General features: G+C 33.0%; 92 protein-coding genes and 2 tRNA genes (2 of these 94 running past the window's edge). 58 read left to right on the top strand and 36 right to left on the bottom strand.

Annotation, left to right across the window (positions count from 1 at the left end; translation table 11 throughout):
* On the top strand, positions 1-313 hold the end of the coding sequence (locus ABGB03_RS13275) for a 2-oxoglutarate dehydrogenase E1 component (RefSeq protein WP_347923056.1). It extends 2,447 nt beyond the left edge of the window; 313 of the gene's 2,760 nt are visible here — the last part of the coding sequence; its start codon lies off the left edge, out of view; it ends in the stop codon at positions 311-313.
* Positions 314-339: 26 nt separating this feature from the next.
* Positions 340-1,548 carry a 2-oxoglutarate dehydrogenase complex dihydrolipoyllysine-residue succinyltransferase gene (gene odhB, locus ABGB03_RS13270; RefSeq protein WP_347923055.1) on the top strand — a complete coding sequence of 403 codons (1,209 nt, stop codon included), beginning with the start codon at positions 340-342 and terminating at the stop codon, positions 1,546-1,548.
* Between the two features lie 365 nt (positions 1,549-1,913).
* Here odhB and ABGB03_RS13265 read toward each other — a convergent pair whose 3' ends face one another.
* Together ABGB03_RS13265 and ABGB03_RS13260 are read right to left on the bottom strand one after the other, a co-directional pair.
* Positions 1,914-2,537, bottom strand: a complete 624-nt coding sequence (locus ABGB03_RS13265) for a response regulator transcription factor (RefSeq protein WP_347923054.1) — start codon at positions 2,535-2,537, stop codon at positions 1,914-1,916.
* 29 nt (positions 2,538-2,566) lie between these two features.
* Positions 2,567-3,004, bottom strand: a complete 438-nt coding sequence (locus tag ABGB03_RS13260; protein WP_347923053.1) for a retropepsin-like aspartic protease — start codon at positions 3,002-3,004, stop codon at positions 2,567-2,569.
* Between the two features lie 81 nt (positions 3,005-3,085).
* Between ABGB03_RS13260 and ABGB03_RS13255 the strand changes: the two genes are divergently transcribed.
* The 8 genes from ABGB03_RS13255 to ABGB03_RS13220 all read left to right on the top strand — a co-directional run bounded on the left by ABGB03_RS13255 (position 3,086) and on the right by ABGB03_RS13220 (position 8,340).
* Positions 3,086-3,853: a TatD family hydrolase gene (locus tag ABGB03_RS13255; protein WP_347923052.1), complete on the top strand. Its 768-nt coding sequence runs from the start codon at positions 3,086-3,088 to the stop codon at positions 3,851-3,853.
* Positions 3,854-3,855: 2 nt separating this feature from the next.
* Positions 3,856-4,881 (top strand): asparaginase, encoded by a 1,026-nt coding sequence (locus ABGB03_RS13250; protein WP_347923051.1) that lies wholly within the window; start codon positions 3,856-3,858, stop codon positions 4,879-4,881.
* 75 nt (positions 4,882-4,956) lie between these two features.
* A tRNA-Ser gene (locus ABGB03_RS13245) sits at positions 4,957-5,044 on the top strand.
* A 122-nt stretch (positions 5,045-5,166) separates the two neighbouring features.
* On the top strand, positions 5,167-5,937 hold the full coding sequence (locus ABGB03_RS13240; protein WP_347923050.1) for a MotA/TolQ/ExbB proton channel family protein: 771 nt from the start codon (positions 5,167-5,169) through the stop codon (positions 5,935-5,937).
* Between the two features lie 28 nt (positions 5,938-5,965).
* Positions 5,966-6,412: a hypothetical protein gene (locus ABGB03_RS13235; RefSeq protein ID WP_347923049.1), complete on the top strand. Its 447-nt coding sequence runs from the start codon at positions 5,966-5,968 to the stop codon at positions 6,410-6,412.
* 4 nt (positions 6,413-6,416) lie between these two features.
* Positions 6,417-7,037: a biopolymer transporter ExbD gene (locus tag ABGB03_RS13230; RefSeq protein WP_347923048.1), complete on the top strand. Its 621-nt coding sequence runs from the start codon at positions 6,417-6,419 to the stop codon at positions 7,035-7,037.
* Positions 7,038-7,064: 27 nt separating this feature from the next.
* The gene (locus ABGB03_RS13225) at positions 7,065-7,544 is read left to right on the top strand and encodes a biopolymer transporter ExbD (protein ID WP_347923047.1); all 480 of its coding nucleotides are present in this window, start codon (positions 7,065-7,067) and stop codon (positions 7,542-7,544) included.
* A gap of 94 nt (positions 7,545-7,638) precedes the next feature.
* A complete protein-coding gene (locus tag ABGB03_RS13220; protein ID WP_347923046.1) occupies positions 7,639-8,340 on the top strand; it encodes a porin family protein in 702 nt (233 codons plus the stop codon).
* Here ABGB03_RS13220 and ABGB03_RS13215 read toward each other — a convergent pair.
* From ABGB03_RS13215 to rplM, 11 genes are all read right to left on the bottom strand, one after another.
* On the bottom strand, positions 8,335-8,940 hold the full coding sequence (locus tag ABGB03_RS13215) for a hypothetical protein (protein WP_347923045.1): 606 nt from the start codon (positions 8,938-8,940) through the stop codon (positions 8,335-8,337). The genes ABGB03_RS13220 and ABGB03_RS13215 overlap by 6 nt on opposite strands.
* A gap of 1 nt (position 8,941) precedes the next feature.
* Positions 8,942-10,396, bottom strand: coding sequence for an RNA polymerase factor sigma-54 (rpoN, locus tag ABGB03_RS13210; RefSeq protein ID WP_347923044.1), 1,455 nt, complete (start codon positions 10,394-10,396; stop codon positions 8,942-8,944).
* Positions 10,397-10,489: 93 nt separating this feature from the next.
* Positions 10,490-11,923 (bottom strand): asparagine--tRNA ligase, encoded by a 1,434-nt coding sequence (asnS, locus tag ABGB03_RS13205; protein ID WP_347923043.1) that lies wholly within the window; start codon positions 11,921-11,923, stop codon positions 10,490-10,492.
* A gap of 43 nt (positions 11,924-11,966) precedes the next feature.
* Positions 11,967-14,360, bottom strand: coding sequence for an efflux RND transporter permease subunit (locus ABGB03_RS13200; RefSeq protein WP_347923042.1), 2,394 nt, complete (start codon positions 14,358-14,360; stop codon positions 11,967-11,969).
* Positions 14,361-14,431: 71 nt separating this feature from the next.
* Entirely contained in the window at positions 14,432-15,709 is a 1,278-nt protein-coding gene (locus ABGB03_RS13195) for a hypothetical protein (protein ID WP_347923041.1), read from the bottom strand.
* A gap of 61 nt (positions 15,710-15,770) precedes the next feature.
* On the bottom strand, positions 15,771-16,328 hold the full coding sequence (gene frr / locus ABGB03_RS13190) for a ribosome recycling factor (protein WP_347923040.1): 558 nt from the start codon (positions 16,326-16,328) through the stop codon (positions 15,771-15,773).
* Between the two features lie 58 nt (positions 16,329-16,386).
* Positions 16,387-17,094, bottom strand: coding sequence for a UMP kinase (gene pyrH / locus ABGB03_RS13185; RefSeq protein WP_347923039.1), 708 nt, complete (start codon positions 17,092-17,094; stop codon positions 16,387-16,389).
* 120 nt (positions 17,095-17,214) lie between these two features.
* Entirely contained in the window at positions 17,215-18,189 is a 975-nt protein-coding gene (tsf, locus tag ABGB03_RS13180; RefSeq protein ID WP_347923038.1) for a translation elongation factor Ts, read from the bottom strand.
* Between the two features lie 82 nt (positions 18,190-18,271).
* Positions 18,272-19,060, bottom strand: coding sequence for a 30S ribosomal protein S2 (gene rpsB, locus ABGB03_RS13175; protein WP_347923037.1), 789 nt, complete (start codon positions 19,058-19,060; stop codon positions 18,272-18,274).
* Positions 19,061-19,199: 139 nt separating this feature from the next.
* Positions 19,200-19,586, bottom strand: coding sequence for a 30S ribosomal protein S9 (gene rpsI / locus ABGB03_RS13170; RefSeq protein ID WP_167608150.1), 387 nt, complete (start codon positions 19,584-19,586; stop codon positions 19,200-19,202).
* Positions 19,586-20,041 (bottom strand): 50S ribosomal protein L13, encoded by a 456-nt coding sequence (gene rplM / locus ABGB03_RS13165; RefSeq protein ID WP_347923036.1) that lies wholly within the window; start codon positions 20,039-20,041, stop codon positions 19,586-19,588. The genes rpsI and rplM overlap by 1 nt, the downstream gene beginning before the upstream one ends.
* Positions 20,042-20,331: 290 nt before the next feature.
* Here rplM and ABGB03_RS13160 point away from each other — a divergent pair, with 290 nt between their 5' ends.
* Positions 20,332-22,959, top strand: coding sequence for a DUF5916 domain-containing protein (locus ABGB03_RS13160; RefSeq protein ID WP_347923035.1), 2,628 nt, complete (start codon positions 20,332-20,334; stop codon positions 22,957-22,959).
* A 10-nt stretch (positions 22,960-22,969) separates the two neighbouring features.
* Here the strand turns inward: ABGB03_RS13160 and ABGB03_RS13155 are convergent, their stop codons facing one another.
* From ABGB03_RS13155 to ABGB03_RS13115, 9 genes are all read right to left on the bottom strand, one after another.
* A complete protein-coding gene (locus ABGB03_RS13155) occupies positions 22,970-23,215 on the bottom strand; it encodes an antibiotic biosynthesis monooxygenase (protein WP_347923034.1) in 246 nt (81 codons plus the stop codon).
* 162 nt (positions 23,216-23,377) lie between these two features.
* On the bottom strand, positions 23,378-24,103 hold the full coding sequence (locus ABGB03_RS13150; protein ID WP_347923033.1) for an acetolactate decarboxylase: 726 nt from the start codon (positions 24,101-24,103) through the stop codon (positions 23,378-23,380).
* A gap of 62 nt (positions 24,104-24,165) precedes the next feature.
* The gene (locus tag ABGB03_RS13145; RefSeq protein ID WP_347923032.1) at positions 24,166-24,510 is read right to left on the bottom strand and encodes a ribose-5-phosphate isomerase; all 345 of its coding nucleotides are present in this window, start codon (positions 24,508-24,510) and stop codon (positions 24,166-24,168) included.
* Positions 24,511-24,519: 9 nt separating this feature from the next.
* Positions 24,520-27,375, bottom strand: a complete 2,856-nt coding sequence (gene polA, locus ABGB03_RS13140; protein WP_347923031.1) for a DNA polymerase I — start codon at positions 27,373-27,375, stop codon at positions 24,520-24,522.
* A 260-nt stretch (positions 27,376-27,635) separates the two neighbouring features.
* On the bottom strand, positions 27,636-27,923 hold the full coding sequence (locus ABGB03_RS13135; protein WP_347923030.1) for a hypothetical protein: 288 nt from the start codon (positions 27,921-27,923) through the stop codon (positions 27,636-27,638).
* 243 nt (positions 27,924-28,166) lie between these two features.
* Positions 28,167-29,165 carry a N(4)-(beta-N-acetylglucosaminyl)-L-asparaginase gene (locus ABGB03_RS13130; protein WP_347923029.1) on the bottom strand — a complete coding sequence of 333 codons (999 nt, stop codon included), beginning with the start codon at positions 29,163-29,165 and terminating at the stop codon, positions 28,167-28,169.
* Between the two features lie 4 nt (positions 29,166-29,169).
* Positions 29,170-31,497: a GH92 family glycosyl hydrolase gene (locus tag ABGB03_RS13125; RefSeq protein ID WP_347923028.1), complete on the bottom strand. Its 2,328-nt coding sequence runs from the start codon at positions 31,495-31,497 to the stop codon at positions 29,170-29,172.
* Positions 31,490-32,803, bottom strand: coding sequence for a sugar MFS transporter (locus tag ABGB03_RS13120; RefSeq protein WP_347923027.1), 1,314 nt, complete (start codon positions 32,801-32,803; stop codon positions 31,490-31,492). The genes ABGB03_RS13125 and ABGB03_RS13120 overlap by 8 nt, the downstream gene beginning before the upstream one ends.
* Before the next feature lie 4 nt (positions 32,804-32,807).
* Positions 32,808-35,735, bottom strand: a complete 2,928-nt coding sequence (locus ABGB03_RS13115) for a GH92 family glycosyl hydrolase (protein ID WP_347923026.1) — start codon at positions 35,733-35,735, stop codon at positions 32,808-32,810.
* A gap of 231 nt (positions 35,736-35,966) precedes the next feature.
* On the opposite strand from ABGB03_RS13115, the gene ABGB03_RS13110 reads away from it, so the two are divergent.
* Both ABGB03_RS13110 and ABGB03_RS13105 read left to right on the top strand, forming a co-directional pair.
* A complete protein-coding gene (locus tag ABGB03_RS13110) occupies positions 35,967-37,193 on the top strand; it encodes a metallophosphoesterase (protein ID WP_347923025.1) in 1,227 nt (408 codons plus the stop codon).
* 144 nt (positions 37,194-37,337) lie between these two features.
* The gene (locus tag ABGB03_RS13105) at positions 37,338-37,634 is read left to right on the top strand and encodes a thioredoxin family protein (protein ID WP_347923024.1); all 297 of its coding nucleotides are present in this window, start codon (positions 37,338-37,340) and stop codon (positions 37,632-37,634) included.
* Here the strand turns inward: ABGB03_RS13105 and ABGB03_RS13100 are convergent.
* Complete coding sequence (locus tag ABGB03_RS13100) at positions 37,615-38,256, bottom strand: polysaccharide deacetylase family protein (RefSeq protein ID WP_347923023.1); 642 nt, start codon at positions 38,254-38,256, stop codon at positions 37,615-37,617. The genes ABGB03_RS13105 and ABGB03_RS13100 overlap by 20 nt on opposite strands.
* The gene (locus ABGB03_RS13095; RefSeq protein WP_347923022.1) at positions 38,257-41,559 is read right to left on the bottom strand and encodes a DUF2723 domain-containing protein; all 3,303 of its coding nucleotides are present in this window, start codon (positions 41,557-41,559) and stop codon (positions 38,257-38,259) included. It lies immediately after the preceding gene.
* A gap of 152 nt (positions 41,560-41,711) precedes the next feature.
* On the opposite strand from ABGB03_RS13095, the gene ABGB03_RS13090 reads away from it, so the two are divergent.
* From ABGB03_RS13090 to infB, 4 genes are all read left to right on the top strand, one after another.
* Positions 41,712-41,784: transfer RNA gene (locus ABGB03_RS13090), tRNA-Gln, on the top strand.
* Positions 41,785-41,966: 182 nt separating this feature from the next.
* Entirely contained in the window at positions 41,967-42,428 is a 462-nt protein-coding gene (gene rimP, locus ABGB03_RS13085; RefSeq protein ID WP_347923021.1) for a ribosome assembly cofactor RimP, read from the top strand.
* A gap of 12 nt (positions 42,429-42,440) precedes the next feature.
* The gene (gene nusA, locus ABGB03_RS13080; RefSeq protein ID WP_347923020.1) at positions 42,441-43,673 is read left to right on the top strand and encodes a transcription termination factor NusA; all 1,233 of its coding nucleotides are present in this window, start codon (positions 42,441-42,443) and stop codon (positions 43,671-43,673) included.
* 110 nt (positions 43,674-43,783) lie between these two features.
* Positions 43,784-46,537 carry a translation initiation factor IF-2 gene (gene infB, locus ABGB03_RS13075; protein ID WP_347923019.1) on the top strand — a complete coding sequence of 918 codons (2,754 nt, stop codon included), beginning with the start codon at positions 43,784-43,786 and terminating at the stop codon, positions 46,535-46,537.
* Between the two features lie 125 nt (positions 46,538-46,662).
* On the opposite strand, the gene ABGB03_RS13070 is transcribed toward infB, so the two are convergent.
* Complete coding sequence (locus tag ABGB03_RS13070) at positions 46,663-47,046, bottom strand: SPOR domain-containing protein (RefSeq protein ID WP_347923018.1); 384 nt, start codon at positions 47,044-47,046, stop codon at positions 46,663-46,665.
* 209 nt (positions 47,047-47,255) lie between these two features.
* Between ABGB03_RS13070 and ABGB03_RS13065 the strand changes: the two genes are divergently transcribed.
* The 23 genes from ABGB03_RS13065 (at position 47,256) to ABGB03_RS12955 (ending at position 86,492) form a co-directional block, all read left to right on the top strand.
* Entirely contained in the window at positions 47,256-48,548 is a 1,293-nt protein-coding gene (locus tag ABGB03_RS13065; protein WP_347926422.1) for a c-type cytochrome, read from the top strand.
* Positions 48,549-48,576: 28 nt separating this feature from the next.
* Complete coding sequence (locus ABGB03_RS13060) at positions 48,577-51,699, top strand: TAT-variant-translocated molybdopterin oxidoreductase (protein ID WP_347923017.1); 3,123 nt, start codon at positions 48,577-48,579, stop codon at positions 51,697-51,699.
* A 33-nt stretch (positions 51,700-51,732) separates the two neighbouring features.
* Positions 51,733-53,466 (top strand): NrfD/PsrC family molybdoenzyme membrane anchor subunit, encoded by a 1,734-nt coding sequence (nrfD, locus tag ABGB03_RS13055; RefSeq protein WP_347923016.1) that lies wholly within the window; start codon positions 51,733-51,735, stop codon positions 53,464-53,466.
* 9 nt (positions 53,467-53,475) lie between these two features.
* A complete protein-coding gene (locus tag ABGB03_RS13050; RefSeq protein ID WP_347923015.1) occupies positions 53,476-54,009 on the top strand; it encodes a DUF3341 domain-containing protein in 534 nt (177 codons plus the stop codon).
* 1 nt (position 54,010) lies between these two features.
* Positions 54,011-54,568 carry a cytochrome c gene (locus ABGB03_RS13045; protein ID WP_347923014.1) on the top strand — a complete coding sequence of 186 codons (558 nt, stop codon included), beginning with the start codon at positions 54,011-54,013 and terminating at the stop codon, positions 54,566-54,568.
* Positions 54,569-54,593: 25 nt separating this feature from the next.
* Complete coding sequence (locus ABGB03_RS13040; protein ID WP_347923013.1) at positions 54,594-55,937, top strand: quinol:cytochrome C oxidoreductase; 1,344 nt, start codon at positions 54,594-54,596, stop codon at positions 55,935-55,937.
* Positions 55,938-55,964: 27 nt separating this feature from the next.
* Complete coding sequence (locus ABGB03_RS13035; RefSeq protein ID WP_347923012.1) at positions 55,965-57,035, top strand: cytochrome c oxidase subunit II; 1,071 nt, start codon at positions 55,965-55,967, stop codon at positions 57,033-57,035.
* Between the two features lie 31 nt (positions 57,036-57,066).
* Positions 57,067-58,860, top strand: coding sequence for a cbb3-type cytochrome c oxidase subunit I (locus ABGB03_RS13030; RefSeq protein WP_347923011.1), 1,794 nt, complete (start codon positions 57,067-57,069; stop codon positions 58,858-58,860).
* A gap of 296 nt (positions 58,861-59,156) precedes the next feature.
* The gene (locus ABGB03_RS13025; RefSeq protein WP_347923010.1) at positions 59,157-63,326 is read left to right on the top strand and encodes a gliding motility-associated C-terminal domain-containing protein; all 4,170 of its coding nucleotides are present in this window, start codon (positions 59,157-59,159) and stop codon (positions 63,324-63,326) included.
* A gap of 28 nt (positions 63,327-63,354) precedes the next feature.
* The gene (locus ABGB03_RS13020) at positions 63,355-64,311 is read left to right on the top strand and encodes a type IX secretion system membrane protein PorP/SprF (protein ID WP_347923009.1); all 957 of its coding nucleotides are present in this window, start codon (positions 63,355-63,357) and stop codon (positions 64,309-64,311) included.
* A gap of 17 nt (positions 64,312-64,328) precedes the next feature.
* Positions 64,329-66,215: an OmpA family protein gene (locus ABGB03_RS13015; RefSeq protein ID WP_347923008.1), complete on the top strand. Its 1,887-nt coding sequence runs from the start codon at positions 64,329-64,331 to the stop codon at positions 66,213-66,215.
* 213 nt (positions 66,216-66,428) lie between these two features.
* Positions 66,429-68,564: a choice-of-anchor D domain-containing protein gene (locus tag ABGB03_RS13010; RefSeq protein ID WP_347923007.1), complete on the top strand. Its 2,136-nt coding sequence runs from the start codon at positions 66,429-66,431 to the stop codon at positions 68,562-68,564.
* Positions 68,565-68,816: 252 nt separating this feature from the next.
* Entirely contained in the window at positions 68,817-69,839 is a 1,023-nt protein-coding gene (gene ruvB / locus ABGB03_RS13005) for a Holliday junction branch migration DNA helicase RuvB (protein WP_347923006.1), read from the top strand.
* A gap of 39 nt (positions 69,840-69,878) precedes the next feature.
* The gene (gene queG / locus ABGB03_RS13000) at positions 69,879-70,805 is read left to right on the top strand and encodes a tRNA epoxyqueuosine(34) reductase QueG (RefSeq protein WP_347923005.1); all 927 of its coding nucleotides are present in this window, start codon (positions 69,879-69,881) and stop codon (positions 70,803-70,805) included.
* 53 nt (positions 70,806-70,858) lie between these two features.
* Complete coding sequence (locus ABGB03_RS12995; protein ID WP_347923004.1) at positions 70,859-73,135, top strand: NADP-dependent malic enzyme; 2,277 nt, start codon at positions 70,859-70,861, stop codon at positions 73,133-73,135.
* Between the two features lie 79 nt (positions 73,136-73,214).
* A complete protein-coding gene (ruvA, locus tag ABGB03_RS12990; RefSeq protein WP_347923003.1) occupies positions 73,215-73,796 on the top strand; it encodes a Holliday junction branch migration protein RuvA in 582 nt (193 codons plus the stop codon).
* Positions 73,797-73,846: 50 nt separating this feature from the next.
* Positions 73,847-80,998 carry a cell surface protein SprA gene (gene sprA / locus ABGB03_RS12985; RefSeq protein ID WP_347923002.1) on the top strand — a complete coding sequence of 2,384 codons (7,152 nt, stop codon included), beginning with the start codon at positions 73,847-73,849 and terminating at the stop codon, positions 80,996-80,998.
* Between the two features lie 37 nt (positions 80,999-81,035).
* Positions 81,036-81,416, top strand: a complete 381-nt coding sequence (gene gcvH, locus ABGB03_RS12980; protein ID WP_347923001.1) for a glycine cleavage system protein GcvH — start codon at positions 81,036-81,038, stop codon at positions 81,414-81,416.
* Positions 81,409-81,780 carry a VanZ family protein gene (locus ABGB03_RS12975; protein ID WP_347923000.1) on the top strand — a complete coding sequence of 124 codons (372 nt, stop codon included), beginning with the start codon at positions 81,409-81,411 and terminating at the stop codon, positions 81,778-81,780. Before gcvH ends, ABGB03_RS12975 begins: the two co-directional genes overlap by 8 nt.
* Before the next feature lie 57 nt (positions 81,781-81,837).
* The gene (locus ABGB03_RS12970) at positions 81,838-82,557 is read left to right on the top strand and encodes an energy transducer TonB (protein ID WP_347922999.1); all 720 of its coding nucleotides are present in this window, start codon (positions 81,838-81,840) and stop codon (positions 82,555-82,557) included.
* Positions 82,558-82,665: 108 nt separating this feature from the next.
* Entirely contained in the window at positions 82,666-83,385 is a 720-nt protein-coding gene (locus tag ABGB03_RS12965; protein ID WP_347922998.1) for an energy transducer TonB, read from the top strand.
* Positions 83,386-83,541: 156 nt separating this feature from the next.
* Positions 83,542-84,279, top strand: coding sequence for an energy transducer TonB (locus tag ABGB03_RS12960; protein WP_347922997.1), 738 nt, complete (start codon positions 83,542-83,544; stop codon positions 84,277-84,279).
* Between the two features lie 110 nt (positions 84,280-84,389).
* Positions 84,390-86,492 carry a gliding motility protein RemB gene (locus ABGB03_RS12955; protein ID WP_347922996.1) on the top strand — a complete coding sequence of 701 codons (2,103 nt, stop codon included), beginning with the start codon at positions 84,390-84,392 and terminating at the stop codon, positions 86,490-86,492.
* A gap of 303 nt (positions 86,493-86,795) precedes the next feature.
* On the opposite strand, the gene ABGB03_RS12950 is transcribed toward ABGB03_RS12955, so the two are convergent.
* Entirely contained in the window at positions 86,796-87,659 is an 864-nt protein-coding gene (locus ABGB03_RS12950; protein WP_347922995.1) for an MBL fold metallo-hydrolase, read from the bottom strand.
* A 141-nt stretch (positions 87,660-87,800) separates the two neighbouring features.
* On the opposite strand from ABGB03_RS12950, the gene cyoE reads away from it, so the two are divergent.
* The 14 genes from cyoE to tsaB all read left to right on the top strand — a co-directional run bounded on the left by cyoE (position 87,801) and on the right by tsaB (position 99,422).
* Positions 87,801-88,697 carry a heme o synthase gene (cyoE, locus tag ABGB03_RS12945; RefSeq protein WP_347922994.1) on the top strand — a complete coding sequence of 299 codons (897 nt, stop codon included), beginning with the start codon at positions 87,801-87,803 and terminating at the stop codon, positions 88,695-88,697.
* 2 nt (positions 88,698-88,699) lie between these two features.
* Positions 88,700-89,281, top strand: coding sequence for a cytochrome c oxidase subunit 3 (locus tag ABGB03_RS12940; RefSeq protein ID WP_347922993.1), 582 nt, complete (start codon positions 88,700-88,702; stop codon positions 89,279-89,281).
* Positions 89,282-89,326: 45 nt separating this feature from the next.
* Positions 89,327-90,307 (top strand): cytochrome c oxidase subunit 3, encoded by a 981-nt coding sequence (locus tag ABGB03_RS12935; RefSeq protein WP_347922992.1) that lies wholly within the window; start codon positions 89,327-89,329, stop codon positions 90,305-90,307.
* Between the two features lie 21 nt (positions 90,308-90,328).
* Positions 90,329-90,712, top strand: a complete 384-nt coding sequence (locus ABGB03_RS12930; RefSeq protein ID WP_347922991.1) for a cytochrome C oxidase subunit IV family protein — start codon at positions 90,329-90,331, stop codon at positions 90,710-90,712.
* A gap of 78 nt (positions 90,713-90,790) precedes the next feature.
* The gene (locus ABGB03_RS12925; RefSeq protein WP_347922990.1) at positions 90,791-91,510 is read left to right on the top strand and encodes a hypothetical protein; all 720 of its coding nucleotides are present in this window, start codon (positions 90,791-90,793) and stop codon (positions 91,508-91,510) included.
* On the top strand, positions 91,497-92,237 hold the full coding sequence (locus tag ABGB03_RS12920; RefSeq protein WP_347922989.1) for an SCO family protein: 741 nt from the start codon (positions 91,497-91,499) through the stop codon (positions 92,235-92,237). The genes ABGB03_RS12925 and ABGB03_RS12920 overlap by 14 nt, the downstream gene beginning before the upstream one ends.
* A 1-nt stretch (position 92,238) precedes the next feature.
* Positions 92,239-92,766: a DUF420 domain-containing protein gene (locus tag ABGB03_RS12915; RefSeq protein ID WP_347922988.1), complete on the top strand. Its 528-nt coding sequence runs from the start codon at positions 92,239-92,241 to the stop codon at positions 92,764-92,766.
* Positions 92,767-92,803: 37 nt separating this feature from the next.
* The gene (locus tag ABGB03_RS12910) at positions 92,804-92,986 is read left to right on the top strand and encodes a hypothetical protein (protein ID WP_347926420.1); all 183 of its coding nucleotides are present in this window, start codon (positions 92,804-92,806) and stop codon (positions 92,984-92,986) included.
* Positions 92,987-93,086: 100 nt separating this feature from the next.
* Entirely contained in the window at positions 93,087-93,788 is a 702-nt protein-coding gene (locus tag ABGB03_RS12905; RefSeq protein ID WP_347922987.1) for an ABC transporter ATP-binding protein, read from the top strand.
* Positions 93,781-95,010 carry an ABC transporter permease gene (locus ABGB03_RS12900; protein ID WP_347922986.1) on the top strand — a complete coding sequence of 410 codons (1,230 nt, stop codon included), beginning with the start codon at positions 93,781-93,783 and terminating at the stop codon, positions 95,008-95,010. Before ABGB03_RS12905 ends, ABGB03_RS12900 begins: the two co-directional genes overlap by 8 nt.
* A gap of 2 nt (positions 95,011-95,012) precedes the next feature.
* On the top strand, positions 95,013-96,257 hold the full coding sequence (locus ABGB03_RS12895; protein ID WP_347922985.1) for an ABC transporter permease: 1,245 nt from the start codon (positions 95,013-95,015) through the stop codon (positions 96,255-96,257).
* 27 nt (positions 96,258-96,284) lie between these two features.
* The gene (locus ABGB03_RS12890) at positions 96,285-97,403 is read left to right on the top strand and encodes an efflux RND transporter periplasmic adaptor subunit (protein ID WP_347922984.1); all 1,119 of its coding nucleotides are present in this window, start codon (positions 96,285-96,287) and stop codon (positions 97,401-97,403) included.
* Entirely contained in the window at positions 97,387-98,745 is a 1,359-nt protein-coding gene (locus ABGB03_RS12885; RefSeq protein ID WP_347922983.1) for a TolC family protein, read from the top strand. The genes ABGB03_RS12890 and ABGB03_RS12885 overlap by 17 nt, the downstream gene beginning before the upstream one ends.
* A gap of 2 nt (positions 98,746-98,747) precedes the next feature.
* The gene (gene tsaB / locus ABGB03_RS12880) at positions 98,748-99,422 is read left to right on the top strand and encodes a tRNA (adenosine(37)-N6)-threonylcarbamoyltransferase complex dimerization subunit type 1 TsaB (RefSeq protein ID WP_347922982.1); all 675 of its coding nucleotides are present in this window, start codon (positions 98,748-98,750) and stop codon (positions 99,420-99,422) included.
* On the opposite strand, the gene ABGB03_RS12875 is transcribed toward tsaB, so the two are convergent.
* The 5 genes from ABGB03_RS12875 to ABGB03_RS12855 all read right to left on the bottom strand — a co-directional run bounded on the left by ABGB03_RS12875 (position 99,419) and on the right by ABGB03_RS12855 (position 103,970).
* On the bottom strand, positions 99,419-100,231 hold the full coding sequence (locus tag ABGB03_RS12875) for a mechanosensitive ion channel domain-containing protein (RefSeq protein WP_347922981.1): 813 nt from the start codon (positions 100,229-100,231) through the stop codon (positions 99,419-99,421). The two genes, tsaB and ABGB03_RS12875, sit on opposite strands and share 4 nt — an antisense overlap.
* A gap of 18 nt (positions 100,232-100,249) precedes the next feature.
* Entirely contained in the window at positions 100,250-100,609 is a 360-nt protein-coding gene (locus tag ABGB03_RS12870; protein WP_347922980.1) for a DUF1304 domain-containing protein, read from the bottom strand.
* Positions 100,610-100,619: 10 nt separating this feature from the next.
* The gene (locus ABGB03_RS12865; RefSeq protein WP_347922979.1) at positions 100,620-102,653 is read right to left on the bottom strand and encodes a thioredoxin domain-containing protein; all 2,034 of its coding nucleotides are present in this window, start codon (positions 102,651-102,653) and stop codon (positions 100,620-100,622) included.
* A gap of 136 nt (positions 102,654-102,789) precedes the next feature.
* Positions 102,790-102,990 (bottom strand): dodecin family protein, encoded by a 201-nt coding sequence (locus ABGB03_RS12860; protein ID WP_347922978.1) that lies wholly within the window; start codon positions 102,988-102,990, stop codon positions 102,790-102,792.
* A gap of 77 nt (positions 102,991-103,067) precedes the next feature.
* Entirely contained in the window at positions 103,068-103,970 is a 903-nt protein-coding gene (locus ABGB03_RS12855; protein ID WP_347922977.1) for a NifU family protein, read from the bottom strand.
* Between the two features lie 146 nt (positions 103,971-104,116).
* Here ABGB03_RS12855 and ABGB03_RS12850 point away from each other — a divergent pair, with 146 nt between their 5' ends.
* Positions 104,117-105,124: a type IX secretion system membrane protein PorP/SprF gene (locus tag ABGB03_RS12850; protein WP_347922976.1), complete on the top strand. Its 1,008-nt coding sequence runs from the start codon at positions 104,117-104,119 to the stop codon at positions 105,122-105,124.
* A gap of 36 nt (positions 105,125-105,160) precedes the next feature.
* Here the strand turns inward: ABGB03_RS12850 and ABGB03_RS12845 are convergent, their stop codons facing one another.
* Entirely contained in the window at positions 105,161-106,303 is a 1,143-nt protein-coding gene (locus ABGB03_RS12845) for a vWA domain-containing protein (RefSeq protein ID WP_347922975.1), read from the bottom strand.
* A gap of 206 nt (positions 106,304-106,509) precedes the next feature.
* Here ABGB03_RS12845 and ABGB03_RS12840 point away from each other — a divergent pair, with 206 nt between their 5' ends.
* The 3 genes from ABGB03_RS12840 to ABGB03_RS12830 all read left to right on the top strand — a co-directional run bounded on the left by ABGB03_RS12840 (position 106,510) and on the right by ABGB03_RS12830 (position 110,059).
* Positions 106,510-108,678 carry a histidine kinase gene (locus ABGB03_RS12840; RefSeq protein ID WP_347922974.1) on the top strand — a complete coding sequence of 723 codons (2,169 nt, stop codon included), beginning with the start codon at positions 106,510-106,512 and terminating at the stop codon, positions 108,676-108,678.
* Positions 108,675-109,409, top strand: a complete 735-nt coding sequence (locus tag ABGB03_RS12835) for a LytTR family DNA-binding domain-containing protein (RefSeq protein ID WP_347922973.1) — start codon at positions 108,675-108,677, stop codon at positions 109,407-109,409. Before ABGB03_RS12840 ends, ABGB03_RS12835 begins: the two co-directional genes overlap by 4 nt.
* 134 nt (positions 109,410-109,543) lie before the next feature.
* On the top strand, positions 109,544-110,059 hold the full coding sequence (locus ABGB03_RS12830) for a gamma carbonic anhydrase family protein (protein ID WP_347922972.1): 516 nt from the start codon (positions 109,544-109,546) through the stop codon (positions 110,057-110,059).
* Position 110,060: 1 nt separating this feature from the next.
* On the opposite strand, the gene murI is transcribed toward ABGB03_RS12830, so the two are convergent.
* From murI to bamA, 4 genes are all read right to left on the bottom strand, one after another.
* Positions 110,061-110,840, bottom strand: coding sequence for a glutamate racemase (gene murI / locus ABGB03_RS12825; RefSeq protein WP_347922971.1), 780 nt, complete (start codon positions 110,838-110,840; stop codon positions 110,061-110,063).
* A 72-nt stretch (positions 110,841-110,912) separates the two neighbouring features.
* A complete protein-coding gene (locus ABGB03_RS12820) occupies positions 110,913-111,422 on the bottom strand; it encodes an OmpH family outer membrane protein (protein WP_347922970.1) in 510 nt (169 codons plus the stop codon).
* Between the two features lie 32 nt (positions 111,423-111,454).
* Complete coding sequence (locus ABGB03_RS12815; RefSeq protein WP_347922969.1) at positions 111,455-112,624, bottom strand: OmpH family outer membrane protein; 1,170 nt, start codon at positions 112,622-112,624, stop codon at positions 111,455-111,457.
* A 168-nt stretch (positions 112,625-112,792) separates the two neighbouring features.
* Positions 112,793-115,343, bottom strand: the 3' portion of a protein-coding gene (gene bamA, locus ABGB03_RS12810; protein ID WP_347922968.1) for an outer membrane protein assembly factor BamA. Its footprint extends 35 nt past the window's final position; 2,551 of the gene's 2,586 nt are visible here — the last part of the coding sequence; its start codon lies beyond the right edge, outside the window — the gene reads right to left on this strand; it ends in the stop codon at positions 112,793-112,795.

Raw genomic sequence — 115,343 nt, 5'->3', positions numbered from 1 at the left:
AGAAAGATTAGGAAGGAAAGATGTTGCAATAGTAAGGATAGAGCAATTATTTCCATTACCAATCGAAGATATTCGTTTAGTGATAAACAAATATAAGAATGTAGAAGAAATAGTTTGGGCTCAGGAAGAACCACGAAATATGGGAGCTTACAGCCATATGATGATGCATATTGATGAAGCTAGAACTTGGAGAGCAGCCACAAGAAGACCTTATAGTGCTCCAGCCGCGGGAAGCTCAACAAGGTCAAAAAGGCGACATCAAGAAGTTATAGATTTCGTTTTTGATAAAGCAAAAGATAACCAACGTAGATAACATTATAAAACTAAAATATATATAGAATGATTTTAGAAATGAAAGTTCCGTCACCAGGAGAATCAATCACAGAAGTTGAAATAGCAGAATGGTTGGTAGAAGATGGAGATTATGTAGAAAAAGATCAAGCCATTGCTGAGGTAGATAGTGACAAAGCAACTTTAGAACTGCCTGCAGAAGCAAGCGGAGTAATTACTTTAAAAGCTGAAAGTGGGGATGCTGTTGCAGTTGGACAAGTAGTTTGTTTAATTGACACAAGCGCTACAAAACCAGAAGGAACTGTACCAGTAAAAAAAGTTGAGAAAGTTGAAACTGCCCAATCAACTGTGCAAGCTACTTCTTCAAGCCAAACCTATGCTACAGGAACACCAAGTCCTGCTGCTAATAAAATATTAGCCGAAAAAGGTATAGATGCTTCTCAAGTTAATGGCTCTGGAAGAGATGGACGCATAACAAAAGAGGATGCTATTAAAGCGGTACCTTCAATGGGACAAGCAATTAATGTCGAAGGCAGAGGAAGCTCAAGAAGTAAAATGTCTATGCTTCGTCGTAAAGTAGCAGAAAGATTAGTTGAAGCAAAGAATACTACAGCAATGCTAACGACCTTTAACGAGGTTGATATGTCTCCTATTTTTGCATTACGTAAAGAATATAAAGAAGCTTTCAAAGAAAAGCATGGAGTAGGTCTAGGCTTTATGAGTTTCTTTACATTAGCTGTCGTTAGAGCATTAAAAATGTATCCCGCTGTCAATTCTATGATAGACGGTAAAGAAATGATAAGCTATGATTTTTGCGATATTAGTATTGCAGTATCTGGACCTAAAGGATTAATGGTTCCGGTAATTAGAAATGCCGAAGATTTAACTTTTAGAGGTGTTGAGGCTGAAGTGAAAAGATTAGCCATTAGAGCAAGAGATGGTCAAATAACTGTTGATGAGATGACTGGAGGTACTTTTACTATATCTAATGGAGGTGTTTTTGGAAGTATGTTATCTACGCCAATTATTAATCCACCGCAAAGTGGTATTTTAGGAATGCATAACATTGTTGAACGTCCAGTCGCTATTGATGGTAAAGTTGAAATACGACCAATCATGTTTGTAGCATTGTCTTACGATCATAGAATTATTGATGGAAGAGAATCTGTAGGGTTTTTGGTAGCTGTTAAAGAAGCTTTAGAAAATCCAATCGAATTATTAATGGATAATGATATTAAGAAAGCTTTAGAGATGTAATAAAATATTTGTTAATTTAAAAAGGCGTTTGTTTAACAAACGCCTTTTTTATTCATATTAAACTAACTAACAGATTAATAGAAATTACTACAATTGTTATAGTAACTAATCCAACTAATAAAATTTTACGCCAAAGAGTAGTATAATTTTTATTCATTAATATTTGGGGTTTATTCTTATAAAGAATGAAAGCTTCAGGCAACTAAACCTGAAGCCTTCCATAATTCTCCCTAAGAACTAATTAATAGCTTTGTAAATGTCATAAATAAAAGAATACCAAACAATACGTATAAATACGTATATTTGATTCTTTAAAACCTATTTACAAGAAAATCAAGCAGTTATATGTTTAAAAAAATTAAAATTTACAATAAAAAGTTTTCATTTTCTTTTGCAAACAATAAAAGACTGTTGTGTTTAGGCTCTAAACGAAATTTTTTAATAATATGGCTCTTGTGTTTTTCAACTGTTCTATAGGAGACATTTAAGATAGAAGCTATTTCTTTTGCTGTTTTATTCTGCGTTATTAATTTGAGGATTCTTTTTTCCGAAGGTGTTAAACTATTTATATCTATATTATTTTGTTCAATTGAAAACTGATTTTCAATTTCTTTACTAAAATATGGAGTGCCCTTAACGACTGCCTTTAAACAATTTTCAATTTCAACTAAAGCAAACTCTTTTAATAAGTAACCATAGATATTATACTGTTTTGCTTGTTTATAAAACGCACTACTTTTTTCAAACGTAATTAGCACAATTTTGGTGTCTAATTTACCTTGACATAGTTCGGCTATTTCAATACCAGTTAGATGTGGCATTCTTATATCAAGAATGGCAATATCTGGTTCATGTTTAACAATCAGTTTATAGGCCTCTTTTCCGTCAGTGGCACTATCAATAATATTGTACTTTTTTTCAAACAAAAAATCCTGTAAGCCCTTAAGGACTAATGGGTGGTCATCAGCAATAATTATTGATGGGTTCATAGAAGGATTAAGTAGAGTTGCTATTAATATTAGAGTTTAAGATATAAATATTTCTTATTGTAATCAATTATTGCTTTAGTTTTTTTTAAAATGTCTGCACCAATAATACCATGAACAGGGTTTGAATTGTGGTTAGTTAAAGCGGTATTTACATGAGCTAAATCAAATAGAATGATTGAAGTTTTTTTTGATACCCATTTACCTATCTTAACTGTATTCTTTTTTGAAACTTGTGTGAGCATATCTATTGCTCCTGCGCCAGCAGCTTTTACCTCTGAGTCTTCTACTGTTAACCCAAATGTGTCGGTAAAAGTAAAATCAACACATGAGTTTGATGCTCCTGTATCCAAAATAAACTGTCCTTTTTTGCCATTAATCATAGCTTTTAATTCAAAATGATTAGTTTTTGTAAGGTGTATCTTTATTTTGGTGTAACCTTTTTTTAATAAAAATTGCTGTAAGCTCATAGTTAAATAGTTGGGTCGTGCTTTAGTATATTGCTTTTTTAAGAGCTTTCAAATATAGTAATCAAAGCTTACTTTTGCTAAATGATAATTACCGATACACATACACATTTATATAGTGAGGCTTTTAATGATGATCGTAGAGAAATGATGCAGAGAGCTTTTAGCAATAATATTACACGTTTTTTTATTCCAGCTATAGATTCAACCTATACAAAAGCAATGCTTAAACTCGAGGAGGATTATCCTAATAATGTATTTTTGATGATGGGTTTACATCCTACTTCTGTTAAAGAAAATTACAAGGAGGAACTAGCTCATGTTGAAAAACTATTATCTGAACGAGCTTTTATAGCCATTGGCGAAATAGGTATTGACTTGTATTGGGACAAATCAACATTAAACATACAACAGGAAGCATTTAGGCATCAAATTAAATTATCCAAGAAATATAAATTGCCAATAGTGATTCATTGCAGAGACTCGTTCGATGAGATTTTTGAAATTTTAGAAGAAGAAAAAGGAGACGATTTATTCGGAATTTTTCATTGCTTTACAGGAACATTAGAGCAAGCTCAAAGAGCTATCTCCTATAATATGAAATTAGGAATAGGTGGCGTAGTAACATTTAAAAATGGAAAGATAGACCAATTTTTAAATCAAATAGATTTATACCATATAGTTTTAGAGACAGACTCACCTTATTTGGCTCCAACACCGTACCGTGGAAAACGCAATGAAAGTAGCTACATAATTAATGTGTTAGAAAAATTGTCATATATATATGGTATAACTACAAAAGAAATTGCCGAAATTACCACAGCCAATTCAAGAGACGTTTTTAAAATTTAGAAATGAAAATACCAAACATACTTTTAATATATACAGGAGGAACTATTGGGATGATTAAGGATCCCGAAATAGGAGCGTTACGTTCTTTTGATTTTGATAATTTACTAGATAAAATACCAGAATTAAAACTTTTATCTTGTTCTATTGAGACCATTTCTTTTGGAGAGCCCATAGATTCTTCAAATATGAGTCCAGATTATTGGAATCAAATCGCTGAAATAATTGAACAAAATTATCATTCTTGTGATGGTTTTGTGGTATTGCATGGAAGTGATACTATGAGTTATACTGCTTCCGCATTAAGTTTTATGTTAGAAAACTTAGCAAAACCTGTGATTTTTACAGGATCACAATTACCAATAGGAGATTTACGTACCGATGCTAAAGAAAATTTAATTACATCAATTCAAGTAGCTTCGCTTCAAGAAAAAGAACAGCCTCTTATAAAAGAAGTATGTCTTTATTTTGAATATAAATTATATCGAGGTAACAGAACCACAAAGATTAATGCTGAACATTTTGAAGCCTTTGCTTCTTTAAATTATCCAGATTTAGTAGAATCTGGTGTACACCTTAAAGTAAATAAAGAGTATTTGCTTAAACCAAAAAAAGGCAAGTCATTACGAGTCCACAAAACGCTTAATAATAATACTGCGATTATTAAGTTGTTTCCTGGAATTTCTAAAAATGTGATGCGTTCTATTTTTTCTACTCCAAGCATAGAAGGTGTGATATTAGAAACTTATGGTGCGGGAAACACAACAAATATAGAGTGGTTTATTGATATACTAAAAGAGTATATTGATAAAGGGATACATATAGTTAATGTAACACAGTGCTCAGGAGGTAGTGTAATAATGGGGCAATATGAAACGAGTACACAACTAAAAGATATAGGTGTAATTTCGGGAGGCGATATGACAACTGAAGCTGCGATAACCAAACTCATGTATTTATTAGGTAAGAATTTATCTATAAAAAAATTCAAGAAACTTTTTGAAAGTTCATTACGCGGAGAGATATCTTAAAATTAACAACCAAAATTTTAGCGTTTAAACTTTTTTTTGTTATTTGAGCCGCTGTAACTAAAAAATAAAAGTTATAGAGAGGTGGCCGAGTGGTCGAAGGCGCACGCCTGGAAAGTGTGTATACGTCAAAAGCGTATCGAGGGTTCGAATCCCTTCCTCTCTGCAAAAGAGATAATTGCGATTTCCCTAATAGAAATGACTAATCTCTAAATAAATTTTAATTTTTTAATTACAATTTTTTTATATCTTTAACGCTTTAACTAATAAAATTAAGATCAAGAACTAATGAAAAGATTATTTTCTATTCTAGCCATCGCATGTATTATGGCATTCGGAACTGTAAATGCAAGTACAAACGCGAACACTACTACAACAATTGTTAATACGGTTGTTTCAGCCCAAGAAGATGGAGCTGCTGCTGAAGAACTTGGATTTCATCAGGAATTAAAAAAGAGATTTATTGAAGGAGGCCCTGGATTTATGGGTATTGTATTGTTATGTTTAATTCTTGGATTAGCAATTGCTATAGAAAGAATTATCTTTTTAAACTTATCTACTTCAAATTCTAAAAAATTAACTCAAAATGTTGAAGACGCACTTGCATCTGGTGGTGTTGAAGCAGCAAAAGAAGTTTGTAGAAATACAAAAGGACCTGTTGCATCTATATTCTATCAAGGATTAGATCGTGCAGATGAAGATATTGATGCTGCAGAAAAAGCAGTTGTTGCTTATGGTGGGGTACAAATGGGACAGTTAGAAAAAAACGTATCTTGGATATCATTATTTATCGCATTAGCACCAATGTTAGGGTTCATGGGAACAGTAATTGGTATGATTCAAGCATTCGATAAAATTGAGGCTGCTGGAGACATGCAACCATCTTTAGTTGCAGGAGGTATTAAAGTTGCACTTCTTACAACCGTGTTTGGTCTAATTGTTGCTATTATATTACAGATATTTTATAATTATATCATTTCAAAAATTGATGCAATTGTAAACGATATGGAAGATGCATCAATTTCATTGATGGATTTATTAGTAAAACACAAGAAGTAATAACAACAACTTAAAATCTTTATAGATTATGAATTTGCAAAAAATAATAAAACTTGTTGCTGCAATAGTTGGAGTTATTTCAATATTCTTTCTTATAAGAATTATTGGAGCAGGAGATGAAGCTCTTGAAACTTCACCTGATTTACAAGACAGTATAGTGTCGCCTTTTATGTACATAGCGTACCTTATATTAGGAATAATGGTCTTTTTAGTTGTTATATTTTCAGTAAAACAAATGTTTTCTAATACAGCAACATTAAAAAAGACCTTAACTAATGTTGGAGCTTTTGTAGCTTTAGCCTTAGTAGCATATTTTGGATTTGCTAATGGTATTGAAACACCTTTAAGAGATGGAGAAGTTTTAACAGCAGGGAATTCACAATTAGTGGGGGCAGGATTATACTTATTCTACTTTTTAGTGTTTATTGCAGTTGGAATTATGCTATTTTCTGGAATTAAAAAAATGATTAAGTAAAATTATGGCAAAAAGATCAGCACCAGAAGTTAATGCAGGCTCTATGGCCGACATTGCCTTCTTACTGTTAATATTTTTCTTGGTAACTACGACTATGGAAAAGGATTCTGGAATTAGCAGAAAGCTGCCTCCAATGGAAGAATCTGAAGAAGATGTAGTGATTAGACAGAGAAATATATTTACAGTACTGTTAAATAGAAATGATCAATTGATGGTTGAAGATGAGGTAATGGAGTTAAAAGATTTAAGAGATGCTGCTGTTGAGTTTTTAGACAATGGTGGTGGCGAAAACGCCAACGGTGAAAAATGTGATTACTGTAAAGGAAAAAGAGACACTAACTCGTCAGATCATCCAGACAAGGCAATTATTTCCTTAAAAAATGATAGAGAAACATCTTATAAAGCGTATATCTCAGTTCAAAATGAATTGGTAGGCGCTTATAATGTACTAAGAAATAGAAGAGCTTTAGAGATAGGGCCTCAAAAAGGTTTTAGAGATATGAACTTTGCAGAAATGCAAAAAAACCTTAAAGACGTGAATTGGCCTGGGAATAAGAAAAAGTTAGAAGAGGTAATAGACCAAATAAAAAAGGAATACCCTCAAAAACTTTCTGAAGTACAATAATAATTTAAAACTTAATACAACAATAATATGTCTAAGTTTAAAAAGAAAAAAGGAGGAGATTTACCAGCGGTAAACACAGCATCATTACCAGATATTGTATTTATGCTATTATTCTTTTTTATGGTTGCAACCGTAATGAGAGAAGATACACTTATGATTGAGAATAGATTACCAAGTGCAGATCAAATTGAAAAGCTTGAGAAGAAAAATCTGGTAATGTATATTTATGTTGGAAAACCAAGTAGTCAATATAAGGCAAAGTATGGTGATGAAGCTAGAATTCAGTTAAATGATAAGTTTGCTCAAGTTAGTGAAATAGCTGCATTTATAGCTGCGGAGCGTGCTACAAAAAGGGAAGAAGAAGTTCCTTTTCTGACAACCTCTTTAAGAGTTGATAAAGAAGCAAACATGGGAATTGTAGGAGATATTAAGCAAGAACTTAGAAAAGTAAATGCCTTAAAAATTAATTATACTACAGCGCAAGGAGATGTTTCTAATAATAATTAATTAGAAAATAATCTTAATTTGTTAGATAATATTGAAAAGCACTCTTATTAGAGTGCTTTTCTTTTGCGTTATATTTGTAACTATTAGAAATATTATGAAACGATTATTGTTTTTTATTATAGCATCGTTTTGTGTACAACTTTCATTTTCGCAAAATGTTAGTAATACACTGGTTAGTGACAGATTAGATTATAAGTATAAGGAAGATCAATACTATTTTGGGGTAACATATAATACATTAACAAATATGCCAAAAGGAATGCGCCAAAATAGCTTTTCAAGCGGGTTTCATTTTGGAATGATTAAAGATATGCCAATTAACAAACGACGTAATGTTGCTATTGGTGTTGGATTAGGATATTCTACCAATTCTATAAATCATAATCTATTAATTTCGAAGACACAGAACGATTCCTATACATATGAGCTTCTAAATGACTCTGAGTTCACTAAAAACAAGTTTGTACAGCATCTTGTTGAAGTTCCATTAGAGTTTCGCTGGCGTACATCTACAGCTAGTACTTATAAATTTTGGAGAATTTATTCCGGAATCAAATTTGGATATGTATTTGCTTCAAATACAAAGTTTAAAAATTCAACAGAGCAAATAAAAAATAATAATATTAAAGATTTTAACCAATTGCAATATGGGCTTACTTTAGCAATTGGCTATGATTCATGGAACGCATATATGCATTATACCCTAAATTCAATATTCGATTCTAGAGCACAATTAAATAATAACAACTTGGATGCTAAAATGCTGAAAATAGGCATAATGCTTTATATTCTATAACCAATAGTTAAGCATAATTATTTGAGGAATCATTCCAATAAATAATCCAATTAACAGCTCTATATTATTATGCGCTTTTAAGTGTAATCTTGAGGTTGCAATTGCTCCAGCGATTATACACATGAGTATTATTGAGCCATTTATATTAATATGGTAATGAATACTAATACCTATGAAAAACATAACAATCCCACCAGCTGCTGTCATATGAATACTTGGCTTGAATTGCAATATAGCTAGCATTAAACAAGCTAGAGTAGATAATAGTATTCCTATAAAAAAACAATACAATTCAATAAGTTCATTACTTGGTAACACACGTTGTAGTACTAAAAAAACGATAATACAGTTAAGAGCTAATGGTAAAATACGCTCTTTTGCTGTTGGTAGATTTACCGACTTTACTTTTTTAAAAGTTTTTAATAATAGAAAAAGTAGAATTGGAAGTATAACAGTTAGGAGTCCGATAGAAAATAGTTTGGCTTTAATAAACTCGACTGGCAAATACCTTGGAGATTTTGAAAAAAAGAAAGCAGTGCCTAAAAGGGGCATGAAAAGTGGATGAAAAATGAACGATATGCTTCTTAAAAATGCACTCATCCTAAATTTGTTTTCTCAACCTAGCTACAGAGATATCTAATTGTTCACGATATTTTGCGACTGTTCTTCTAGCTATTGGATACCCTTTTTCTTTTAAAATTGCTGCAAGTTTTTCATCAGTTAAAGGTTTTCTTTTATCTTCATCTTCAATAACTGTCTCCAATATTTTTTTAATTTCTCTGGTTGAAACATCTTCTCCTTGATCATTTTTCATTGACTCACTAAAGAATTCTTTAATTAGCTTAGTGCCATATGGAGTATCGACATATTTACTGTTTGCTACTCTTGAAACGGTAGAAACATCCATCTCAATTTCGTCAGCTATATCTTTTAAAATCATTGGTTTTAACTTGCGCTCATCACCAGTTAAAAAATATTCTTTTTGATAGTGCATAATGGCACTCATAGTAACAAATAATGTTTGCTGTCGTTGTCTAATAGCATCAATAAACCATTTTGCAGCATCTAACTTTTGTTTTATAAAGAGTACCGCATCTTTTTGAGATTTAGATTTGTCTTTAGACTCTTTATAACCTTTAAGCATGTTATTGTATTCTCTAGATACATGAAGCTCAGGAGCATTTCTTCCATTTAGAGTTAGTTCTAATTCGCCATCAACAATTTTTATAGTAAAATCTGGTACTACATGTTCTACCATTCGTGTATTTCCTGAAAACGAACCACCTGGTTTAGGGTTTAATCGCTCAATTTCATGAATAGCATCTTTTAGTTGCTCTTCTGTAATATCAAATTTTTGTAGTAGTTTTTTGTAGTGTTTTTTTGTAAACTGCTCAAAGGCTTTATCTATTATTTTTTGAGCCAATTCAATATTTGGTGTAGGTGTTTTACGGTGTAATTGTATGCTTAAACATTCTTGTAACCCTCTTGCGCCAACACCAGCTGGATCTAATTGCTGAACTATGGAAAGAACATTCTCAATTTTATCTTCGGTAGTATAGACGTTTTGCGTAAACGCCAAATCATCCATAATATCAGAAAGTTCACGCCTTATATAACCACTTTCATCTACACTACCCACTAAGAACAAAGCGATTTGCTCCTCCTCATCATCAAGTCTAAAAGTGTTTAATTGGGATTTTAAATGCTGTGTAAAAGAGGTTCCAGAAGCATAAGGAATGCTTTTGTCTTCATCATCGACACTATAATTATTTGCCTGCATTCTATAATCAGGAATCTCATCATCACTTAAATATTCGTCAACATTTATATCTTCAGCATTGATAGAGTCACTGTCATTGAAATCTTCAGAGTTATCAAAATCATCATCAAACTCATCAGTTTTATCTTTACCACTTTCAAGTGCAGGGTTTTCTTCTAACTCTTGCTTTAAACGCTGCTCAAAAGCTTGTGTAGGTAACTGAATTAACTTCATCAGTTGTATTTGCTGAGGAGATAATTTTTGAGACAATTTAAATTGTAAATACTGCTTAAGCATTGTGTTATTTGGGTTTAGAGTAAAAATAAATAAAACAATCTACATTATGTTAGAACGAAGATTGTTTTATTTAAATATATTTATTCTTAAAAATTAGAATTCAGCATTTTGAGGTGTTCTTGGATAAGGGATTACATCTCTAATATTACCCATTCCAGTAACGAACATTACTAAACGCTCAAAACCTAGTCCAAATCCAGAATGCACAGCTGTTCCATATTTTCTTAAATCTAGATACCACCAAAGTTCTTCTTCAGGAATATCTAGTGCAGCCATTTTTTCTTTAAGAACCTCTAGCCGTTCTTCACGTTGACTTCCACCTACTATTTCACCAATTCCTGGGAATAAAATATCCATAGCACGAACTGTTTTTTTATCCTCATTTAAACGCATGTAGAATGCTTTGATGTTTGCAGGATAATCAAATAAGATTACAGGACATTTAAAGTGTTTTTCAACTAAAAAACGCTCATGTTCACTTTGTAAATCGGCTCCCCATTCATTGATTAAATATTGAAACTTCTTTTTCTTATTTGGTTTAGAATTTCTTAAAATATCAATGGCTTCAGTATAACTTACTCGTTTAAAATTGTTTTCAACAACAAATTTTAGCTTGTTGGTAAGTGTCATTTCATTACGCTCTGTTTGCGGTTTAGATTTATCTTCTTGAGTTTGACGTTGCTCTAAAAATGCTAAATCATCTTTGTTATTTTCTAATACATAATTTAGTACAGATCTCATAAAGTCTTCGGCTAAATCCATGTTTCCATCTAAATCCATAAAAGCCACCTCAGGTTCAATCATCCAAAATTCAGATAAATGACGAGATGTATTAGAGTTTTCTGCTCTAAACGTTGGTCCAAATGTATAGACCTTGCCAAGAGACATGGCATAAGTTTCAGCTTCCAATTGTCCAGAAACAGTAAGATTTGCTTCTTTTCCAAAGAAATCTTTGGAGTAATCTACTCTCCCATCTTCAGTAAGTGGAGGATTCTTAGCATCCAGCGAACTTACACGAAACATCTCACCAGCACCTTCAGCATCGCTACCTGTAATTATTGGTGTGTGCATGTAGTAGAATCCATTGTCATTAAAGTACTTATGAATAGCAAACGATAATGATGAACGTAAACGCATCACTGCACTAAACGTATTTGTTCGAGTACGTAAATGTGCGTTTTCACGTAAAAATTCAAGGGAATGCTTTTTAGGCTGAATAGGATATGTTTCAGGATCTGAATCTCCTAAAATTTCTATCGACGTCGCTTGGACTTCGACATTTTGTCCTTTTCCTTGACTCTCAACCAAAAGACCTTTTATATAAATCGCAGCTCCAGTAGTAATTCTTTTAAGAGTAGCTTCGTCAGTATTTTCGAAATCTACTACACATTGAATATTATTGATGGTAGAACCATCATTTAAAGCAATAAAACGATTTGCTCTAAAGGTTCTAACCCAACCTTTAACTTCTATATCTATTAATGTGGTTTCTTGCGATAGTAATTCTGAAACAGTACTTAATTTCATTATTCTTTTAATTTAAGCTGCAAAGATAAGGCATTCCTCCAAATTATTTATCCGCATTTTTATCTTCTTCTGGGATAATTCTAAAGTGAGGTTCTTTTAAAACTTCTTTGTTGGCAATGCTTCTTTCTAATGATAATAAAAGTGATGGTAATAGTAGTAAATTTGCTAACATAGCAAAGAGAAGTGTTCCTGAAACTAAAGCTCCAAGTGCTACTGTACCACCAAAATTTGATATTATAAAAACTGAAAACCCAAAGAATAATACAATAGAGGTATAGAACATACTAACACCAGTTTCTCGTAATGCTGCGTATACCGATTTTCTAATCCTCCAATGATTGGCTTGAAGTTCTTGCCTGTATTTTGCTAAGAAATGGATGGTATCGTCTACCGAAATACCAAAAGCAATACTAAATACCAAAATTGTGGATGGTTTAATAGGTACACCTAAATATCCCATTAAACCTGCTGTAATAAGTAATGGTAATAAGTTAGGAATTAATGACACAATTATCATTCTAAAAGACCTAAACATATAAGCCATAAAAAGCGATATTAAGAAAATGGCTAACGATAAGGATAAGATGAGGTTATTTACTAGATACTTAGTACCCTTTTGAAATAAATAGGCTTTTCCAGTTATAATAACATCGTATCTATCTTTTGGAAATACTTTATCAATTTTTGTTCGGAGATTGTCTTCAATACGCTCCATTTTATCTATACCACTATCTTTCATAAACGTGGTAATTCTTGCATATTGTCCAGTAGAATCTACAAAGTTTTTAAGCAAATCCACATCACTTGAAGAATTTTTTGCGTAAGATAGAATAAAGCTATTTTCCTGAGATGTAGGTAACTGATAATATTTTAGGTTGCCATTATAATAAGCTTGCTTCGAGTACTTTACTAAACTCACTATTGAAATTGGCTTGGAAAGCTCGGGAGTTTCAATAATGAGTTCCTCAAGTTCATTCATTCGCTTTAATGTAGCGAGTTTCATCACTCCCTTTTTCTGGTTTGTATTAACCATTATTTCTAAAGGCATAATACCATTAAACTCTTCTTCAAAGAATCGAATATCTTTAAAAAATGCAGCCTTTTTTGGCATATCTTCAATTAAGCTTCCAGATATTTTTATTTGATAAATACCAATAATACTTGCAATTAATAGGATAAGGGCTGTTGCATAAATAGTAATTTTTCTATGTCTAACCATGTTTTCCATCCAATCGACAAATCCATTTATCCAACGCTTATTTAAATGCTCTAGATGCTTGTCTTTTGGCATTGGCATATAACTATAAATGACAGGAATAATGAGAAGACACAGCAGGAATATTCCAAGAATACTTAGCGAAGCTACAGTTCCAAACTCTTTCAACAATTTACTTTCGGTAATAATAAAGGTTGCAAAACCAGAAGCCGTAGTAACGTTGGTCATTAAAGTGGCATTTCCAATTTTAGTAATAACCCGCTGTAACGACTTTGCTTTATTACCATGTTTATTTACCTCATGCTGATATTTATTTATTAAAAATATACAGTTAGGAATACCAATAACAATAATTAATGGCGGAATTAAAGCTGTAAGTACTGTAATTTCATATTCTAGTAAACCAATAATCCCAAAAGTCCACATAACACCTATAAGCACTACAAACATTGAAATAAAAGTGGCTCTAAAAGACCTAAAGAAGAAAAAGAAAATGATTGATGTAACTAATAATGCTGCACCAATAAAAAGACTTATTTCATCAATAATATTTTGAGAATTTAATGTGCGTATGTAAGGCATTCCAGATACACGAACATCTAGATTATATTTTGTTTCAAATGCTTCAATTTTAGGAATGAGAATGTTAGTAATAAAATCTTTTCTTGCAGGAGTATTGACAATTGATTTTTCAAGATATATGGCAGATCTAATGGTTTTTGTCTCTTTATTAAACAAAAAATTATCATAAAAAGGATACTGCTCAAAGAGCTGTTCTTGTAGCTCATTAAGTTCATTAACGTTGCTAATGGAATCCTTTATAAATGGTTTAAGATCAAACTGCTCTTTTTGAGTGTTTTTTACTAATTTTTGAAGATCATAAATAGAAACAACTGTTTCGACTTCTTTGTTAGATTTAAAACTAGTTGATAGTTTATTCCATGCATTTAAGTTATCAATAGCAAAAAGAGAAGCATCTTTAATACCAAGAACAATTAAATTACCTTCTTCTCCAAAAGTTTCTAAAAATGAATTGTACTCTAAATTAACACTATGCTCATCAGGTAATAAGTTTGCTTCGGTATAGGTAAATCGCATCTTATCCCATTGCCAACTAAAGAAGAATGTTGCAGCAATTACAACTAGAATAATACCAATTCTGTTTCGTAGAATTAATCTAGCAATAGCTTCCCAAAAACCGACCGAAAAAAGTTTTATCATAGCAAAAATAATGGCAGCAAAGGTAGATAAAATGAATAGATAATTAGCCTAAATACAAGGATTTAATAAGATTAATCCAGACTAATATTAAAAGTGAATTTTACAGCAATATTATCTTCAAGAGTTGGTAAATGATAAGCGCCATAGCGATAGGCAAAGCTAAGACCAAAACCAAAAAAAAACTTGTTTATTTCTAAACCAGATTCCGTAAAGCCCTTATCAAGTGTATTAAAGCTAATACCTTCATGTCTATAAGGGTCTTTCATCGTTCCAAAAGCAAATCGAGAAATGAACACTAATTGTGGTTTAAACCAAGGTGAAATATTAAATGGTGCTAACTCGTGTTTTATTTGAAACGTTGCAAATTTATCCGAAAAGAACTCATTAAAATACATAGTTTCAAAACTATTAGTTCCTGCAACCGAAAACCTATTCCAGATAGTTTCTTTATTTACATTATTAGGATATGCATGATACATATGCGTAAGTGGCGTGTTTTCACTTGTCATACCTGTAGTTAAAACTAACTCTGTTGAGGCATTGTTTTTGTAAATAAATTTTTGAATTGTTCTAAAATCTACTTTCGAGAAACTTAAATCACCATCCAATATGTTTGCTAAACTTTTGGTGTATTGAAGTGTAAATTTTGGATAACCTATGGTCGTTTCTTTTATACCATTATTGGTATATTCAAAATCACTAAAAGGGCTCCATTGTAATGAGGTTTTGAATAAAGTTAAATTGTAGCTATTGAAGCTTTCTTCGGAGCCTAGATTAAAAGTATAATTGTAGGTTGGGGATATTTTACTTATACCAAACTGCGTTTCGGTGATAATTTTTGGGTGTAATTGATGCTCTAATGTGATTGTCTTTGAAACATACTTATGAAACAAATTTATATTAATTAATCGAGGTTCAAAAAATTGAAAGAACCGTTTATCAGTTAAAAAATTAGAACTTCCTGTTTCTTGTAAATCATTTGTATATACTAAATTAATCCATGTATTTGTGCTTTTGGCAATTCTAAAACCACCACCAATGCTGTATTTAAAATTGTGATCTAAAAAACCATATACTGTATAACCTTGGAGTCTAAACTTTTTAGAGAAAGCGTTATTAGTTATACCTCCTAAACCTGTACGAAAACCTTCATATTGATTATATTTTATTAAATATCGTAAATCAATATTTAGATATTTAGTAGGGAAGTAGCCATTTCCAATGCTTTTTAGGAATTCTGCTTTACGAATAGAATCTTGCTGGCTCGTTTTAACAGATGTGCTATCTATCTGAGAAAAGCCTTTATTTGTAAAAAGGAGAATAAAAAATAAAGGCAAAAAGTATTTCATTAATTGATGTGATATAAAAGTATATATAACATAAAAAAAGCGACTTTAGTGTCGCTTTTAATTAAACTGTCATTATTTCTGTTTCCTTTACATGAAAAATGTCGTCGACTTTCTTAACATAGTTGTCAGTCATGGTTTGAATATCCATTTCTGCATTATTCTGTAAATCTTCAGAGGCATCGTCTACTTTTTTAATGTCATGATTAGCGTCTTTTCGGGCATTTCTTATACCTATTTTAGCATCTTCGGCTTCGGCTTTTGCTTGTTTTGCTAGTTCACGACGACGCTCTTCGGTTAAGGCAGGAACATTAATAATAATACTTTCGCCATTATTCATTGGGTTAAAACCAAGGTTAGCAATCATAATGCTACGTTCAATTTCTTGTAGCATACTTTTTTCCCATGGCTGTACAGTAATAGTTCTACCATCAGGCGTATTAACGTTAGCAACTTGATTTAACGGTGTTTGAGAGCCATAATAATCTACCATTACACTGCCTAGCATTGCAGGACTTGCTTTGCCTGCTCTAATATTTACAAACTGTTTTTCAAGATGCTTTATAGCAGCATCCATAGCTTCTTTTGCTGTGTCTAGTATAAATTGAATGTCTTCGTTCATTTCTAAAATTTTTAAATTATTATTTCAAAAACTAAGCCAAAAATAAGGAATAACGAGTTTATAAGTTTACTGTTGTACCAATATTTTCTCCAGAGACTACTTTTAATAGATTGCCTTTCTTATTCATATCAAAAACTATAATAGGCAACTCATTTTCTTGACTTAAAGTAAAAGCTGTAGTGTCCATAACTTTTAATCCTTTTCTTAAAACGTCATCAAAGCTAATGTTGTCAAACTTAACAGCAGCTGAATCTTTTTCTGGATCGGCATTATAAATACCATCAACACGAGTGCCTTTTAAAATTACATCTGCCTCAATTTCTATAGCTCTTAAAACAGCAGCCGAATCTGTTGTAAAGTATGGATTACCTGTCCCTCCACCAAAAATTACTACACGACCTTTCTCAAGGTGTCTCATAGCTTTACGTCGTATAAAAGGCTCTGCAACTTCATTTATTTTAATCGCAGATTGTAATCTAGTAGGTACGTTAGCATTTTCCAAAGCACTTTGTAACGCTAACCCATTTATAACGGTAGCGAGCATTCCCATATGGTCCCCTTGTACGCGATCCATTCCATTACTTGCACCAGAGACACCTCTAAAAATGTTTCCACCACCAATAACAATGGCAACTTCTACACCAAGATTTGTTATCTGTTTGATGTCTTGTGCATATTCAGATAGACGATCAGGGTCAATTCCATATTGTCTATTTCCCATTAAGGCTTCACCAGATAATTTGAGTAGGATTCTTTTATACTTCATTAGTTTGTTTGAAAGTTTAGCAAATATAATCAATATCTTATATTGGAAAAGTAGAAATTTTGTATAAAAAAAGCTTCGATGGCAATCGAAGCTTTTTTATAATTATGATAAGATTATTATCTATCCTAAAGATACACGAATAAAATTAGATACAGCTACATCACCATAAGAGTTAACATAACCTGCAACGTTTAATTTTTCGTCTTTAATAAAATCTTGATCTAGTAAACACTGTTCTTTATCTAAAGTAGTATTATCTGAAATAAAACGCTCCATTTTCCCTGGAAGGATTCTATCCCAAATTTGTTCTGGCTTACCTTCAGCTTTAAGTTCTGCTTTTGCATCTTCTTCAGCTTGAGTTAAAACTTCTGGAGTTAATTGAGACATAGAAATATACTTAGGTACATTTTTTAATGTTTTACCTAAACGCGCTAATTCTTCATTATCTTTTTCAATTACAGCGATTCTTGCTTCAGTTTCAGAAGCTACAAAAGCTGGATCAAAATCTTTGTAAGACAGTGTTGTTGCTCCCATAGAAGCAACTTGCATTGCTAAATCTTTAGTTAAAACATCTGCTTTATCAATTGAGCTATTTAACCCAACAATTGCAGCAATTTTACCAATATGTGTATAAGCACCAACATAAGGAGCTTCTATTCTTTCAAATGCTGTAATATCTATTTTTTCGCCAATAACACCAGTTTGCTCAATTAATTTTTCAGCAACAGTCATACCTCCAAAATCAGCAGTTAGAAAACCCTCTTTACTAGTATGGTTTATTGCTATTGCAACAAACTCTTCTGCTAGCGCTTTGAAAGAATCATTTTTACCTACGAAATCTGTTTCACATGCTAATACAATAGCAACTCCAACAGTATTATCGTCATTGATTTTTGTAATCGCTAAACCTTCAGTGGATTCGCGATCTGCTCTTTTTGCAGCAACTTTTTGTCCTTTTTTACGTAATACCTCAATAGCTTTATCAAAGTTTCCTCCAGCTTCTACTAAAGCATTTTTACAATCCATCATTCCTGCACCAGTAGCTTCTCTAAGCTTTTTTACATCTGCAGCACTTATTTTTACTGTATTTTCCATAATATTATTATAATAAAATAAAAGTCGTTTAATTTTTCTCCAAGAAAAGAACTAAACGACTTTTAAACTTTTTGAAATAGTTTTATTCTTCTTCTTGAGTCGCAGTTGCGGCTACTGGAGCAGCTTCAGTTTTTGCTTTAGCTTTTGGAGTGTCTTTCCCTTCAGCTTTAGCATCTTTTTCAGATTTTCTATCTGCTAATCCGTTTGCAATGCCATTACTAACGTGAGTTAAAATTTTATCGATAGATTTTGAAGCATCATCATTTGCTGGAATCACGTAATCAACCTGTCTTGGGTCTGAATTCGTGTCAACCATTGCAAAGATTGGAATGTTTAATTTTTGTGCTTCTTTAATTGCGATGTGCTCACGCTTAATATCAACTACAAACAAAGCTCCTGGAAGACGAGTCATATCAGAAATAGAACCTAAATTCTTTTCTAATTTTGCTCTTAAACGATCTACTTGTAAACGCTCTTTTTTAGAAAGCGTCATGAATGTTCCATCTTTCTTCATTCTATCAATAGAAGCCATTTTTTTAACAGCTTTTCTAATAGTAACAAAGTTAGTTAACATTCCACCAGGCCATCTTTCAGTGATGTAAGGCATATTTACGTTTCCTGCTTTTTCAGCAACAATGTCTTTAGCTTGTTTTTTGGTAGCTACAAATAAAATTTTTCTACCTGAGGCTGCAATTTTCCCTAAAGCTTGAGAAGCTTCTTCTAATTTTGCAGCTGTTTTGTAAAGGTTAATTATATGGATACCGTTACGTTCCATATAAATGTAAGGAGCCATGTTTGGATCCCATTTTCTGGTAAGATGTCCAAAGTGTACACCACCATCTAGTAAGTCTTTTACTTCTACTTTTGCCATTTTGTAATAGTTTACGTTCTGTTGAATTAGCAATGATTAAGTGGTCTTTATTTTAAATCGCCTTAATCATTTAGATGCTAAACTAAATCCTGACATTACTGTCATGGACAACAATAACTGGTTTAAATTTCTTTTAATATTAACGTTTAGAGAACTGGAATTTCTTACGAGCTTTCTTCTGTCCGAATTTTTTACGCTCAACCATTCTAGGGTCTCTTGTTAATAATCCTTCAGGTTTTAAGATACCTCTGTTTTCTTCATTAAGCTCACACATTGCGCGAGATAATGCTAAACGAACAGCTTCTGCCTGACCTGTAACACCACCACCAAATACATTTACTTTTACATCAAAGTTACCTTCGTTGTTAGTCAATGCTAACGGTTGGTTTACTTTGTACTGTAATGTAGCAGTTGGGAAGTATGTGTTAACATCTTTTTTGTTGACTGTGATGTTTCCTTTTCCTTCTGAAACATACACACGTGCAACAGCCGTTTTTCTACGACCAATTTTGTGAATTACTTCCATTAGTTAACTTCGTTTAAGTTAATTGCTTTTGGTTTTTGAGCAGCATGAGCATGCTCTGCACCAACAACAACATTTAAATTACGGAATAAAGCCGCACCTAATTTGTTTTTAGGGAGCATTCCTTTTACTGACTTTTCTACTAATCTTGCTGGATCTTTTCCAAACATTTCATTAGCAGTAAGCGATCTTTGTCCACCTGGATAACCTGTGTGACGAATGTACGTTTTGTCATTCCACTTGTTACCTGTTAAGTTGATTTTTTCGGAATTAATAACTATAACGTTATCTCCGCAATCAACGTGTGGTGTAAAGTTAGGCTTGTGTTTACCTCTTAAAAGTATTGCTACTTTAGAAGCTAAACGACCTAATGTTTGACCTTCAGCATCAACTAAAACCCACTCTTTATTAACAGTAGCTTTGTTTGCTGAAATCGTTTTGTAGCTTAATGTATCCACACTAAATTATTTTTCTAAATTAAACATTCCTCTCTCAAAAAGAGTTTGCAAATTTACAATTATATATTTGATTAACAAACTCTATAACACGTTTATTTTTAATGAATATTTTAAGCCTTAAGTTTGATATGTTTTTGGTGTTTAAAAAGTTAAACTTTTCTGAAAGAACCCACTTATTTGAAGCAACTATTTTAGTTTTAAGTCTATTATAACATCTTTTTAACATGATTGATGTATCTTAAAAACTAATTATAGTTTATCATGTTTATTATAAATCAATCAAAAATCACATGAAGCTTCCAATTAAATTAATCCTATGTTTTTTATTGTGTTTCTATAGTCTTATTCAAGCACAAGAATCATCTCCTCAATTATCTAAGAGAATATATACAACAACTAATATTGGAGGTGTTTTACCTCCTGTAATAGATGGAAAATTAGATGATACAGCATGGGAAATGGTAGAATGGGCTGAAAATTTCACTGAGCTTTCGCCAGATGAAAACACACCTCCTAGCCAGAAAACAAAATTTAGAATTCTTTATGACGACAAATATTTATATGTAGGTATAAGAGCTTACGACACAGCAGTAGATAGTATTGCTAAACGACTTGGAAGACGCGATAGTTTTGCAGGAGATTGGGTAGAAATAAATATTGATAGTGATCGTGATTTAAGGACTTGCTTTTCATTTACATCTTCTGCAACTGGAGTTAAAGGCGATGAATTTGCAAGTTTAAATGGTGGTAATTGGGATGGTAGTTGGAGTCCAATATGGACAAATAAAAGCCAAATAGATGAAGAAGGTTGGAGTACAGAAATGAGAATACCATTAAGTCAATTACGATTTAGTAGCGATGATGAACAAGTTTGGGGGATTCAAATTCAGCGTTTCTTTTTTAGAAAACAAGAACGCTCTTTATGGCAACGAAAACCAGTTACAGCTCCTGGTTGGATTAGTGAATTTGGAGAACTACATGGTTTAAAAGGGTTGAGACCTCAAAAACAATTAGAAATTCAACCTTTTACAGTAACAAAGTTAGATACTTATCCAGAAGAAGTTGGGAATCCGTATCGAGATGGTAGCGACTTTAATGTTAATGCTGGGCTTGATGCAAAAATCGGTATTACTAACGACCTAACATTAGATTTAACCGTAAACCCAGATTTTGGGCAGGTAGAAGCAGATCCTGCTGCCATCACATTAGATGGTTTTGAAATTTTCTTTGAGGAACAACGTCCATTTTTTGTACAGAATAAAAACATTTTCGACTATAATTTTGGCAATAACCAAGATAATTTATTTTTCTCAAGACGCATAGGTCGAAATCCTCAAGGTTATCCAAATGCACCATCGGGGGCTTATGTAGACCAACCTGACAATACCACTATTTTAGGAGCAGCAAAATTTTCTGGAAAGACAAAAAATGGTTGGTCAATAGGAGTTTTGGAGAGTGTTACTTCAAATCAATATGCTGAAATAAATTTTAATGGGAATAAAAGCAAGGAACTTGTTGAACCTTTAACCAATTACTTTGTTGGTCGTTTGCAAAAAGATTTTAACGATAGAAATAGTTACGTTGGGGGTATTTTTACGGCAACAAATAGAAATTTAGAAGACCATTTAAGCTATTTACGAAAAGAAGCATATACAGGAGGCTTTGATTTTAAACACCAATGGCAAGGAAGAAAGTATTTTGTTGAAGGGAATATAGTTTCAAGTCATGTTAAAGGAAGCAAAGAAGCGATTATAGAAACACAAACGTCATTAACGCATTTATTTAATAGAGTTGACGCTAGTCATGTGAGTGTTGATCCAAATAAAACGTCATTAACAGGAACAGGAGGGCGTTTATCTGCTGGAAAAGTTGGAGGAGGACATTGGCAATATAATGGAGGTGTTATTTGGCGTTCACCAGAATTAGAGCTAAATGATATTGGTTTTTTAAGACAAGCCGATGAAATACGACAGTATTTTAATTTGAGCTATAGAACTTTAAAGCCAACAGAAACCTTTAGAAGGATTAATGCACGCTTTCAACAATATACTACGTATGATTTTGAAGGGAATTTTAATAGAATTCAATATTCTTTAGGAGGAAACCTTACGTTTAAGAATAATAATTCCATTAATATTAACGCTGTACATAAACCTCGAATTTATATCAACACAGCATTACGAGGTGGACCTCGTTGGAGATATTCGCAAGAAGATCATGTGTCAGTATTTTTTGGAACCGATGAAAGTAAAAAATTTAGGACCAGTTTTGGGTTTGCCTATTCAGGAGCAAAACAAAATAACTTTTCAATGTTTTCAACCGAGGTAGATTTTACCTATCAGCCAACCAATGCATTAACTGTTTCTTTTAACCCTAATTATAGTAACAGACCAAGTAAAACGCAATATGTCACGCAAACCGATTATAATGGTACCACACGTTATGTGCTTGGAACTATTGATAATAAAACGTTAAGTGCATCCATTAGATTAAATTATACCATAAATCCTAATTTAACAATTCAATATTACGGACAACCATTTATTTCTAGAGCGAGGTATTCTAATTTTAAATATGTTACCAATCCAACGGCTGATAATTTATATGACCGTTTTGATGCTTATGACAGCAACCAAATAATCTACAATAATGGCGTTTATGAAGTAGACGAAAATATTGATGCGACCACTGATTATTCGTTTGGTGACCCAGACTTCTCTTTTGTTCAATTTAGGTCAAACTTGGTAATGCGTTGGGAATACATTCCAGGGTCTGAACTTTATTTTGTGTGGTCTCAAGGCATCACAGGACTTGTAGACCCTAGTGATGGTTTGACTGATGGACTAGAACAAGGAATTTTAAACCAAAAACCACATAATACCTTTTTAATTAAAGCCACTTATAGATTTGTATTGTAGTAAGCTGGTCTTATTCTGCAAATACTTCGTAATGAGTAACTTTTTCAGGGAAATCAATTAGATAATTGTTGTCTTCTGGATAGTATTTTGCTTTTTCAAAATCATCTCCTACAAAACTTTTAATAACCTCGATATTTTTCCAAAAAGTCAATCCATCGGTTTTTTTATAATCAGGTATTGCTCTAATTTTCATGAACTCTGTGTATTCTTCTAGATGTTCAATTTTTGTTTTTCCTTTCCAGATTCTTGCTATCATGTAGTTAATGTTTAATTATTATTTGAAAGTTCTCGGTTATCTAATTTTAAAATGTCTTACAATTATTTCAACAGTTTACGTTCAAATTGTTTTAGAGTTATTTTTTCTTCCATTTGAAAAATGATTTTCAGAGCACAAAAAAAAAGAGATTTATAGCAGTTTTTATTTCTTCGGTAAATATAGTTTCATATTATCAATTTCCACCTCGTCCAAATGACCCATTTTACTTTCGTCTTTAGTGATAAAATGTAAATGAATGTTTGAATCGTGGTGTGTGAAAATTCCTTTATGTTCAGTTGAGAAAAATCCAATAATTGTAGCTTCTTCATCTTTAAGTTCGTAATTGGTTTGTCCTTGATGAGCTTCCTGCGGTGATGAAACTTTTGTTCCTTTAGGTAGATTTTGAATATGTATGATTGCTTTTACTACTTTTCCAGTCAATTTAAAAACAAAAGGTCTTTTAAATTCGTTCAATTTTTGGTCGATTAATTTTTCAAGGTCTTGTATGGTCTTAATGGTTGCATCTAATTCAATTTCATTCCATTCAGTTACGTTTGCGTAAACAAAAAAAGGCGCTGAAACATCAAACCTTTCTTCAACTATCATAGTCGAATCAGATGTGACTTTTGAGACGTAACTATTCCCGTCGTTAATAAGTAATTCACCAGTGAGATAACTTTCAGGCCCAAGTCCATAAAGTCCTTTCTTGTTAGAAATAGTATCAAGATTAATATTGCCACCTAATTCTCCTTTCCACATAACATTTTTCATTGCTCCTACAATTCTTATGTCTTTGTAGGTTCCATTAGAAGTATTTTCGTTTTTATTAGAATTGCAATTAAATATTCCTATTGTTAGAATTCCAATGATTACTTTTCTTATTTTCATTTCTAGGGTTATTTAAATTTTTAGTTATTTTTTCGTATCTGATTAGTCTCGTAGTCAAGCAATTAATTATACCAAACAGCATATTTTTTTCTTCGAAGCTCTAAGGCTAATAGTTCTTCCATTTTTAAAGCTTCAACTCTTGTTGCTAAAGGTGAGATATGATTATACAAACTTGGGCGTAAATATTCACCATATTTATGTACAATATTTGAGGATAATTTATATCCTTTTTTATTTATAGACCCTGTTTTGTGTTGTGTAAATCGTTCTTTAGGAGTTTTACTTGTCATACCTACATACAAGCATTCTAACACACCGTTAAATTGTGGGTTTGCGTTTCTAAACTTAGCATTTTCGGTATAGACACGCTTAGATAATTCAACTACATAAATATAATATTTAGCCATTCAAGAAGTTTAATGAGCTTCTAACCAATTATCACCAATATCCAAATCAACATCCAAAGGGACTTCTAATTTATAAGCGTTTTCCATTTGGGTTTTCACTAAAGTTTTAATGGATTCTAGTTCAGGTTTAAAAACATCAAACACTAATTCATCATGAACTTGAAGCAACATTTTAGTTTTAAAATTACCTTCTTGTAATTTTTCATAAATATGAATCATGGCTATTTTAATAATATCTGCAGCACTACCTTGTATTGGTGCGTTTACAGCATTACGTTCAGCAGCCCCTCTCACTACAGCATTTCTAGAATTTATATCTTTCAAATAACGACGACGTCCTAGAACCGTTTCCACATAACCGTTATCACGTGCAAAATCTACTTGCTTGCTTATAAAGGCTTTTAATTTTGGATAGGTTTCGTAATAAGTATCAATAAGTTCTTTAGCTTCCGTTCGGTTTAAATCGGTTTGATTGCTTAAACCAAAAGCAGAAACTCCATAAATAATTCCGAAATTAACTGTTTTGGCATTACTACGTTGTTCACGAGTCACTTCATTTAAAGGCACATTAAATACTTTTGAAGCAGTTGAAGCATGAATATCTTCACCATTCTTAAAAGCGTTAATCATGGTCTCTTCTTCACTTAAAGCCGCAATTACACGTAGTTCTATTTGCGAATAATCGGCCGCTAATAACGTGTAATTTTCATCTCTCGGAATAAATGCTTTACGTACTTGTCGACCACGCTCTGTTCTAATAGGAATGTTTTGTAAATTTGGATTGTTACTACTTAAACGTCCTGTTGCAGCAACGGTTTGCATGTAATCGGTGTGTACTCTCCCAGTTGAAGGCTCAACCTGAAGTGGTAAGGCATCAACATATGTACTCTTTAACTTTGCCAAACCACGATAGTCCAAAATATGTTGAATAATCTTATGGTCTTTTGCTAAATAACTTAAAATATCTTCGGAAGTTGCATATTGCCCGGTTTTGGTCTTTTTAGGTTTGTCAACTAATTTCAATTTTTCAAAAAGGATAATACCTAATTGTTTTGGAGACGCTATATTGAATTCCTCTCCTGCTGCCTCATAAATTTTAGTTTCTAAAGTTAAAATATCACTATTTAATTGCTCTGAAAGTGAGTTTAAAAACTCTTTATCTAAGTTAATTCCTTCCAATTCCATAGCTGCAAGTACTCGAAGTAACGGAATCTCAATCTCGTCAAAGAGCTTTTGTGTATTGGCTTCACCTAATTCTTTTTCAAAATGTTCTTTTAATTGCAATGTAATATCTGAATCTTCAACAGCGTATTCTGTTTGTTTTTCTAAAGGAATTTCTCGCATTGAGAGTTGATTTTTTCCTTTTTTACCTATAAGTGCTTCAATAGAAATAGGTGTATAATTCAGATACGTTTCGGCTAATACATCCATATTATGTCGCATATCTGGATTAATGAGGTAATGCGCCAACATGGTATCAAATAATTTTCCTTTGACGCTCACATTATATTTTGCAAGCACTTTAATGTCATACTTTAAATTCTGACCAATTTTTTCAATAGATTCATTTTCAAAAAACGGACGTAATTGCTCTATGAGTTCTTGAGCCTTATTTCTGTCTTCCGGAAATGGTAAATAAAAACCTTTACCAACTTCCCAAGAAAATGCTATGCCAACCAACTCAGCAGTTATTGGGTTTATTCCAGTAGTTTCAGTGTCAAAACATACTGACTTTTGCTGCATTAAATTTTTGATAAACAATTTTGTGGCTATTCCAGGAGCAACACTTTGGTAAAAATGTGATGTGGTTTCGGCCGTTTTTCTTGTGTATTCTGAAACGGTTTCTGTTGTATTTGAAACTTCGGTATTACCTCCAAAAAGCGAAAATTGTCCTGCACCTGCCGATGCTTTTTCTTTTGGAGTAGATTTAACATCTACCTTTTGCGATGGTGAAGTTGTTTCAGTTGAAGGGGTACTTACTTCAGTAGAGAAAGTCTTTAAGAAATTATCTGTTAAGCGTCTAAATTCTAAATCCTGAAAAATCTCGGTTACTTTTTTAATATCTGGATGGTCAAGTTCAAAATCTTTGGCATCAAAAGTCACAGGAACATCTAACATGATTTTTGCAAGTTCTTTTGATAGCATACCTAAATCTTTTGCAGCTTCTACTTTTTCTTTCATTTTTCCTTTTAACTCATGTGTGTTAGCTAAAAGATTTTCCATACTTCCATAGGTAGTAATGAATTTTTTTGCAGTCTTTTCACCAACTCCAGGAAGTCCAGGAATATTATCGCTAGAATCTCCCATCATGCCCAAAAAGTCAATAACTTGCAAGGGATCTTCTACTTCAAATTTTTTCTGCACTTCGGGAATGCCCCAAGTTTCATAACCCCCACCAAAAACAGGTTTGTACATAAAAATATTTTCAGAAACCAATTGAGCAAAATCCTTATCAGGAGTGACCATAAACGTTTTATAGCCTTCTTTCTCTGCTTGTTTAGACAAAGTACCAATAACGTCATCTGCTTCATAACCTTCCTTCACCATAATTGGAATATGCATAGCTTTTAAAATCTCTTGTATGTAAGGAATAGCAATTTTAATGGCCTCTGGAGTTTCGTCACGATTGGCTTTATAGGCTTCAAACATTTCGACTCTGTCAACACTTCCACCTTTATCAAAACAAACCGCTAAGTGGTCTGGACGTTCACGTTTAATAACATCTAAAAGTGAATTCATAAAACCCATAATAGCTGAGGTGTCAACACCTTTTGAATTGATTCTTGGGTTCTTTATAAAGGCATAATACCCACGAAAAATTAAGGCATAAGCATCGACTAGAAAAAGACGTTTTTGTTCTGACATTGAATTTGTTTTTGAAGATTATAAAACTACAAAAACTTATCCTTTCATGGATGTTATTTGGATTGCAATTTGTATTTTTCGCCATTAAATAATTTGAAATGAATAACTACTCAATAGCCATTCATGGAGGCGCTTGAACCTTCGTAAAAGGTCAATGATTCCTGAATTATGTAGATTAAAATAACCAAATTATAAATAAAAAGCCTCTGAATTTTCAGAGGCTTTTTTTGCTATTTGACTATTTAGTTAAAATGAAAAATTTAACTTATTACAGTAGCTTTACGCTTTAACTGTAAGCTCTTTATATATGCCTTAACGCTAATAATATCGTTACTCTTTTTAAAGTTAAGGTCTAAGTTTTGTCTTTTTGGATTAATTGTTATAGGATCAACTCTCTTAATAGCAAGCTCTTGAAAGATTTCAGATTTAACATCGATTTCAGCTATTACCTCAGTTTTAACTTCGGTTTTTTCAATCTTAATATCGCTTTGTGCAGAAGCGAAAAAAGGAACGATTAAAAATGCTATTACTATTAATACTCTGTTCATAACTTGGGGTTTGATTCTGAGACAAAGTAAAGACACACAATGAGTTAGTTTTCTAAATTTTTGTCGAAATGCAAAGAAAACTAGTTTAATTGTATCATTTTGAGCAAAACATCGATGAAGTGCGTTTTTTGCTATTGCCGTTAATCTTAGTAAATGCACATTTGGTCGTTAATAGATGTAATTTAACCATTCATCGAATTATAAACATATCACAATTGTAGGAATAACACTATAAATGAAAACTTACGCTTTATTATAATAATCTGATGGGATATTTTTATTTTCACCATCATGATATTTCATATATGTAAATCCTTTGTGAATGCAATAAGATCCTATTTCACCTAATTTATTCATTGCTAGATATGCAATTTGGAAATCTTTATAACGATTATCTTTAGAGACAATCCTACTAATAGCTTCTTCGCACGCTTCCTGTGGTGATTTTCCCTGACGCATTAATTCAACAATTAAAAAGCTACCGACAGTTTTTACAACTTCTTCACCCATTCCTGTGGCAACAGCACCACCAATTTCATTATCTATAAACAATCCAGACCCAATTATTGGTGAGTCACCAATTCTCCCTTTCATTTTATAAGCCAATCCAGAAGTGGTGCATGCACCAGCAATATTTCCATCTTTATCCATGGTAACCATACCAATAGTGTCGTGATTTTCAATATTAATAATTGGTTGGTATTTAGAAGTTTCTTTCCATTTTACCCATGCTTCTTTTGATGTTTCTGTTAAAAGTTCTTCTTTTTTAAATCCTTGTGTATAGGCAAATTCTTCAGCACCTTTTCCAGCTAGCATTACGTGAGGCGTATCTTCCATCACTTTTTTGGCTAAAGCTGCAACGTTAGTAATATTCTCAACACATAGCACAGAACCACAATCACCATTAGAATCCATAACGCATGCATCAAGCGTAACGTTGCCATCTCTATCTGGTGCGCCGCCTTTACCAACGGTTGTATTTTTTATATTTTCTTCTTCAACTGCAACACCTTCTATGGCTGCATCTAAAGCCGATAAATTTTTTGATAATGCCTCACCTGCTTTGGCATTAGCTTCTGCAAATCCCCATGTACAAATAGCAATAGGGAATTTTGATTTGTCAATTGATGTGACTTCGCTTGAAGATGATTTTTCTTGTTCATTACAAGCTATTGCCGAAGCTCCTACTGTAATGCCAACTCCTGTTAAGGATGCGTTTTTTATAAAGTTTCTACGTTTCATAATATTATTTTTTTGGTTGATTTGACATTTCGAATATGATTTCACCTCCATTCATAATATCCAAATGCGACAATAAGTTGTCTTTTAAGGCTTTTCCATTTATAGAAACGCTTTGCACATATACATTGTCTTTGCTTTGATTATTGGCTTTAATAGTTAAAGTCTTTCCATTGTCTAAATGGATTTTAGCTTCTTTCAATGAAGGACTTCCTAAAGCATAATCAGCAGAGCCAGGTGTTACAGGATAAAATCCTAAACTACTAAAAATGTACCAAGCACTCATTTGTCCTGCATCGTCATTACCACACAAACCTTCAACAGTTGGACCATACATAGTGTCCATAATCATGCGTACACGAGATTGGGTCTTTTCAGGATGACCTGTCCAATTGTATAAATAGGGAATATGATGTCCTGGTTCGTTGCCATGCACATAATTGCCAATTATTCCATCACGAGTAATATCTTCGTGTTTTTCAATATATTTTTCATCGATGTCCATTGTGAATAAAGAATCTAAATGTTGAGTGAAGCGTTCTTTGCCTCCCATCATATCAACCATTTTATCAATATTTTGTGGCACATATAAGCCATAATTCCATGCGTTACCTTCAATAAAGCCTTGTCCATGTGTGTCCATTGGGTCAAAGTTTTTTCTGAAATTTCCATCCGAAAGCTTTGGTCGCATATACCCAATTTTTGGGTCGTAAACATTGTTGTAATATTCTGAACGTTTCATGAATTTTTCTTCCGTTGAAGTATTTCCAACTTGTTTTGCCATTTGGGCAATACACCAATCGTTATAGGCATACTCTAAGGTTTTTGAAACAGATGAATGACTTAAATCGTCTGGAACATATTTGTAATCGATATATTCTCCTAATCCATCAAAATATCTAACATTTGCCGTATTTACTGATGCTTGTAAAGCGCGTTCATGGCTAAAATCACCTACGTTTTTTGCCATTGCATCAGCAATCACTGAGGTAGCATGATAGCCAATCATACACCAATTCTCATTAGCATAATGCGACCAAATAGGTAGCATGTTATGAACACTTTCATCGTGATGAGCTAACATGCTTTTTATCATGTCATTGTTGCGTTCAGGTTGTGTGATGTTAAACAAAGGATGTAGCGCGCGATACGTATCCCAAAGTGAAAAAATAGTGTAATTGGTAAACCCTTCTGATTGATGGATATTTTGATCTAGTCCACGATATTGTCCATCTACATCTTCGTATAAAATAGGAGATAGATTGGTATGGTACATGGCAGTGTAAAACGTTGTTCTATCGGCCTCTGTTAAAGTCTTTACTTCAATTTTAGAAAGTTCTTTATTCCATTTTTCTTTGGTTTCTTCTTTGGTTTTCGCAAAATCCCAATGTGGAATTTCAGCCTCCAAATTCTTCAATGCTCCAGCTGAACTTACTGGAGATAAGGCAAATTTGACATTGATTTTTTCACCTTCTTCTGTGTCAAAATTAAAGTAAGCACGAATATCCTTTCCTGCCATTTCTGGGAAATTTTCATCTTGCTTGAAGCGTCTGTAAAACCCATCGTATTTAATCTCATCGTATTTTTTGTGGCCATAGCTTTTAAAAGGTTTAGAAAACTGCATCGCAAAAAACACTTTTTTGGTTCTTGCCCAACCTTTAGTTTGTCTATATCCTGTAATAAGGGAATCATTTTCTACACGAATAAAGGTCCACACATTTTTATTGTCGTGATGATACACGTTGTAAACCAAATCTAAAATAATGTGTGCATCATCAGATTCCGGAAAGGTATATTGATGAAATCCTACGCGTTCGCTTGCCGTTAATTCGGCTTTTATATTATAACTATCCAAATTTACTTTGTAATAACCTGGAGAGGCCTCTTCATTATCATGTGAAAATACAGAGTAAAAGCCTTTGTTACCTTGCTCTGTTTCTAATGGATCAAGTACCAAATTCCCAATAGTTGGCATAACTAGGAAATCTCCTAAATCGGAATGGCCTGTACCACTAAAATTGGTGTGTGCAAATCCAATTATAGTCGAATCACGATATTGATAACCTGCACAATACTCATAGGTTTCAGTATTATAACTACCATTTTCATTATGCATGACTTCAAAGTTGGTTTGCGGACTTAATTGTACCATTCCAAAAGGCGCTGTTGCACCTGGAAAAACATGTCCCATTTTACTGGTGCCTATGAATGGATTAACAAATTGCGTATAATCGGTTTCAGATGAATTTGTTATTATTTTTTCAACAGAAGCGGTTTCATTTTTGCAATTGAAAACAATTCCAAGTAATAGGATGAATGCAATTTTTTTATGCATGTTGAACAGATTTTTTTGAATTTCTATAACCAAACCAGAGTATGTATGAGTAACAGATGATAATAAAGAACAAAGCTGTTTTAAATCCTATTTGATCTGTTAAATAACCATACAGAGGTGGAATTAATGCGCCACCAACAATAGCTGTGCATAACAATCCGGAGCCTTTAGGCTTTAATTCGCCAATACCATCAATAGATAAAGTAAAAATGGTTGGGAACATAATGGAATTAAATAATCCTACTGCCAAAATACTCCACATACTCACCAAACCAGTTGTGCTAATAGAAATAAGAATCAAAAGAATAGCAATGGTTGCGAATATACCAAGGACTTTACCTGGCTTCATTATTCGTGTGAGATATGAGCCTACAAAACGTCCAATCATTGCTCCGGACCAATAGAAGGTCACAAATACGCCAACAATGGCTTTATTGTCATTTTCAGTTATACCTGAATTAAGAATACCTTCAGCAATAGATTTCATCAATCCATTTTCCTTAATGACGTCTACCAAATTCATATCTAAAAAGTAGTTCACTAAATAACTACCAATGGCAACTTCGGCACCTACGTAAAAGAAAATACCAAGCACACCGAGCATTAAATTTTTATTTTTAAAAGCTTCAGCATAGGTTCCTGTTTCGGTTTCGCTTATCATTTTTGGGAGCTTTGCAAAAAGAAAAACGACTGCAATGAGTCCAATAAACAAAGCCAATCCTAAAAAGGGCGTTTGTACCGCAGAAGCTTCGGAAGCTAAATAGCTGTCTTTTGCTATTTCGGTTAAAGCCGCAATTTCATCTTCGGTTTTTATGGTGTCACTCAAAATAAATAAAGCACCAACTGCAGGAGCAATGGCCGTTCCTAGGGAGTTGAAAGCTTGTGATAAGTTTAAACGGCTTGAAGCACCATCTTCACTACCTAAAACCGCCACAAACGGATTGGCAGCCACTTGTAAAATGGTCATACCTCCAGCTAAAATAAAATAAGCTAACATGAAAATTCCAAATACACGATAGGAGGCTGCAGGATAAAATAATAAACAACCAGCTGCCATCGTTAATAAACCAAGAATTATCCCTTTTTTGTACCCAATTTTAGATAAAATATAACTTGCTGGAATAGACAGCAAGAAATAGGCTCCAAAAAAAGCAAATTGGACTAAACCTGCTTGAAAGTAGGTTAGTGTAAATAGCTCACGCAATCGCGGAATTAAAGAATCGACTAAAACCGTTATAAATCCCCAAAGGAAGAATAGTGTGGTTAGCAGAATGAATGAGGAACGATAAGATTTTGGTTGGTTCATGTTTTTAATTTATTGTTATTTCATCTACAAACAACCAGCTTCTTCCATCATGTTCATAGCCTAAATGCCATTCAGGAAGTTGTCCTAATTTTTTTGCGATGAGTTTTACATAACGATACTTGCTATTTGATAGTTTAAATTCAACTTTTTTTATATCAACTTCATCAGATGGTGTAATCTCTTCAAATTTAAAGTTCCCAATGGATTTGAAATTTTTTCCATCCTTTGAAACTAGACATTCAACTTCAGTTGGATAAAATATCCATGAGCGTTGGTCCTTTAAAAAATTGACTGAAATGATATTGATTGGTTTCTCACTTCCCAAATCAACAGTCGCAACTATGTCTTCGTCAAAATAGCCTTGCCAAGTTCCAGTTCTAAAATCCCTTGCGCCAACGATGCCATCAATTAGTGCATCATCGCCGCCAGCATTATACTGGTTAGCGTATTCGGTTTCTAATGTAATAGAAATGTTTGGGTCTATTTTGTAAAATTGAGTGCTTATGGTAGAACTTTTGACGCCTTCCTTTTCAGAATAAACACTTAATGATGTAGGTTCAGAAATAGTAAAAGGTACTTCATACTTTCTATAATCATCTTCTCCGAGTTTGTAAAAAATAGTTGCGTTTTTGTCTACATTTTCAAGAACAACTTCTGTTTCGCCTTTAAAAGCTACATCACCTTTTGCAATAAAAGGCGCTGGAATAATTAAGTGGTCTTTGATTTCGGTTTTAGGCTCTTGACCTTCTTTAGTTCCCCAACTTGAAGGCGTATTTGTCATTTGAAATTCTAAGGTTCCGCCTTCAACAACTTCATTATGATATATGAATGTTCTTTCTAAAGGTTTTCCATTTAGAGTGGCACTTTCAATGTATTTATTCGAATCACTAATATTATGAGCCACAATAGTAAATTGCTGGTCATTTTCTAAGTTAATAGTAGCTTTAGGAAATAATGGTGTACCTATAATGTATTGGTTCGATGCAGGTGTAACGGAATAAAATCCCATAGAACTCAAAATATACCAAGCGCTCATTTGTCCGCAATCTTCATTTCCCGAAATTCCGTCAGGAGCATTTTGATACAATTCGGTTAAAATTTGATGAACACGCTCTTGTGTTTTGTGAGGCTTATTCACAAAATTGTATAGATAGGCCATGTGATGACTTGGCTCGTTACCATGCGCATATTGCCCAATTAAACCTGTTATATCTGCTTGGTCACGTCCAGAAGTTTCAGCTTCAGCAGTAAATAATTCATCTAGATTTTCTTCTAATTTATCCTTTCCTCCAAGCAAATCCATAAATCCTGAAATATCTTGAGGCACATAAAAACTATATTGCCATGAATTGGCTTCGGTATAATTAAAATTCACTTCGTAAGGGTCGAAAGGTGCAAACCAAGTATTTCTGAAACGACCTCTCATAAACTGTGAGGCTGGGTCAAAAATGTTTTTGTAATACTGTGCCCTTTCAGAGAAAGTTTTATAATCATCATCTTTGCCTAAATCTTTTGCCATTTGAGCAATGGTCCAATCATCGTAAGCGTATTCAAGGGTTTTAGACACCGACTCACTTTCAAATTCTACAGGAATATAACCAAGTGATTTATAAGACTCCAGACCTAATTTATCTTGATTAGCCGAGTGCTTCATGGCTTCAAAAGCTTTATCAATATCATAACCTCGTAATCCTTTTAAATAAGCATCTGCAATGACTGGGACTGCATGATAGCCAATCATACAACCTGTATAACAAGCTGATAAATCCCAAATAGGCATGATGCCACCTTCGTCATATTTTGCTAAAAACGTATTGATAAAATCATTCGTTCTGTCTTGTTCAATAATCGTATATAATGGATGTGCAGCTCTGTAGGTGTCCCAAAGTGAAAAGACTGTGTAGTAATCAAAATCTTTAGTTTCATGAATTTCTAAATCCATACCTCTATATCTGCCATCCACGTCTTGGTATAGATTTGGAGCAATACTCACATGATACATCGATGTGTAAAAGTTGGTTTTATAATCATCATTATCACTTTCAACCACAATTTTTTCGAGTTGTTGTTCCCAAATGTTTTGAGCTTCGGTTTTTACTTGTTCAAATGATTTTCCATCGAGTTCATCCCTTCGGTTTTTACGAGCACCTTCTTCATCAACAGGTGAAATACCAACTTTGATTTCAAGGATGTTACTTACTGAGGGGTCAAACTCAAAAGCTACTTTTACTTTTTTTCCTTCATTAACATCGTTGAGAAAAGTCATGTTTTTAAAGGGTCTCGAAAACTCCATATTGAAAAATAGATATTGATCTGTAGCCCAAGCTTTGGAATGTCTGTGCCCTCCAATTTCTGTGTTCGAATACATGTTTACTTTAGAGTCTAGTACTTCATCACGATGTTCTAAATCTAGTATCACAATTTGTTTAGAACCTTCTGAGAATTGGTATTTCTGAATACCACTTCTTTTTGAAACAGTGAGTTCAACACCAATTTGTGTGGAGTCTAGATACACTTTGTAGAAGCCAGGTTCTGCCACTTCATTGTCATGACTAAAATGAGCACGATAGCCTTTTTCCCCATCAGCACCATCATTGAAAATAACTTCGTTTGTTGGCATTAAGAGAATATCACCATAATCGGAAACTCCTGTGCCACTTAAATGTGTATGTGAGAAACCGTAAATGTAGCTATCGGAATAATGATAGCCTGAGCAACCATCCCATCCATCTAAACGTGTATCTGGAGAGAGTTGCATCATGGCAAAAGGCAAGGTTGCTCCTGGATAGGTATGACCATGGCCTCCTGTTCCTATGAATGGATTGACATAAGAGATAAGGTTTTTGTCTTTTTTTGCAGAAGGAATATTTGTTTTTTCTTGACAACTAGATAATATCAGGATAAAGCAGAGGGAGGAAAAAAATTGTTTCATTAGTGTTTTTTGAAATAGAAGTTGAAAGATAATAAAACTTAGCTAATCTTAAATAAAAAAAAGCAAGGTCAAAAAAGAATATTGGGTGTCAGTTGATAGAAAAAAATAATACTTTTAACTGTCATGTTTTCAGTTTGCAACTCTTTATGATCTGATATTGTTAATGTTTGCTAAAAGGGTTATTAAAAATAAGTTTTGGAGTTATTTTTGTACTGATAAGGAAAAGATAAAATGATAAAGTGGTTAATTTTTGTTGCAATCTATACAATAGTAGATTTTTATGCTTTTCAGGCAATTAAAACCGTAACAAAAAATAAATGGATACATTATTTTCATGTTTTGGTATCTATTATTGTTGTTGGAAACTTTATCTATCAATTTACACAAACTAGCGATGGGAGGGTTTTATCTCTAGAAAAAAGTTATGCTTTTGGGTTTTTATTAACGCTTTTGGCTTTAAAAATAGTCGTAGTACCTATTATGTTTAGTGAAGATATTTTTCGAAGTGTTTTAGCTATATATAATAAAGTGTTTTCTACAAACAAGAATTTTTATTTACCATCACGCCGAAAATTTATTAGTCAGCTAGCCTTAGGTCTTGCTGCTATACCATTTACATCGCTTTTATATGGAATGTATAAAGGTAAATACAATTTTAAAGTATTAAAATACACTTTATATTTTGAAGACTTACCTGAAGCTTTCGATGGTTATAAGATTACCCAAATAAGTGACCTTCACAGTGGTAGTTTTGATAATAAAGAAAAGGTTTCTTACGCTGTAGATTTAATTAATGAGCAACAATCGGACACTATTTTGTTTACTGGAGATATGGTTAATAATAAAGCTATCGAAATGCTGCCTTGGAAAGACACTTTTAAAAAGCTAAAGGCCACAGATGGTATTTATTCAGTTTTAGGAAATCATGATTATGGTGATTATGTAGATTGGGATTCAGCCGAAAAAAAGCAGCAAAATTTAGAAGACTTAAGAAACATTCAAAAAGATATAGGGTTTGATTTAATGCTTAATGAAAGTCGATTCATTGAAAAAAACGGACAACGAATTGCGATTGTTGGGGTCGAGAACTGGGGGAAAGGATTTAAACAAAAAGGCGATTTAAAGAAAGCAAGTGAAGGAGTAGATAGTCATGATTTTAAAATATTAATGAGTCATGACCCTTCGCATTGGGAACATCAAGTTATAGATGACGATTATCATTATCATTTAACCTTAAGTGGTCATACGCATGGTATGCAATTTGGTATTGAAATCCCAGGATGGATTAAGTGGAGTCCAGTAAAATGGCGTTATAAATATTGGGCTGGAATTTATAAAGAAGCAGGTCAATATATTAATGTAAATAGAGGGTTTGGAGTTTTGGCATATCCTGGACGTGTTGGTATTTGGCCAGAAATAACAGTAATAGAGTTAAAAAGGGGTGTAAATAATGTGTAATTGTACGGAAATATTATATTTACTACGAAAATACTTATTTTTATAAATAAGTAAGAGTGAACTTAATAGAATGCTTGATTTAAAGCATAGTATAAAAAAAATACGTAGGTTTGTATAAGCACATTTGATTTAAAACTTTAAAGTATGTCAAAGTTTGGTGAATTAATAGATGTAAATATTCCAGTTTTGTTAGATTTTTTTACAGAATGGAATGAGCAATCTGTATCAATGCATGCAGTTTTACGTGACGTAGCTGCTGCTTTAGGAGATAAAGCCAAGGTTATTAAAATTGATGTTGAAAAAAATCAAGACCTTGCAGACGCTTTACGTATTAAGGGATTGCCAACCTTAATTATTTACAAAGATGGTGAGATGAAATGGCGTCAAAGTGGCGAGCAAGATGCCAATACTTTAATAGGTCTTATCCAGGAATACGTTTAAACGTAAATCCCTTTTCTGTAAAATATTCTAATATTTTTGGAAGTATATATTTCATGTTTTTAGAAGCTTTAACACTATCATGTAATACAATAATACTTCCTGATTTAGCATGATTTACAACGTTTTTTAAACATATTTCTTCAGTTAGAGAATTATCCCAATCTATCGAAAGCACATTCCACATAACAATTTTATACGCTTGCTCTTGAAGCTTATTTATTTGTTTTGGATGTATTTGTCCATAAGGAGGTCTAAATAGTTTTTCGCTTTTATAATTCTGTGTTTTAAAGGCTTTCTCGCAAAGAACAATTTCATCAAGATAATCCTTAGTTTTTGTTTTCCATCCTTTTACATGATTATAAGTGTGGTTTCCTATACCATGACCATCTTTAACTATTTGTTGAAATATATTAGAATGTTGTTCTACATTTTTTCCAATACAAAAAAATGTTGCTTTTGCGTTAAACTGTTTTAATGTCTCCAATACCCAATGAGTGATTTCTGGTGTTGGACCATCATCAAAGGTTAAATACATATCCTTTTTTGATGTGGATATGTTCCAAGTCAATGTTGGGAAAAGTGCCTTAACAACCTTGGGAGTTGTTATTGGAGTAAAGTTCATTTATTCATTACTATCAATAGGAACAATGGTTGTATCTGTTGGGATATCTGCGTCTTGTCTGTCAAACTCTTCAGTTTCACCAGTAAATAATCTAATAAAGTTATTATACTTTTGCATTTCAGCTTCTACAAATGCTTGTTCTTCGTATCGCATTAACACATCTATTAATCCCCTATATCTAGCTATATCAGTAGATATTTCATCAATATATTGCGTTTGTTTTTCTTGAGATAAAGCACTAAAATAAGTTAAGCTTTCTTGATATTTGATGGAGACATCTTTGTATAATTGTCGCCCTTTATCATTAGCTTCAACTTCATAATAAGCACTAATAAATGGTTCGAGCAATGTGTAAAAACCAAACTCATCCACAGGCATTTTTTCCATAGCTAAATCTGCAATCTCTTCAGCTTTTTCTAATTCATCTTCATTAATAAGTGCTTCAATTAAACGTGCTAAATTACCACGATAAGAAATTCCATTTTTTCTTGTCTCAACATCATGGTAAATATCTTCTCCACTATTTCCCCAGCCCCAGTTTTTTACTTGTTCATACATTAAATCTGGATCAACTCGTCCCATATCAAAAGGATTAGCTCTATCAACAGGGGTTTTTATAGGGACTAATTTATAGCATAGTCCATCTAGCTGTAAATAGTCTTTCATCCAAATATAATCGTCATCACCAAAAGCACCACCTGTAAAATATATTGGACGTTCCCAATTGTTGTTGGCGACAATATCCAACATTAATAAGCGATTTTTATATAAGGCATTTCCAGTGATTGTTAAATCAATATACGGCACAATCTCGTCAGCGTCTTTAGGTTTTACAATGCCATTTTTTAGTACAGATTCCTTATCAACAGGAACTCTTAAGTGTCTTGTTGGGAGATAATTGGCTTCTAGATCTTGTGAGCGCATGATACTAGTATCCCAACCATCCTGTTGGGCTACATATTTGAATTTAGCTTTTGCATTATCACTGGTCACAAAATTTAAAGCTTCTTTTATATTTAATGACACCGAATCAGGAAGTTTTTGCTCTATTCTTAATGCATCTCTTGTTCCATATTTGTATTGGTCATGTGTTAATTGTGATGGAATAGGATCACTCTCGTAAGCTTTACGCTTCATTTGGTCTATATACCAATCTGTTTGAAACAAACTTGTATTCACGACTCTTACGTCCGTTCGTACGCCTTCAATTTCTTGTAAATACCATAACGGAAACGAATCATTATCACCAATACTAAATAAAATAGCATTTGGGGCGCAGGATTCCAGATATTTACGAGCCATTGAGTTTGCCGTTTCTTTTCCAGAACGATCATGGTCGTCCCAATTGTTTGCTGCTAAAATACCTGGTACTAAAATCAAGCATATTAAAGTTACAGCTGGTGCTAAAAGCTTATGTTTTGTGAATTTTGAAAGTAGATCGTAAAAAGCATAAGCTCCAAAACCAATCCATATAGCAAATACATAAAAAGATCCAACAACTGAGTAATCTCTTTCTCGAGGTTCAAATGGTCGAACATTTGTATAAACCTGGATAGCTAGTCCCGTAAACAGGAAAAAAACCAACATAATCCAGAATAATTTTTTATCGGAATTAAACATAAAGAATAAACCAATTAATCCTAAAATTAATGGTAAGAAGTAATAGGTGTTTCTCCCTTTATTATTTAAGACGTCACTTGGCAGATTATCTTGAGACATACCAAGATGGATTTCATCAATAAAATTGATGCCACTAATCCAATTACCGTGCATATCATATTTTCCTTGGATGTCATCTTGTCTTCCAGTAAAATTCCACATAAAATAACGCCAATACATGTAGCCTAATTGATATTCAAGCATATAGGCAATATTATTTAATAAGGATGGCTTTTCTATATCAAGGAGTTGCTGACCATATTGACTTAAAAACTGTGAGTATTGTTCATAATCGATTTCTCCATTTTGCACTCTCGATCTAAAATCATTTACCAAAGCTCTTACTTCATTACTCATCTGGTATTCAGGCTTTATTTTAAAGTCCAAAAACCCTGTATACATCATATAGTTTTCGGCATGTTCGCCGCTCCACATTCTAGGTAATATAGATGCATGTTCGGAATTGAAATTATAAGTAGCATTTTTATAATTATTTACAATCACGTATTTCCCCTTTTCTAAGTCTTTTTCATATTTAGGCTTATCGTCGCGATAAGGATTATTTTCGTCTTGTCCTGAATATTGCTCAGTAAACTGGGGACCATAAAACAAGTATGTTTTTGGATATTGTTCTAAGTTATAATAAGCTAGTAATTCTCTTGCGCTAGAAGGATTATTTTCATTAATAACAACATTGGCGTTAGCTCTAATTGGTAACATTAACCATGATGAAAAACCTAATATTACAAACGTTAAACATAAAATAGCTGTATTTATATGTTTGTACTGTTTTCTACGTGTATAGTTTAATCCATAGTATATAGCAGCTACAATTAATAGTCCTGCGATAATTGAACCAGAATTAAATGGTAGGCCAATACTATTCACAAAAAATATTTCTAAGGCACTAAAAAAGCGCAAAATATTTGGTGCCAACAACTTAAATATAAACAACAAAATAGCGACTACAGTTACATTTGCTAGTATGAAGTTCTTTATAGTAATTGTTTTATAATTTTTAAAGAAGTAAATAAGTCCAATAGCAGGTATAGTCAGTAAGCCCATAAAATGAACTCCAAATGATAAACCAACAATAAATGATATTAAAACAAGCCATCTATTCCCTCTAGGCTTATGCATATCTTGTTCCCAACGAAGACCTAAATAAAACATTAATGCCATAATCATAGTTGCCATGGCATATACTTCGGTTTCTACAGCGTTAAACCAAAAAGAATCTGTAAACGTAAATGCAATACTACCAACCAATGAAGCTCCAAGTATAGCTTGCCCTTGACTTAAAGACATGGTGTTGTTTTTAACAACTACTTTTTGTAGAAGTATCGATATAGACCAAAACATAAATGCAATAGTAAATGCACTTGCTGCAGCGCTCATCATATTAAGCATTAATCCAATTTGAGATGGCTCTAATGCAAATATTGAGAAAAAAGCTCCAAGCATTTGAAAAAAGGGCGCTCCAGGTGGATGACCAACTTGTAATTTTGACGAAGTCAGTATATATTCTCCAGCATCCCAGTAACTTACTGTGGGCTCTACGGTTAAACTAAACGTTATAAATGCTATTAAAAAAGCGATCCAACCTAAAATGGAATTCCATTTTTTGAAGCTGTTTTGTGTCATAATGGTTGTTTGTTACTAATGGCGAATTTAATAATAAAAATATTACACTAGGCTATTTTTAAGTAAACGTTAAGGGTTTCATATTATTTTCTTCTAAAAATACTTGTGCAAATAAAACTTTGTTATAAATTTGCAACCTCAAAATAAGAGAATGGCCTATGGTGTAACTGGCAACACGTCTGGTTTTGGTCCAGAAGAGTCTAGGTTCGAGCCCTAGTAGGCCAACAAAAATCCAACATTATGTTGGATTTTTTTGTTTCTAACAATGATCAGAACAAAGAATTAGCTTTTTGAGTAAATCGAGCAAAAACCCTTGTAAAAATCAATAATAATGTTGTATATTTGCAGCGTTGTAAGAAAAAAGAATAAATGAGGGGACGAGAAGTCCCCTCTTTTTATACTAAAAAATGTTCAAAGACACTGTTCAAACATTATTAAATGCTGCACTCGATGAAAGACAAGATTTGTTTTTATTGAGTTATGATATTTCAGAAGCAAACGCCATTAAGATAATTATTGATGGTGACAATGGGGTGCTTGTTGAAGATTGTATGTTTATTAGCAGAGCCATCGAGCATAATTTAGATAGAGAGGAACACGATTTTTCTTTAGAAGTGGCTTCGGCTGGAGCGACAACACCGTTAGGACATAAAAGACAATATAAAAAGAATATTGGCAGAACTCTAGAAGTGAAAACTAATGGAGAAAAATATGAAGGGGTTTTAAGTGAAGCTAATGAAGAAAACATTGTGCTTACATGGAAAGCCAGAGAGCCAAAAGCAGTAGGAAAAGGAAAAGTTACTGTAGAAAAAACAGTAGCATTACCTTATGAAAATATAACAGAAGCAAAAGTTAAGATAAAATTTTAATCCAGAATAATTATGGAAAATATTGCGTTAATTGAGTCATTTTCAGAATTTAAGGACGATAAACTAATAGACCGTGTCACCTTAATGGCGATTTTAGAAGATGTTTTTAGAAATGCATTAAAGAAAAAATTTGGTGATGATGATAATTTCGATATTATTATTAATCCAGATAAAGGCGATTTAGAAATTTGGAGAAATAGAATTGTGGTTGCAGATGGTGAAGTAGAAGAGCCAAATCAAGAAATTTCTTTAAGTGAAGCACGTAAAATTGAACCAGATTTTGAAGTTGGTGAAGATGTATCTGAAGAGGTAAAACTTATAGATTTAGGTCGTAGAGCTATTTTAGCATTACGTCAAAATTTAATTTCTAAAATTCATGAACATGATAATACGAATATCTATAAGCAATTTAAAGATCTAATAGGAGAAATTTATACTGCAGAGGTACATCATATTCGTCATAGAGCCATCATTTTATTAGATGATGAGGGCAACGAAATAATTTTACCTAAAGACAGGCAAATCCCATCAGATTTCTTTAGAAAAGGAGAAAATGTTAGAGGTGTTATTGAAAGTGTTGAGTTAAAAGGAAATAAGCCAGCAATTATTATGTCTAGAACTGCACCTATATTTTTAGAGAAATTGTTTGAGCAAGAAATTCCTGAAGTATTTGACGGTTTAATTACGGTTAAGAATGTTGTGAGAATCCCTGGTGAAAAAGCTAAAGTAGCAGTAGATTCTTATGATGACAGAATAGACCCAGTAGGTGCTTGTGTTGGTATGAAAGGCTCAAGAATACATGGGATTGTTAGAGAGTTAGGGAACGAAAATATAGACGTTATTAACTATACTAATAATTTACAACTATTTATTACAAGAGCTTTAAGTCCAGCTAGAATTACTTCAATCAAAATTGATGAAGAAACTAAACGAGCTGAGGTGATTTTAAAGCCAGAAGAAGTAAGTAAAGCAATTGGTAGAGGAGGACATAACATTAGATTAGCAGGTCAATTAACAGGTTATGAAATCGATGTATTTAGAGAAGGAGTAGAAGAAGATGTTGAATTATCTGAATTCTCTGATGAAATCGACCCATGGATTATTGAAGAATTAGCAAAAGTAGGCTTAGATACTGCAAAAAGTGTTCTAGAACAAGATGTGGATGATTTAGTAAAACGTACCGATCTTGAAGAAGAAACAATTAATGAAGTTGTTAGAATCCTGAAAGAAGAATTTGAAGAATAAAAAATTATTATATATTAGGTGTTTAAAGTAACAAGTCGTTAGTTTTTCATCAAATTTTGTAAGCGCAAAAACATAAACAGTTTTAGACTGTTTGATATTAAAGGCAATTTATGGCTGAAACAATTAGATTAAATAAAGTATTAAGGGAGTTAAATATCTCTATAGATCGTGCTGTTGATTTCTTAGAAACCAAAGGTATCGAAATAGAGAAACGTCCTACTACTAAAATTACTACAGAAGTATATGATATTCTTTCAGGAGAATTTCAAACCGATGCTAGTAAAAGAGTAGCCTCCAAAGAAGTAAGTGAAGCAAAACTTAAAGAAAAGGAAGCTTTGAGATTAGAGCGTGAGCGTGAAATCGAAGAAAAATTTCAAAAAGAGGAAGCTGCTAAAAAAGAAGTTGTAAAAGCTAAAAAAGTCCTTGAAGGACCTAAGCAAGTAGGTAAAATTGATTTAGAAAAACCTAAAAAAGTTGTTGAGGCTCCTAAAAAAGAGAAAACTGTTGAAGTTGAACCAGAAAAACCTGTTGCTGAAGAGAAGGCAAAAACCCCTGCTTCGAAAAAGGAATCTCCTAAAAAAGTAGAGGAAAAGGTTGAAGAGGTAAAAGAAGTTAAGGAAGTAAAAGAAGCAAAAAAAGTTACTCCAAAAGCTGAAGAAATTGAAGCACCTAAAGAAGAAAAGGTTGCTACTAAATATCAAAAACTTACTGGACCAAAACTTTCAGGTGATAAAATTGATTTATCTCAATTTAATAAACCAAAGAAAAAGAAAGAAGATAAAAAACCAGATGCTAAGTCAGCCGCAGACGCTAAAAAGAAACGTCGTCGTATTAGTAAGGTAGGTAATGGAAATGCTCCAGGAGGTCAAAGATCAGGATCGCAAAATAGAGGAGGAAATAAAGCTGGTGCAAAAGGGAGAGGAGGACAACGTCGTCCACAAGCAGTAAAAGAAGAGCCAAGTGCTGAAGAAGTACAAAAGCAAGTAAGAGAAACCTTAGAAAAGCTTCAAGGAAAATCTAGCAAAGGTAAAGGCGCAAAATATAGAAGAGAAAAAAGAGACCAGCATAGAGAGCAATCTGAAATTGATCAAAAAATTGAAGCTGCAGAAAGTAAAATTCTTAAAGTAACAGAGTTTGTAACCTCTAATGAAGTTGCTACGATGATGAATGTTTCTGTTACTGAAATTATTTCTGCATGTATGTCACTTGGTATGATGGTAACTATGAATCAACGTTTAGATGCAGAAACCTTATCGGTTGTTGCAGATGAATTTGGCTATGATGTTGAGTTTGTTACTTCCGATATTGAAGAATCTATTGAAGAAGTTGTAGATAAAGAAGAAGATTTATTACCAAGAGCTCCAATTGTAACAGTAATGGGACATGTTGATCATGGTAAAACATCGCTTTTAGATTATATACGTGAAGAAAATGTAATAGCAGGAGAATCAGGAGGAATCACACAGCACATTGGTGCCTATGGTGTAGAGTTATCTGGCGGTCAAAAAATCGCATTTTTAGATACGCCTGGTCACGAGGCCTTTACAGCAATGCGTGCTCGTGGAGCTCAAGTTACAGATATTGCAATTATTGTTGCAGCAGCAGATGATGATATTATGCCGCAAACAAAAGAAGCTATTGCTCACGCTCAAGCAGCAGGAGTTCCTATAGTTTTTGCCATAAACAAAATTGATAAACCAGATGCAAATCCAGAAAAAATAAAAGAAGGATTAGCACAAATGAACCTTTTGGTTGAAGATTGGGGAGGGAAAATTCAGTCACATGATATTTCGGCTAAAGTAGGAACTGGTGTTAAAGAATTATTAGAAAAAGTATTGCTTGAAGCTGAATTATTAGAGCTAAAAGCAAATCCAAATAAACCTGCACAAGGAACTGTAGTAGAGGCCTTTTTAGATAAAGGTAGAGGTTATGTGTCTACAATTTTAGTACAAGCTGGAACACTTCGAGTTGGAGATTATGTACTAGCTGGAAAAAATAGTGGAAAAGTAAAAGCAATGCATGACGAACGTGGAAATGATGTTGAAGCAGCTGGACCATCAACTCCAGTATCAATACTAGGGCTAGATGGAGCGCCACAAGCAGGTGATAAGTTTAATGTATTTGAAGATGAGCGTGAAGCAAAACAGATTGCAGCTAAACGTACTCAGCTTCAAAGAGAACAATCGGTTAGAACACAGCGCCATATTACACTTGATGAAATTGGACGTCGTATAGCATTAGGAGACTTTAAAGAACTTAACATTATCCTTAAAGGTGATGTGGATGGATCAGTTGAAGCATTAACAGATTCTTTCCAAAAATTATCGACCGAAGAGATTCAAGTGAATATCATACATAAAGGTGTTGGAGCAATTACAGAAAGTGATGTGTTATTAGCAACAGCATCAGATGCTATTATTATTGGGTTTAATGTTAGACCAATGGGTAATGCACGTCAAATAGCTGACAAGGAAGAAATCGATATCAGAATGTATTCTATTATTTATGATGCTATTAATGATCTTAAAGATGCTATGGAAGGTATGCTATCACCAGTATTTAAAGAAGAAATTACTGGGAATGCAGAAATAAGAGAAATCTTTAAAGTTTCCAAAATAGGAAGCATTGCAGGATGTATGGTAACTAATGGTAAAATATTCAGAAACTCTGGTGTGCGTTTAATTAGAGAAGGTGTTGTTATTTACACAGGCGAGTTAGCATCGCTTAAGAGATTTAAAGATGACGTTAAAGAAGTTTCTAAAGGTTACGATTGTGGTATGCAAATTAAAAACTATAACGACATTAAAGAAGGTGATGTTATAGAAGCATTCCAAGAAGTAGAAGTTAAAAAGAAATTAAAATAATCATATGTTTTTTGAGTAATCCAGTAAGTGGATTACATCGATACAAATTGAGATGTTAAAGAAAAAAGCGACCAATGAGGTCGCTTTTTTTATATGTATACTTTTAGTAAAAAAGGTGTTTTTGTTTAATTTTTAAGGTTAATAATAAAAGCATTTCTAAACTCTTTTTTAATTCTTAATAATGCACGATCCGCTTCTAGCCTAGTTTTAAAATTTCCAACCCAAATTTTGTAGTTTGGTGTTTGAAATTTCATGTCTGGATTCCAATCAGAAAATATTTGCTTAAACTCCATTTCAGCTTTATTCGCACCTTGACGATTACCGTTATAAATTTGAATTCTATAATTAACAAGCGTTCGGTTTACATCCTTTTTTAATCGTATTAGTGTTTCAATATCTTTGTCTTGATTTACCTTAACAACACCATCTTGAGCTTCAATAGTATTTGCGAATAATACTGAAAACAAGAAAGTTAGAATTAAATACTTATAACCTGTTTTTATCATCATTATTTTTATTTTGTACAAATGTAAAGTATATAAACTTAAACATTATTAATTTTATTATTTAGAATCCTTATAAATTACGCGTTAACACTTATCTAACATTTCTAAAATCGACTTTAAATGTTACTTTTGTCCGAGATTTTTATAACCGAATATTGTCTATTTGTATGAAAAAATCGTACCAAAGTATAGAAGGTAATTCAACTAACGATATGAAACAGGTGATAAACCGTAAACTAACCACAAAATTTCTACTTTTTGGGTTAATATTTTTACTAACATTCTCAACTTCTCTATTCGCTCAAGATGGAGATCCTGCAAAAGGAAAATCATTATTTAACACCAATTGTGCTGCTTGCCATAGTCTTGACAAAAAAATGACTGGGCCAGCATTACGTTTTGTTGAACAGAGATTGGCAGACGACGAAGGTTTAGATAGAGATTGGATTGCTGCATGGATTAGAAATAGTGCTGCAGTAGTAAAGTCTGGAGATGCTTACGGAAACAAGATATTCAATGAGTATGGCGGAGCAGCAATGACAGCGATGCCCCAATTAACAGATCAAGATATTAGTGATATTTTAGCATATACTGCTCAAGAAAAAGCTGTACCAACTGCGAGTACTGGAGCTGGAGTTGCTGGAGTGACAACACAATCTGAAGGAGGTATTTCTAATGATTTAATTCTCGGTGCATTAGCTATTTTATTTATGCTATTAGCTATTGGATTGATTATGGTTAACAAAACGCTTCGTCGTTTTGCTGAAGCAAACAATGTTGAAATTCCAGAATCGTCAAATAGAAAACCACTTTGGAAAGCATTTGTACAAAATCAATTTTTAATGTTGGTTGTTGCGATATTCTTTTTATTATCAAGTGCATATTTTGCTTATGGGTACTTTATGCAGCTAGGTGTAGATCAAGGATATCAGCCAGTACAGGAAATTCATTTTTCTCATAAAATCCACGCTGGAGACAATGGCGTAGACTGTAAATATTGTCACTCTTCTGCTAGAGTAAGTAAAACGTCAGGGATTCCATCACTAAATGTATGTATGAACTGTCACAAATCTGTGTATGAGTATACAGGAGAAACTACTGCTGAATACTCAAAAGAGTTTTATGATGGTGAGATTAAAAAGCTATATGCAGCTGTAGGTTGGGATGATGAGAATCAAGAATACACAGGAGAAACTCAAGCTGTAAAATGGACACGAGTACATAATCTTCCAGATTTTGCTTATTTCAATCACTCACAGCACGTTACTGTTGGTGATATAGAATGTCAAACATGTCATGGTCCAGTTGAGGAAATGGAAATAGTGTATCAATATTCGCCTTTAACTATGGGATGGTGTATTAACTGTCATAGAGAAACAAATGTGAAGGTTAAAGACAATGAGTATTATACAAAAATACACGAAGAGTTATCAAAAAAATATGGCGTAGACAAACTAACTGTTGCTCAACAAGGAGGGTTAGAATGTGGAAAATGTCATTACTAATAATAAAAGAAGTTAATTCAATTATAATATGTCATCAAACAAGAAATACTGGAAAAGTGTTGAAGAGCTAAATCAAGACAATAGCTCTATGGTTGAGGCGCTTAGGCATAAAGAGTTTGTGCAAGAGATTCCTGTAGATGAATTTTTAGGAGATAAAGAAACTCTTGAAACTTCTTCAACTACACGTCGTGATTTCTTAAAATATGTTGGTTTTAGTACTGCTGCTGCATCTTTAGCAGCTTGTGAAGGACCAGTAAGAAAATCGATTCCTTATGTAGTACAACCAGATCAAATTATTCCTGGCGTTGCTAATTATTATGCAAGTACGATTGCAAATGGCCATGATTTTGCAAGCGTTTTAGTAAAGACGCGAGAAGGACGACCAATAAAAATTGAAAACAATGATTTAGCTGCAACAAATGGTGGAGCTAATGCAAGAGTTAATGCATCAGTTTTAGATTTATATGACAGTTTAAGAGTTGGAGGACCAAAAAAGAATGGAGAAGATAGTTCTTGGACTGAGTTTGATGCTGATACTACTCAAGCATTGAATAGCGCTGTCGCATCTGGAAAAGACATTGTGTTATTAACACAAACGTTTGCAAGTCCTTCTACATCTAAATTAATTTCAGAGTTTAAAGAAAAATATGGTACTGTTCGTCATGTAGTTTACGATGCTATTTCAGAGTCGGCTGCAGTTGAGGCATATCATAACACATATGGAGAACGTGGTTTAGCTAATTACGATTTCTCTAAAGCTGCTACAATTGTTTCTATTGGTGCAGATTTCTTAGGAGATTGGCAAGGTGGTGGATTTGATTCAGCATATGCAAAAGGACGTATTCCAAATCACGGAAAAATGTCACGTCATATTCAGTTTGAATCTAATATGAGTTTAACTGGTGCAAATGCAGATAAACGTGTGCCATTAAAACCAAGCGAACAAAAAGTTGCTTTAGCTAAACTATATGGAAAGATTACAGGAAACGCTGTTTCAGGAAATCTTCCAGCTCATATAGATGAAGCTGTAAATGCAGCAGCTTCGGAGTTAAGTAAAGCAGGAAGTAATGGTGTTGTTGTTACAGGAATTCAAGATGTAAATGCACAAACTGTGGTGTTTGCAATTAACGAAGCTTTGGCAAGTAAAGCGTTTGATCCAAAAACGCCTATAAAAACAAGACTAGGGAATGACAAAGCAGTTGCTCAATTAGTAGCTGATATGAATGCTGGAAAAGTTGGAGCACTTATTATGAGTGGCGTAAATCCAATGTATACATTGCCAAATGCAGCAGAGTTTGAAGCTGGTTTAGCAAATGTTACTATGTCTGTGGCGTTCTCAATGAAAGAAGACGAAACATCTTCGTTAACAAGTTATATAGCTGCAGCACCTCACTATTTAGAATCTTGGGGAGATGTAGAACTTAAAAAAGGGCACTATGGTTTAACCCAACCAGCAATTCGTCCATTATTCGATACAAAACAATTTCAAGAAGCTTTATTAATGTGGAATGGTAATGACATGTCTTATCATGATTATATTAAGGATAATTGGAATACAAACATATTAAATGGTGGTTCTTGGAATCAAGCATTGCACGATGGTGTGTTTGTTGGAACTGGCTCGCAAGTAGAAGAAACTACAGATGATGCCAATGAAGATCAAATACTAATGGATGCAAGTGCTGCTGCAAGAGCATTAGCAACAGCATCTTCTTCTGGATTTGAATTAACATTATATTCAAAAACAGGAATGGGAGATGGTCAACAAGCTAATAACCCATGGTTGCAAGAGTTTCCAGACCCACTAACACGTTTAACGTGGGATAATTACTTAACTATTTCGGAAGCTGATGCTAAAGAATTAGGATTAAATCTTGATCCAAGTACATTCTTTAAACAAAGTCAACATGATGCTACAGGTGGTTTAAACGGAAAATATGCTAATGTAACTGCAAATGGAGTAACAGTAACAGCTCCAGTAATTATTCAACCAGGACAAGCAAAAGGAACTTTTGGATTATCATTTGGTTATGGTAGAACATTAGGAATGAAATCTGAAATGCAAACAGGTGTAAATGCGTATCCATTGTATGCAAATTTTAATCCTGTTCAAGAAGTAACAATAGAAGTAGCTGAAGGAAGACATGAGTTTGCTTCGGTACAACTACATAATACTTTAATGGGTCGTGGTGATATTATTAGAGAAACTTCTCTTGAAATATTCAACACAAAAGATAAAGATTATTATAACGCTGTCCCTGTTGTTTCTTTAAATCATGAAGAAACACCAGTTAACTCTTCTAGAGTTGATTTATGGGATGAATTTGATCGTTCTATCGGACATCATTTTAACTTATCTATTGACCTAAATGCCTGTACAGGTTGTGGTGCTTGTGTTATTGCATGTCATGCTGAGAACAATGTGCCAGTAGTTGGTAAAGAAGAAATTAGACGTAGTCGTGATATGCACTGGTTACGTATTGATAGATATTATTCATCGGAAGAATCATTTGATGGTGATAACGAAAAGAAAGACAACATTAAAGGCTTAAGTAGCTCATTAAGTAGTTTTGGCGAAATGGAATCTCCATCAGCTAATCCTCAAGTAGCATTCCAGCCAATTATGTGTCAGCATTGTAACCATGCACCTTGTGAAACTGTTTGCCCAGTAGCAGCAACATCACATGGTCGTCAAGGACAAAATCACATGGCTTATAACCGTTGTGTAGGTACACGTTACTGTGCTAACAACTGTCCATACAAAGTACGCCGTTTTAACTGGTTCTTGTATAATGAGAATGATGAGTTTGATTACCATATGAATGACGATTTAGGACGTATGGTAATTAACCCAGATGTTACTGTAAGATCTCGTGGAGTTATGGAGAAATGTTCTATGTGTATACAAATAACACAAAAAACAGTTCTTGATGCCAAACGAGATGGAAGAGAAGTTAAGCCAAACGAATTTAAAACAGCCTGTTCTGCAGCATGTAGTAATGGTGCAATGAAGTTTGGTGATATTAATAATAAAGAGAGCGATATAGCTGCTCTTAAGCATGATAAAAGAGCGTATCACTTATTGGAAGCTGTTGGTACTAAACCAAATGTGGTGTATCAAGTGAAAGTAAGAAATACGAACGAAGCATAAATAAATTAATTAAGAAACAATTATAAAAGGATTATGGCGTCTCATTACGAAGCACCTATTAGAAGACCTTTAGTTACAGGAGAAAAATCATATCACGATGTATCGGTAGATGTGGCTGCACCTGTTGAAGGAAAAGCAAATAAATCTTGGTGGATTGTATTTTCAATAGCACTTGTCGCTTTCCTTTGGGGAGTTGGCTGTATTATATACACAATTTCAACAGGAATCGGAACTTGGGGTCTAAACAAAACTGTTGGTTGGGCTTGGGATATTACTAACTTCGTTTGGTGGGTTGGTATTGGTCACGCAGGAACATTAATTTCTGCAGTACTTTTACTCTTCCGTCAAAAATGGAGAATGGCAATTAACCGTTCTGCTGAAGCAATGACGATATTCTCTGTTGTTCAAGCAGGTTTATTCCCAATCATTCACATGGGTCGTCCATGGTTAGGTTATTGGGTATTACCAATACCAAACCAATTCGGGTCACTTTGGGTTAACTTTAACTCACCGTTACTTTGGGATGTATTCGCAATTTCTACATATTTATCAGTGTCATTAGTGTTCTGGTGGACTGGTTTATTACCAGATTTTGCAATGATTCGTGATAGAGCAGTAAGACCTTTCCAAAAGAAAATTTACTCATTATTGAGTTTTGGTTGGTCTGGTCGCGCAAAAGATTGGCAACGTTTTGAAGAAGTATCTTTAGTACTTGCTGGTTTAGCAACACCTTTAGTACTTTCGGTACATACTATTGTATCATTTGACTTCGCAACGTCGGTAATTCCAGGTTGGCATACTACAATATTCCCTCCTTACTTCGTTGCAGGAGCTATTTTCTCAGGATTTGCTATGGTAAACACGCTTCTTATTATTATGAGAAAAGTGTGTAACCTTGAAGATTATATTACAGTACAACACATCGAGTTAATGAACATAGTGATCATGATTACTGGCTCTATTGTTGGGGTGGCTTATATTACTGAGTTATTCATTGCATGGTATTCAGGTGTTGAATATGAACAATATGCATTCTTAAACAGAGCAACAGGGCCTTATGCTTGGGCATATTGGGCGATGATGACCTGTAACGTGTTCTCTCCTCAGTTTATGTGGTTCAAGAAATTGCGTACAAGCATTATGTTCTCATTCTTCATCTCGATTGTAGTAAATATTGGAATGTGGTTTGAGCGTTTTGTAATTATTGTAACATCGTTACATAGAGATTATTTACCATCATCTTGGTCTATGTTCTCTCCTACGTTTGTTGATATTGGAATTTTTATCGGAACAATTGGATTCTTCTTTGTATTATTCTTATTATATGCTAGAACATTCCCAGTAATTGCGCAAGCGGAAGTGAAGACGATTTTAAAATCTTCGGGTGAGCGTTATAAAAAGATAAGAGAAGCTGGAGATAGTTTGGTTGGTACAGGAGCAGATGCAAGAACATCTGGAAAGACTGTTAAAGTTGAAGCAGCAAAAGTTGAAGTATCAGAAAGCGATAAATCTGAAATGACGAGCTCATTACTGGATAGTATTGGAACCTTCGACCTATCAACTCAAACAGCTGATGATTTAAAGGAAATAAGTGGTGTTGGACCTAAAATGGAAGAAGTACTTAACAGTATTGGTATTTACTCATTCCTTCAGGTTAGCAAAATGACGAAAAGAGAATATGACTTGTTAGACTCTATCACAGGTTCTTTCCCAGGAAGAGCAGAACGTGATGATTGGTCAGGACAAGCTAAAAAATTAATAAAATAAAAGTAGCATATGGAATCTTCAAAAGTAATTCACGCTATTTATACTGATGATGATGTGTTAATGTCGGCTGTAAAGAAAGTTAAAGCTGCGAAACATCATATAGAAGAAATATATACGCCTTTTCCTGTACATGGACTAGACAAAGCAATGGGATTAGCGCCAACGCGTCTTGCTATTACAGCATTTATGTATGGTTGTCTTGGTTTAATTGTATCTATTGTTATGATGAATTATATCATGATAGAGGATTGGCCACAAAATATTGGAGGTAAACCAAGCTTTAGTTATTTAGAGAATATGCCTGCATTTGTTCCAATTATGTTTGAGTTAACAGTATTTTTCTCTGCGCATTTAATGGTTATTACGTTTTATTTACGTAGTAGAATGTGGCCATTTAAAAAAGCTGAAAATCCAGACCCAAGAACTACTGACGATCATTTTTTAATGGAAATCCCTGTTCATGGAAATGAAAAGGAATTAGAATTATTCCTTGCAGGAACAGGAGCAGTAGAAATTAACATTGTAGATAAAGAAGCACATTAGTATGAAAGGCTTAGTTAAAATATTTGTATTAGCAATAATGGTAAGTTCGATAGTGTCTTGTAAAAACAACGAAACACCAAACTATCAGTTCTTTCCTAATATGTACACATCTCCAAGTTATGAAACTTATGGAGCTTATGAGATATTTCCAGGTGAACAATCTGCAATGCTTCCTGCTGAAGGAACCATTTCTAGAGGTCACTCAATATTCGATTATGGTAGCTCAACAGCAGAATATGATCGGGCTAAAGTAGAGTTAATGAGTCCATTAGATTCTACTCAAGTTGATCTTGTTAGAGGAAAAGAACTATATGATATTTACTGTGGTGTTTGCCACGGAGCTAAAGGAGATGGTCAAGGAAATCTTGTAAAAAGAGAGAAACTTGCTGGAATTCCATCGTATGATGATGTAAATAGAGCTATAAATGAAGGTAGTATTTACCATGTTATATACTATGGAAAGAATGCTATGGGATCTCACAAGAACCAATTGAAGGAAGAAGAGCGTTGGCAAGTTGCTGCTTACGTGATGAAATTAAAAGCAGATTTAGAAAAATAAGATTTAGATAAAGTTATATATCGATATGTATACCATTTCAAATAGATTAAAAATAGTTTCAGTAGCATTGATGCTTTTAGGAGCATTAGGATGGGGTTATTCTTATATGTCTTCACACGTTTCTGTTGAAGATGTTAAAACCATGTTAGCTGAAGAAGAGGCATCTCATGGTGGAGGTCACGAAGCAGTAGCAACAGAACAACATGCGCCAACTGCTGATACACATGGCGAAGAAGTATCTCATGATGCAGCTGTAGATCATGGTGATGAACATGCAGAGCATGTGATGCATCAAATACACAACAGACCTTACTCCGCATTATATGTAGCAGCATTCTTTTTCTTTATGATTGCTTTAGGTGTGTTGGCTTTTTATGGTATTCAATATGCATCTCAAGCGGGATGGTCGCCAGTGCTATTTAGAGTCATGGAAGGAATAACATATTATGTATTGCCTGGTGGTTTAATAGTTTTAGCTATAGCATTTTGGGCAGGAGATCATATATTTATTTGGATGGATCCAGAAGTAGTAGCTCACGATGAGTTAATTCAAGGAAAAGCAAGTTGGTTAAACAAGCCATGGTTCTTTATTCGTGGATTGATATTTCTTGGTGGATGGAGTTTGTATAGATATTTTTCTCGTAAATTTTCAATAGCTCAAGATAATGCTGATATTAATGATAATAGAAACTTTAAAAAGAATTTCCGTATTTCGGCTGCATTCTTGGTGTTCTATATCTATACAGAATCTATGATGTCTTGGGATTGGATTATGAGTGTAGACCCTCACTGGTTCTCTACATTATTTGGATGGTATGTATTTGCAAGTATGTTTGTAAGTGGCATTACAGTAATTGCATTAATTACTATGTACTTAAAATCTAAAGGCTTAATGGAGTTTGTAAATGATAGCCACATGCATGATTTGGCTAAATTCATGTTTGCTATTAGTATATTTTGGACTTATTTATGGTTCTCACAATTTATGTTGATTTGGTACGCCAATATCCCTGAAGAAGTAACATATTTTGTGACTAGAATTGAGGATTATAAATTGCCATTCTTTGGAATGCTAGCTTTAAACTTTATTTTCCCATTCTTAGTATTAATGAATAGCGATTACAAACGTATTCCATGGTTTATAGTTATGGCTGGTATTGCGATATTAGTTGGACATTATGTTGATGTTTATAACATGATTATGCCAGCAACAGTTGGTGACCGTTGGGGATTCGGATTAGCAGAATTTGGAGCTATATTCTTTTTCCTTGGATTGTTTATGCTAGTTGTATTCTATGCAATTTCAAAACAACCATTATTGGCAAAAGGAAATCCTTTTGTTAAGGAGAGTAAACAATTCCATTATTAATTATTAAAATAAAGACGAAGAATAACAATGACAGCTTTATTAACAATTATAGTTTTAGTATTTATTACAATAGCCATTTGGCAAATGGTAAAAATCTTTGATTTAGCAAATGCTAATAATGAGAACTCGCAGGTTGCCAATGACAAGGATAATAGAGTTAATGGATATTTAATGTTAGGTTTTTTAGCCTTCATTTACATCATCACAATTGTATGTGTTGTTAAATGGGGGGATTTACCATTAATGTCTAATTCAGCTTCAGAACATGGACCTCAAATAGATAATTTAATGATTATCTCAATGGTACTTATTTTTGTAGTGCAGACTATAACCCAGTTTTTATTACACTATTTTGCTTTTAAGTATAAAGGAGAAAAAGGTCGTAAAGCATTATTTTTTGCAGATAATGATAAATTAGAATTTATTTGGACAATCATTCCAGTTATTACGCTTGCTGGATTAATTATCTATGGACTATTTACGTGGTCAGATATTATGAACTTTGAGGAAGATGAAGACGCTTTAGTTGTTGAATTATATGCACAACAGTTTAACTGGAAAGCGAGATATGCTGGTGAAGATAATGTATTGGGTCAAGCCAATGTAAGATTAATTAATCTTGATAACGCTAATATTTTAGGTCTTGATGAATCAGATTTAAATGCTCAAGACGATATCATAACTACCGAATTACATTTACCAGTTGGTAGACAAGTAATATTTAAAATGCGTTCGCAAGATGTATTGCATTCTGCGTATATGCCTCACTTTAGAGCACAAATGAACTGTGTTCCTGGTATGATTACAGAATTTGCTTTTACACCTACAGTAACTACTGCTCAAATGAGACAGAACGCTGACATGGTTGAAAAAGTAGCAAACATTAATAAAATTAGAACTGAGAAGAGTAAAGATTTAGTTGCTAAAGGAGAAGAAGCATTAGACCCTTATGAGTTCGACTATCTTTTAATTTGTAATAAAATTTGTGGGAAATCACATTATAATATGCAAATGAAAATAATTGTTGAGGAAGAAGAAGACTATAATGCTTGGATTAAAGAGCAACAAGTCTTTAAAAATTCATTAGTTCAAAATTAATTTTAATAAAAGAATAAAATAGATATAGATTATGTCAGCACACGCAGATACTCACGCTCACGAAGACGACCACGGACATCATCATAAAGAAACCTTTGTAACTAAATACATATTTAGTCAAGATCATAAAATGATTGCAAAGCAGTACCTTATAACTGGTACAATAATGGGAGTTGTTGGTGTAATTATGTCATTAATGATTCGTATGCAAATTGCATGGCCAGAAGAACCTAATGTTATTTTTGAAGCCTTATTAGGAAAATGGGCTCCAGGAGGTGTGATGGATGCTGATATGTATTTAGCACTGGTAACAATACACGGTACCATTATGGTATTTTTTGTATTAACAGCTGGTTTAAGTGGTACGTTTAGTAACCTCTTAATTCCGTTGCAAATTGGTGCACGAGATATGGCTTCTGGATTCCTTAACATGGTATCGTATTGGTTATTTTTCTTATCAAGTGTGGTAATGGTTATTTCATTGTTTGTAGAGGCAGGACCAGCAGCAGCAGGTTGGACAATTTATCCACCTTTAAGTGCATTACCAATGGCACAAGGAGGTTCAGGAATGGGTATGACCTTATGGTTAGTATCTATGGCTATATTTATTGCATCGTCACTATTAGGATCACTTAACTATATTGTTACAGTAATAAACTTACGTACAAAAGGAATGTCTATGACAAGACTACCTTTAACTATTTGGGCATTTTTTGTAACAGCTATTATTGGTGTAGTATCTTTCCCAGTATTATTATCTGCAGCGTTATTATTAATAATGGATAGAAGTTTTGGAACATCATTCTTCTTGTCAGATATATTTATACAAGGTGAAGTATTACACTACCAAGGAGGTTCTCCAGTATTGTTTGAGCACTTATTTTGGTTTTTAGGTCACCCAGAAGTTTATATTGTATTATTACCAGCATTAGGAATAACCTCAGAAATTATTGCAACAAATTCACGTAAACCAATTTTTGGTTATCGTGCTATGGTTGCTTCAATTTTAGCAATTGCATTCTTATCTACAATAGTTTGGGGACATCATATGTTTATTTCAGGAATGAATCCATTCTTAGGATCGGTATTTACATTTACAACATTGCTTATTGCAATTCCGTCTGCGGTAAAAGCATTTAACTATATAACGACACTCTGGAAAGGTAATCTCCAATTTAACCCAGCGATGCTATTCTCAATTGGATTAGTATCAACATTTATTACAGGAGGTTTAACAGGAATTATCTTAGGAGATAGCGCCTTAGATATTAATGTACACGACACATATTTTGTAGTAGCTCACTTCCACTTAGTAATGGGTATTTCTGCGCTTTATGGAATGTTTGCAGGAATCTATCATTGGTTCCCTAAAATGTTTGGTAGGATGCTTAATAAAAATTTGGGATACATACACTTTTGGGTAACAGCAGTCTGTGCGTATGGTGTGTTCTTCCCAATGCACTTCATTGGAATGGCTGGATTGCCAAGACGTTATTATACAAATAGTAATTTTCCATTATTTGATGATTTATCCAATGTAAATGTGATTATAACATTATTTGCTATTATTGGTGGAGCATTCCAATTAGTATTTTTATGGAACTTCTTTTATAGTATATTCTATGGTAAGAAAACGGTTCAAAATCCATGGAGATCTAACACGCTTGAATGGACAGCCCCAATAAAGCATATCCACGGAAATTGGGAAGGAGAAATACCTCATGTACACCGTTGGCCTTATGACTATAGTAAACCTGGACATGATGATGATTTCGTTCCTCAAAACATTCCTTTAAAAGAAGGAGAAGAAGAACTTCAACATTAAAATTCTCGCAACAGAGAACATCTCATAAAACAGATTTTATAATATTATAAAAGCCTTTCAATTATTGAAAGGCTTTTATTGTATATAAACTTGTAGGTTTAATCCTCTACTTTAATTAGATAAAATACATATAATATCGATAAAATGTAAAATAAATCAAAAAAATACGTTGAAATACAAAAAAATCAGTTAATTTGCATCCAAATAAAATTATTATGAGTAATAATATTCTATACAATATAGGAAAACACTCAGTTTTTAAGCTATTTATAAACAGTATTTTAATTTAACCAACTATGAAAACAAAAGTCTTATTTAGGAATGTTATAAAAACAGCTTCCTATATTATGGTATTTTTATTTACCACATATTCTGCTTTTGCTCAATGTCCAACAATTAGTAATCCCACACCAACAATATGTGATGCTTCGGGATACACTTTTGCAGATTTAAGTACTGACTATGCAATTGATGGCGGAAACGGAATAGTTTGGTATAACGTCCTTAGCGGAGGTAGTCCTTTTAATCCAAACCAATTAGTCGAAGAAGGTACTTATTTTGCTGATGACAATTCTGGAGCATGTGGAGTAAGAGCTTCAATAATTGTTGATTTTCAAGTAGATCCTTCTGGTCAAAATTTGGATCAAATTTACTGTAGTAACGAAAACCCAACAATTCAAACATATATAGATGATGTTTTACAACCACACATTCCTTCTGGAGGTTCTGTGGAAGTATATACAGATATAAATTTATCATCTCTAGCAAATAGCACAGATCCAATACCTAGTGGAGCAACAAACTTTTTTATAGTATTTGTTGACAATGGAGGTTGTAAAAGTCAAATAGAAATTGGGAGTACTGCAGTATTTGATGCACCAGCTGATCCTACTCCTGCAAGCCCACAAGATTTTTGTTCAGACACTAACCCAACAGTTGGAGATTTAGATCCAGGAACTACAGCAAGTTATAGTTGGTATGATAATCTTGATGGTTTTGGAGATCCAATATTACCAGCACTTTCATTATCAACACTTTTAATAGATGGTAATACTTACTACGTCCAGATTAATGATGTCTTTTGTGATAGTAACCCAGTACCTGTTACTGTAAACATTGACATTCCTTTTGATCCTGGCACTCCAGGTGCTTTAGAATATTGCGATGATAGCATACCTACTTCAGATTTTAATTTGTTTGATGAACTTGGCGGAACACCAGATACTAATGGAGCGTGGACTGGATCCTTACCGACTACAAACGGTCATTTAGGAACAGTTAATATAACAACATTAACTACACCAGGTAACCATGTGTTTACATATACAGTTCCTAGTAATGGAACTTGCCCAGAAAATACATCTACAGTTACAATCACAATTTATGAAACGTTTTCATCTGGAACACCATCAGCAGCTAACCCAGCTACTTTTTGTGTAATAGAACTGCCATCAGCCTTTGATTTATTTACCTTATTAGAGAATGAAGATCCTAATGGACAATGGACTCAAGGGACTTTAAGTACGGATCCTATAGTGACGACTCCAATAGATTTAACAGGATTTACACCAGGAACGTATAATTTTACATATACTCAAAATGTATTACCTAATCCTTGTCCTGAAGAATCTACAACAGTACAAGTTATTGTATTGCAAGACCCAAATGCAGGAATTGCAGTTAATCAAATATTTTGTGAAAATGATTTAGCAGCAAACTCACCTTTCGATTTATTCTTAGCCTTAGATGGTTCTCAAGATAATAATTCAGGGGTTTGGACAGATATAAATGATGCAGTAGTGTCTAATCCAATAGATATAACATCATTTACAGTAGGTGCAAGTCCTTATCAATTTACTTATACTATCACAAATGGTACTTGTGAAGACACAGAAACTATAACTATTACTGTAGAGCCTTCTCCAGAATCGGGAACAGCTAATCCAGCTGTTGAGTTTTGTGAAGGAGCTGCACCAACAAATTATAATTTATTTGATTTACTTACTGGAGAAGATCAAACAGGAACATGGTATATAGGCACAGATAATACGGGAACGGTAACAACTAATCCAATAGATTTATCTGGATTAACTGCGGCAACATATAATTTTACGTACGATGTAGATGCAATAGGATCATGTGATGATGAATTAGTTACGGTAACAATCATAATTAATCCATTACCAAACACTGGAACACCAACACCAGCTGTTTTTTGTGAAAATGATTTAGCTGCAAATTCACCATTAGATTTATTTGGACAGCTTTCAGGGAATGATTCTGGAGGGACTTGGACCGATGATGATTCTTCTGGAGCTTTAACAGGAAGCGACGTTGATTTAACAATATTAACCATTGGAACATATAACTATACATATAGTATTACAAATGGCAATGGATGTACAAATAGTAGTACAGTAGCAGTGATAATTGAAGACGCTCCAGAATCGGGAACAGTCAATACACCATTAGAATTTTGTATTGCTGATATTACTACTGCTCAAACTGTAAATTTATTTGACTTACTTGAAGGAGAAGACCAAACAGGAACTTGGAATGATGATGATACAACAGGAGCTTTATCTGGTAACTTAGTAACCATTGATGGTTTAACAACAGGAACCTATAATTTCACATTTGATGTTGATGCTATAGGCAGTTGTGATGATGTTTTAGTTACTGTAAGTATTATTATTAATGATACAGCTACTCCAACTGGAGCAATTACTCAGGAATTTTGCGATACCGCAACAGTAGCCAATTTAGTAGCTACAGGAACATCAATTCTTTGGTATGATGAAGCAACAGGTGGAGCTCCTCTAGACCCAACAACAGCACTAGTTGATGGGGAAATATATTATGCAACTCAAACAGATGCAACTACAGGTTGTGAATCTTCAGTAAGATTAGAAGTAACTGTGACTATTTTTCAAACACCAAGCTCAGGAAATCCAAATGCAACACCAATTGTTGTATGTAACGATAATAACAATGTTGATCTTTTCACTGGATTAGATGGTACGCAAGATGCTGGAGGCGTTTGGCAAGATACAGATGGTACTGGTGCTTTAACAGGAAACATTTTTGATGCAACAGCAGTTACAGCAGGAACTTACCAATTTACTTATTTTATTGCAGGATCTGCACCTTGTGTAGATGCCAGCACGATTATTACAGTTACAGTTGAAGAGCCTTATAATTCTGGTACAGACGCCACTCTTGATATTTGTAGTGATAATGGAACTGTAGATTTGTTTACACTAATAAGTCCAGCAGATGCAGGAGGAACCTGGTCACCAGCTTTGGCTAGTGGAACTGGAGTTTTTGATCCTTTAGTAGATCTATTGGTTGGAACAAGAACATATACTTATACATTGTCTAATGCTTGCGGAACTACTAGCAGTGATGTAGTGGTTACAGTAACTCAAGCACCAAACGCAGGAAGTGATAACTCTATAATAGCATGTGTTATTAATGGGAGTATCGATTTGTTTACACAATTAGGAGGTACACCAGATTCAGGAGGAACTTGGTCACCAGCGTTAGCTAGTGGGACAGGAGTTTTTGATCCTGATGTAGATGCTTCTGGAACATATACATATACAGTTGCTGCAACCACACCATGTAGTACAGATGCTAGTGCACAAGTTACAGTTACAGTAAGCGATATTTCAGCTCCAACTGTGTTAGATGCTAATCCAACCTTTTGTAGAGTAGATAATCCAACAGTTAATAGTTTAAATGCAAGTATTTCAGCAACTGGAACATTAACTTGGTATACCGATAATACACTTACAACGTCATTAAGTGGAACAGAAACTTTAATAGATGGTGAAGATTATTACGTAACCCAAACAAATGGTTCTGGCTGTGAATCTTCAGAAAGTGATTTTGTTGTAGCAACTGTAAACGATGCTCCAACGCCAACACTTATTAATCCAAATATGGAATATTGCATTAATGATAGCCCAACTATTAGCGATTTAACATTAAATATTGCAGAGTATAATGCATCATCAAACAATATAATTTGGTATGATGCTGCTACGAACGGAACAGTATTAAGCGCAGGAACATTACTTGTAAATGCTACAACATACTATGCAGTAATAGTCGACCAATTAACTGGCTGCGAAAGTAGTATTAGATTAGCAGTTGTGCCTGATCTTTCAGCTTGCGGTAAGCTAGTATTACCAGACGGATTTTCACCAAATGGAGATGGTGTTAACGAAACATTTAACATTGATAATTTAGATGTTATATATCCAAATTTTGTAATGGAAATTTATAACAGATACGGAAATCTTATTTATAAAGGAAATGCATCAACACCTCATTTTAATGGTAAATCTAATGTTTCTGGAGCATCAGGAAAAGAGTTGCCAGTAGGAGTGTACTATTATATTTTCAATTTTAACGATGGTGAAAATAAACCTGAACAAGGGCGATTATACCTAAGCAGATAATTTGTTGACAACACACAATTTTAGAAAAATGAAACAATCAAAAATATACCATAGAATAGCGACTTTAGTTTGTTTGACATTATTGTCCATACAAAGTCAAGCACAACAAGACCCTCAGTTTACTCATTATATGTATAACATGAGTGTTATTAACCCAGCTTATGCCACTGCAACTGAAGATATTTTAAACATTGGAGGTATTTATAGAACACAATGGGTTGGTATGGAAGGAGCGCCTAAAACAGCAAGCTTTTTTGCACACACACCAATTAACGAAAAGATAGAGTTAGGCATTTCGTTTACCAACGATAATATTGGAGATGTTGTTAATGAGAATAACATATATGCCGATTTTGCATATGTGTTGCCTGTAGGCTTAGAAAGCAAGCTATCATTAGGTATTAAAGCAGGTTTTACTTTCTTTAATGCAAATTTCGATGGCTTTATATTAAACTCTGGTAATACATCAACAGACATTGCTTTTAATGAAAACATAAATAAGACGTTTCCTAACATTGGAATTGGAGCCTTTTATTTTACAGATAATTATTACTTAGGTTTATCGGCACCAAATATGTTAACGACAACACATTTAGAGTCGGAAAATGGAATTAAATCTACAGGTGTACAAGACATACATTACTTTTTAACAGGTGGATATGTTTTTGATATTAATGAAGATTTAAAATTTAAGCCAGCATTTATGGCAAAAGGCGTTAAAGGAGCTCCTTTGGCAATAGATATAACAGCTAACGTTTTAATTAATAAAAAACTAGAAGCAGGATTAGGGTATCGTTTAGACGATGCCATTAGTGCCTTAGTTAATTTTAGAGTTTCTCCCGATTTAAGGATAGGTTACTCATACGATTTTACAACATCTAACTTAGGAAGCTTTAATTCTGGTTCACATGAAATATTCATCTTATTTGATGTTGATTTATTTGGACTTAAAGGTGGTTACGACCGCTCACCAAGATTCTTCTAATCTTTAACGAAACAACCATGAAAACACAAAAATATATTCTTGTTTGCCTTTTATTAGTTAGTGGAATAACAATGGCACAAAACGCAAACCTAAAAAGAGCCAATAAACTTTTTGAAATGAAAGCTTATGTTGAAGCAGCCGAAATTTATGAAACAAAAGAACGTTCACAAACTGTGCTTCAAAATTTGGCAGATAGTTATTACTATAATACGTCTTTACAAAAAGCCATTAAAACGTATCGTGAGCTATTTGTAACTTATGGAGACTCTATAGATATTGAGCTGCATTTTCGATATGCACAAGCCTTAAAAGGAGTTAAAAATTATAAAGAAGCCGATGTTCATTTAAGCAGATATTATAACAAAAGAATGAACACTCAAGCTTTTATTGAAAAAACAGAAAAAACAACACCTCATACATTTAACCTAAAGGAAATTGAAAATAAAGGCTCTAGTAGTGATTTCGGATTGTCATTTTATGGTGACGATAAAGTAGTTTTTGCGTCTTCTAGAAATAGCAATAATCCATCGTATGCTTGGAACAACTTACCTTACTTAGACTTGTATAGTGCTAACTTAACAGGTGATAATAGTTTAGAAAACATCACGCCTTTTTCGGATGCTATTAATACAGAATCTCACGAAAGTAACGCCACATTTAGTCGTGATGGTAAAACCATGTATTTTAATAGAACCAACAAGACACGCAATAAAACAGACGAAGAAAGGATTGCTCATATTAAAATTTACAAAGCAGAATTAGTTGATGGTAATTGGACAAATGTGACTGCATTACCATTCACATCAAACAAGTATAGTACAGAGCACCCTAGCCTTAGTAAAGATGGTAAAACACTTTATTTTGCTAGCGATATGCCTGGAGGTATGGGAGGTTTTGATATTTATAAAGTAGCAATTAATGACGATGGTACTTATGGGGATCCAGAAAACTTAGGAAAGAATATAAACACAAAGCATAGAGAGCAGTTTCCATTTATTAGCAATTTAGATGTTTTATACTTTTCATCGGATGATCATCAAGGATATGGTGGACTAGACGTATTTAGAAGTAATATGGTAAACGGTAATTTTGATAAGCCAGTAAATTTAGGAAGTACTATAAATAGTAGCTTAGATGATTTTGCCTATGTAATTAGAGAAAAAGATAACAAAGGTTATGTGTCTTCAAATAAAAGTGGGCATGATAGATTGTATGGTTTTGCTAGAGAAGAAAATATCCTTACCAAATATCTTGTAGAAGGAATTGTTCAAGACAAAAACAGTAAAGAATTATTATCAGGATCATTGGTAACATTATTTGATGAAACTGGAACTGTGATTCAAGATTCAATTGTTGGTAGTAAAGCAGATTACTTATTTAAGATTGAGCCAAATAAAAAATATACTATTCGTGGAACTAGAAAAGCCTATATTCCACAAGATGTTGAGTTTTCAACAGATAGTGAAGGAAAAGTTCAGCATAATATATACCTAACTCTAGAATCTTATGCAGATGCTGAAGAACGCATAAAAGAAAATGAAAAAGGAGAAGTGCAAATCGAGTTAGAGAAAATATATTTCGATTTCGATAAATCCAATATTCGTATAGATGCAGCAACAACATTAGATGTGTTAGTTGATTTAATGAATAAGTATCCAGACATGGAAGTTGAAGTGTCGGCTCATACAGATGCTCGTGGTAAAGATCAATATAATTTAGAACTATCTAAAAAACGTGCCGCTTCAACTTTAGAATATCTAGTTAGTAAAGGAATTGACAGAAGCCGTTTAAAAAGTATAGGTTATGGAGAAATGCAACCACTAAACAAATGTGATAAAGAAGGCATTTGCGAAGATGAAGAATACGATATAAATAGACGTTGCGAATTTACAATTTTGAACTAGTTATATAAATCAGCCAATAATCTAAACTTATTTTTTTGATATTAGTATTGACAATCTTTATATAAATGAAGCGCTAGAGATTCATTATTTGAAAACTTAACGTTAGAAATTCTTGTTGTTAAAAAAATTAGAATAACCAAAACGTGAAATGAAATGATTGGCTGTTATAAATATATTATATTGCTGCCTTAAATTTTAAACCATATTAATCTAATGAATCAAAAATACGTCTATAATCTTTTAAAGATATTATTATTGACTACTGTCTTTTCAATAAACAATTTATTTGCTCAGCGAACACCTGTTGCTGGTTCGATACAAACATATAATAATGGGATTTCGTGGGGAACAAATGCGCAGCGATTGAGTGATGATAAAATTATAGTTTATTATAAAAATGCATCTAGTGGTTCAACTGGTGATGGATTTGCTGTCGTGGGTACTATCAGTGGCTCTACGATAAGTTGGGGATCCGCTTTAGAATTGGTTACAGATAATATCATTTATGCGAAAATTGTAACTCTTTCATCTGAAAAAGTGTTGTTTGTATATGAAGAAAATGCGACGCCAGACGTGTATAAATATAAAATGTTAACAATTTCAGGAACTACCATTACCGCTTCGTCCTCTGCTCAGCTTTCAAATACGGCGTACGATATTGGTTGGCAACGTTCATTACAAATGGTTGCACTTACTGAAAATCAAGTTGTTATTGCGATGGAAGCAAATATAGCAACTGACTCGTTAAAAGTTTTTACAGGAACAGTTTCAGGCAACACTATTTCTTGGGGGAACGAGGTAAATGTTGCATCAAATGTATCTAATGTGAGTCTAGTTAGAATGTCTGACATGAAATTTGCAATGGGTTATGAATGGAATGATGGAGCAATAAGTGGTGAAGGCATGCTTGTTGCAGGTACAGTAAATAGTAACGCAATTACGATGGGAACGCCGCAATCATTTGAATCAACGAGTATTATAGGTACAATCGGTTTAACATCATTAACAGAATCAAGTTTAGCTGTTATATTTGAAGATGATGGTGGTACTGATGAAGGACGATTATTTTACGCAACTTTATCAGGGACTACATTCACTATTCCAGGTTCGGAAACGAATTTTTATTCTGGTAAATCCATTGAAGATTTAAGTATGACCACGTTGTCTTCTACCGAAGTTGTTGTTGGGATAAACGGTCAAAGTACAACAACATCACATTATTTTACGGCATCACTTTTGGGCAATAATTTTACACTAGGGGCTGAAACAGAATTAATTTCTGGAAATGCAGATGAATTTCAAGTTGTTAGTATTAATGCAGATAAGTTTGTAGGCGTTTTTATTGACGATGATAATGTTAATGGTGTAACAGATGAACGTGGGGATGTAAAAGTTTTTACTCTCACTTCAACAACAAATCCAGAAATAAATATACAAGGAAATTCTACTGATATTGTATCAGGTGATTCTTCACCAAGCACAAGTGATTATACAGATTTCGGTACTGGTGCTAGTCTTTCTAAAACATTCACAATACAAAACACAGGTTCTGGGACACTCACTCTTGGCTCTAATGCTGTTTCAATTTCTGGAACAAATGCATCTGATTTTTCTGTGAGTACACAACCTGCAACAAGTGTTTCGGGGAGTAGTAGTACAACATTTACAATAGATTTTGCTTCAGGAGTAGCAAGTACACGAACAGCAGTTTTGCATATTAATAATGATGATATTCATGAATATAATTATCATTTTAGTATTCAAGCAGTTGGAGCTAGTGCAAGCGTGCCAATAGTAACAACAACAACAGCATCAAACATAAGTACAACGAGTGCAACGATAGGTGGAAATGTCACTTCAGATGGCGGAGATACTGTTTCAGAAAGAGGCGTTGTATATGCTATAACAAGTACAAATAATAACCCAACTATTGGTGGTATAGGAGTAACTAAAGATGATAACGCTTCTGGTATTGGAGCCTTTAGTGAGTCTATAACTGGATTAGCTGCAAGTACGCAATATTCTTATGCGGCATATGCTATAAATAACCAAGGTACAAGTTATGGAACTGTAAAGATGCTTATAACATCAGCATTAAGCGTTGATGATGAGTTTTTACAAAAATCAATTAATGTTTATCCAAATCCAGTAGTTGATGAGTTATATATAGATATTGAAAGTAGTATTGAAGTTGAAGATGTAAAAGTATATGATGTTTCAGGAAAACTATTAAGAACATTAACGTTAATAAATAAAAAAATCAATTTTTCTAATGTGTATAGTGGCCTATATTTTATAAAGGTTAGAACAAATCAAGGAAGTTTAACAAAAATTATCGTTAAAAAATAATAAAGAAACCAAGTTTGTTAGTATTAAAAAAATTTTAAATGTTTTTTTAAGATGAGATATAATATTGAAAAGCCTTTCTAATTTAGAAAGGCTTTTTTTATATAGAATTTTGCTTGAGTATCTTTATATTTACAAAAGAATTTAATAGGTTCTTTTTTGATATTGAGTTGTCATTCCTGCGCAGGCAGGAATCCACTTTAAAAACTGAATAAGTAATTAAAAATTAGATTCCCACTTTCGTGGGAAGTAAACATGAACGAAAACCTTAATCCATCCAGTGAGAATCTCTCTTCAGAAGAACATGATATAGAAAGAGCATTAAGGCCTTTATCCTTTGAAGATTTTGCAGGACAAGATCAAGTATTAGAGAATCTAAAAGTGTTTGTTCAAGCTTCTAATTTACGTGGTGATGCTTTAGATCATACGCTGTTTCATGGGCCTCCAGGGTTAGGAAAAACCACTTTAGCACATATTTTATCTAACGAACTAGACGTTAGTATTAAAGTAACTTCTGGACCAGTTTTGGACAAGCCAGGAGATTTAGCAGGCTTGTTAACGAATCTAGAAGAACGAGATGTATTGTTTATTGACGAAATCCATCGTTTAAGCCCAATAGTTGAAGAATATTTATATTCAGCCATGGAGGATTTTAAAATTGACATCATGATTGAAACTGGACCTAATGCTCGCTCGGTTCAAATAAATTTAAACCCTTTTACCTTAGTTGGTGCAACAACACGTTCAGGTTTGCTAACAGCACCAATGCGAGCACGTTTTGGAATTAGTAGCAGATTACAATATTACTCTACAGAGCTATTGTCAACCATTGTACAGCGAAGCGCACATATATTAAAAGTACCAATTTCTATGGAAGCAGCTATTGAAATTGCAGGTAGAAGTAGAGGTACACCAAGAATTGCCAATGCTTTACTAAGGCGTGTTAGAGATTTTGCTCAAATTAAAGGTAATGGGAAAATTGATATTGAGATTTCTAAGTACAGTTTGCAAGCCTTGAATGTAGATGCTCATGGCTTGGACGAAATGGATAATAAAATTCTAACCACAATAATCGATAAGTTTAAGGGAGGTCCAGTTGGTATTACAACCATAGCAACTGCTGTAAGCGAAAGTGCTGAAACTATTGAAGAAGTTTACGAACCATTTTTAATTCAACAAGGGTTTTTAATGCGTACACCTCGTGGTCGTGAAGTGACCGAACAGGCATACAAACATCTAGGAAAAATCAAAGGTGGGAATCAAGGGGGTTTATTTTAATATGAACGTCATTCTGAACTTGTTTCAGAATCTCAAAATATGACTACAAAACAAGAACATGCTTTACTAATTAAAACCGAAGCCAAACGCCTCGGTTTTTTGTCTTGTGGTATTAGTAAGGCTGAGTTTTTAGAAACAGAAGCTCCTCGATTAGAAAAGTGGCTTAACCATAATATGCATGGCCAAATGCAATACATGGAAAACCATTTTGACAAACGTTTAGACCCAACAAAACTAGTTGATGACTCTAAGAGTGTAGTGTCTTTATTATTAAACTATTTTCCTTCTGGAACTCAAAAAGATTCATCTGCTCCAAAAATTAGTAAATATGCATACGGAACAGATTACCATTTTGTGATTAAAGATAAACTGAAATCGCTTTTACATTTTATTCAAGATGAAATTGGCGAAGTTGATGGACGTGCATTTGTTGATTCTGCTCCTGTATTAGATAAAGCTTGGGCAGCAAAATCAGGTTTAGGTTGGATTGGTAAACATAGTAATTTACTAACGCAACAAGTAGGCTCTTTCTATTTTATTGCTGAGTTGATTATCGATTTAGAATTAGAGTACGATACTCCTGTTACTGATCATTGTGGTACTTGTACTGCCTGTATTGATGCTTGTCCTACACAAGCAATTACAGAGCCTTATGTGGTTGATGGAAGTAAATGTATTTCTTATTTTACCATTGAACTTAAAGAAAATATACCTTCAGAATTTAAAGGACAATTTGATGATTGGATGTTTGGTTGCGATGTCTGTCAAGATGTGTGTCCTTGGAATCGTTTTTCAAAACCACATAACGAACCGCTTTTTAATCCGCATCCAGAACTACTCGATATGACCAAAAAAGATTGGGAAGAAATTACTCAAGACACTTTCAATAAAGTATTTCAAAAATCTGCAGTAAAGCGTACAAAATATTCGGGACTAACTAGAAATATTAAATTTTTAAAAGATTAGGGCTATTAATTTCTACATCGTACCTTTGCCAGTTCATAGCAACTAACTATAATATGAGCAAGGAAAGTAAACGAAGAGAAGCTTTAATATATCACGCAAAACCAATCCCTGGAAAAATTAAAGTAGTACCAACCAAAAGGTACGCCACACAAAGAGATTTATCCTTAGCGTATTCACCTGGAGTAGCCGAACCTTGTTTAGAAATTGAAAAAGACAAAGCGAATGCTTATAAATATACAGCAAAAGGAAATTTAGTTGCTGTAATTTCAAACGGAACTGCTGTTTTAGGCTTAGGAAATATTGGTCCGGAAGCATCTAAACCAGTGATGGAAGGTAAAGGGCTGCTCTTTAAAATATTTGCTGATATAGATGTGTTTGATATTGAGGTTGATACAGAAAATGTTGAAGAGTTTATTCAAACTGTGAAAAATATAGCACCAACTTTTGGAGGTATTAACCTTGAAGATATTAAAGCTCCTGAAGCTTTTGAAATAGAAAGACGTTTAAAAGAAGAACTCAATATTCCTGTAATGCATGATGATCAACATGGGACAGCAATTATATCAGCTGCAGCCTTATTGAATGCTCTGGAAATCATTGAGAAAAATATTGAAGATATCAATATAGTTATAAGTGGCGCTGGAGCTGCTGCAATTTCTTGCACACGATTATATCAATCTTTCGGAGCCAAACGTGAAAATATTGTCATGCTAGATAGTAAAGGCGTTATTAGGAAAGATAGAGATAGCTTAACATCACAAAAAGCAGAGTTTGCTACTTTAAGAGATATTAGTACACTTGATGATGCCATGAAAAATGCAGATGTGTTTATTGGATTGTCTACGTCGGATATCGTATCACCTGAGATGCTTAAAACTATGGCGAAAGACCCAATAGTTTTTGCTATGGCAAACCCTGATCCTGAAATTGCCTATCAACTGGCCATAGATACTAGAGACGATATTATTATGGCAACTGGAAGAAGTGATCATCCTAATCAGGTAAATAATGTACTTGGGTTTCCTTTTATTTTTAGAGGCGCTTTAGATGTTAGATCTACTTCGATTAACGAAGAAATGAAGAAAGCTGCGGTTATTGCTTTGGCAGATTTAGCAAAAGAACCAGTACCAGAACAGGTAAATGTAGCTTATGGAGAAACACGTTTAACTTTTGGTAGAGATTATATTATTCCAAAACCGTTTGATCCAAGATTAATAGGTGTGGTTCCTCCTGCAGTTGCCAAAGCTGCAATGGATAGTGGAGTAGCTACTGAACCAATTGAAGATTGGGATAAATATGAAGAACATTTATTGCAACGATTAGGTGGTGATAATAAGTTGGTACGTTTATTACATAGTCGTGCTAAATTAAACCCTAAACGTGTTGTTTTTGCTGAAGCAGATCAATTAACTGTTTTAAAAGCAGCACAAATAGTTCATGAAGAAGGGATCGCTATTCCAATTTTATTAGGTCGTCGTGATAAAATTGAAAAATTAAAAGAAGAGATTGAATTTGATGCTGAAGTGACTATTATAGATCCAAAATCTGATGAACAGGAAGGTACAAAAAATGCCTATGCTGAAATTTATTGGGATCAACGCAAACGACGTGGAATTACACTTCATACTGCTAAAAAATTAATGCGTGAGCGTAATTACTATGCAGCAATGATGGTAAATGAAGGAGATGCTGATGCCCTTATTTCAGGTTTTTCTAGAAATTATCCAACTGTTGTAAAACCAATGCTAGAATTAATTGGTTTAGATAAAGGCGCTACCAGAATAGCAACAACAAATGTGTTAATGACTCAGAGAGGCCCTTTGTTTTTAAGTGATACTTCTATAAATATAGACCCCACCTCAAAAGACTTAGCTAAAATTGCCCAAATGACAGCCACAACAGTAAAAATGTTTGGATTAGAGCCAGTTATGGCAATGATTTCTTATTCTAACTTTGGGTCTTCCGATAACGAAAGAGCATCAAAAGTAAGACAAGCAGTGTCTTATTTGCACCGTTTTTATCCAAGTTTAATTGTTGATGGTGAATTTCAAACTGACTTTGCACTTAATAATGAAATGCGACAAGATATTTTTCCATTTTCAAAATTAGCTGGTAGAAAAGTTAACACCTTGATATTTCCTAATTTAGACTCAGCAAACATTACTTATAAACTTTTAAAGGAGCTGAATAAAGCAGAGAACATTGGACCCATTATGATGGGATTAAAGAAACCAGCACATATTTTACAGCTTGATGCAAGTGTCGATGAAATAGTGAATATGGCTGCAATTGCTGTTATTGATGCTCAAAAAAAGCAAAAAAGAGCGTAAAACTAGGGTTTGCGGTTAGATTATGTCGTTATAATGTATAATTATTTTATTACATTTGATGCGTAACTAAACCAAATCTATGATTACGCATATACAAGGTAAACTTGTTGAAAAAAATCCTACAGATGTTGTGATTGATTGTAATGGTGTTGGCTATATGCTAAATATATCTTTACATACATATTCTCAAATACCTAATCAAGAACATTTAAAGTTGTATACGCATCTTCAAGTAAAAGAAGATTCACATACATTATATGGGTTTTCATCGCTTGGTGAAAGACAAATTTTTAGACTGCTTATTTCTGTAAGCGGTATTGGAACAAGTACGGCACGAACCATGTTATCGTCCTTAACACCAAAACAAGTTAGGGAAGCTATTGCGCTTGAAGATGTGGCTTTAATCCAATCGGTTAAAGGTATTGGACTTAAAACAGCACAACGTGTTGTAATAGAGTTAAAGGATAAAGTTTTAAAAGCCTACGATATTGATGAAGGAATTACATTCCAAAACAATACTAATAAAGATGAAGCGTTATCAGCATTAGAAGTTCTTGGTTTTACCAAGAAGCAGTCTGAACGTGTTATAGATAAAATTGTTTCTAGTGACCAAGAAGCAAGTGTCGAAACTATTATAAAAGAAGCCTTAAAAAAATTATAATTGATTTGAAAGCCGCCAACATTAATTTTTATAAATCTACTAGAACATTCATGCTAACCAGCATGATGTTGCTTTTGTATATTGCCTCTTTTGCGCAACAAACTACAGTTAGAGATTCTACAAGCACCACTTTTTCGTTTAATAATTTATTATTACCTAATCCAGATAGTATTGTATCTAAGTATACCTATGACCCTTTAACCGATAGATATATTTTCAATCAAAGCTTAGGAAAGATAAACATTAATTATCCAATTATTCTAACGCCAGAAGAGTATAGGAAACTTGTGGCTCAAGAAAATTTGCGTAATTATTACAAAGAAAAAATAGATGCTTACGATGGTAAGAAAGCAGGTTTAGAAGATGCCAAAAAAAATTTAATTCCTGAGTTATATGTCGATTCCGATTTTTTTGAATCGGTTTTTGGAGGAAGTACCATTGAAGTGATTCCTCAAGGTTCGGTAGAAATGGATTTAGGGATTTTATATACAAAACAAGATAACCCATCATTTTCCCCAAGAAATAGGAGTAATTTCACTTTTGATTTTGACCAACGAATCGAACTAAGTTTACTTGGTAAGGTTGGTACAAGGCTACAAGTAACTGCAAATTACGATACACAATCAAGTTTTGATTTTCAAAACTTAATAAAATTAGAATACACGCCTACCGAAGATGACATTATTCAAAAAATTGAAGTAGGTAACGTGAGTATGCCATTAAATAGCTCACTTATTACTGGTGCACAAAGTTTATTTGGTGTAAAAACACAATTACAATTTGGAAAAACAACCATTACAGGAATTTTCTCTGAACAAAAATCACAAACAAGAACTGTGGTTGCACAAGGAGGTGGAACCTTACAAGATTTTGAGTTTTTTGGATTGGATTACGATGAGAATAGACACTTTTTCTTAGCGCAATACTTTAGAGATAATTATGATACTGCATTAGAAACCTATCCTCATATAAATTCACGTATTCAAATTACTAGAGTTGAGGTTTGGGTGACCAATCGTTCAAATCAAACAGACGATGTAAGAAATATTGTAGCATTGCAAGATTTAGGGGAGTCTAATCCAGCTAAAGTTGGATCTGCGGTAAATATAACTGCTGGACCAAATGCATATCCTAACAATGCAAACAATGCTTACGACCCTACTAATATTGGTGGTGGAGGTTCACAAATAACCAATGCTATTAGAGATATTGCAACGGTAGAATCTGGTATTTTAGTATCAGGAGTTAATGAAGGGTTTGATTATGGAAAGTTAGAAAATGCAAGAAAGCTTCAAGAAGGCTCAGAGTTTACACTTAATACGCAATTAGGATATGTATCATTAAATCAGCGCTTACAGAATGACGAGATACTAGCTGTTGCTTATCAATTTACAGTTGGTGACCAAGTTTATCAAGTTGGTGAATTTGCTAACGATGGTGTGACTGCGACAGATGTTACAACAGTAGGGACTAACACAGTTGTAACTAATAATAGTTTAATTCTTAAGATGCTTAAGAGTACTGTCACAAGTGTGGATCAACCCATTTGGGACTTAATGATGAAAAACATCTATAATACAGGTGCTTTTAATTTAGAAAGGGAAGATTTTAAATTAAATATTTTTTATACTGAGTCTTCACCTGTAAACTTTATTACACCTGTAGATGGAACACCATTTCCAACACCTGCGCCAACCGAAGATGCCTTACAAGAAACACCTTTATTAAGAGTGTTTAATTTAGATAAGTTAAATTATAATAATGATCCACAGTTTAATGGCGACGGGTTTTTCGATTTCGTTCCAGGAATTACGGTTATTCAGCAAAATGGAAAAATAATATTTACCAATGTAGAACCATTTGGTAAGTACTTATTTGATATTCTTGATATAGATAACAATCCAAGTGATAACGAGGCCGATTATAATGACCCAGCGCAATTTAACCCTAACCAAGCTAAATACGTTTACGATAAATTATATAAATCGACCAAAACAGCTGCCTTAGAAGACGGAGAAAAAAATAAGTTCCAGATAAAAGGACGCTATAAAGCTGGTGGAGGTGGCGGAATTCCAATTGGTGCGTTTAATGTTCCAAGAGGGTCAGTAAAAGTAACAGCTGGAGGGCGTGTTTTAGTAGAAGGTGTAGACTATACGGTTAATTATCAAATAGGAACAGTTCAAATTTTAGATCCTGCCTTACAAGCGTCTAATACACCTATTCAAGTGTCTGTTGAAAATAATGCGGTATTTGGTCAGCAAACAAAACGTTTTACTGGGATAAATGTAGAGCATCAGTTTAATGAAAATTTTGTGTTGGGAGCTACGTTTTTAAACTTAAATGAACGCCCAATTACTCAAAAAGCAAATTATGGAACAGAGCCAATAAATAATTCTATTTTTGGAATTAATGGAAATTTCTCAACTGAAGTACCTTTCTTAACAAGACTTGCAAATAAACTACCTAACATAGATACAGATGTACAATCTAATTTATCAATTAGAGGAGAATTTGCTTATTTATTACCAGGAGCACCCAAAGGATCAGATTTTCAAGGTGAAGCAACAACATATGTAGATGATTTTGAAGGCACACAAAATGCCATTGATTTATTATCGCCAATTTCTTGGAGTTTGTCTAGTAGACCAAAAGAATTAGGGCAATCTTATGTTGAAGGGCCAGAAGATGATAATGGAATTCAAAATGGTTTTGATAGAGCACTTTTAAACTGGTACTTTATTGATCCAGTTTTCTATGGTGGTCAAAGACCAAGTGGTATTAGTGATGATGATATGTCTAATTTGTATACGAGACGTATTTTTATAGATGAAATTTTCCCTCAGCAAGATATAGTACAAGGTCAGCCAACGGTCATTAATTCTTTAGACCTTGCTTATTATCCTTCTGAAAGAGGACCTTATAATTTCCAACCTGGAGCAGAAGATGGAATTTTAGACAATCCTCAAGATTCTTGGGCAGGAATTACACGACAGTTGACATCAACCGATTTTGAGCAAGCCAATGTTGAATATATTGAGTTTTGGCTACAAGATCCATTTTTAGATAACTTAACAAATCCAGGCGGTAAATTAACGTTAAACCTTGGTAATATTTCTGAAGATATTTTAAAAGATGGTAGAAAACAGTATGAAAATGGATTGCCAGAAAATGGTGATATAAGTTCATTACCACAAACTGTTTGGGGAAGTGTTACACCTCAAAACCAAGCATTAATTTATGCGTTTTCAACATTAGGGCAACAAAGAACGAATCAAGATGTTGGATTTGATGGTTATGATGATGCTGAAGAAGGAATAGCGTTCCCAGCGTTTTCAAGTTTAGAAGATCCTGCTAACGATAACTATACTTACTTTCTTAATACCACTGGTGACGTCTTTGAGCGTTATAAAAAGTATAATGGATTACAAGGAAACTCTCCTGATACTTTTACGCAAACTAATAGAGGCTCTACGACACAGCCAGATGTAGAAGATATTAATAGAGATAACACTATGAATACCATAGACAGTTATTTTGAATATGAATTAGATATTACACCAAGTGGTCTAGCTAACATAAACAATACACTAATTAGAGACAGAAAACAAGTTACTGTAACACTCCCTAATGGCGATTCAGAGCAAGTTCGATGGTATCAGTTTAGAATTCCATTAACAGCATACACAAATCAAATTGGAGGAATAACAGATTTTAGATCGATTCGTTTTATGCGTATGTATTTATCTGAGTTTTCTGAAAACACAGTGTTACGTTTTGGGTCTTTAGATTTAGTAAGAAGTGATTGGAGACGCTATCAACAATCTTTAGATGACGACCCAAATAACGATTCAGATGGTACAGAGTTTAATGTTGGAATTATAGGTATTCAAGAAAATGATGGTAGTTATGTATCTCCTCCAGGAGTAGAAAGAGAGCAGCTTAACAATAACAATACACTTCAAAGACAAAATGAGCAATCATTAGTTGTTAATACGTGTAAGCTAGAACCTGAAGATTCTAGAGCAGTATATAAAAATATTAATGTAGATATGCGTCAGTATAAAAAACTACGTATGTTTATTCATGCTGAAGAAGGTGCCGCTTTAGGATTACAAGATGGTGATGCTGTTGGATTTATTAGAATGGGTAACGATTTTACACAAAACTATTATCAAATTGAAATTCCATTAGCAGTTTCTGCAACGGGTTCAACGAGTGAATCAGAAGTTTGGAAGCCAGAAAACGAAATTAATTTACCAATAGAAGTTTTAGCAAAAATAAAAGCCCTAGGGATTTCGGCAGGAACTTTAGGTAATCTAGAACCAACATTCTATAATGTCATTGATGGTGTTTTAGACGAAACAGATGTTGCAGAATTTTCACCATATACTATTGGTCAGCAACGTGTGGCTATAAAGGGTAATCCAAATTTCGGAGATATTAGAACTTTAATGGTAGGTATTAAAAATTCACATACGCAATTAGAAAGTATTGATGTTTGTACTGAGGTTTGGTTCAATGAATTACGTTTATCTGATATGGATAATGAAGGAGGTTGGGCTGCTATTGCAAGTATGGATTCTAATATTGCAGACTTTATGGATGTTAGTGCTACAGGGAGACGTAGTACTACAGGTTTTGGGACAATAGAACAAGGTCCAAACCAAAGAAGTAGAGAAGACGTAAAGCAATATGATGTTGTTACTAATGTAAATTTAGGACAATTGTTACCTAAAAAATGGGGAGTACAAATTCCTTTTAACTATGGTCAAAGTGAAGAAATTGTCACACCAGAGTATGACCAACAATATAAAGATGTTAAGCTACAAGATAGATTGGACGCTGCTGCGACAAGCTCAGAAAGAGAAACTATTAGACAACAATCGGAAGATTATACCAAAAGACAGAGTATTAACTTTATTGGTATTAGGAAACAAAGAACAGGCGAAGCAAAGCCAAAATTTTACGATGTTGAAAACCTTACATTAAATTATTCGTACAATCAAGTAGAGCATAGGGATTTTGAAATTGAAAACTCTTTAAATCAAAATGTAAGAGTTGGAGCTAATTATAATTTTAGTTTTGATCCTATTAAAATTGAACCTTTCAAAAAGAACGATTCGCTTTTTAAAGGGAAATACTGGAAAATTTTAAAAGACTTTAATTTTAACTTATTACCATCTAGTATTACGGTAAATACCGACTTCATTAGACAATTTAATAAGCAAAAATTTAGAGATCTTGATTTAGGAGGTTCAAATATTGGGATTGAAGAATTATATAGAAGAAATTATACGTTCGATTTTCAATACAATATAAACTATAACCTTACAGATGCATTAAGTTTAAATTTCTCTGCATCTAATAATAATATTGTACGTAATTATTTTGTTGACGATAACCTAAATGGCGCCCAAGACCCAACAAAAGAAGTTTGGGATGGATTCTTTGATGTTGGAGATCCAAATAGACAATTTCAACAATTAGGAATTAATTATGAGTTGCCTTTAAACAAAATTCCAGCCTTAGATTTTTTAAGAGCTACTTACGCTTATACAGGAGATTTCTTATGGCAAAAAGGGTCAGATTTATATGGTAACTTAACCATTAATGGTTCGACTTACGATTTAGGGAATTCAGTATCCAATGCAAGTTCACATACGTTAAATACAACCTTAGATATGAATCGTTTGTATCGTTATGTAGGATTGACAAGAAAAAATACTGGATCAAGATCTGCAAAAGGAGTGCCACCAGGTGGTCAACCAACAGGAGCACAACCAGTAACACCTAAAAAGAATGGTCTAACCAATGCAGCAATAGACCTGTTAACCAGTATTAAGAGAATTCAAGTTAATTATACACAACGTAATGGAACTTTCTTACCTGGATATATGGAAACTCCAGGATTTATAGGAACCCTTAAGCCTACCTTTGGTTTTACTTTTGGTAGTCAAAGAGACATTAGATATCTAGCAGCAAAAAATGGATGGTTAACAGTGTTCCCTGAGTTTAATCAACAATACACAGAAGAAGAATCTAAAATATTAGATTTTTCGGCAGCGCTTGAACCAATGCAAGATTTAAAAATAGATCTTACTGGAGGACGAACCTATAATGAAAATTTAACTGAAAGTTTTAATGCAATCGATGGAGATAATGATGGCTTTAGTGATGGCTATAATCCGCTAATTAGAAATTCCTTTGGAAACTATAATATTTCAACATCTATGATTAAAACTGCTTTTGCTAGTAGTGACGAAAATGGCTCTGAAACGTTTGATAATTTTAGAGCAAATAGACTAGAAATAGCTCAAAGACTTGCAATTAAAGCAGGAGTAGATATTAATAATCCAGCAAATTTAGACGCAGAAGGATATCCTCTTGGGTTTGGTAAAAATAATCAAGCGGTATTGTTGCCAGCATTTTTATCGGCATATACAGGGAAGGATGCAGGGAAAGTTTCACTTGGAGCATTTAGAGATATTCCAATTCCAAACTGGACGTTAAAATATACTGGTTTAATGAAATTACCATGGTTTAAAAAACAATTTAAGCGATTTTCCATAACTCATGGGTATAATTCTGTATATACTATTAATCAATTTAGGTCAAACTTAGATTATAATGCTTTTGATCCAAATACTGATTATGCATCGCAAAATCCTAATGTTTTAGATCAATCTGGAAACTATAAAAATAAAACCTTGTTTAGCGCTGTAGCATTAACCGAAATGTTTAGTCCGCTAATTAAAGTTGATTTTGAAATGAAAAACTCGATGAAAATCCTAGCTGAAATTAAAAAGGATCGTCGATTATTTTTAAGTTTTGACAACAATTTATTGACTGAAATAAAAGGAAGCGAATATGTTTTTGGGTTAGGTTTTAGAATTAAAGACGTTAAAATAAACTCTAAGCTAGCAGGACCAAGAAATGTGATTAAGAGTGATCTTAATATGAAGGCAGATGTTTCAATTAGAGAAAATAAAACGATTATTCGATATCTAGATTTAGAAAATAATCAAGTAACCGCAGGACAAACTGTTTGGGGATTAAAATATACTGCCGATTATGCTTTTAGCAAGAACCTAACAGGAATTTTCTACTTTGATTATACATTCTCAGAATATGCTATTTCTACAGCATTTCCACAGACATCTATCCGTTCAGGATTAACTTTACGATATAACTTTGGAAATTAAATAAAAAACTAACATATTTACCAAAAATTTTATTTTTATGAATATTCCATCTGAATTAAAGTACACTAAAGACCACGAATGGGTAAGCATCGATGGAGATGTTGTAACCATTGGAATTACCGATTTTGCACAAAGCGAATTAGGAGATATTGTTTATGTTGAAGTAGAAACTGTTGATGAAACCCTTGATATTGAGGAAGTTTTTGGAACAGTAGAAGCTGTTAAAACAGTATCAGATTTGTTCTTACCTGTAACAGGAGAGATTATAGAATTTAATGAATCTCTAGAAGACGAACCAGAAAAGGTTAATACCGATCCTTATGGAGATGGTTGGATGATAAAAGTAAAATGTTCAGATACTTCAGAGTTTGACGCATTGCTTTCCGCCGACGATTACAAGGCTTTAATAGGTGCTTAATAAGCGAGTATTTCTTTTTTTAGCTGTAGTTTATACAATCGCTCTAGCTACAATATGCTTGATTAGAAATGATGGCTTACCATATTTTGGCACTAACTACGAAGATAAAATTTACCATTTAATCGCTTATGGGATATTTTGTTTTTTGTGGTATAAAGTATTAAATAATCAAAAAGTTAAGTACGCTATAGCTATAGCTTTTGCTATTTCAATTGTTTATGGTACAATTATTGAAGTATTACAAGGACAGTTAACAACAACTAGAGATGCTTCAATTGCAGATATTGCAGCAAATATAGTTGGAGCTACAATTATTTCTCTTATTTTAACAATTAGAAATAAAACAATCGTTAAAAATATATAAACCCTTGCTTTTTTAGCAAATTATTGGTTATTTTACCAATCTCGAAAAAAAATAATTATGGAACCTAAAAAGAATTTAAATGCTGATGTAAGAAGGAACAGCTCAATTTATTTTGCTGTTGGTCTTGCATTAATGTTATTAATTACTAATTATTCTATTAACTATAAGACTTATGACAAAGAAGCTATTGATATAGGTCAGTTAAATATGGATGAATTGGATGATGAAGAAATTCCAATCACTGAGCAAATTCAAACACCTCCACCTCCACCACCTCCACCAGCAGCGCCTGAAGTAATAGAGGTAGTAGAAGATGAAGAGGAAATTGAAGAAACTGTTATTGAGTCTACAGAAACAACTGAAGAAGAAGAAATTGTAGAAGTAGAAGAAGTAGTAGTAGAAGAAGTAGAAGAAGATATAGAGGTTCCTTTTGCAGTTATTGAAAACGTTCCAATTTTCCCAGGTTGTGAAAGTGGAAATAACGATGCAAAAAGAAAATGTATGTCTGATAAGATTTCAAAATTTGTAAGAGATAAATTTAATACAGATTTAGCTGGAGATTTAGGTTTATCAGGTAGACAGACGATACGTGTGATGTTTAAGATTGATAAAACAGGAACTGTAACTGGCGTAATGGCTAGAGCACCACACCCAAGGTTAGAGAAAGAAGCAGCGCGAGTAATTAACTCACTTCCTAAAATGAAACCAGGAAAGCAAAGAGGTAAAGCTGTAACAGTACCTTACTCGTTGCCAATTATATTCGCAGTTCAAGACTAAGAATAGAACGACATAAATTTTAAATCCCGCTACTTTTAAAGTAGCGGGATTTTTTTTGGTATGTTTCTTGTGAGTTTACCATAATATTAACATTTTAAAACAATAATTATGGAAACAAAAAAAAACCCGCGTGCAGATGTACGGAGAAACAGCTCTATCTATTTTGCTGTTGGTTTAGCTCTAATGCTTTTAGTTGCTAACTATTCTATTAACTACAAAACCTACGATAAGGAAGCTATTGATATAGCGATGTTATCTATGGGAGACTTAGATGACGAAGTAATTCCACAAACTGAGCACATCAAAACGCCGCCACCAGAAACGAAGCCACCAGTAATTCCTGATGTGATTGAGGAGGTAGAAGACGATGCAGATATTGAAGAGTCTGTTATAGATACATCTGAAAATAATGCAGAAGAACCAATTTTGAACGTCGAAGATGTTTTTGTGGATGAACCAGATGAAGATGTTGAAGTGCCATTTGCATTTATCGAAAATGTACCAGTTTTCCCTGGATGTGACGAAGGCGATAATAATGCTAAAAAAGCCTGCATGTCGCAAAAAATATCTAAACATGTACAAAAAAAGTTTAACGCTGACTTAGCCGAAGAATTAGGTTTGTCAGGTAAACAAACGATACGTGTTATGTTTAAAATAGACAAAACAGGAAACATTGTTGATGTACAATCTAGAGCACCTCACCCAAGATTAGAACAAGAAGCAGCGCGAGTAATTAATTTGCTTCCTAAAATGAAACCTGGTAGACAGCGTGGAGATGCTGTTACCGTATCATATTCGTTACCAATTATATTTCAAGTTCAAAACTAAGGATATAATTTGTTTAAAATTAAAACCCCATTACAATTGTAATGGGGTTTTTTTGGTATGCTTCTTGTGATTTACTCATAACATTAACATTTTAAAACAATAATTATGAATTTTTCAAAGAAAATTCACGAACTCGTTGGTCAGAACGAGCAAATCGTGAAAACATCACAGAAGCATGATGCAAATTTACAAAAAAACTCAACCCTCTACTTTCAGGTTGGGTTGATTTTAACACTTCTCGCAACTTATGGTTTGTTTGAAATGCAGTTTCAAATTAAATCAATTCCCGTAATTACTTATCCTGTTGATACTGATGATACAATTTATGTTAATTATGTCCCTAAGCCAACTCCAGAACCTGCTAAAGCAAAAAAAGTAGAGCCTGTTAGGAAAAAATTATTAGCAATAAGTTTTAAACCAATTGACAATAATTCTCCAACAAAAGAACCAACAAAAGATGTTGTTACCGAGCCAATTCCTCTTAGTAAACCAACAGTAAATAAAAAACCAGGCAAACCAGCACCAGCAGAAAAATCAACATATTCTATTATTGGTGTAGAACAGGTACCTATCTATCCAGGATGTGAAGATTTTCAAACTAATGATGAATTAAGAAACTGTATGTCAAAAAAAATTGGAAGATTAATTGGTCGGAAATTTGATTCTGATTTGATTAGTGAACTGGGTTTTAGTGATAAACAGAAAGTTTATGTACAGTTTACAATAGATGAACTTGGAAATGTTACCCAAGTGAAAGCGAGAGCGCCACATAAGAGGCTAGAAAATGAGGCAATTAAAGTAATACATAAAATCCCTAAAATGATTCCTGCTAAGCAAAGTAATAAAGAGGTAGCAGTAATGTATTCAATTCCTATAACCTTAAAGGTTCAGTAATATAATAGACATACTTTTAAAAAACCGTTATCGTTATATGATAGCGGTTTTTTTATTATTAATCTTAAAAAATAGTATCTTTCACGAACAAAAAATTTGTGTAGCAGCTCATGAAGAAATTATTTCTACTTCCTTTAATTTTCTTTTCTTTAAATACCCTTGCTCAAGATGTAGATTATGAAAAATCTCCTGTATTTCCAGAGTGCGAATCTCAAGAAATTGAAGTTTTAAGTAACTGTTTTAAAACTGAGCTAGCACACTTTATTCATGAAAAATTTAAAATGCCTCAAATTGTTATTGATGAGAATTACAAGGGCAACATTTTTGTGTTATTTGAAGTAACAAATCAAGGAAATTTTAAGGTATTATACACAGATGCTACTTATACCGAATTAAAAACAGAAATTGAAGAGGTATTTAATCAATTGCCTAAAATACAACCAGCCACTTATAATGGAAGACCAATATTTAAACAATATTCATATAAAATAGGTATTCCTTTAGAAGTACCATCGGCTGTTGAGCTAAGTGATGAAAATTTAGAAATGAAAGCCATTTCTAAGATAGAGCTAGAGGCTAAAAGTGAATATGACGATTTAAATGCTTCTATAAAACCCTATGAAGATTTAGAATATAGTAGTACGCTTAACATTCCATTTTTGCACAGTTCTTATGCGAAATTTGATAGAAGTTTAAATCTTGTAGGAACTAATAGTCATACAGCAGCTAAGCCATTTATGTATAGCGAGGTTGCAGATTATTATGATTTTAAAGTTGCAAAAGATGCACTCACAAAAGAATCGAATAGTTGGTGGCAAAAAAAATTATTCAACGAACATTTGGTTCAGTTGCAAGGGAAAGGGTATTGGTTTACCCTTGACCCAATTTTTGACCTTCAAGTTGGAAAGGATTCTGATGCCGATTTTAAATCAACCTTTAATAATACTAGAGGGTTTTATGTTCAAGGAGGTTTAGGTAAAAAGTTAAGTTTTTCATCTTCTGTGTATGAAAGTCAAGGACGTTTTGCAGATTATATAAATAGATATGCCGAAAGTTTAAAAGGTTTTGGTCCAGATCCAGCGGTTATTCCAGGTCGTGGTATAGCAAAACGATTTAAAGAGGATGCTTACGATTACCCTGTAGCCGAGGCTTACTTATCGTATTCTCCAACCGATTTTTTAAACGTTCAGTTTGGTCATGGTAAAAATTTCATAGGTGATGGTTATCGTTCGTTATTGCAAAGTGATGTTGCAAGTCCTTCACCTTTTTTAAAGTTGAGCACCAAATTCTGGAAAATTAAATACACCAATACTTGGATGTGGTTAAAAGATATTAGGACAGATGTTGTAAGTGATAAAGCTTTTTTAACCAAGTATATGGCAAACCATTATTTAAGTTGGAATGTGTCTAAAAAATTCAATCTTGGATTATTCGAGTCGGTATTATGGACCAACTCAAATAATAGAGGTTTCGATATTAATTATTTAAACCCCATTATATTTTATCGTGCTATTGAGTTTGAAACTGGTCAAGGCGCTGGAAACGCCGTACTTGGAGCTACCGCAAAATATAAAGTGAATGATAATATTAATATTTACAGTCAGTTTGTGTTAGACGAATTCTCTCTAGGTGACATCAAAGGAGGTGAGAAGAGTTGGAAAAACAAATATGGCTACCAATTAGGTATGAAATATTACAATGCCTTTAAAGTAGATAATTTGTATTTACAATTGGAGTACAATCGCGTAAGACCTTACACATACTCTCATAATACCATTGTGCTTAATTATGGACATAACAACCAATCTATGGCGCATCTATGGGGAGCTAATTTTAGTGAAGCTATCGTGATTGGACGTTATAACTATAAACGTTGGTTTGCTGATGCAAAGTTGGTGTTTGGGTCTAGAGGATTAGATTATAATAATGGTACAGACGATTTTAGTTATGGTGGCGATATTTATAGAGATTATAATGACCGTCCTTTCGATACTGGCGTTGAAGTTGGGCAAGGGAATAAAACTAATATTTTTCATGCCGAATTGCAATCTGGCTATGTGGTAAATCCGGCAACCAACTTAAAGCTATTTGCTTACTTGAGTTACAGAGATTTTAACCCTAATACCACCACAGCAACAACTTTTGAAAACAACACCCTTTGGTTTAGTATAGGCTTGCGTACCGATTTATTTAATTGGTATTTTGATTTTTAGTACTGCCTACTTTAGTTTGGAAATAATATATAGTTTACTGCGATATAAAAAATGACTATTGAAGAATTAAATAATGAACTCAAAAGAATAGGTGTTTCTGAGGACAGATATTTTTTGCACGGACTTTTCGGATCGACTGACGACAATAATAAAATTGCTTTGACAATCAAAAAAGGAAAGTATATGTATGAATATGAAGTCTACTATAAGGAACGTGGTGAGAAGCAATCCACGCAAACATTTAATAGTAAAGCGGAGGCATGTGAATATATATTTAATAAATTCAAGAAGAACAGATGAATTTTAATTCTTAGTTTTCAAACTCTTATAAATAGCACGTCTAATTTTCTCAGAATTAATAAAACTCCAGCTATAGTTTAAGTCATCATATTGTTTTGTAATAGCAGTATTGCTTACAACTTCCGCTTCAGTTTTACTTTTATCAATCTCAGCTTGAACATTAGCTCTTAATTTAATAAGCATTTCTAAAAATGATGCATACTCAGCTTTGTTAGATAGATCACCATGACCAGGAATAATCTTTGTGTTTTCATCAATAACCATTAAGGCCATTTTTACAGCCTTAATGTATCCATCAATACTTCCTCCAGAATTCACATCAATATAAGGATAGCGCTTATGAAAATAATTGTCACCAGTATGGAGTACATTGCTTTCAGTAAAATATAACATGGCATCGCCATCAGTGTGTGCATTATCAGTATGAAATACCAATACCTTTTCTCCATTTATATGCACACTCAATTTGTCATTAAATGTAATAACAGGGAGACCTCCAGTGACATTTCCTTCAGATAAACGCTTGTAAACATTATCATGCGCAATAATTTTAGCACCAGCTTTTTCCATATTTGCATTGCCTCCAGTATGGTCACCATGATAGTGTGTGTTCACCACGTACTGTATGGGTTTATCACTCAATTGTTTTATGGCTACAAGAATTTTTGGCGTTAATTGTGCAAATTGGTCATCTATTACAAAAACACCATCATCACCTACAGATACCCCAATATTTCCGCCTTGACCAATAAGCATATACACATTATTGGACACAGGAATAGTTTTTATTGTAACATCGTTTTGCGCAAAAATAGTTGCAAATGCACTAACTAAAAAAAGAGATAAAAATAGTCTAAGTGTTTTCATAATGGAATAATTTTAAAGTCTGTTAAAGATACTAAACTTAAAGGAAGGTTGTTAAATACACAATTACTTATATTTTACATTGCTCAAAACCAATTTTAAAAGTATCTTTGCCAGCGCAAAACTTTAGCACAAAACTGACTAATGTCAAAGGTTTCAAATTCAACATTATCAAAGCCTTCAGTAATTTCAATTTTTAAAGAAATTACCAAAATGCGTTTATCTTTAAGTGTTGTATTTTCATCTCTTGCAGGATATTTGTTGGCTGTAGATACTGTTAGTTTTTATACCTTATTATTATTGGCTTTTGGTGGTTATTTTATGGTTGGAGCTTCCAATGCTTACAATCAAATAATCGAACGTGATTTAGATGCGTTAATGGAGCGTACTAAAAACAGACCAATTCCTTCAGGAAGTATATCTGTACAGTCGGCATTTATTTTAGCAACTATTTTTACCATTCTTGGGATTACTGTATTGTACATTATCAATCCACAAACTGCCATGTTTGGCGCCATATCAATTTTTTTATATACAAGTGCTTATACACCTTTAAAGACCAAAACACCATTATCAGTTTTTGTTGGAGCCATTCCAGGAGCCATCCCTTTTATGTTAGGTTGGGTAGCTGCTACTAATGATTTTGGAATTGAACCAGGAACCTTGTTTATGCTTCAATTTTTTTGGCAATTTCCTCATTTTTGGGCTATAGGATGGTTTTTACATGACGATTATCAAAAGGCAGGATTTAATATGCTGCCAACTGGTAAAAGAGATAAAGGCACAGCAGTACAAACAATTTTATATACGGTTTGGACAATAATAGTCTCTATAATTCCTGTATTTGGTTTTACAGGAGAATTAAAACTAACTATTGTTGGTGCTATAGTTGTGTTTATTTTAGGATTAGTTATGTTGTATTACGCGGTACAATTATTTAAAAAAATGACTGTAGTTGCTGCAAGACAATTAATGTTAGCAAGTGTATTGTACATTACATTGGTGCAAATAATTTACGTTTTAGATAAGTTTATTAGATAGTTATGGATTTAACGCAAGGAACCTTAGAAGAAAAGAATAGAAGAGCAAAAAAAATGATGCTATGGTTTGGTATTGTTTCTTTAATAATGTCGTTTGGTGGTTTAACGAGTGCTTTTATTGTAAGTAGTGTAAGAGAGGATTGGTTAAAAGATTTTCAATTACCACAAGCATTTACAATAAGTTTAGTGTTAATAGTAGTAAGTAGTATCACATTTATTTTAGCTAAACGAGCTTTAAAATCTGGCAATAGAAATGCCACAACAATATTCTTGCTAATTACATTGGCGTTGGGTGTAGGTTTTATTATAAGCCAGCTTATAGGATTCAATCAAATAATAGAATTAGGGTATAACTTTACTGGCCCAACAAGTAATATCACCATGTCATATATTTATGTGATAGCATTTGCGCATATTGTGCACGTTATTGCTGGATTAATTTGCTTATTGGTGGTAATTTATAATCATTTTAAACAAAAGTATAATGCCTCTAAAATGCTTGGTTTAGAACTAGCTGCAACCTTCTGGCATTTTATAGATATTTTGTGGATATACTTGTTTTTCTTTTTATATTTCTTTAGATAAATAAAATGATTATTTTTGTTCAATTTTTAAAACGAAATTCATCTTATGGATAATACAGTTGTAAGTACTGGAACCGAGGGAAAAACTTGGGGTGGCGGAAATAAGCCATTAAAAGCAAGCTATGGAAAAATGATGATGTGGTTTTTCATCGTTTCTGATGCATTAACATTTTCTGGGTTTTTGGCTGCTTATGGATTTTCTAGATTCAAATTTATAGACTCTTGGCCAATTGCCGATGAAGTGTTTACTCACGTACCATTTTTTCATGGGAATTACCCAATGATTTACGTGGCATTCATGACTTTTGTACTTATTATGTCATCGGTAACTATGGTGCTTGCTGTAGATGCTGGACATCAAATGAAAAAAGCCAAAGTAACATTTTATATGTTTCTTACCATTATTGGAGGTTTAATATTTGTTGGTTCTCAAGCTTGGGAATGGGGAACATTTATTAAAGGAGATTATGGCGCTGTACAAACAAAGGGTGGAAATATATTACAATTTGTAGATACTGATGGACATCGTGTAGCACTTCGTGATTTTGCAGTTATAGATGAACATAAAGAGCGTGTGCAAGACGAAAGAAAATCAGGTCTTTGGTTTACAAGCGAAGGGACATTACCAACTTATACAGTAGCTGAAGTCTTAAATGGTTTAGAAGCTAATGAAAATGTATTAGTTCGTACTCAAATAATTAATGAAGAAGGAGAAAAAACTGTCTTATCTAGAGCAGAATCATTAAGACAAATTAAAGATAATGGAATGCTAGTTGTTGAAGGTGCTAATCTTCATGTTAATGAGTATGGATCACCTTTATTTGCAGATTTCTTTTTCTTTATAACTGGATTCCATGGTTTCCACGTATTCTCAGGAGTTGTTATTAATATCATTATATTTTTTAATGTAATAATAGGAACTTACGAGCGAAGAAAAAGCTACGAAATGGTTGAGAAAGTTGGACTGTATTGGCACTTTGTAGATTTAGTTTGGGTATTCGTATTTACATTCTTCTACCTAGTTTAATTATAATAATTCGATTTAAAAATGGCAGATCACGCACATAAATTAGAAATATTAAGAGGTTTAATTAAGTTTAAATCTAATACACAAAAAATTTGGGGAGTATTAATACTTCTTACTATTGTTACTGCAGTAGAAGTTATATTAGGTATATACAAGCCTGAATCATTAATGGCTTCATTTTTAGGAATGAAAATTCTAAACTGGATATTCATTATTCTAACAATTGTAAAAGCGTACTACATTACTTGGGATTTTATGCACATGAGAGACGAAACCAAAAGCTTACGTCGAGTAGTAGTGTGGACAGCAGTATTCCTTATTTGTTACCTAATTTTTATTCTTTTATTAGAAGGAGGTTATGTTTTTGATGTTTACAAAGAAGGATTTGTAAAAACAGATTTTTAATTATAATAACAACATAGTAATATGTTAAAACATATAGATAAAGGCGGTTATTAATACCGTCTTTTTTATTTTTGTACCATGCAAAAAAAGAGCCTTAAAAAAACAATTATACTATCGGTTTTATTTTTTCTACCAGTACTGTTTTTATTGTTTTTATACCCTTCAAAACACAATTACAATCCTCTAGATGTCGTTAAAATCCAAATAGAAGAGGTTAGCGGTTTTAAGGATGAAGAAGGGAATGATATCAATTTTAAAGGCAACATAACAGTTGTAGGGTTTTTAGGTAGTGAACCTATGCAACAAACCACAACAGCCTTAAATCTCAAAGAACTAATCTATGATAAGTTTAAAGGCTTTAAACGTTTCCAGATATTAATTTTAGTTCCTGATGGTTCACAAGAACAAATTGCAGAATTAAGGAAGGAGCTTTTAAAATACGATGAGTTAAAGTATTGGCATTTTGCTTATGGCCATCCGCAAGATATTTTAAACGTTTTTAATAGTTTGAAATCTGAAACTTCTTTAAATGATAATTATGCAACTAGTCATGTCTTTATAGTTGATAATGAGTTGAAACAACGAGGTAGAATTGACGATAGAACTGAAAATGAAATTGAAGCCAACAAAGCTATTTATAGCATGACTTCTTATGATTGTGTGGAAGTTGCAGAACTTAAAAACAAGATGAGCGAAGACATTCGGATTTTATTTACGGAATATAGACAAAAAAGAGATGGGAATTTTGACTCTTCATCAAGAAGAGCCGACGATATTAAAACAAATGAAGAAAACTAATTATTCATACGTAGGTATAGCGCTAATCATATTAGTGTTCGGAATCATTTTTATTCCAAGAATTATTGATAGAATTACTAGTGATGATATCACTAGAGAAGAGAGCAGAAGCAAAAAGGCAAGTACTCAAGTATCAAGTGATGAACCTTTGGCTTTTTTAGAAATAAATGGAGAACCTAAAAAAGTGCCAACATTTAGTTTTACTGATCAAAACGGACATACTATTACAAATAAAGATTACGTAGGCAAAGTATATTTGGTAGAATTCTTTTTTACTACTTGTCCAACAATTTGCCCAAGAATGAGCAGAAACTTAGTGCAAATTCAAAATAACTTTATTGGCTATGAAAATTTTGGAGTAGCCTCTTTCACTATTAACCCTAAAAACGACACACCAGAAGTTTTAAAAATCTACGCCGAAAAGTATGGTATAACGAACCCTAATTGGCATTTAATGACAGGAAATCAAGACACCATTTATGCGTTAGCTAACGAAGGTTTTAATTTATACACTGCTGAAGATGGAACGGTAGAAGGTGGATTTGAACATTCAGGTAATTTTGCTCTTATTGATAAAAACGGATTTATTCGATCTAGAACAGTTAATGGAAATCCGTTAATATATTATAATGGTATTATTAGTGAAGAAGAAAAGTATGATGAAGATGGTTTTAAGGAAGAAATAACCATGCTAAAAGAAGATATAACAAAGCTTTTAAAAGAGTAGTATGACAAGCGATAAAACAAAAGAAAAAAAATATAACAAGTGGATAGTTGTTTTGTCAATAGCTATTCCATTAGTTGTCGCTGCGTTATTCGGAATTAAAATACCAAATGTAGAACCTCTTACGTTTTTACCACCAATTTATGCAACTATTAATGCTTTTACAGCATTGGTTTTAATAAGTGCTTTTATAGCTATTATAAATAAAAAACAAAAGTTGCACAAACGATTAATGCAATTGGCTATTTCGCTATCAGTTGTATTTTTGGCAATGTACGTTGCCTACCACATGACTAGTGAATCAACCAAGTTTGGAGGCGAGGGTCTAGTAAAGTATGTCTACTATATTGTTTTAATTTCTCATATCATATTATCTGTTGCTGTGATACCATTTGTGTTAATTACCTATGTTAGAGCAGTCACTAATAATTTCGAGCAGCATAAAAAAATAGCAAGAATCACATTTCCATTATGGTTATATGTCGCTATCTCTGGTGTAGTGGTTTACATAATGATTTCACCTTATTATTAAACCTTTGAAGAAAAGTCACGTTATATTAATAATACTTATGTTATTTGTCATTATAGATGTTGATGCCCAATGTGCTATGTGTAGAGCAGTGTTGGAGAGTGAAGATGGACAAAAGACAGCTAAAGGTATTAATAATGGGATTGTTTACTTAATGCTTATTCCATATATACTAATTGGAGGAATAGGTTTTGTTATTTATAGAAAACTTAGTAAAAAATAATTTTAACATATAATTAGGCTTATTGATGTAACAAATAAGAACTTTTGCAGTCTAATTGTTGTTATATCGTTTTTCATATAGCTTAAAAATAACACTAACTATGCTAAAAATCAACCAACTACATAAGTCTTACCCAATAGGCGATTCCAGTTTGCATGTATTAAAAGGGATAGATTTGCATGTAGATAGCGGAGAAATGGTAGCCATTATGGGTTCTTCTGGTTCTGGTAAATCTACACTGTTAAACATTATTGGAATGCTAGATGAAGCTGATTCAGGCGATTATATTCTAGATGGAGTACCAATTAAAAATCTTACAGAAAAAAAAGCTGCAGTATACAGAAATAAGTTTTTAGGGTTTATCTTTCAATCTTTCAACCTTATAAATTATAAAAATGCATTAGAAAATGTAGCACTTCCTTTATATTATCAAGGGCTAAAACGAAGAGAACGACAAGAGAAAGGTAAGTTTCATTTAAACAAAGTTGGCTTGTTAGATTGGGCACACCACTTGCCTAGTGAGCTTTCTGGAGGACAAAAACAACGTGTGGCAATTGCTAGAGCGTTAGCTGCAAATCCAAAACTATTATTAGCCGATGAACCTACAGGAGCATTAGATACCACGACTTCATATGAAATTATGGAGTTTCTTCAACAATTAAATGACGAAGGAAAAACTATTTTAATTGTAACACACGAAGAAGATATTGCCGAAATGTGCAAACGTATAGTACGTTTGCGAGATGGTGTTATTATGGAAGATAAAAAAGTGAACCAAGTAAGAGCTTCGCAGTATGTTTGATTTAGATCTTTGGCGCGAAATACTTCAGAGTATAAATAAAAATAGAACTAGAACTATTTTATCTGGGTTTACTGTGCTTTTTGCTATCATGTTATTTACCATTCTTTTTGGGATAATAAATGGATTTAAAAATACATTTAAAGAAGCATTCGCTGACGATGCTACAAACGCCATATTTATCAATTCTGGAAGAACAACAAAAGCTTATAAGGGACTACAGGAAGGAAGACGTATTCAATTTGAAAATAAAGACATAGATTATATTAAAGATGAGAATGGTGATAAAGTAGAATTTATTACTGCTAGAATATATAAAAATGTGACTGCAACTTTTAGAAACGAACAAAATAATTATTCGGTAAGAGCTGTACATCCTGATCATCAGTTTTTAGAAAAAACATTAATGAATGAAGGTCGTTATATTAATCAACGAGATATCGATGAAGAAACAAAAGTTATTATTATTGGAAGATTAGTAGAAGAAGATTTGTTTCTTAAAACAAAGGCTATTGGTAAATATCTTAATTTAAGTGGTATACAATATAAGATTGTAGGGACGTTTTCAGATGAAGGAAATGATAATGAAGAACGTATGATTTATATGCCAGTTACTACTGCACAACAAGTATATGGTAATAATGAGTATGTCGACCAAATTAATTTAAGTTATAATCCTAAAATGGACTTCGATCAAGCCATTGCTTTTAGCAATAGTATAGAGAAGAAATTAAAAGAACGATTTAGTATTGCACCTTTAGATCAAAGCGCAGTAAGAGTTAGAAATATGGCTGAAGCGACCAAAAATGTAAATCAAATGATGGTAGTTTTAGGAATTCTTGTACTTGTAATTGGCTTAGGAACATTAATAGCAGGAATTGTGGGTATTAGTAATATAATGATTTTTATTGTTAAGGAACGCACAAAAGAAATAGGTATACGTAAAGCATTAGGAGCACAACCTAGATCTATTATTTCTCTGATAATGATAGAATCCATTTTAATTACAGCTATTGCTGGTTATATAGGCTTATTAATTGGAACAGGAGTGTTAGAAGCTGCAGGACCAAGTTTAGAAGAGTATTTTATAAAAGACCCTAGTGTACAAACCTCTCTTGTAATATCGGCAACTATTACTTTAGTTATGGCAGGAGCTTTAGCTGGCTATTTACCTGCTAAAAAGGCATCACGAATTAAACCTATTGTAGCACTAAGAGACGATTAATTATGTTTAAATTTTTATTTGATAGAGATACTTGGCAAGAAGTGTATGATAGTATGAGCAAGAACAAGCTTAGAACTGTTATTACCATGGTAGGTGTCTGGTGGGGAATATTGTTACTTATTGGATTGTTAGGCTCTGCTCGTGGAGTTGAAAACTCATTTAATCGCTTATTTGGAGATTTTGCAACGAACAGTGTTTTTATTTGGGGGCAAAATACAAGTAAACCATTTAAAGGATTTCAAGAAGGAAAATCAATTCGATTAACACTAACACATGCACAAAAAGTACAAGATAATATTGAAGGCATTGAGTTTGTTGTCCCTAGAAATTTAAATCAAGGGTTTGTTAATAGAAAAATGTTATCAGGTAATTTTAGTATAGCAGGAGATTATCCTTTATTAGATGTTGTACAAAAGAAAAAGCTTATTAGTGGTCGATTTATAAACCAAAACGATATAGATAATAATAAAAAGGTAGTAGTTATAACAGAAGATGTTTATAAACAACTATTTGAGAAAGATGAAGAAGCCATAGGAGAATTAGTAACTATTAATGGCTTAAATTTTTCAGTCATTGGTGTTTTTGATGAAGGAGATATCTCCATGGGACCTTCAAACGATATGCATATCCCTTTTACAACATTTCAACAAATTTATAATCAAGGAGAACAAATTGGTTGGATGATGATTACAGGAAAACCTGAATATGATATTAATCAAATAGAAAGTGATACTAAGTTGCTACTTAAAAACTTAAATAGAGTACATCCTGAAGATAAACGTGCATTTGGTAGTTTTAATTTAGGAGAAGCTTTTGGAAAGTTAACAGGTTTCTTAAAAGGGATGCAGTTCTTAACTTGGTTTATTGGTATAGCTACATTAATAGCTGGTGTTTTTGCTATTGGAAATATATTATTAATTACCGTTAAAGAACGTACTAAAGAAATAGGAGTAAGACGTGCTTTAGGCGCCACACCTTTTGAAGTGAAAAGACAGATTGTTGTTGAGGCAGTCTTTTTAACACTTATAGCTGGATTATTTGGAATTTTATCAGGAGGCTGGATACTAATTTTGTTAGATTCTGCTTTTGGTCAAGGTCCAGACGCCACTTTAGTTAACGCATCAGTTTCAATAGCAGTAGTATTTTTAGCATTATTAATATTAGTAACATTAGGTACACTTATAGGATTAATACCAGCGTTTAAAGCCACAAGTATTAAACCAATAGAAGCATTAAGAGAAGAATAAAAAACCAACAATTTGATAAAGTAAGAAATGAAAAAAGCAGTAAAAATTATTTTAGGAATCGTATTATTAATACTGTTAGTTTGGGTATTAGCGTATTTTAAAAAATCTAACACGGCAGAAGTTGAAGAGTTTAAAGTAAAAGAGCCATACTATACATCTATAAAAACTAAAATTGTAGCTACAGGAAAACTAAATCCAGAAGAAGAAATTGAATTAAAACCTCAAATATCTGGAATTGTAGATAAAATTTTAGTTGAAGAAGGTGATATTATAAAAAAGGGAGACTTAATTGCAAAAATTAGAGTCGTACCAAACGAGCAAAGTTTGGTTAGTGCTAATAGTAGAATTCAAACTGCTAAACTATCTAAAGATAATGCACAAACGTTGTATGATAGAAATAAAGCACTTTTTGAAAAAGGAGTGATTTCTAAGCAAGATTTTGAGAATAGTGAATTATCCTTAAATCAAGCTGTACAAAGTTTAACTCAAGCGCAAAATGATTACCAAATTATTAAGCGAGGATCATTATCTGGCGGAAGTTCTGCCAATACTAATATTGTAGCTCAAATTTCGGGAACGATACTAGAGATTCCTGTTAGAGAAGGCGATCAAGTTATTGAAAGTAATACGTTTAATGCAGGTACTACAATAGCAACAATTGCAGATATGAGTATTATGATTTTCGAAGGAAAAGTAGATGAGTCAGAGGTAGGAAAGTTAGAAGAGGGTAAAGACATAAAAGTTATTCTAGGCGCAATTAACGAGAAAGAGTTTCCAGCAAAATTAACATTTGTAGCACCTAAGGGAATTGAAACAAATGGAGCAGTCCAATTTACAATAAAAGCAGATGTAGAGGTAGAACAGTCTACTAATATTAGAGCAGGTTATAGTGCAAATGCACAAATCGAACTAGAAAGTAAGGATAGCATTTTATGTATAAAGGAAGCGTTGTTGCAGTTTAATAGAATTACCGAAAAACCTTTTGTAGAAATACAGCAAGAAGACGGGAAGTTTAAGAAAGTAGATGTTGTAATTGGTTTATCTGATGGAATTAATGTTGAAATTACTGAAGGTGTTAAAGAAGGAGACAAAATTAAAGTTTGGAATAAAGCTAAAGAAGATGATGAAGATGAAGAAGATAACTAATCAATCGACCAGTATACATAATATGAAGTATATCTATTTAATATTTACCCTTTTTGTGGGGTTTTCAATTACAGCACAAAACAAAGTATGGACCCTTCAAGAATGTGTAACTCATGCTTTAGAGAATAATATTACTATACAAAGAGGAGAAAACACGTTATTGATTAATGAGGAAGATATTAAAGGAGCAAAAGGTAATTTCTTGCCATCAGTTGGTGCAAATATGTCTCAAGGCCTTAGTTTTGGTCAGCAAGAACTATTCCCTGGATCGTTTGTTAATAGAACGAGTCACTCTACAAGCATGAGTGTAAGTGTTTCTCAAAACATTTTTAATGGTTTTAGAACTATCAATTTATATAAACAAGCACAATTAAATTTAGAAACTAATCAATTGGAGTTAAATAGAATAAGAGACGACATATCTCTTAATGTAGCAAACTCTTATCTAAATGTGTTGTTTAATAAAGAAAGACTAGAAACAGCAAGAGCTCAGTACGATTTTTCGAGTAAACAATTACAACAAGTTAAAGATCTTGTTGATGCTGGAGTGCAACCTCGTGCAAATATATATGATGCTGAAGCTACTTTGAGTGGTGATGAACAAAGTGTAACAGTTGCCGAAAACAACTATACTATGTCATTATTAAATTTATCTCAATTGCTTCAAGTACCCTTTGAAGGATTTAATGTTGAAATTATAGAAATAGATACGCCTTCGGCTGAAATTATGTATAACGATATTAAGCCTATTTTAAACTATGCTTTTGAGAACAGAAATGAAATTAAAGTAGCTGAAAAGAATATAGAAAATGCAGAATTAAGCACTGAAATTTCTAAAAGTGGATTTATGCCAAACGTAAGTGCAAGTTATGGACTTGGTACTAATGCATTTTACACTAACCTAAGTAGTACTGAAGAAAGTTTTTTTAATCAATTAAACGATAATAAAGGACATAGTTTTAGATTAAGCGTTAATATTCCAATCTTTTCAAGATTCCAAAATAAAACGGCAGTTGCTAAATCAAAAATTAGACAAGAGAACTCAAAATTAGATTTAGATCAAGCAAAATTAACTTTAGAGTCTAATATTCAAAGAGCCTTTACAGATGCACAGGCTGCGCTTAAAACGTATGTTGCTGCACAAAAATCATTAGAAGCACAAAATTTATCTTTCTCTAATACACAAGAGCGATATAATTTAGGTAATATGAATGCTTTTGAATTAGAACAAGCGAGAATTAGATTAATTAATGCTGAATCGTCATTAATTAATGCAAAGTATGATTTTGTTTTCAAAACAAAAGTGTTAGACTTTTTCCTTGGGAAAACAATAGTTTTATAAGGTTGGCTTACATACTTAACATAGAAACCGCAACGACAAATTGTTCAGTCTCTCTTTCAAACAAAGGAGAGACTGTTATTTTAAAAGAAGATTACAATAATAATTACTCGCATGCCGAAAGATTACATGTCTATATTGATGAAGTGTTAAACGAAGCTAATATATCATTAAGCGATTTAGAAGCTATAGCCATTAGTAAAGGCCCTGGATCTTATACAGGACTTCGTATTGGTGTTTCGGCAGCTAAGGGACTTTGTTTTGCTTTAGATGTCCCTTTGATTTCAATTCCAACTTTAGAATCTTTAGCGCATCAAATAAAAACTGAATCAGGAGGTGTAATAGTTCCAATGTTGGATGCTAGACGTATGGAAGTATATTCAGCGGTTTTTGATGTTAACCATAATCAAATTAGGGAAACAGAAGCTCAAATACTTGATGAAAATTCTTTTATGGAGTATTTAGAAATAGGAAAAGTATATTTTATAGGTAATGGAGCTGCTAAAACAAAAGAGCTAATAAAACATGTCAATGCTGTTTTTGTTGAGGATAAATTGCCTTCGGCAAATGAATTGAGTCAATTAGCTTACCAGAAGTATAAAAAAAGCGACATCGAAGATGTCGCCTATTTTGAACCTTATTATTTAAAAGATTTTATTGCTATTAAGCCTAAATCTTAATTTTCCTTATGTATTTCAACTTGATGAGGGTATGGAATTTCAATACCTGCAGCATCTAAGGCTTCTTTAGTTTGTTCTGTGACACCAAAGTACACATCCCAGTAATGTTCAGACTTACACCAAGGTCTTACAGCAAAATTTACAGAACTGTCAGCTAATTCAGAAACATTTACAGTTGGTTTAGGATCTTCTAAAACTAACGGATTTGAGGTAAGAACATTCATTAGTACATCTTTAGTTTTCTTAATATCCGAATCGTATCCAACACCGAAAGTTAAATCCACACGACGTGTCCCCTCAGTTGTATAATTAATGATATTTCCGTTAGATAAAGCACCATTTGGGATGATAATCTCTCTATTTGAGAGTCCAGTAAGTTTGGTAGTAAAAATTTCTATTTCCTTAACCACACCAACTTCGCCTTGAGCCTCAATAAGATCGCCAATTTTTATAGGTTTAAATATCATTAGTAAAACACCTCCAGCAAAATTGCCCAAGCTTCCTTGTAATGCCATCCCAATTGCTAAACCAGCCGCTGCTAAAATCGCCGCAAAAGATGTTGTTTCAACACCTAATTGACCTAAAATAGCAATTATTAATAGGATTTTTAAAACCCAACTGATGAGGTTTAATAGAAATTTTTGAAGACTTTCATCATAATCACGTTTAGACATTATTTTTTTAATGCCTTTCATTATTTTTTTAATAACCCAAGAACCAATAATCCATATTATGATGGCTCCAATTACTTTAATACCATAAACCGAAGCAAAGTCTATTAATTTTTCTAAGATGTTTTCAAAATTCATTTAATCTGATTTTTTTTGTTAATTGTTGATTAGAATTATTGTAAGTGCTAAAATAGCAGGAATGCTTTGCACAAAAAACAAACGAATGTTCTTTGTTGAGTAAGACCCATAAATTCCTGCAATAGTCACAAAAATAAGAAACAAAATAGAAGTGCTCATGTTGTCAACAATTAAACTATAAATTAACCCAGCTGCTAAAAACCCATTATATAAACCTTGATTTGCAGCTAAGACCTTTGTGTCTTCAGCAAATTCTTTAGATTTTAATCCAAAGGTTTTTATGCCTTTTGGTTTAGCCCAAAGAAACATTTCTAAAATCAGGAAGTAAATATGTTCGATTGCTACGATACATATTAAAACTATAATTAGAGTATCCATTTTGAAAAAGTTATTTAATTAAATCAATTGCCTGGTCAACTCTAGATACAGGTAGTTTACAAGCCTTGTTAACACAAACATATATAAGTGTTTTATCTTGAGAGTATCTACTTTTTAATAAAGGTAAATCATTTTCACTATAACTACCAGCAATGAGTTTATTTGGAAGGTATGTTTTATTTAAAGTATTTACTTTTTCTTCAGCATGTTTCCCAACAATGGCAACTTCATAATAATTACTGGTATAGTTTAGCATTAAATCCATCCAATTTGAAAAAGCAGAAGGGTATTTCTCTAACTCAGGCAACATATTGTTTAACATTATTATAGCTATTCTTTCATAAGAGGCATTGTTATAATAATGCGATAACTTAAATAGGTTTTTTGCCATTATGGAATTACTTGCAGGAATTACATTGTCTCTATATTCTATAGTTCTGGATACTAATGAAGTGTCTTGGTTTGAAGTAAAAAAGAACATTTTACTAGTCTCATCAAAAAAATGATCGAGTGTATAGTTGGTTAAATTTCGTGAGTGATGCAGCCATTTTTCATTTAAAGTGTTTTCGTAAAGTGCTATAAATGCCTCAATTGTTGTTGCATAATCTTCAAGATATCCATTAATAGTACTTTTCCCTTCTTTGTAGTTATGATTTAAACCTCCATCCTCTTTAGATTGAGTCTTTATAATAAAGTGCGCATTTTTTTTTGCGGGATTTAAAAATCGTTCTTCATTAAAAACACGATAGGCATCTATATAGCCTTTAGTCATTAAGGCATTCCATGATGTTAGTATTTTATCATCTAGTCTAGGTCTGTGTCGTTTTTCTCTTTCTTCTAATAGCAAAGATTTCCATTGTTTAATTTTTTCTTTTAAATATTTAGAAGTGATATTATGTTTCTTAGTGATAATCTCATCTGAATCTTTTCTAATTAGTACATAATTATCATGTTCCCAAAAGCCATAATCATTGATTGAATAATAATCTGAAAACAATTCAAAATCTTCATTTAGCAAAATTTTTAATTCTTTTTCAGTCCAAACATAAAAAGCACCTTCTTCTAATTCACCTTTACGATTGATACTATCTGCATCTAATGACGAATAAAATGTTCCATCAGTATTTGTAAGTTCACGCTCTACAAAATCTAAAGTCTCGTAAACAACTTCTTTATAAAGCGGATTTTTAGTTGCTAAGTAAGCATCGCTATATAAACTGACCAATTGCGCATTATCATAAAGCATTTTTTCAAAATGTGGTATATGCCATTTATCATCTACTGAATAACGTGAAAACCCACCACCAACATGATCGAAAATACCACCATAAGCAATTTTGGTTAGGGTGATGTTTACATACTTTTGAAGCTCTATATGGTTATTTTGATAGGCCTCTCTTAGTAAAAAGAGTAGGTTGTTAGGCATCATAAATTTTGGTGCACGATTAGTGCCTCCTTTTTCATAATCGAAGCTTTGTGACCAACTATTTATAGCGTTGTTAATAGTGGTTTTTTCAAACTTTGCCTCATTTGTGTTTAAGTTTACAATATCTAATGCTTTTATACCAGCTTCTAATTTTGTAGCGTATTCATATAATTTTTCTGGATTTGAGTTATATAAATCTGCTATTTGGTTCAATGTATTTATCCATTGTTTTTTTCTAAAATAGGTGCCTCCCCAAACTGGTCTTCCATCAGGCAAAGTCACTACATTTAATGGCCAACCACCACTTCCAGTTAGTAGTTGTACAGCATTCATATAAACTTGGTCAATATCTGGACGTTCTTCTCTATCAACTTTAATGTTAATGTAATTATCGTTCATTACTTGAGCGACCTCAATATCTTCAAAACTTTCATGTTCCATAACATGACACCAATGGCAAGCAGCATATCCAACACTAATAATAATAAGTCTGTTTTTTTCTTTCGCTTCGGCTAAGGTATTATCGTTCCATGCTTTCCAATGTATTGGATTATGAGCATGCTGCAACAAATAAGGACTTGTTTCATTAATTAGCTCGTTGGTGTGTTTATATGTCATTTGTTCTTAATAATATATCGATTAAGGAGAGATGATTAATATTATTAGAAACCATTTCGAGATTAATTCAAAGTTACAAAAAAGCATAAAAAAAGCGTTCCTTTTAGAACGCTTTATAATGTGTTTTGAAAATGGTTTAATTAACTTCAAAAGTAATTTTCAAGTTCACTCTAAACTCAGTCACTTCATCATCATTAACAACTACGCTTTGCGATTGTACAAATGCCGATTTAATATTCTTTACGCTTTTTGAAGCTTGCTTAACAGCTTTTTTTGTTGCGTCTTCCCAACTTTTATCTGAATTTGCTAATACTTCAATTACTTTCATTACTGCCATGATTATATATTTTTATAGATTAATCTTATGTATAAGAAACAAAAAAATAAATAAAGTCACAACATTACTAATGTTCTTTAACCGTTTATTGCCTCAACAGTTTCAACTTTACCTTGTAACATTTCTTTTAGCATATTTTCAATACCATTTTTTAATGTAAAGGTTGATGATGGGCAACCACTGCAGGCTCCTTGTAAAATAACTTTCACTTTTTTTGTTTGTGGGTCATAAGATTCAAATTGAATATTTCCACCATCACTTGCAACAGCAGGTTTTACATATTCCTCTAAAATATTTACAATTTCTTTTGAAACATCGTCTAATGTTTCAAATTGCTCTTCTTTAGCAACTTCAGTGTTTTTAGTTATTTCAGGAGCATCATCTGTGACTATAGCTTTCCCATTTTCAATGTAGGTTCTAATAAATTCTCTCAACTCCATAGTAATGTCGTTCCATTCAGCAACGTCATATTTGGTAATAGATACGTAGTTTTTGTCAATAAAAACACTTTTAACGAATGGAAAATGAAACAATTCTGTAGCAAAAGGCGATGTTTTTGCTTCGTCTATTGAAGTGAATTCTAACATAAAGGGTGTTAAATTTTTATTGGCAACAAATTTCGTAACTGCTGGATTTGGCGTGCTTTCGGCATATACTGTTACAGCAGTTTTTTTCTTTGTTTCTGTAGGAGCAACAACAACACCATCGCTATTTAAATAATTTTCTATTTGTTCTCTTACTTCATTTTGAACATCATTCCAGGTGACTATGTCAAAACGCTCAATAGCAACAAAATTGCCAGATATATATACTTTTTTAACAAATGGTAGATAAAATAGTTGTTGGGCTAAAGGAGAATTTTTAGCATCATCAATGTTATTAAACTCAAAGCTTTCGTATTGAGTTAAAAAAGAATTAGCTTCAAATTTAAGTATGGTTGGATTGTTTGTTTCTTGTATAGAGACCTCAATTTTTTTCATTGCAAATATATTTTTTGCAAAAATAATAAAAGAAATGTCGAGTTATATATATATTTGGTAATCATTAACCTAAATTTAGTAATCATTTTTGCTAAATGATGTAAGGTGACTTATAAAGCCCCAGTTACTTTGAAATATAAAATTATATGAAATTGAAAAAACTTTCGTTACTCTTCGTTGTGCTTTTTTTAGCGCAATTTTCCAAAGCACAAGAAGGATTGCCAATATACTCTGATTACTTAACAGATAACTATTACTTAATCCACCCATCTATGGCTGGAGCAGCAAATTGTAATAAAGTAAGGTTAACTGGTCGTCAGCAATGGTTAGGGCAATCTAATGCACCAAGTTTACAAACGTTAAGCGTTAATGGTCGTTTTGGAGAAACACCTTCAGCTTATGGAGCCATTGTCTTTAATGATAAAAATGGGTATCATTCACAAACTGGAGCTTATTTGACTTATGCACACCATTTAATGTTTTCTAGAAATCCAATCGATTTAAATATGCTATCATTTGGGTTAAGCGCAGGAATGATTCAATATAAATTAGATGAAACTTCTTTTTTAGCTGATGGTTTCGACCCTATTATTTCTGGAATAGAACAAAGTGCGACCAATTTTAATATTGATTTTGGGTTCTCATATTTCTTTCTAGACTTCTATGCACATGCAACTGTCAAGAATGTTCTAGCTAACGATGGTATAAATTTTAACGAACAAGGACTTAGTTATAACAACTTAAGAACTTTTTTGTTTTCTGCTGGAAATGTATTTAGCCGTCTAGGTAGCGAATGGAGTTACGAACCTTCTATTATGTTTATGCACCGTGATGCTACTAAAGAATCTTTAATAGACTTAAACATGAAAGTGTATAAGGAGGTTGAATTTGGAAAGTTTTGGGCTGGATTATCCTATAGAACAAGCTTAGATGGTGCCGAGTTTTTAAATGGCACAGGCGTAAGCAGTCAAAAACTACAATATATTACGCCATTAGTTGGTGTTAATTATAAAAACTTTGTCTTCGCCTATACGTATTCTTATCAAGCAAACTCAGTGGTTTTTAATAATGGAGGTTTTCACCAAATCACGTTAGGAATCAACTTTGGCTGTAGGCGAGAGAAGTACGAATGTAAATGTCCAGCAATAAACTAATATTAAAAAGCCTTGATTATTTCAAGGCTTTTCTTTTTAATTCCATTGGTAATTTTTCTTTTTCGCTTGTGTTTTTATGGCTTGTATCATAGCATTTTCCAAACCATTTTTAGTGTCTTTTTGCTTTGAAGCTATATAGGTTCTTCGTTTAGTATTCAATTCCTGTATTTCTTTTTGAATTTGTAATCGCTCTTTACTTTTTTTAGTAACATAAGCTCTTATTTCTTTTATAGATTTCCCTTTTAATGTATCTGGTAATGCAGAATCATCCAATTTTTCCACTTCAACAACTTTTTCTTCAAGAGCATCGACCAAATCCCATTTTGAATTTTTGTAGAAATGCGAGCTTTTACTAACCGTTCGGCCTACTGCATTTGCTTTACTATAGCTTTCAGCTTCGTTATCTTGAGCCATTTGCATAGATACTTTGGCTGCTCCACGCTTTCCATAAGCGATATAAGTGTTGTTAAGTCTCTTGTTTAACTCTAAAATAGCATCGTCATAAGGTGAAGCTATATGAACTGTTTTCTGGTTATGGTCTATAGCTAAATAGTCTCCATTGGTTAGAATAGCACCATCTTTCCAAAAGGTAGAAACCCCTTGTTGATAGTTGCCACAATAAATAGTGTTAATCGTTACATCTTTTTCATTGGCATTAGTTGCTGCATGTTTATAGTTGATTTTCCCTTGGTTAAATGGTTCGTTTCCAGCAATAAAAACGAGTTTTAAATCGTCTTGGTTGTTTCCCCAATCTAATTGATTTAATGACGATTGAATAACTTGACCGCAAAACTCACTACCTCCATTAGTTGTTAAAGAGAAGAGTTCTTTAGAGATATCATCCAAGTCGTTGGTAAAACCTAAAACTTGTCTAATATAACCTTCATGCGAACTTAAATTGTCATTTCCATATTCGTATAATGCAATTTGAAGGCTAGGACGCTCATCATTACACTTAGCATACGACAACTCATTTACAATACTCCAAAGTTGCGCTTTTGCCTGGTCTATTAATCCATCCATACTATTACTAGTATCTAATAATAGGGCAACTTTAATAAATTGCTTGTTTTTCTCAGTATGAGGTTTCTGATTCTCATAGTGTTTGTTTGTGGCATTTGTGGTAATAAAGCCAATCATTAAGGTCAATGTAAAACCTAGTTTTAACAGTGTTTTCATAATATTCGATTTTTATTGATGACATAAACTTAGAACCAATTTTTTTGCTAAAAAAACCAGAATGAGTAAACACGAAAGGTTAATGAGTGTAGCCACTTTTTGAATGAGTAAAGTGGTCAATTTGTAAGTTAAACTAACTTTTATACACTAAAAGGCATTTTATTTTACCAAGTAAAGTATGTAAGTTTACCTTTCAAGAAATAAAAATGATAAAACTAGCTCGACATATTACTATACTACTTGTACTGTTGTTTTCAAGCTCAATGCTTGCTCAAGAAGTAAATAACGAAGCGGTAAAAGAAATATTTGTAGTAAGAGGGTCGGTGTTAGAAAAAAGTACTTATAAACCTATCCCGAAAGTAAATATTCTAGTAAATGGAGGTGCTTATACTACCACTAATTCGCTTGGAGAATTCAAAATTAATGCATCTAAAGGTGATGAACTCATTATAAAACATAATGATTTTGAAACCATTTACTATATTATTCAAGATAACGAGCGTATTAGAGTTGAGGTAGAGCATAATGACTCAAAAAACTTTATCAGCAAAATTTCTAAAAGAGATGCTGGTGCTTTTAAATCTTTAATAGATTCTGCAGATACCTATTTAAAAAAAGATGCAGAAAAAAGTATCCAATTTATTACCGATGCTTTGACTGTATCTAGTACTGTAAAAGAAAATGCTGAAGTTTATGAAACTTTAGGTGATGTATATTTCGAGTGGAAGCAATATGATTTAGCTATTTCAAATTACCGAATAAGCCTTCAAAATATTGATGAAAATGGTGTGAGGTTAAAACTTGCTAAATCATTTCAATTCAATGAAAATTATCAGGAAAGTATTGATGAATATCTATCAATAAATAAAGACGATTTATCCAATTGGCAATTAACCAGCCTTTATGAAGGTTTAGGAGATGTCTATGTGGTTACTCAAGATTTTGTTGCTGCCATTAATGCTTACAAGGAAGGTCTTCAAGTAGCTCAAAAACATTTAATAACTCCCAAAATTACTGATTTAAATTCAAAAATAGCCGAAGCATATAATGCTTCTGGAGCTATTAAAAAAGCTGAAGGGTATTTTCAAAACTCTCTTGAACTTGCTTCCAAAGAAAACAAAAAAAGAGCAGTTGAAGAAAAAGTAAAAGTTGCTGATTTTGAAAGTAAGAATAAAGAATATGGTAAAGAAATTGAACTTAGGAAGCAAGCACTTGTTGAAATAAATGATATTGAAAGAGATTCCATTTTTAATAACGAAAGTGCCATTACGCCTCAAAAACAGAATTATAAAATAGGAAGTGCGTACGCCATACAAAAAGATTTTCCTAATGCCATTCAATACCTTGAAAAGAGTATTGAAGAAGCAAATAACAAGGAAGATTTAGTAGTGCAGAAAGATGCTACTAGAAAACTTGCTGAAGTCTTTAGAGATGACGGAGATATTGATAAAGCTATTTCAACAACAAGAATCTATGAACGATTAGTAGACGAGCTTTATATAAAAAAAGAACAAGAAATATCGCAGGCAGCACGTTTAGCAAAAGATTTAGCAATAAAACAAAATCGTATTACAAGCCTTGAAAGTGATCGTGCATTATCCGAAAGTAAATACCAATTAACAATAGAGCGAAATAAGCGTCAAAAGCTTATTATTTATTCATTAATAGGAGGTTTGTTGTTATTGCTTATTGCAGTATATTCAATGTTAAAAAACATGAAACAGCAAAAGTTAAATAATAATCTTTTAGCATTAAAATCGCTACGTAGTCAAATGAATCCGCATTTTATATTTAATGCATTAAACTCTGTTAATAGTTTTATCGCAAACAATGATGAACGTACTGCTAATAAATATTTATCTGATTTTTCACTCTTGATGCGCGCAGTATTGGAAAACAGCGAAGAAGATTTTATTCCCTTAGAAAAGGAAATAGAATTACTTAAACTTTACACCAAATTAGAGCATTTTAGATTTAAAGATAAGTTTGATTACGATATTATTATTGATGAGAATGTAAAAGTAAACGAGTTCCAAATACCACCTATGTTATTGCAACCATATATTGAGAATGCTGTGTGGCATGGATTAAGGTATAAAACAGAGAAAGGACAATTAAACATCAATATCTCTCAAGTCGATAAAGATGAATTAAAAATAAGTATCACAGATGATGGTATTGGACGCGATAAATCCAAAGCCATGAAAACCGAAAATCAAAAAAAGCACAGATCTAAAGGATTGGGGAATATTAAAAAACGTGTGGCTATTTTAAACGAGATGTATAAAGATAAAGTCGATGTATTTATTGACGATTATTTAGATACCGAAGATTCAGGAACTAAAGTTGTGGTAACCTTAAAAAAGATTAAATGAAACTAAAATCTATCATAGTAGAAGACGAAGAAACAAGCAGAGAAATTTTAAAAAATTATCTTAAAAAATATTGTCCTAATGTTGAGGTGCTAGCCGAAGCTGCTAATGTTGACGAAGCGTTATTACTTATAAGAAATAATGAATTAGATCTCGTGTTTTTAGATGTAGAAATGCCATTTGGTAATGCATTTGATTTACTGGAAAAAGTTGGTGATAGAGATTTTGAAACAGTGTTTGTAACTGCCTATAACCATTATGCAATTGACGCTTTAAATGCACATGCGAGTTATTATTTAATGAAACCCATTTCTATTGACGAACTTATAAAAGCAGTAGATTACGTCGTTGAAATTAAAACGAAAGAAGACGCTTTGCAAGACCAAGTATTAATTCCTAAAACAAATAATGTAAACGGTAAAATAACTATTCCGCAACAAGATGGATTTGAGGTATTGGAAACTGCCAATATTTTATATTGTAAAGCCGACGATAATTATACCGAGATTTATTTAAACAACAACAAAAAGAAGCTAGTTAGTAAAACGCTTAAGTATTTTGAAGATGCGTTAACAGATTCAGGATTTGCTAGAGTGCATAAAAGTTACTTGGTAAATGTCAATGAAGTTGTTAAATACATAAAAGGAAAAGGAGGGAGTGTTATGTTAAGTAACGGAAAAGAGATTATGGTCTCAGCCTCTAAAAAATCAGATTTATTATCATATTTTAAATAAAAAAAGGATGTCAGTTCGAGTGATTTCACATAGCGAAATTGTATCGAGAAGACATGAAACATAGTTCTCGATACATTTTCTTTCAGAAAACACTCGAACTGACAACAAACAAATCAATAACTAAACAATAACACATGCCAATAATAAAACCAGTAAAAGGAAAATCACCAAACATACCAAACGATTGTTACATCGCGGAAAACGCAACTATTGTGGGTGAAGTCACTATGGGAAACCAATGCAGTATTTGGTTTAATGCAGTAATTCGTGGTGATGTGCATTACATAAAGCTAGGGAATAAAGTAAACGTACAAGATGGAGCAGTGATTCATGCAACTTATAAAACCTCACCAACAACCATTGGAAATAATGTGTCTATTGGTCATAATGCCATTGTACATGGTTGTACTATTCAAGATAATGTACTTATAGGTATGGGAAGTATAGTGATGGATGATTGTGTGGTTGAAAGCAATAGTATTATAGCTGCAGGCGCTGTTGTTACTAAAAATACTAGAGTGGAAGCAGGTAGTATTTATGCTGGAACTCCTGCAAAAAAAATAAAAGATATTAGCAAGGAACTTATTTCAGGAGAAATCAACAGAATTGCAGATAATTATGTGAAATATTCCAGTTGGTTTAAGGAGTAATTTAGAACTCCAAATGTTCAACCTTAAAACCATCGCCTATAAGTTCATTCAAAACCTTAGTATTTCCATTTGTAAAAAATGTATGTTTAGCTTTTACTTTATTTGTATTAAGTAATTGATGTTTTTCTAAAACGGCCTTAGTTTGTTTAGCAACTGCCTCACCAGAATCGATTATTTTAACATGTTTTGGGAGTATTTCAAGTAATATTGGCATTAAGTATGGGTAATGTGTGCAACCAAGCACTAAATGATCTATATTGGCTTCTATCATAGGTTTTAAATAGATGTTTAGCAACCCTTTCATTTCATCGGAATATAATTTCCCAGTTTCAATAAGCTCTACAATACCTTCACCCTTTTGTTCTATGATATTAATGCCATTCCCAAATAGGTTGGTGGTTTTATGAAAAAGCTTACTTGAAAGTGTACCTTTTGTTGCCAAAATACCAATAGCATTGGTTTTAGTTTGTAATGCAGCTGGTTTTATAGCTGGTTCAATACCAATAAAAGGAATAGTATAGTTAGCACGTAAATAATCAATGGCATTGGTTGTAGCTGTGTTACAAGCAACAACAATTAGTTTACAGTTTTTGTCTAATAGAAGCTCTGTATTTTTTATACAAAGTTCTTTAATACGCTCTTCCCCTTTTGGACCATAAGGAGCATTAATACTATCTGCCAGATAGATAGCGCTTTCAAAAGGTAGTAATGTATGGATTTCTCTCCAAATAGAAGTCCCTCCAACGCCAGAGTCAAAAATACCAATAGGTTGTTTATTCATGTTATTACAAAAATAAAAAAGCTGTCTTATTCAGACAGCTTTTAAAATTGTTATTTAAGAAAAAGTAGTTTTTTAGAATCCTAGTTCTTTCTTAACATCTGCCATTAAGTCTTTACCATCGGCTAAAATTACACCTTGCCCTTGTGTTGAATCCAATACATATTGAAATCCTTGAGCTTTAGCAACTTTAATAATAGCTGCTTTAGCTTTTTCGGTAATAGGCTTTAATAAGTCAAATTCTTTCTTTTGCATTTCTTGTTGCGCATTACTTTGATATTGGCGGATATTTTGCTCCATAGCTGCAACTTCTTGCATTCTTTTTTGATTTGTTTCTTGAGTTTGAGCAGATGCTTCAGCATCATATTGCTTTACCTTGTTTTCATATTCCTTTCCCATTGATTGAATATCTGCTTCATAAGTTTTACCCAATTTTTCCATTTCTGCTTGAGCTGCTTTATAATCAGGCATCGCAGCTATTAACTCCTGCGTGTTAATATGAGCAACTTTACTTTGCGCATTCATAATACTTGTACTCCCAAATAAAAATAATGCTGCTAATACTAAGGTTTTTAAGTGTTTCATTTTAAATAAATTGTGTTATAAGTTGTTGTCTATTAATTATTTTTCTTTTTAGCTTTAGTAATGCTATCTTGAACTCTTTTTGCTTCAAGTTTTGCTTTTCTATCGGCTAATATTTTCTTTTTCTTATCTTCTAATGCTTTTTTACGAGCTTCTTTAGGGCTTAATTTTTTAGCTCCTGTACTATCTGTTGTTTTTTTAGCTACTTTATTTTCGGCATTTTTTGCATCAATCTTTGCTTGTCTATCAGCTAAAATCTTCTTTTTCTTATCTTCTAGTGCTTTCTTTCTTTTTTCGGCAGCACTTAACTTAGGTTCTTCAGCTTTTTTCGTTTCTGTTTTAACTACTTCTGCAGTTTTCTCTGTATTATCTACTGTTTTTGTAGCTTCCTCTTTAACATTGTCCGCTTTATTACTAGTATTGTTGCGTGCATCTAGTTTCTCTTGTCTTGCCTTAGCACGTTCTTCAAGAATTTGTTGTCTTTTATCTTCAAGAGCTTTTTTCTTAGCTTCACGATCAGCTTGCTGTTTTGCACGCTTATCTTCAATATCCTTTTCTCGTTCCGCTTTTTTGTCAGCTAAAGCTTGTGCTCTTGCTTCTTGACTTTCATTTATTTCAGGAACAATTTCTTCTGCTTCTGCAGTTTTTTTCTCCTTACGATTTTGAGCTTGCGTACGTTTGGCTGTTCTAGTTATGGTACGCAATATTTGGTCGCTTATATCATATCTATCTGCCGAATATAGCATTACAACATCTGCTGATTTATCAAAAACAAAATCATAATTTTTACTGGTCGCAATTTCTTGTACTGCTGTAAAAATTTGATCTTGAATTGGTTGCATTAATTGTTTTCTTTGAATCATTAAATCGCCATTTGGGCCAAAACGCTTTTGTTGATAATCAAGAACTTCATTCTCTTCAATGTTAATGTCTTCTTGACGTTCCTGAATTAATTCGGGTGTTAATAGAACACTTTCAGAAGATAATTGCTTCTTCTTTTGATCTATTTCACTTAAACGTTTTTCGATTTCTTTTTTCCATTTATCAACCTTAGTATCTAATTGAGTTGAAGCGCTTTGGTATTCAGGGACATTTTGTAAAATATACTCAGTATCTATATAACCAATTCGTACACTTTTTTGTGCAAAAGTAGATAGACTAATAAAGGATGCTATTGCCAGTAAAAAAAGAACTTTTGTTTTCATCCGTATATGTTTTAAATAATTGTTTATTTCTTTAAAATATAACACTAACAGACAATTTTTAGATTTGGATGCAGCGTTAATATTTATCAAATAAACGAAATATATTTTGAAAAATTTTAACGAGCTAATTAAATCGTTAAACTGTACATAGAAAATATCGTGCCAAACTTAAAATTGCTGCCCAATTATAAAGTGTGTCTCCCATCCATGCTTAATAGTTTGTCCTGGTAAAGGATCGAAACCATGTCCGAAATCAATACCTAATAAACCAAATGCAGGCATAAATAATCTAATACCTAAACCAGCAGATCGTTTTAAAGCAAAAGGATTATAATCTCTAAAATTATCATACGATGCTCCAGCTTCTAAAAAGGCTAATGCATAAATCTTAGCTTGTTGTGATTTTAAGGTTATAGGGTATCTTAATTCTAAAGAAAACTTGTTGTAAATAGTACCACCATCTTGTGATGATAATGATTGGTTTGGATAGCCTCTCAATGCAATGGCTTCTCTACCATCTAGACTATAAGTTCCCATACCGTCGCCACCAAGAAAATAACGCTCAAAAGGAATAACGCCTCTATCGTTATTGTAAGCACCTAAGAAACCAAATTCAATTTTAGGGCGTAGCACCATATCTCCAACAACTCTTGTATACCATTCACCATTAAACTTTACTTTATAGAACTCTAACCACTTAAAACGTTCTTGATCTATTTCAGCAATTCTATTAGCTGCTGCAGTTCTAACTGAATTAGAGTTAGATGTATTATTTTGAATATCAGTTTGGTCGATTCTTTCTTCTTTTAATGCTTTGTAATCTACATTATTAAATGCTGAATATGGCAAAGATAATTTTGCTGTAACTCCAAACTTAGAACCACCAGTTGGATAAATAGGGTCAAAATTAGTATTATCTCTACTAAGTCCAATAGTGTATGCTAAGTTGTTAGCTGATCCGTCACCAAAAGTAAATAAACCTGTATTGTAATTTTTTAAATCATAATGCTGAAAGCTTAAAGCTTGGGATAAAATAAAATAATCATCTGGTACAGATAGTCTTTTGGCTAGCCCAACTGAAAGCCCTGTGATATTAAAGCGACGGTCTTTGTCGGCATTTCGTGTTTGAGGATTATATAAAAACTGCTTCGTGTGAGATATAGATGTAGAAAAACTCACAGGTTTTTTACCACCAAACCAAGGTTCAGAAAATGAAAAACTATAAGTTTGGTAAAATCTACTTGCTTGTAAACGAAGTGCTAATTTTTGACCATCTCCCATAGGAATTGGTTGATAAGCTTCTTTTTTAAAGATGTCTTTTATAGAGAAGTTATTAAACGATAGTCCTAAAGTACCAATAAAGCCACCTCCACCATAACCACCTTGTAATTCTATTTGACTAGAACCACGCTCAACAACAGAGTATTCCATATCTAAGGTTCCATCATTAGCATTTACATTTTTAAAATCTGGAGATATTTGTTGTGCATCAAAAAAGCCTAATTGTCCAAGCTCACGAATTGTACGTATAACATCTGCTTTGTTATACCTTTGCCCTGGACGTGTTCTAATTTCTCTATAGATAACATGATCGTTTGTTTTGTCGTTTCCAACGACAGATATTTTATTAAAGTAAGCTACTTTACCTTCAACAATTCTAATTTCCATGTCAATTACATTACCATCTGCACTTGTTTCAACAGGAGTAATGTTAGAGAATAAATAGCCGCTATTTTGATAAAGGTTTGCTAAATCATTACCATCTGGCTTTGTTTCGTCTTGAATTCTTTTTTCTAGTTCAACGCCATTATAAGTGTCTCCTTTATCAATTCTAAGAATACTATTTAATTGTTTGTCTGTATAAACAGTATTTCCTAAGAATTTAATATCTCCATAAGTGTATTTTTCACCTTCTTCTAACTGTATGTTTAAAGTAATTGTATTATCCGAATTGTAGATTAACGAATCTGAGATTATACGCGCATCTCTGTAGCCATTTTCTTTGTACTTGTCAATAATACTGGTTAAATCTTCGTTAAAGTCTGCTTCAATATATTTTGAGCGTTTTAAAATTCTTATAGGATTTTTCTTCTTAGTGTTTTTCATGGCTTTTCTAAGCTTTTTTGCACTAAGTTTTTCGCTGCCAATAAATACAATGTCTTTTATTTTTACTTTGTCACCTTTGTCTATATTAAGCTTTAAATTAACTCTTTGCTTCTCTATAGTGTCTGTTACTTCAGAAGGAATAACAGTAACTTTAGCTTTTAAAAAACCTTTCTTTTGGTAAGAGTTTTCTAAATAATTTTCGGTAGTAGTAATTAAGTTTTCGGTAACTTTAACACCAGGTATAAGTTTATTGTCTTTAATAATATCGTCAAATTTCGATTTCTTGACACCTTCAATTACTACGTCTTTTAACTCGGGAAGATCTTTAAGCTCAATCTCGAGATTCGCCACATTGCCCTCAATATTACTTATGTAAATATCTATACTGCTAAATACATTTAGTTTCCATAGCTTTTTTACCGCTTCACCAATTTTTGATAATGAAGTTGTTGGGATAGTAATTTCTTGTCCTTTTCTTAATCCTGAATAGGTTATTACAGATTCAGCATTAAAACTTGTACTTCCAGTAACAGTAATTTCGCCAATGGTATAAGTTTTTGAGTTTTCTGTATTGTCTATTTGTGCAGATAAGGTTATGCTGCTAAATATAAAG

This window comes from Pontimicrobium sp. SW4 (assembly GCF_039954625.1).
Taxonomy (GTDB): domain Bacteria; phylum Bacteroidota; class Bacteroidia; order Flavobacteriales; family Flavobacteriaceae; genus Pontimicrobium.
The sequence above is the reverse complement of the archived record's forward strand: the minus strand, read 5'-3'. Positions and strand labels throughout refer to the sequence as shown.

Bases quoted from the DNA above. Each gene is read 5' to 3' on its own strand.
- ABGB03_RS12855 (WP_347922977.1), bottom strand. From the start codon at position 103,970: ATGAAAAAAATTGAGGTCTCTATACAAGAAACAAACAATCCAACCATA.
- frr (WP_347923040.1), bottom strand. From the start codon at position 16,328: ATGAACGAAGACATTCAATTTATACTAGACACAGCAAAAGAAGCTATG.
- ABGB03_RS13160 (WP_347923035.1), top strand. From the start codon at position 20,332: ATGAAGCTTCCAATTAAATTAATCCTATGTTTTTTATTGTGTTTCTAT.
- ABGB03_RS13100 (WP_347923023.1), bottom strand. From the start codon at position 38,256: ATGAACTTTACTCCAATAACAACTCCCAAGGTTGTTAAGGCACTTTTC.
- ABGB03_RS12970 (WP_347922999.1), top strand. From the start codon at position 81,838: ATGGAACCTAAAAAGAATTTAAATGCTGATGTAAGAAGGAACAGCTCA.
- ruvA (WP_347923003.1), top strand. From the start codon at position 73,215: ATGATTACGCATATACAAGGTAAACTTGTTGAAAAAAATCCTACAGAT.
- sprA (WP_347923002.1), top strand. From the start codon at position 73,847: ATGCTAACCAGCATGATGTTGCTTTTGTATATTGCCTCTTTTGCGCAA.
- ABGB03_RS12995 (WP_347923004.1), top strand. From the start codon at position 70,859: ATGAGCAAGGAAAGTAAACGAAGAGAAGCTTTAATATATCACGCAAAA.
- ABGB03_RS12865 (WP_347922979.1), bottom strand. From the start codon at position 102,653: ATGACATATAAACACACCAACGAGCTAATTAATGAAACAAGTCCTTAT.
- ABGB03_RS12815 (WP_347922969.1), bottom strand. From the start codon at position 112,624: ATGAAAACAAAAGTTCTTTTTTTACTGGCAATAGCATCCTTTATTAGT.
- ruvB (WP_347923006.1), top strand. From the start codon at position 68,817: ATGAACGAAAACCTTAATCCATCCAGTGAGAATCTCTCTTCAGAAGAA.
- ABGB03_RS13020 (WP_347923009.1), top strand. From the start codon at position 63,355: ATGAAACAATCAAAAATATACCATAGAATAGCGACTTTAGTTTGTTTG.
- tsf (WP_347923038.1), bottom strand. From the start codon at position 18,189: ATGGAAAATACAGTAAAAATAAGTGCTGCAGATGTAAAAAAGCTTAGA.
- ABGB03_RS12910 (WP_347926420.1), top strand. From the start codon at position 92,804: ATGTTATTTGTCATTATAGATGTTGATGCCCAATGTGCTATGTGTAGA.
- murI (WP_347922971.1), bottom strand. From the start codon at position 110,840: ATGAATAAACAACCTATTGGTATTTTTGACTCTGGCGTTGGAGGGACT.
- ABGB03_RS13155 (WP_347923034.1), bottom strand. From the start codon at position 23,215: ATGATAGCAAGAATCTGGAAAGGAAAAACAAAAATTGAACATCTAGAA.
- queG (WP_347923005.1), top strand. From the start codon at position 69,879: ATGACTACAAAACAAGAACATGCTTTACTAATTAAAACCGAAGCCAAA.
- ABGB03_RS12820 (WP_347922970.1), bottom strand. From the start codon at position 111,422: ATGAAACACTTAAAAACCTTAGTATTAGCAGCATTATTTTTATTTGGG.
- ABGB03_RS13150 (WP_347923033.1), bottom strand. From the start codon at position 24,103: ATGAAAATAAGAAAAGTAATCATTGGAATTCTAACAATAGGAATATTT.
- ABGB03_RS13060 (WP_347923017.1), top strand. From the start codon at position 48,577: ATGTCATCAAACAAGAAATACTGGAAAAGTGTTGAAGAGCTAAATCAA.
- pyrH (WP_347923039.1), bottom strand. From the start codon at position 17,094: ATGAAGTATAAAAGAATCCTACTCAAATTATCTGGTGAAGCCTTAATG.
- ABGB03_RS13250 (WP_347923051.1), top strand. From the start codon at position 3,856: ATGAAAATACCAAACATACTTTTAATATATACAGGAGGAACTATTGGG.
- ABGB03_RS12935 (WP_347922992.1), top strand. From the start codon at position 89,327: ATGGATAATACAGTTGTAAGTACTGGAACCGAGGGAAAAACTTGGGGT.
- ABGB03_RS12890 (WP_347922984.1), top strand. From the start codon at position 96,285: ATGAAAAAAGCAGTAAAAATTATTTTAGGAATCGTATTATTAATACTG.
- ABGB03_RS13260 (WP_347923053.1), bottom strand. From the start codon at position 3,004: ATGAGCTTACAGCAATTTTTATTAAAAAAAGGTTACACCAAAATAAAG.
- ABGB03_RS13010 (WP_347923007.1), top strand. From the start codon at position 66,429: ATGAATCAAAAATACGTCTATAATCTTTTAAAGATATTATTATTGACT.
- ABGB03_RS13135 (WP_347923030.1), bottom strand. From the start codon at position 27,923: ATGAACAGAGTATTAATAGTAATAGCATTTTTAATCGTTCCTTTTTTC.
- ABGB03_RS13115 (WP_347923026.1), bottom strand. From the start codon at position 35,735: ATGAAACAATTTTTTTCCTCCCTCTGCTTTATCCTGATATTATCTAGT.
- ABGB03_RS12835 (WP_347922973.1), top strand. From the start codon at position 108,675: ATGAAACTAAAATCTATCATAGTAGAAGACGAAGAAACAAGCAGAGAA.
- ABGB03_RS13125 (WP_347923028.1), bottom strand. From the start codon at position 31,497: ATGCATAAAAAAATTGCATTCATCCTATTACTTGGAATTGTTTTCAAT.
- ABGB03_RS12920 (WP_347922989.1), top strand. From the start codon at position 91,497: ATGAAGAAAACTAATTATTCATACGTAGGTATAGCGCTAATCATATTA.
- ABGB03_RS13225 (WP_347923047.1), top strand. From the start codon at position 7,065: ATGTCTAAGTTTAAAAAGAAAAAAGGAGGAGATTTACCAGCGGTAAAC.
- ABGB03_RS13030 (WP_347923011.1), top strand. From the start codon at position 57,067: ATGTCAGCACACGCAGATACTCACGCTCACGAAGACGACCACGGACAT.
- ABGB03_RS13255 (WP_347923052.1), top strand. From the start codon at position 3,086: ATGATAATTACCGATACACATACACATTTATATAGTGAGGCTTTTAAT.
- ABGB03_RS12860 (WP_347922978.1), bottom strand. From the start codon at position 102,990: ATGGCAGTAATGAAAGTAATTGAAGTATTAGCAAATTCAGATAAAAGT.
- ABGB03_RS12900 (WP_347922986.1), top strand. From the start codon at position 93,781: ATGTTTGATTTAGATCTTTGGCGCGAAATACTTCAGAGTATAAATAAA.
- ABGB03_RS12955 (WP_347922996.1), top strand. From the start codon at position 84,390: ATGAAGAAATTATTTCTACTTCCTTTAATTTTCTTTTCTTTAAATACC.
- ABGB03_RS13145 (WP_347923032.1), bottom strand. From the start codon at position 24,510: ATGGCTAAATATTATATTTATGTAGTTGAATTATCTAAGCGTGTCTAT.
- ABGB03_RS12875 (WP_347922981.1), bottom strand. From the start codon at position 100,231: ATGAATTTTGAAAACATCTTAGAAAAATTAATAGACTTTGCTTCGGTT.
- ABGB03_RS12925 (WP_347922990.1), top strand. From the start codon at position 90,791: ATGCAAAAAAAGAGCCTTAAAAAAACAATTATACTATCGGTTTTATTT.
- ABGB03_RS13105 (WP_347923024.1), top strand. From the start codon at position 37,338: ATGTCAAAGTTTGGTGAATTAATAGATGTAAATATTCCAGTTTTGTTA.
- ABGB03_RS12840 (WP_347922974.1), top strand. From the start codon at position 106,510: ATGATAAAACTAGCTCGACATATTACTATACTACTTGTACTGTTGTTT.
- ABGB03_RS13095 (WP_347923022.1), bottom strand. From the start codon at position 41,559: ATGACACAAAACAGCTTCAAAAAATGGAATTCCATTTTAGGTTGGATC.
- ABGB03_RS13265 (WP_347923054.1), bottom strand. From the start codon at position 2,537: ATGAACCCATCAATAATTATTGCTGATGACCACCCATTAGTCCTTAAG.
- ABGB03_RS13035 (WP_347923012.1), top strand. From the start codon at position 55,965: ATGACAGCTTTATTAACAATTATAGTTTTAGTATTTATTACAATAGCC.
- ABGB03_RS13235 (WP_347923049.1), top strand. From the start codon at position 5,966: ATGAATTTGCAAAAAATAATAAAACTTGTTGCTGCAATAGTTGGAGTT.
- nusA (WP_347923020.1), top strand. From the start codon at position 42,441: ATGGAAAATATTGCGTTAATTGAGTCATTTTCAGAATTTAAGGACGAT.
- ABGB03_RS12870 (WP_347922980.1), bottom strand. From the start codon at position 100,609: ATGGATACTCTAATTATAGTTTTAATATGTATCGTAGCAATCGAACAT.
- ABGB03_RS12950 (WP_347922995.1), bottom strand. From the start codon at position 87,659: ATGAAAACACTTAGACTATTTTTATCTCTTTTTTTAGTTAGTGCATTT.
- ABGB03_RS12930 (WP_347922991.1), top strand. From the start codon at position 90,329: ATGGCAGATCACGCACATAAATTAGAAATATTAAGAGGTTTAATTAAG.
- ABGB03_RS13050 (WP_347923015.1), top strand. From the start codon at position 53,476: ATGGAATCTTCAAAAGTAATTCACGCTATTTATACTGATGATGATGTG.
- ABGB03_RS13015 (WP_347923008.1), top strand. From the start codon at position 64,329: ATGAAAACACAAAAATATATTCTTGTTTGCCTTTTATTAGTTAGTGGA.
- ABGB03_RS13215 (WP_347923045.1), bottom strand. From the start codon at position 8,940: ATGAGTGCATTTTTAAGAAGCATATCGTTCATTTTTCATCCACTTTTC.
- ABGB03_RS13230 (WP_347923048.1), top strand. From the start codon at position 6,417: ATGGCAAAAAGATCAGCACCAGAAGTTAATGCAGGCTCTATGGCCGAC.
- ABGB03_RS12850 (WP_347922976.1), top strand. From the start codon at position 104,117: ATGAAATTGAAAAAACTTTCGTTACTCTTCGTTGTGCTTTTTTTAGCG.
- ABGB03_RS13070 (WP_347923018.1), bottom strand. From the start codon at position 47,046: ATGATGATAAAAACAGGTTATAAGTATTTAATTCTAACTTTCTTGTTT.
- rpoN (WP_347923044.1), bottom strand. From the start codon at position 10,396: ATGCTTAAGCAGTATTTACAATTTAAATTGTCTCAAAAATTATCTCCT.
- cyoE (WP_347922994.1), top strand. From the start codon at position 87,801: ATGTCAAAGGTTTCAAATTCAACATTATCAAAGCCTTCAGTAATTTCA.
- ABGB03_RS13065 (WP_347926422.1), top strand. From the start codon at position 47,256: ATGAAACAGGTGATAAACCGTAAACTAACCACAAAATTTCTACTTTTT.
- asnS (WP_347923043.1), bottom strand. From the start codon at position 11,923: ATGAAATTAAGTACTGTTTCAGAATTACTATCGCAAGAAACCACATTA.
- ABGB03_RS12905 (WP_347922987.1), top strand. From the start codon at position 93,087: ATGCTAAAAATCAACCAACTACATAAGTCTTACCCAATAGGCGATTCC.
- rpsB (WP_347923037.1), bottom strand. From the start codon at position 19,060: ATGGCAAAAGTAGAAGTAAAAGACTTACTAGATGGTGGTGTACACTTT.
- ABGB03_RS12895 (WP_347922985.1), top strand. From the start codon at position 95,013: ATGTTTAAATTTTTATTTGATAGAGATACTTGGCAAGAAGTGTATGAT.
- ABGB03_RS12885 (WP_347922983.1), top strand. From the start codon at position 97,387: ATGAAGAAGATAACTAATCAATCGACCAGTATACATAATATGAAGTAT.
- infB (WP_347923019.1), top strand. From the start codon at position 43,784: ATGGCTGAAACAATTAGATTAAATAAAGTATTAAGGGAGTTAAATATC.
- odhB (WP_347923055.1), top strand. From the start codon at position 340: ATGATTTTAGAAATGAAAGTTCCGTCACCAGGAGAATCAATCACAGAA.
- rimP (WP_347923021.1), top strand. From the start codon at position 41,967: ATGTTCAAAGACACTGTTCAAACATTATTAAATGCTGCACTCGATGAA.
- ABGB03_RS12965 (WP_347922998.1), top strand. From the start codon at position 82,666: ATGGAAACAAAAAAAAACCCGCGTGCAGATGTACGGAGAAACAGCTCT.
- rpsI (WP_167608150.1), bottom strand. From the start codon at position 19,586: ATGGAAGTAATTCACAAAATTGGTCGTAGAAAAACGGCTGTTGCACGT.
- polA (WP_347923031.1), bottom strand. From the start codon at position 27,375: ATGTCAGAACAAAAACGTCTTTTTCTAGTCGATGCTTATGCCTTAATT.
- ABGB03_RS13025 (WP_347923010.1), top strand. From the start codon at position 59,157: ATGAAAACAAAAGTCTTATTTAGGAATGTTATAAAAACAGCTTCCTAT.
- ABGB03_RS12915 (WP_347922988.1), top strand. From the start codon at position 92,239: ATGACAAGCGATAAAACAAAAGAAAAAAAATATAACAAGTGGATAGTT.
- ABGB03_RS12940 (WP_347922993.1), top strand. From the start codon at position 88,700: ATGGATTTAACGCAAGGAACCTTAGAAGAAAAGAATAGAAGAGCAAAA.
- nrfD (WP_347923016.1), top strand. From the start codon at position 51,733: ATGGCGTCTCATTACGAAGCACCTATTAGAAGACCTTTAGTTACAGGA.
- ABGB03_RS13120 (WP_347923027.1), bottom strand. From the start codon at position 32,803: ATGAACCAACCAAAATCTTATCGTTCCTCATTCATTCTGCTAACCACA.
- ABGB03_RS12830 (WP_347922972.1), top strand. From the start codon at position 109,544: ATGCCAATAATAAAACCAGTAAAAGGAAAATCACCAAACATACCAAAC.
- ABGB03_RS13110 (WP_347923025.1), top strand. From the start codon at position 35,967: ATGATAAAGTGGTTAATTTTTGTTGCAATCTATACAATAGTAGATTTT.
- ABGB03_RS13130 (WP_347923029.1), bottom strand. From the start codon at position 29,165: ATGAAACGTAGAAACTTTATAAAAAACGCATCCTTAACAGGAGTTGGC.
- ABGB03_RS13045 (WP_347923014.1), top strand. From the start codon at position 54,011: ATGAAAGGCTTAGTTAAAATATTTGTATTAGCAATAATGGTAAGTTCG.
- ABGB03_RS13040 (WP_347923013.1), top strand. From the start codon at position 54,594: ATGTATACCATTTCAAATAGATTAAAAATAGTTTCAGTAGCATTGATG.
- ABGB03_RS13195 (WP_347923041.1), bottom strand. From the start codon at position 15,709: ATGAAATACTTTTTGCCTTTATTTTTTATTCTCCTTTTTACAAATAAA.
- ABGB03_RS12845 (WP_347922975.1), bottom strand. From the start codon at position 106,303: ATGAAAACACTGTTAAAACTAGGTTTTACATTGACCTTAATGATTGGC.
- ABGB03_RS13220 (WP_347923046.1), top strand. From the start codon at position 7,639: ATGAAACGATTATTGTTTTTTATTATAGCATCGTTTTGTGTACAACTT.
- ABGB03_RS13240 (WP_347923050.1), top strand. From the start codon at position 5,167: ATGAAAAGATTATTTTCTATTCTAGCCATCGCATGTATTATGGCATTC.
- ABGB03_RS13200 (WP_347923042.1), bottom strand. From the start codon at position 14,360: ATGATAAAACTTTTTTCGGTCGGTTTTTGGGAAGCTATTGCTAGATTA.
- gcvH (WP_347923001.1), top strand. From the start codon at position 81,036: ATGAATATTCCATCTGAATTAAAGTACACTAAAGACCACGAATGGGTA.